The sequence below is a fragment of the Bacillus swezeyi genome (assembly GCF_001969815.1).
Lineage (GTDB): Bacteria > Bacillota > Bacilli > Bacillales > Bacillaceae > Bacillus > Bacillus swezeyi.
Genome location: NZ_MRBK01000003.1, coordinates 111,971 through 207,845, shown reverse-complemented (window position 1 = coordinate 207,845; position 95,875 = coordinate 111,971). Strand labels below are relative to the sequence as shown.

Annotated in this window: 105 protein-coding genes and 1 riboswitch (1 of these 106 only partly in view); of the genes, 9 read left to right on the top strand and 96 right to left on the bottom strand. The window is 44.9% G+C overall.

What is annotated here, in order from left to right; translation table 11 throughout:
- Nucleotides 1–46: 46 nt before the first annotated feature.
- Nucleotides 47–478, bottom strand: coding sequence for a YppG family protein (locus BTA30_RS02795; RefSeq protein WP_076758976.1), 432 nt, complete (start codon nucleotides 476–478; stop codon nucleotides 47–49).
- 181 nt (nucleotides 479–659) lie between these two features.
- On the opposite strand from BTA30_RS02795, the gene BTA30_RS02790 reads away from it, so the two are divergent.
- Nucleotides 660–860: a YppF family protein gene (locus BTA30_RS02790; protein WP_076758974.1), complete on the top strand. Its 201-nt coding sequence runs from the start codon at nucleotides 660–662 to the stop codon at nucleotides 858–860.
- Nucleotides 861–888: 28 nt separating this feature from the next.
- On the opposite strand, the gene BTA30_RS02785 is transcribed toward BTA30_RS02790, so the two are convergent.
- Both BTA30_RS02785 and BTA30_RS02780 read right to left on the bottom strand, forming a co-directional pair.
- Entirely contained in the window at nucleotides 889–1,263 is a 375-nt protein-coding gene (locus tag BTA30_RS02785; protein WP_076758972.1) for a YppE family protein, read from the bottom strand.
- A 54-nt stretch (nucleotides 1,264–1,317) separates the two neighbouring features.
- Nucleotides 1,318–1,545 (bottom strand): DUF5446 family protein, encoded by a 228-nt coding sequence (locus BTA30_RS02780; protein WP_076758970.1) that lies wholly within the window; start codon nucleotides 1,543–1,545, stop codon nucleotides 1,318–1,320.
- 201 nt (nucleotides 1,546–1,746) lie between these two features.
- Between BTA30_RS02780 and sspM the strand changes: the two genes are divergently transcribed.
- Complete coding sequence (sspM, locus tag BTA30_RS02775) at nucleotides 1,747–1,851, top strand: acid-soluble spore protein SspM (RefSeq protein ID WP_076758967.1); 105 nt, start codon at nucleotides 1,747–1,749, stop codon at nucleotides 1,849–1,851.
- Nucleotides 1,852–1,883: 32 nt separating this feature from the next.
- On the opposite strand, the gene BTA30_RS02770 is transcribed toward sspM, so the two are convergent.
- Nucleotides 1,884–2,843 (bottom strand): DUF2515 domain-containing protein, encoded by a 960-nt coding sequence (locus BTA30_RS02770; protein ID WP_083696927.1) that lies wholly within the window; start codon nucleotides 2,841–2,843, stop codon nucleotides 1,884–1,886.
- Between the two features lie 51 nt (nucleotides 2,844–2,894).
- Here BTA30_RS02770 and recU point away from each other — a divergent pair, with 51 nt between their 5' ends.
- Both recU and BTA30_RS02760 read left to right on the top strand, forming a co-directional pair.
- The gene (gene recU / locus BTA30_RS02765) at nucleotides 2,895–3,494 is read left to right on the top strand and encodes a Holliday junction resolvase RecU (protein WP_076758965.1); all 600 of its coding nucleotides are present in this window, start codon (nucleotides 2,895–2,897) and stop codon (nucleotides 3,492–3,494) included.
- Between the two features lie 58 nt (nucleotides 3,495–3,552).
- The gene (locus BTA30_RS02760) at nucleotides 3,553–6,207 is read left to right on the top strand and encodes a penicillin-binding protein 1A (RefSeq protein ID WP_076758963.1); all 2,655 of its coding nucleotides are present in this window, start codon (nucleotides 3,553–3,555) and stop codon (nucleotides 6,205–6,207) included.
- Nucleotides 6,208–6,227: 20 nt separating this feature from the next.
- On the opposite strand, the gene BTA30_RS02755 is transcribed toward BTA30_RS02760, so the two are convergent.
- The 18 genes from BTA30_RS02755 to BTA30_RS02670 all read right to left on the bottom strand — a co-directional run bounded on the left by BTA30_RS02755 (nucleotide 6,228) and on the right by BTA30_RS02670 (nucleotide 22,524).
- Nucleotides 6,228–6,731, bottom strand: a complete 504-nt coding sequence (locus BTA30_RS02755) for a YpoC family protein (protein ID WP_076758961.1) — start codon at nucleotides 6,729–6,731, stop codon at nucleotides 6,228–6,230.
- Nucleotides 6,728–7,390 (bottom strand): endonuclease III, encoded by a 663-nt coding sequence (gene nth, locus BTA30_RS02750; RefSeq protein WP_076758959.1) that lies wholly within the window; start codon nucleotides 7,388–7,390, stop codon nucleotides 6,728–6,730. Before nth ends, BTA30_RS02755 begins: the two co-directional genes overlap by 4 nt.
- Nucleotides 7,391–7,407: 17 nt before the next feature.
- Entirely contained in the window at nucleotides 7,408–8,103 is a 696-nt protein-coding gene (locus BTA30_RS02745; RefSeq protein WP_076758957.1) for a DnaD domain-containing protein, read from the bottom strand.
- 76 nt (nucleotides 8,104–8,179) lie between these two features.
- Nucleotides 8,180–9,472 carry an asparagine--tRNA ligase gene (gene asnS / locus BTA30_RS02740; RefSeq protein WP_076758955.1) on the bottom strand — a complete coding sequence of 431 codons (1,293 nt, stop codon included), beginning with the start codon at nucleotides 9,470–9,472 and terminating at the stop codon, nucleotides 8,180–8,182.
- A gap of 163 nt (nucleotides 9,473–9,635) precedes the next feature.
- Nucleotides 9,636–10,820 carry a pyridoxal phosphate-dependent aminotransferase gene (locus BTA30_RS02735; RefSeq protein WP_076758952.1) on the bottom strand — a complete coding sequence of 395 codons (1,185 nt, stop codon included), beginning with the start codon at nucleotides 10,818–10,820 and terminating at the stop codon, nucleotides 9,636–9,638.
- 22 nt (nucleotides 10,821–10,842) lie between these two features.
- Nucleotides 10,843–11,328 carry a cell wall elongation/penicillin-binding protein regulator TseB gene (tseB, locus tag BTA30_RS02730; RefSeq protein ID WP_076758949.1) on the bottom strand — a complete coding sequence of 162 codons (486 nt, stop codon included), beginning with the start codon at nucleotides 11,326–11,328 and terminating at the stop codon, nucleotides 10,843–10,845.
- Nucleotides 11,329–11,337: 9 nt separating this feature from the next.
- Nucleotides 11,338–11,508, bottom strand: a complete 171-nt coding sequence (locus BTA30_RS02725) for a YpmA family protein (protein WP_076758946.1) — start codon at nucleotides 11,506–11,508, stop codon at nucleotides 11,338–11,340.
- Between the two features lie 140 nt (nucleotides 11,509–11,648).
- Entirely contained in the window at nucleotides 11,649–14,456 is a 2,808-nt protein-coding gene (gene dinG / locus BTA30_RS02720) for an ATP-dependent DNA helicase DinG (RefSeq protein WP_076758944.1), read from the bottom strand.
- A 143-nt stretch (nucleotides 14,457–14,599) separates the two neighbouring features.
- Complete coding sequence (gene panD / locus BTA30_RS02715) at nucleotides 14,600–14,983, bottom strand: aspartate 1-decarboxylase (RefSeq protein ID WP_076758941.1); 384 nt, start codon at nucleotides 14,981–14,983, stop codon at nucleotides 14,600–14,602.
- Nucleotides 14,983–15,849: a pantoate--beta-alanine ligase gene (panC, locus tag BTA30_RS02710; protein ID WP_076758938.1), complete on the bottom strand. Its 867-nt coding sequence runs from the start codon at nucleotides 15,847–15,849 to the stop codon at nucleotides 14,983–14,985. The genes panD and panC overlap by 1 nt, the downstream gene beginning before the upstream one ends.
- Nucleotides 15,850–15,851: 2 nt before the next feature.
- Nucleotides 15,852–16,685 (bottom strand): 3-methyl-2-oxobutanoate hydroxymethyltransferase, encoded by an 834-nt coding sequence (gene panB / locus BTA30_RS02705; protein WP_076759010.1) that lies wholly within the window; start codon nucleotides 16,683–16,685, stop codon nucleotides 15,852–15,854.
- Between the two features lie 256 nt (nucleotides 16,686–16,941).
- Entirely contained in the window at nucleotides 16,942–17,925 is a 984-nt protein-coding gene (locus BTA30_RS02700) for a biotin--[acetyl-CoA-carboxylase] ligase (RefSeq protein WP_076758936.1), read from the bottom strand.
- The gene (locus BTA30_RS02695) at nucleotides 17,910–19,103 is read right to left on the bottom strand and encodes a CCA tRNA nucleotidyltransferase (RefSeq protein ID WP_076758933.1); all 1,194 of its coding nucleotides are present in this window, start codon (nucleotides 19,101–19,103) and stop codon (nucleotides 17,910–17,912) included. The genes BTA30_RS02700 and BTA30_RS02695 overlap by 16 nt, the downstream gene beginning before the upstream one ends.
- Entirely contained in the window at nucleotides 19,063–20,241 is a 1,179-nt protein-coding gene (gene bshA, locus BTA30_RS02690; RefSeq protein WP_076758930.1) for an N-acetyl-alpha-D-glucosaminyl L-malate synthase BshA, read from the bottom strand. Before bshA ends, BTA30_RS02695 begins: the two co-directional genes overlap by 41 nt.
- Entirely contained in the window at nucleotides 20,241–20,942 is a 702-nt protein-coding gene (bshB1, locus tag BTA30_RS02685) for a bacillithiol biosynthesis deacetylase BshB1 (protein ID WP_076758927.1), read from the bottom strand. The genes bshA and bshB1 overlap by 1 nt, the downstream gene beginning before the upstream one ends.
- The gene (mgsA, locus tag BTA30_RS02680; RefSeq protein ID WP_076758924.1) at nucleotides 20,935–21,348 is read right to left on the bottom strand and encodes a methylglyoxal synthase; all 414 of its coding nucleotides are present in this window, start codon (nucleotides 21,346–21,348) and stop codon (nucleotides 20,935–20,937) included. Before mgsA ends, bshB1 begins: the two co-directional genes overlap by 8 nt.
- Before the next feature lie 22 nt (nucleotides 21,349–21,370).
- On the bottom strand, nucleotides 21,371–22,174 hold the full coding sequence (gene dapB, locus BTA30_RS02675; protein WP_076758921.1) for a 4-hydroxy-tetrahydrodipicolinate reductase: 804 nt from the start codon (nucleotides 22,172–22,174) through the stop codon (nucleotides 21,371–21,373).
- A gap of 11 nt (nucleotides 22,175–22,185) precedes the next feature.
- Nucleotides 22,186–22,524 carry a nucleotide pyrophosphohydrolase gene (locus BTA30_RS02670; RefSeq protein WP_076758919.1) on the bottom strand — a complete coding sequence of 113 codons (339 nt, stop codon included), beginning with the start codon at nucleotides 22,522–22,524 and terminating at the stop codon, nucleotides 22,186–22,188.
- 136 nt (nucleotides 22,525–22,660) lie between these two features.
- Between BTA30_RS02670 and BTA30_RS02665 the strand changes: the two genes are divergently transcribed.
- On the top strand, nucleotides 22,661–23,533 hold the full coding sequence (locus BTA30_RS02665; RefSeq protein WP_076758917.1) for a YitT family protein: 873 nt from the start codon (nucleotides 22,661–22,663) through the stop codon (nucleotides 23,531–23,533).
- A 40-nt stretch (nucleotides 23,534–23,573) separates the two neighbouring features.
- Here the strand turns inward: BTA30_RS02665 and ypjB are convergent, their stop codons facing one another.
- The 36 genes from ypjB to BTA30_RS02480 all read right to left on the bottom strand — a co-directional run bounded on the left by ypjB (nucleotide 23,574) and on the right by BTA30_RS02480 (nucleotide 55,483).
- Nucleotides 23,574–24,374 carry a sporulation protein YpjB gene (gene ypjB, locus BTA30_RS02660; RefSeq protein ID WP_076758915.1) on the bottom strand — a complete coding sequence of 267 codons (801 nt, stop codon included), beginning with the start codon at nucleotides 24,372–24,374 and terminating at the stop codon, nucleotides 23,574–23,576.
- A gap of 76 nt (nucleotides 24,375–24,450) precedes the next feature.
- Entirely contained in the window at nucleotides 24,451–25,035 is a 585-nt protein-coding gene (lhaT, locus tag BTA30_RS02655; protein ID WP_076759006.1) for a lipoprotein heptaprenylglyceryl N-acetyltransferase LhaT, read from the bottom strand.
- A gap of 230 nt (nucleotides 25,036–25,265) precedes the next feature.
- Nucleotides 25,266–26,033: a menaquinol-cytochrome c reductase cytochrome b/c subunit gene (locus tag BTA30_RS02650; protein WP_076758912.1), complete on the bottom strand. Its 768-nt coding sequence runs from the start codon at nucleotides 26,031–26,033 to the stop codon at nucleotides 25,266–25,268.
- Between the two features lie 31 nt (nucleotides 26,034–26,064).
- Entirely contained in the window at nucleotides 26,065–26,739 is a 675-nt protein-coding gene (gene qcrB / locus BTA30_RS02645) for a menaquinol-cytochrome c reductase cytochrome b subunit (protein ID WP_006636390.1), read from the bottom strand.
- 2 nt (nucleotides 26,740–26,741) lie between these two features.
- A complete protein-coding gene (locus tag BTA30_RS02640; protein WP_076758910.1) occupies nucleotides 26,742–27,248 on the bottom strand; it encodes a QcrA and Rieske domain-containing protein in 507 nt (168 codons plus the stop codon).
- A 146-nt stretch (nucleotides 27,249–27,394) separates the two neighbouring features.
- Nucleotides 27,395–27,841: a YpiF family protein gene (locus BTA30_RS02635; protein ID WP_076758908.1), complete on the bottom strand. Its 447-nt coding sequence runs from the start codon at nucleotides 27,839–27,841 to the stop codon at nucleotides 27,395–27,397.
- Between the two features lie 81 nt (nucleotides 27,842–27,922).
- Complete coding sequence (locus BTA30_RS02630; RefSeq protein WP_026587605.1) at nucleotides 27,923–28,462, bottom strand: ReoY family proteolytic degradation factor; 540 nt, start codon at nucleotides 28,460–28,462, stop codon at nucleotides 27,923–27,925.
- Between the two features lie 68 nt (nucleotides 28,463–28,530).
- Nucleotides 28,531–29,805: a tetratricopeptide repeat protein gene (locus BTA30_RS02625; RefSeq protein WP_076758904.1), complete on the bottom strand. Its 1,275-nt coding sequence runs from the start codon at nucleotides 29,803–29,805 to the stop codon at nucleotides 28,531–28,533.
- A 238-nt stretch (nucleotides 29,806–30,043) separates the two neighbouring features.
- Nucleotides 30,044–31,330, bottom strand: a complete 1,287-nt coding sequence (gene aroA, locus BTA30_RS02620; protein WP_076758901.1) for a 3-phosphoshikimate 1-carboxyvinyltransferase — start codon at nucleotides 31,328–31,330, stop codon at nucleotides 30,044–30,046.
- A 10-nt stretch (nucleotides 31,331–31,340) separates the two neighbouring features.
- A complete protein-coding gene (locus tag BTA30_RS02615; RefSeq protein ID WP_076758897.1) occupies nucleotides 31,341–32,456 on the bottom strand; it encodes a prephenate dehydrogenase in 1,116 nt (371 codons plus the stop codon).
- A 49-nt stretch (nucleotides 32,457–32,505) separates the two neighbouring features.
- The gene (gene hisC, locus BTA30_RS02610) at nucleotides 32,506–33,588 is read right to left on the bottom strand and encodes a histidinol-phosphate transaminase (protein ID WP_076759003.1); all 1,083 of its coding nucleotides are present in this window, start codon (nucleotides 33,586–33,588) and stop codon (nucleotides 32,506–32,508) included.
- A gap of 12 nt (nucleotides 33,589–33,600) precedes the next feature.
- Nucleotides 33,601–34,404, bottom strand: a complete 804-nt coding sequence (gene trpA / locus BTA30_RS02605; protein WP_076758895.1) for a tryptophan synthase subunit alpha — start codon at nucleotides 34,402–34,404, stop codon at nucleotides 33,601–33,603.
- Nucleotides 34,373–35,599 (bottom strand): tryptophan synthase subunit beta, encoded by a 1,227-nt coding sequence (gene trpB, locus BTA30_RS02600; protein WP_076758893.1) that lies wholly within the window; start codon nucleotides 35,597–35,599, stop codon nucleotides 34,373–34,375. The genes trpA and trpB overlap by 32 nt, the downstream gene beginning before the upstream one ends.
- Nucleotides 35,580–36,236 (bottom strand): phosphoribosylanthranilate isomerase, encoded by a 657-nt coding sequence (locus tag BTA30_RS02595; protein ID WP_076758890.1) that lies wholly within the window; start codon nucleotides 36,234–36,236, stop codon nucleotides 35,580–35,582. Before BTA30_RS02595 ends, trpB begins: the two co-directional genes overlap by 20 nt.
- A complete protein-coding gene (gene trpC, locus BTA30_RS02590; RefSeq protein WP_076758888.1) occupies nucleotides 36,229–36,993 on the bottom strand; it encodes an indole-3-glycerol phosphate synthase TrpC in 765 nt (254 codons plus the stop codon). The genes BTA30_RS02595 and trpC overlap by 8 nt, the downstream gene beginning before the upstream one ends.
- A complete protein-coding gene (trpD, locus tag BTA30_RS02585; RefSeq protein ID WP_076758884.1) occupies nucleotides 36,986–38,002 on the bottom strand; it encodes an anthranilate phosphoribosyltransferase in 1,017 nt (338 codons plus the stop codon). Before trpD ends, trpC begins: the two co-directional genes overlap by 8 nt.
- Entirely contained in the window at nucleotides 37,974–39,521 is a 1,548-nt protein-coding gene (gene trpE, locus BTA30_RS02580; protein WP_076758881.1) for an anthranilate synthase component I, read from the bottom strand. The genes trpD and trpE overlap by 29 nt, the downstream gene beginning before the upstream one ends.
- Before the next feature lie 253 nt (nucleotides 39,522–39,774).
- Nucleotides 39,775–40,158: a chorismate mutase gene (aroH, locus tag BTA30_RS02575; RefSeq protein WP_076758878.1), complete on the bottom strand. Its 384-nt coding sequence runs from the start codon at nucleotides 40,156–40,158 to the stop codon at nucleotides 39,775–39,777.
- Nucleotides 40,155–41,243, bottom strand: a complete 1,089-nt coding sequence (gene aroB, locus BTA30_RS02570; RefSeq protein WP_076758875.1) for a 3-dehydroquinate synthase — start codon at nucleotides 41,241–41,243, stop codon at nucleotides 40,155–40,157. Before aroB ends, aroH begins: the two co-directional genes overlap by 4 nt.
- Complete coding sequence (gene aroC, locus BTA30_RS02565; protein ID WP_076758871.1) at nucleotides 41,243–42,415, bottom strand: chorismate synthase; 1,173 nt, start codon at nucleotides 42,413–42,415, stop codon at nucleotides 41,243–41,245. The genes aroB and aroC overlap by 1 nt, the downstream gene beginning before the upstream one ends.
- A 71-nt stretch (nucleotides 42,416–42,486) precedes the next feature.
- The gene (locus BTA30_RS02560; RefSeq protein WP_076758866.1) at nucleotides 42,487–43,254 is read right to left on the bottom strand and encodes a CheR family methyltransferase; all 768 of its coding nucleotides are present in this window, start codon (nucleotides 43,252–43,254) and stop codon (nucleotides 42,487–42,489) included.
- A 152-nt stretch (nucleotides 43,255–43,406) separates the two neighbouring features.
- Nucleotides 43,407–43,853, bottom strand: coding sequence for a nucleoside-diphosphate kinase (gene ndk / locus BTA30_RS02555; protein WP_076758862.1), 447 nt, complete (start codon nucleotides 43,851–43,853; stop codon nucleotides 43,407–43,409).
- Between the two features lie 118 nt (nucleotides 43,854–43,971).
- The gene (gene hepT, locus BTA30_RS02550) at nucleotides 43,972–44,934 is read right to left on the bottom strand and encodes a heptaprenyl diphosphate synthase component II (RefSeq protein WP_076758858.1); all 963 of its coding nucleotides are present in this window, start codon (nucleotides 44,932–44,934) and stop codon (nucleotides 43,972–43,974) included.
- 29 nt (nucleotides 44,935–44,963) lie between these two features.
- Nucleotides 44,964–45,665, bottom strand: coding sequence for a demethylmenaquinone methyltransferase (locus BTA30_RS02545; protein WP_076758855.1), 702 nt, complete (start codon nucleotides 45,663–45,665; stop codon nucleotides 44,964–44,966).
- A gap of 5 nt (nucleotides 45,666–45,670) precedes the next feature.
- A complete protein-coding gene (locus BTA30_RS02540) occupies nucleotides 45,671–46,447 on the bottom strand; it encodes a heptaprenyl diphosphate synthase component 1 (protein ID WP_076758852.1) in 777 nt (258 codons plus the stop codon).
- 140 nt (nucleotides 46,448–46,587) lie between these two features.
- Nucleotides 46,588–46,818: a trp RNA-binding attenuation protein MtrB gene (mtrB, locus tag BTA30_RS02535; RefSeq protein WP_076758850.1), complete on the bottom strand. Its 231-nt coding sequence runs from the start codon at nucleotides 46,816–46,818 to the stop codon at nucleotides 46,588–46,590.
- A gap of 23 nt (nucleotides 46,819–46,841) precedes the next feature.
- On the bottom strand, nucleotides 46,842–47,414 hold the full coding sequence (gene folE / locus BTA30_RS02530) for a GTP cyclohydrolase I FolE (protein ID WP_076758846.1): 573 nt from the start codon (nucleotides 47,412–47,414) through the stop codon (nucleotides 46,842–46,844).
- 205 nt (nucleotides 47,415–47,619) lie between these two features.
- Nucleotides 47,620–47,898, bottom strand: a complete 279-nt coding sequence (gene hbs / locus BTA30_RS02525; RefSeq protein WP_003183006.1) for a non-specific DNA-binding protein Hbs — start codon at nucleotides 47,896–47,898, stop codon at nucleotides 47,620–47,622.
- Nucleotides 47,899–48,324: 426 nt separating this feature from the next.
- Nucleotides 48,325–49,803 (bottom strand): stage IV sporulation protein A, encoded by a 1,479-nt coding sequence (gene spoIVA / locus BTA30_RS02520; protein WP_076758843.1) that lies wholly within the window; start codon nucleotides 49,801–49,803, stop codon nucleotides 48,325–48,327.
- Between the two features lie 191 nt (nucleotides 49,804–49,994).
- Nucleotides 49,995–50,711 carry an LptM family lipoprotein gene (locus BTA30_RS02515; protein WP_076758840.1) on the bottom strand — a complete coding sequence of 239 codons (717 nt, stop codon included), beginning with the start codon at nucleotides 50,709–50,711 and terminating at the stop codon, nucleotides 49,995–49,997.
- Nucleotides 50,712–50,733: 22 nt separating this feature from the next.
- Entirely contained in the window at nucleotides 50,734–50,937 is a 204-nt protein-coding gene (locus tag BTA30_RS02510) for a DUF2768 domain-containing protein (RefSeq protein ID WP_076758838.1), read from the bottom strand.
- Between the two features lie 326 nt (nucleotides 50,938–51,263).
- Nucleotides 51,264–52,301 (bottom strand): NAD(P)H-dependent glycerol-3-phosphate dehydrogenase, encoded by a 1,038-nt coding sequence (locus BTA30_RS02500; protein WP_076758836.1) that lies wholly within the window; start codon nucleotides 52,299–52,301, stop codon nucleotides 51,264–51,266.
- Between the two features lie 14 nt (nucleotides 52,302–52,315).
- A complete protein-coding gene (der, locus tag BTA30_RS02495) occupies nucleotides 52,316–53,626 on the bottom strand; it encodes a ribosome biogenesis GTPase Der (RefSeq protein WP_076759000.1) in 1,311 nt (436 codons plus the stop codon).
- A gap of 165 nt (nucleotides 53,627–53,791) precedes the next feature.
- Nucleotides 53,792–53,986, bottom strand: coding sequence for a capping complex subunit for YIEGIA (locus BTA30_RS02490; protein ID WP_076758834.1), 195 nt, complete (start codon nucleotides 53,984–53,986; stop codon nucleotides 53,792–53,794).
- A complete protein-coding gene (locus tag BTA30_RS02485; RefSeq protein ID WP_076758831.1) occupies nucleotides 53,979–54,884 on the bottom strand; it encodes a YIEGIA family protein in 906 nt (301 codons plus the stop codon). Before BTA30_RS02485 ends, BTA30_RS02490 begins: the two co-directional genes overlap by 8 nt.
- Complete coding sequence (locus BTA30_RS02480; protein ID WP_076758827.1) at nucleotides 54,881–55,483, bottom strand: YphA family membrane protein; 603 nt, start codon at nucleotides 55,481–55,483, stop codon at nucleotides 54,881–54,883. The genes BTA30_RS02485 and BTA30_RS02480 overlap by 4 nt, the downstream gene beginning before the upstream one ends.
- A 72-nt stretch (nucleotides 55,484–55,555) precedes the next feature.
- On the opposite strand from BTA30_RS02480, the gene BTA30_RS02475 reads away from it, so the two are divergent.
- On the top strand, nucleotides 55,556–55,687 hold the full coding sequence (locus BTA30_RS02475) for a YpzI family protein (protein WP_076758823.1): 132 nt from the start codon (nucleotides 55,556–55,558) through the stop codon (nucleotides 55,685–55,687).
- Between the two features lie 30 nt (nucleotides 55,688–55,717).
- Here the strand turns inward: BTA30_RS02475 and fni are convergent, their stop codons facing one another.
- From fni to BTA30_RS02395, 17 genes are all read right to left on the bottom strand, one after another.
- Nucleotides 55,718–56,767 carry a type 2 isopentenyl-diphosphate Delta-isomerase gene (gene fni, locus BTA30_RS02470; RefSeq protein WP_125921370.1) on the bottom strand — a complete coding sequence of 350 codons (1,050 nt, stop codon included), beginning with the start codon at nucleotides 56,765–56,767 and terminating at the stop codon, nucleotides 55,718–55,720.
- Nucleotides 56,768–56,780: 13 nt separating this feature from the next.
- Nucleotides 56,781–57,929, bottom strand: a complete 1,149-nt coding sequence (rpsA, locus tag BTA30_RS02465; protein WP_076758821.1) for a 30S ribosomal protein S1 — start codon at nucleotides 57,927–57,929, stop codon at nucleotides 56,781–56,783.
- Nucleotides 57,930–58,146: 217 nt separating this feature from the next.
- Nucleotides 58,147–58,827 carry a (d)CMP kinase gene (gene cmk, locus BTA30_RS02460; protein ID WP_076758819.1) on the bottom strand — a complete coding sequence of 227 codons (681 nt, stop codon included), beginning with the start codon at nucleotides 58,825–58,827 and terminating at the stop codon, nucleotides 58,147–58,149.
- Nucleotides 58,828–58,906: 79 nt separating this feature from the next.
- Nucleotides 58,907–59,083, bottom strand: coding sequence for a YpfB family protein (locus BTA30_RS23155; RefSeq protein ID WP_094777272.1), 177 nt, complete (start codon nucleotides 59,081–59,083; stop codon nucleotides 58,907–58,909).
- Between the two features lie 161 nt (nucleotides 59,084–59,244).
- Nucleotides 59,245–60,597: a germination protein YpeB gene (gene ypeB / locus BTA30_RS02455; RefSeq protein WP_076758816.1), complete on the bottom strand. Its 1,353-nt coding sequence runs from the start codon at nucleotides 60,595–60,597 to the stop codon at nucleotides 59,245–59,247.
- 16 nt (nucleotides 60,598–60,613) lie between these two features.
- On the bottom strand, nucleotides 60,614–61,552 hold the full coding sequence (gene sleB, locus BTA30_RS02450) for a spore cortex-lytic enzyme (RefSeq protein ID WP_076758812.1): 939 nt from the start codon (nucleotides 61,550–61,552) through the stop codon (nucleotides 60,614–60,616).
- A gap of 155 nt (nucleotides 61,553–61,707) precedes the next feature.
- Entirely contained in the window at nucleotides 61,708–62,376 is a 669-nt protein-coding gene (gene prsW, locus BTA30_RS02445) for a glutamic-type intramembrane protease PrsW (RefSeq protein WP_076758809.1), read from the bottom strand.
- A gap of 84 nt (nucleotides 62,377–62,460) precedes the next feature.
- Complete coding sequence (locus tag BTA30_RS02440; RefSeq protein WP_076758807.1) at nucleotides 62,461–63,429, bottom strand: asparaginase; 969 nt, start codon at nucleotides 63,427–63,429, stop codon at nucleotides 62,461–62,463.
- Nucleotides 63,430–63,538: 109 nt separating this feature from the next.
- A complete protein-coding gene (locus tag BTA30_RS02435; protein WP_076758804.1) occupies nucleotides 63,539–64,504 on the bottom strand; it encodes a YpdA family putative bacillithiol disulfide reductase in 966 nt (321 codons plus the stop codon).
- Between the two features lie 88 nt (nucleotides 64,505–64,592).
- Nucleotides 64,593–65,867, bottom strand: coding sequence for a Glu/Leu/Phe/Val family dehydrogenase (locus BTA30_RS02430; protein ID WP_076758801.1), 1,275 nt, complete (start codon nucleotides 65,865–65,867; stop codon nucleotides 64,593–64,595).
- A 194-nt stretch (nucleotides 65,868–66,061) separates the two neighbouring features.
- The gene (locus BTA30_RS02425) at nucleotides 66,062–66,646 is read right to left on the bottom strand and encodes a genetic competence negative regulator (RefSeq protein WP_076758798.1); all 585 of its coding nucleotides are present in this window, start codon (nucleotides 66,644–66,646) and stop codon (nucleotides 66,062–66,064) included.
- A 154-nt stretch (nucleotides 66,647–66,800) separates the two neighbouring features.
- Nucleotides 66,801–67,577 (bottom strand): metallophosphoesterase, encoded by a 777-nt coding sequence (locus BTA30_RS02420; RefSeq protein WP_076758995.1) that lies wholly within the window; start codon nucleotides 67,575–67,577, stop codon nucleotides 66,801–66,803.
- A gap of 85 nt (nucleotides 67,578–67,662) precedes the next feature.
- Nucleotides 67,663–68,106, bottom strand: coding sequence for a YpbF family protein (locus BTA30_RS02415; protein WP_076758795.1), 444 nt, complete (start codon nucleotides 68,104–68,106; stop codon nucleotides 67,663–67,665).
- 68 nt (nucleotides 68,107–68,174) lie between these two features.
- Nucleotides 68,175–68,918, bottom strand: coding sequence for a LysM peptidoglycan-binding domain-containing protein (locus BTA30_RS02410; protein ID WP_076758793.1), 744 nt, complete (start codon nucleotides 68,916–68,918; stop codon nucleotides 68,175–68,177).
- The gene (locus BTA30_RS02405; protein WP_076758790.1) at nucleotides 68,854–69,504 is read right to left on the bottom strand and encodes a CPBP family intramembrane glutamic endopeptidase; all 651 of its coding nucleotides are present in this window, start codon (nucleotides 69,502–69,504) and stop codon (nucleotides 68,854–68,856) included. The genes BTA30_RS02410 and BTA30_RS02405 overlap by 65 nt, the downstream gene beginning before the upstream one ends.
- Nucleotides 69,498–70,994: a RecQ family ATP-dependent DNA helicase gene (locus tag BTA30_RS02400; RefSeq protein ID WP_076758787.1), complete on the bottom strand. Its 1,497-nt coding sequence runs from the start codon at nucleotides 70,992–70,994 to the stop codon at nucleotides 69,498–69,500. Before BTA30_RS02400 ends, BTA30_RS02405 begins: the two co-directional genes overlap by 7 nt.
- Nucleotides 70,987–72,045, bottom strand: coding sequence for a YpbB family protein (locus BTA30_RS02395; RefSeq protein ID WP_076758784.1), 1,059 nt, complete (start codon nucleotides 72,043–72,045; stop codon nucleotides 70,987–70,989). Before BTA30_RS02395 ends, BTA30_RS02400 begins: the two co-directional genes overlap by 8 nt.
- A 266-nt stretch (nucleotides 72,046–72,311) precedes the next feature.
- Between BTA30_RS02395 and BTA30_RS02390 the strand changes: the two genes are divergently transcribed.
- Complete coding sequence (locus BTA30_RS02390) at nucleotides 72,312–72,560, top strand: ferredoxin (protein ID WP_003183064.1); 249 nt, start codon at nucleotides 72,312–72,314, stop codon at nucleotides 72,558–72,560.
- Between the two features lie 83 nt (nucleotides 72,561–72,643).
- Here the strand turns inward: BTA30_RS02390 and BTA30_RS02385 are convergent, their stop codons facing one another.
- Nucleotides 72,644–73,228 carry an ECF transporter S component gene (locus BTA30_RS02385; protein WP_076758781.1) on the bottom strand — a complete coding sequence of 195 codons (585 nt, stop codon included), beginning with the start codon at nucleotides 73,226–73,228 and terminating at the stop codon, nucleotides 72,644–72,646.
- Nucleotides 73,229–73,381: 153 nt separating this feature from the next.
- A riboswitch (FMN riboswitch) is annotated at nucleotides 73,382–73,516 on the bottom strand.
- A gap of 252 nt (nucleotides 73,517–73,768) precedes the next feature.
- On the opposite strand from BTA30_RS02385, the gene serA reads away from it, so the two are divergent.
- On the top strand, nucleotides 73,769–75,346 hold the full coding sequence (gene serA / locus BTA30_RS02380) for a phosphoglycerate dehydrogenase (RefSeq protein ID WP_076758778.1): 1,578 nt from the start codon (nucleotides 73,769–73,771) through the stop codon (nucleotides 75,344–75,346).
- A gap of 49 nt (nucleotides 75,347–75,395) precedes the next feature.
- Here serA and BTA30_RS02375 read toward each other — a convergent pair whose 3' ends face one another.
- The 20 genes from BTA30_RS02375 to BTA30_RS02280 all read right to left on the bottom strand — a co-directional run bounded on the left by BTA30_RS02375 (nucleotide 75,396) and on the right by BTA30_RS02280 (nucleotide 95,683).
- Nucleotides 75,396–76,232, bottom strand: coding sequence for a M23 family metallopeptidase (locus BTA30_RS02375; protein ID WP_076758994.1), 837 nt, complete (start codon nucleotides 76,230–76,232; stop codon nucleotides 75,396–75,398).
- Nucleotides 76,233–76,358: 126 nt separating this feature from the next.
- On the bottom strand, nucleotides 76,359–77,480 hold the full coding sequence (locus tag BTA30_RS02370; protein WP_076758775.1) for an RsiX family anti-sigma factor: 1,122 nt from the start codon (nucleotides 77,478–77,480) through the stop codon (nucleotides 76,359–76,361).
- A complete protein-coding gene (gene sigX, locus BTA30_RS02365) occupies nucleotides 77,416–78,000 on the bottom strand; it encodes an RNA polymerase sigma factor SigX (RefSeq protein ID WP_076758772.1) in 585 nt (194 codons plus the stop codon). The genes BTA30_RS02370 and sigX overlap by 65 nt, the downstream gene beginning before the upstream one ends.
- 305 nt (nucleotides 78,001–78,305) lie before the next feature.
- Nucleotides 78,306–79,223, bottom strand: a complete 918-nt coding sequence (locus tag BTA30_RS02360; RefSeq protein WP_076758992.1) for an LCP family glycopolymer transferase — start codon at nucleotides 79,221–79,223, stop codon at nucleotides 78,306–78,308.
- A gap of 59 nt (nucleotides 79,224–79,282) precedes the next feature.
- A complete protein-coding gene (locus BTA30_RS02355; RefSeq protein WP_076758769.1) occupies nucleotides 79,283–80,113 on the bottom strand; it encodes a polysaccharide deacetylase family protein in 831 nt (276 codons plus the stop codon).
- 341 nt (nucleotides 80,114–80,454) lie between these two features.
- Nucleotides 80,455–81,588 carry a WD40 repeat domain-containing protein gene (locus BTA30_RS02350; RefSeq protein ID WP_076758766.1) on the bottom strand — a complete coding sequence of 378 codons (1,134 nt, stop codon included), beginning with the start codon at nucleotides 81,586–81,588 and terminating at the stop codon, nucleotides 80,455–80,457.
- Nucleotides 81,585–83,036 (bottom strand): HAMP domain-containing sensor histidine kinase, encoded by a 1,452-nt coding sequence (locus BTA30_RS02345; protein ID WP_076758763.1) that lies wholly within the window; start codon nucleotides 83,034–83,036, stop codon nucleotides 81,585–81,587. Before BTA30_RS02345 ends, BTA30_RS02350 begins: the two co-directional genes overlap by 4 nt.
- 3 nt (nucleotides 83,037–83,039) lie before the next feature.
- On the bottom strand, nucleotides 83,040–83,741 hold the full coding sequence (locus tag BTA30_RS02340) for a response regulator transcription factor (RefSeq protein ID WP_076758990.1): 702 nt from the start codon (nucleotides 83,739–83,741) through the stop codon (nucleotides 83,040–83,042).
- A 612-nt stretch (nucleotides 83,742–84,353) separates the two neighbouring features.
- On the bottom strand, nucleotides 84,354–86,135 hold the full coding sequence (locus tag BTA30_RS02335; protein WP_076758760.1) for an ATP-binding protein: 1,782 nt from the start codon (nucleotides 86,133–86,135) through the stop codon (nucleotides 84,354–84,356).
- A complete protein-coding gene (locus BTA30_RS02330; protein ID WP_076758757.1) occupies nucleotides 86,132–86,854 on the bottom strand; it encodes a response regulator transcription factor in 723 nt (240 codons plus the stop codon). The genes BTA30_RS02335 and BTA30_RS02330 overlap by 4 nt, the downstream gene beginning before the upstream one ends.
- Nucleotides 86,855–86,998: 144 nt before the next feature.
- Complete coding sequence (gene ccsB / locus BTA30_RS02325) at nucleotides 86,999–88,174, bottom strand: c-type cytochrome biogenesis protein CcsB (RefSeq protein ID WP_076758754.1); 1,176 nt, start codon at nucleotides 88,172–88,174, stop codon at nucleotides 86,999–87,001.
- A 24-nt stretch (nucleotides 88,175–88,198) separates the two neighbouring features.
- Entirely contained in the window at nucleotides 88,199–89,827 is a 1,629-nt protein-coding gene (gene resB / locus BTA30_RS02320) for a cytochrome c biogenesis protein ResB (RefSeq protein ID WP_076758751.1), read from the bottom strand.
- Nucleotides 89,827–90,360: a thiol-disulfide oxidoreductase ResA gene (gene resA / locus BTA30_RS02315; protein ID WP_076758749.1), complete on the bottom strand. Its 534-nt coding sequence runs from the start codon at nucleotides 90,358–90,360 to the stop codon at nucleotides 89,827–89,829. The genes resB and resA overlap by 1 nt, the downstream gene beginning before the upstream one ends.
- 88 nt (nucleotides 90,361–90,448) lie before the next feature.
- Nucleotides 90,449–91,183, bottom strand: a complete 735-nt coding sequence (rluB, locus tag BTA30_RS02310) for a 23S rRNA pseudouridine(2605) synthase RluB (protein ID WP_076758746.1) — start codon at nucleotides 91,181–91,183, stop codon at nucleotides 90,449–90,451.
- A 155-nt stretch (nucleotides 91,184–91,338) separates the two neighbouring features.
- Nucleotides 91,339–91,875: a spore maturation protein gene (locus BTA30_RS02305; protein WP_076758742.1), complete on the bottom strand. Its 537-nt coding sequence runs from the start codon at nucleotides 91,873–91,875 to the stop codon at nucleotides 91,339–91,341.
- Between the two features lie 4 nt (nucleotides 91,876–91,879).
- The gene (locus BTA30_RS02300; RefSeq protein WP_076758739.1) at nucleotides 91,880–92,467 is read right to left on the bottom strand and encodes a nucleoside recognition domain-containing protein; all 588 of its coding nucleotides are present in this window, start codon (nucleotides 92,465–92,467) and stop codon (nucleotides 91,880–91,882) included.
- Entirely contained in the window at nucleotides 92,455–93,606 is a 1,152-nt protein-coding gene (locus BTA30_RS02295; RefSeq protein WP_076758736.1) for a D-alanyl-D-alanine carboxypeptidase family protein, read from the bottom strand. Before BTA30_RS02295 ends, BTA30_RS02300 begins: the two co-directional genes overlap by 13 nt.
- A gap of 132 nt (nucleotides 93,607–93,738) precedes the next feature.
- Nucleotides 93,739–94,227, bottom strand: coding sequence for a YpuI family protein (locus tag BTA30_RS02290; protein ID WP_076758732.1), 489 nt, complete (start codon nucleotides 94,225–94,227; stop codon nucleotides 93,739–93,741).
- A gap of 114 nt (nucleotides 94,228–94,341) precedes the next feature.
- A complete protein-coding gene (gene scpB / locus BTA30_RS02285; RefSeq protein ID WP_076758729.1) occupies nucleotides 94,342–94,935 on the bottom strand; it encodes an SMC-Scp complex subunit ScpB in 594 nt (197 codons plus the stop codon).
- Nucleotides 94,925–95,683 carry a segregation/condensation protein A gene (locus BTA30_RS02280; protein ID WP_094777277.1) on the bottom strand — a complete coding sequence of 253 codons (759 nt, stop codon included), beginning with the start codon at nucleotides 95,681–95,683 and terminating at the stop codon, nucleotides 94,925–94,927. Before BTA30_RS02280 ends, scpB begins: the two co-directional genes overlap by 11 nt.
- A 181-nt stretch (nucleotides 95,684–95,864) precedes the next feature.
- Between BTA30_RS02280 and BTA30_RS02275 the strand changes: the two genes are divergently transcribed.
- Nucleotides 95,865–95,875 carry the start of a YjcZ family sporulation protein gene (locus tag BTA30_RS02275; RefSeq protein WP_076758722.1) on the top strand. The gene runs 85 nt beyond the window's last position, so only the first 11 of its 96 coding nucleotides appear in the window; its start codon is at nucleotides 95,865–95,867; its stop codon lies beyond the right edge, outside the window.

The window sequence follows — 95,875 nt, the reverse complement described above, 5'->3', positions numbered from 1 at the left end:
TTTTGTCAACAATCTGAGCATGAATGATCTTCATCCATGCTTTTTTTCACTTAAAGAATCCGATAAAGCCTTTTGCCAGCGATCCCACCTGATTGACCGTACTCATCATTTGGCCTGCCGTATCCATCATTTTACTAAAATCAAGCTGGCCGTTCTTTTTCTTAAATTGCGACAGAAAGCTCTGAAATTGGGCAGGCTGATGGAGGTTTGGCCGTGGTGAAGGATATGGGTTCGGGTAAGGAAATGGATGAAACGGCTGCATGTGCTGCTGAACAGGCTGATGGACAGGTTGCTGGTAAGCTGAGAACGGATCCACATTTTGCTCAAACGGCTGCTGATAAGCCGGCGGACGCTGGACAGGCGCCTGTTCCTGGCTGTAGTAGTGCTGAACAGGCTGGTTCATCTGGAACTCCGGATATGCAGGATAGGACGCCTGCGGGCCTAAATAGGGATATCTGGCGGCTCTCCTCTCTTCCATCATTCATCTCTCCTTCTAGAGCCCCTTTTTTATAAGTGTATGACACGACAGCATTTCCCGTTCCAAAGCGAATGTCACAATTCTGTCAAAAAGTGTCGAAAGTTTTAATTTTTGAAAAACAGAAAAAAGTCGAATTGTTATGGTACTATATTATTAATAAGAACGAGAGGGGATGCACCATATGAACGTATCATACTTAAGAAATTGTTTTGCCGAGATGAAGCAGTACGAGACAGACTGTATGAATAAGCTGATGGATTTTGCCAAGTTTTTGTATATCCAGGGACATCTGACATTAAACGAATTTCGCACGAGTATGAAAGTTCTTGAAGCGAATGGAGCACAGCACCCTGCTTATGACATGAATTCAGACGCCAGCTGAATAAAGATTTAGAAAAGGAGACTGGTGATTATGCCCGGTCTCCTTTTAATATATCGTCTTCAATGTTTTTCAGTGTATAAAGCACAGATTCAGCAAGATCTTTAAAGCGCTTTTTGTGTATTTTGCAGAAATACGACTGCAAAACGATCTCATTCAGATTTTCTTCAACCGAATTCAGCTGTTCTTCATACATGTATTTTGGACGGTATTCCTTTATATATGAAAAGCTTTCCCGCAGCCAGCTTTTCACTGCCTGTTCGCACCGCTCGACAGAAGGTTTGACAACGTTGAAAAAATCGTGTTCCCCGCCTTCCTCCCTGCCCTTTTTATAGCGTTCCTCCGCTTCTTTTGTCAGGGCGATTAATTCCTGTGTCTTTGCAAGAAAAGATTGTATATCCAACATGTTCACCTCGAAGGCTATCGTACCAAAGGAAAAGGTTCAACACAACGAATTCATTTAAGCGGACTCTCCATGAGGCTCTACTCCCATCAGCGTGCTGTTTAAGCAGGATGAGAGCTCTGTCAGTTCTTTTTCGATAAGGTCAAGCCGTTCGTTCCAGGCGGTGCTTTTTTCATGTTTTAGTCTGTTTACGGCTTTGGTCAGCGCTGTTTCCGCAGAAGCGAGTTCTGTTTCCGTTTCCAAAAGCATTTGAAGGACCGAGTCTTTGCTTGCAAATTCGCTCATTTGCTTCCCTCCTTTTTTATGGCCATCTATGCATTCTCCCTCTCCTGCCGCCTCTCCTTCACAGTTGACAAAACTAGAAGGAAACCGCCAAAGAAATTCAATTTCCCTCAGGACGCTTCCGTTTCGACAAAACGGCTCCGCGAAAAATGGTATGAACGGCACTTTTTCTGCGAAATCTATAAAGGTAAGGAGGTGCCTGCTGTGGAAAACAACAAAAAGAAATCCCCTGCAAAAACCAAACCAGATACGAAACAGACAGATACATTGGATAAAAAATTAGGCGGACCAAACCGGCCGTCCACTTAAAAAGCAAGGAAATTCCTTGCTTTTTTTCTTTCCTATCTCTTTTTCAGCCAATGTTCCAGCGAAAAAACAGCTTGGAGCTGCCTTCTTTTTTGAAAATACCATTCCGTTAATTCGATGGTTTTCGGCAGCTTTTCATCTCGAAACATCCCCTCCCTGCTTCCCCCGCGAAACCAATCGCATTTTGATCCGTCTAATGAATGGGTGATGACGGGGTAGCAGGTTCTTAAAAATGGCGAGGACCTGGTGTTAACCCCAGCCCAGCGCTCCATATCAAAACGCGACCCGGTATGCGGCACACAGGATGTAAAATGGAAGAAAGCCGGAAAAAGCTCAGGCCTGAACAGCAGCTGGCTTAATTGCTTGCCAAGTTTGATCCTTTCTTTTAAACTTGAAAACCGTTTAACAGACACGCCGTAAAAAACGCCTTCAACCGTCGGGAAAATCACCGTGTTGAAATGAAGCCATTCACAGACCTGAAAAGGAATCGTGCGAAAAACATTCTTTTTGAACAGAGGATTTTGTATAATAGGAGTTTGGATAGTGTTTTGTTCATTTATAATGAGAGCATACATGAGCCTTTTTTGATCGTGCTCATGCCAAAATCGCTCCCACTCCGTTTTCATAAACGAAGAAACGCCAAAAGCGGGAAGCAAATGGAAAAGAGGCCGTCCGAGCAGTTTGGACCACTGATATAAAAGGAGCTGCGGGTATGCATCAGAAAAAATCAGCCAGTTCGCTCTTTCATACATGATAAACAGCCAATTCTGCTGAACATCCGTAAGACCGAGCTGAAAGAGGCGCCCTTTTAAATCAGTCATCGACCAGCCGGCATTGCGGGAAACAAATGAAGCCAAAAGCGACCACTTGATCTCCGGGTGGCGGTCAAAGTAGCTTTTGTATGCATTTGTCCGGGAAATATTATCTTTATTCAGTTTTCCGGTTTGCTCTTGTATGCGGCGCGTCAGTTCTGCTCCGGACATTGTGTTGCGCAAATTAAACACTTCCGTTTGTATCCAGATTTCTCTAAAAGGAGGATGAAGAAAGTGATTCGATATCCGAACGGCAAAACCTATCAGCCGAAACAAGCTGCCTCATCCTTAAATAAGAAGCCGTCGTCATATAGCAATCGCGGGATGACCCTCGAAGACGATCTAAATGAAACGAATATGTATTATCTGTCTCATTCGATTGCGGTGATTCATAAAAAACCGACACCTGTTCAGATTGTACAGGTCGATTACCCGAAACGAAGCGCCGCGGTCATAAAAGAAGCATATTTCAAGCAGTCGTCAACTACTGATTATAATGGGATTTATAAAGGGCGCTACATCGATTTTGAAGCAAAAGAAACGAAGAACCGAACATCTTTCCCCCTGCAGAATTTTCACGATCACCAGATCGAACACATGAAGCAGGTCGTAGCTCAAGACGGTATTTGTTTTGTTATTATATCCGCATTTGACGAAATTTATATTTTGGAAGCAGAAAAATTATTTTATTTCTGGGAGCGCAAGCAGAAAAACGGCAGAAAATCGATTCGAAAAGATGAACTGCAGGAAGCCGCTCACCCCATTTCGCTTGGATACTCGCCAAGAATTGATTATATTAAAGTTATTGACCAGTTGTATTTTTCGCCATCATAAATTATGATTTTAAAGTCATGTGAGCGGGAAAGGTTTAACTACGAAAGGTTGAGATGTTATGTCAGATCAATTTAACAGCCGCCAGGAACGGCGAAGAGCCCAGCAGGGCAAAAGCAGGTCTAATACTCATACTAAACCAAAGAAAAAAAAGAAAGCAGGACTCTTTAAGAAAATTCTTTTATCCATTTTAATCGTCGGTGTCATCGGCTTGATCGCCGGAGGCGTCACTTTTGCAGTCATGGTTGCTGACGCACCGTCCCTTGACGAAGCAAAACTGAAAACGCCGTACTCTTCCACCATTTATGATAAAAACGGAAAAGAAATAGCGGAAATCGGTTCGGAAAAACGGACATACGTGTCGATTAAAGACATACCCGATTCCGTGAAAAACGCATTTCTCGCGACCGAAGATGCCCGTTTCTACGATCACCACGGAGTGGATCCAATCCGGATCGGAGGAGCGCTTTTAGCCAACTTTGAAGGCGGATTCGGCTCTGAGGGCGGAAGTACGATCACACAGCAGGTCGTTAAAAACTCCCTTCTGTCACATGAAAAAACAGTGAAACGAAAAGTCCAGGAAGTATGGCTTTCATTCCAGCTTGAAAGAAAATATTCAAAAGACGAAATTCTTGAAATGTATTTAAACCGGATTTACTTCTCACCGCAGGCCTACGGCGTCGGTAAAGCCGCGGAACAGTTCTACGGGGTCAAAGATCTTAACGACTTGACGATTGAGCAGGCCGCAACACTAGCCGGCATGCCGCAAAGCCCGAACAACTATAACCCGATTAAACATCCGGAAAAAGCTGAGAAAAGGCGTAATGTAGTCCTAAGCCTGATGAATAAACACGGGTTTATATCTGACGCAGATTACAGCAAAGCGAAAAAAGTATCGGTCAAAAAAGGCCTTGTGTCTGCTAAGGAGTACGCTAAAACAACTTCCAACAAGTACAACGCATTTGTCGAAGAGGTCATCGATGAAGTCGAATCAAAAGCAAATGTCAATCCTAATACAGATGGACTAAAAATATATACGACGCTTGATACAGACGCACAGGACTATTTAAATGAACTGATGGACGGTGATACCGTTCAGCTCAGCGATAAAATGATGGCCGGCTTAACACTGCTTGATACAAAAACCGGTGAAGTCCGAGCGCTGGGCGGCAATATGACGCCAGGCGGCTACAATTACGCGACTGAAATAGAACGTCAGCCGGGTTCAACGATTAAACCGGTCCTCGACTACGGCCCTGTCATTGAAAATGAAAAATGGTCAACGTTTGAGCAGATTAAAGATGAAGCATATACGTATTCAACGGGTACGCCGATTCATAACTATGACCGCGGCTACAAAGGCTGGATGTCGATGAGACAGGCGCTTGCCGATTCAAGAAACATCCCGGCTTTAAAAGCGTTCCAGGCAGCCGGAAAAGATAACGTCGGCAAGTTTGCAAACAATCTCGGCCTCAAGATTGATTCAGATGAATTGGTTGAATCATATGCGATCGGCGGTTTCAAGAAAGGCGTATCACCTATACAAATGGCCGGTGCATACAGCGCCTTCGGAAATAATGGCTACTATAATGAACCGCATACCGTCACAGCGGTGGAATTCAATGACGGCACAAAGCTCGATCTAACACCTGAATCAAAAGCTGCAATGAGCGATTACACCGCATTTATGATGACGGATATGCTGAAAACGGCCGTTCAGTCGGGAACTGGAACAGCCGCCCAAGTCTCAGGCGTCACAGTGGCGGGGAAAACCGGTACAACGAACTTCCCTGAATCTATCGTCAAAGAGCATGGCTTAAACCCAAACGGCGCGAGGGATTCGTGGTTTGTCGGCTATACGCCGCAATATACGGCAGCCGTCTGGACCGGTAAGAAAGGCTACAATTCGCTCAATACGAGCGAACAGCAAATCGCCAAGCTCATGTTTAAAAAGCTGATCGCCAATGTTGACGACGGCAGCGGCTCATTTGAGAAGCCGGACAGCGTCGTCGAAGCGACCGTTCTAAAAGGGTCGAACCCGCCTGTACTCGCCAGCAGCAATACGCCTAGCGATAAAAAGGTCACTGAGTACTTTGTAAAAGGCACACAGCCGACGACCGTTTCGAAAAAATATGAAGAAAAAGATGCAGCTAAGCCTTCCGGGCTGAGTGCAGAATACGATGAAGCTTCAAAAAGCATCAAGCTGAAATGGTCATACTCAGGAGAAGATGACGATGCCGTCTCATTTAAAGTCAAACAGTCTGTTGACGGCGGAGAATACAGCGAGGTTCAAAACAGCAGCGCCAAAGAAGCGGTCATTCCGAATGCGAAAGAAGGATCTGTCTACAAATTCCAAGTAACAGCCGTTACCGAAGACAGTGAAAGTGATCCTGCTTCTGTCACGCTTCAAGTCAACGCGCCTGATGATGAGTCAAAAACCGATGATGACGAGAAAAACAAGGATGATGAGAAGCAGAAGGCTGATGAAGACAAGGATAAAGACAAACAAAATAACGGCAATCAAAATCAGCCGGGTGATCAAAACCCAGACAATACAGATCAGAACAATCAAAATCCAGGCAACAATAACAAGGGCCGAGATGAAGATGATACCGATGATCAAAACAAAAATAAAGATAAAGATAAGGACAACAAAGATAACACAGATGATCAACCAACAGATTCCGGCGGCCAAACAGGCAGCACTTCAGATTAAATCCAAAAAGCCACTCACAGTCAGTGAGTGGCTTTTTTTTGCTTCATCGCAGTATATTTATAAAACTGTTTTTTCATCTCCGTAAATAATTCATCAAGCTGTATAAAACAATGGTATTGGGTCGGCTTTAACAGGATGAATTCGAGGCGCTCCATCCAATTAATCGGCTTTACGGGAAAACTTTTTTGAGTGAGTCTCTCCCAATTCAACGTTTCGACCGGCTCCCCCATCGTCCAGTGGAAGCTTGCGATTAAACAGCATACCCCGCTTAGCATCTCTTCTTCGCTGCATCTTGACTTCCTCGTTTGAAATACGGGTAGGAGCCTTTCTTTCGTATTCTCCCATATTTGAAAAAGGAGCGGCACCCATTCCAGTTCTTGCTCCCATGGTTTAAGGGCCCCCACTTTTCCGGCAAAATCAAAGTAAAGCGGATTTTCTGACAGAACGGCAAGCCGATCATCGCTTTCCGGCTTTCGCTCCCTCAATGTTTTTTCAAATGCATCTAAAAGTGAAACGCTTGTCACGGCAGCTTCACCAGCCCTTTTTTATATCGTTTTTGCCCTTCCCTGCACAAAGAAAACAGAGGACATTCTTCACATTGCGGCCTTTGCGCCTTGCAGTGGTACCGTCCGAAAAAAATGAGCCGATGGTGGGTTACAGACCATTCGGATTCAGGGATTTTTTTCATTAATGTTTTTTCAACTTCCGTAACTGAATCCTTCCAGCGGCAAAAACCGAGCCTTTTGGAGACACGCTCCACATGGGTGTCCACGGCTATGGCCGGCACGCCAAAGGCAACCGAAACAACGACATTGGCGGTCTTTCTCCCTACGCCGGGAAGCTTCACCAGCTCATCTCTGTCCCGCGGCACTTCTCCCCCATATTCTTCAATCAGCATTTTACAGAGCTTTTGAATGTTTTTCGCTTTATTGCGGTATAAGCCGATCGATCTAATATCCTGCTGAAGCTCTTCCAGCGGGACAGCGAGATAATCTTCAGGCTTTTTATATTTTTGGAAGAGCGTTTTCGTTACTTTGTTCACCAAGACATCTGTACATTGCGCGGATAAAGCGACAGCGATGACCAGTTCAAACGGATTGTCATGAACCAGTTCGCATTCTGCATTCGGAAACATCTCACCAATTGTTTCTAAACAAAACTCGATCTGCTTTTTCGTTAACATTTCTTCACCTTTTCACTTTAATGTTCAAGCCAATTGTAAAAAGGAACCTGTCTTGTATACTCCTTTTGCTCGCTTTGCCGGGGCGACTTCTGTCTGAATTTTTGGCTGTAGCTCGCGGCTTGTTCAATTGTTGTAATTCCGTTTTTCTTCCATTCGAAAAGAATGCGGTCAATGTAGCGAAAATTCAATTTTCCTGACATGACAGCCTCTTTTAATGCCTGCTTGATCATCTGGACATCGTGGTGATCCTGGTCAAGCCAGATGCTGAGCGTCTCGCATTCCAACGGAGACAAAGGTCTCGCAAACTCTTCTTCAAAAATCGTATAAAGACTTTTTTGTTCGCCTTCATGCCGTTCATCCTGCTTTTTTTTCTCGGCCATTTCAAGATATTCAAACAGCTTGCCCCAAAGAGGCTCGAGCGAATATTTTTCAAACTTGATGCCGTGCTGGTCTTCGCATTCTTCTATATAGATAAAGCCTTTTTGTATGAACATTCTCAGCATATGCATACACTGTTCAGTCGCAATCGACATCGTTTTGCTCAATTCTTCGGGCGTTGGAAAAAAAGAGCCTCTTTCCACATGCATTTTAATGTTTAACAGCAGCATGAACTCTGTCTCATTAAGGCCAAGCTCCCGATAATTCACGAAGAGCAGATTTGGAACACTGACAGATCCCATTTCCTGCAACTTAATAAATTGCTGTTTTTTCATTCGATACACCTCTTACCTTTCAGTATATCATGGATGACTGTGAAAAAGTCTCCTGTTAAAAGCAGGAGACTTTTTTTTAAGGATATAAACGATTTAAGAGTCTTGGGAACGGAATCGTTTCCCGTACATGCGGCGCACCGCTGATCCAGGCCACAGTCCGCTCCAAACCGAGGCCGAAGCCGGAATGCGGAACTGATCCGTATTGTCTCAGCTCAGCGTACCATTGATATGCGTCTGATTCCAAACCGTGCTCTTTCAGGCGCGCTTCAAGAAGCTCAAGGTCATGGATGCGTTCTGATCCGCCGATAACTTCACCATAGCCTTCCGGCGCAATTAAATCGGCGCATAGGACAACGTCTTCCCTGTCTGGCGCAGGCTGCATATAAAACGGCTTTAAAGATGTCGGATAATGTGTGATGAACACAGGCTTGTCATAGCTTTCGGCAATCGCCGTCTCATGAGGCGCCCCAAAATCATCTCCCCATTCAATGTCATCAAAGCCTTTTTCTTTTAAGAACTGAATCGCTTCATCATAAGTAATCCGCGGGAACGGCGCTTTGATCTGTTCAAGTTTGGAAGTATCTCTTCCAAGCGTATTCAGCTCGATTTTGCAGTTTTCAAGTACGCTTTGAATGATAAATGAGACGTAATTTTCCTGTACTTCAAGGTTTTCATTGAATTCGACAAACGCCATTTCCGGCTCAATCATCCAAAATTCAATCAGATGGCGCTTCGTTTTTGATTTTTCAGCTCTGAAAGTCGGTCCGAATGAAAAGACTTTTCCTAGAGCCATCGCGGCGGCTTCCATATAGAGCTGTCCGCTTTGCGACAGATACGCGTCTTCATCAAAATACTTTGTCGCAAAAAGCTCTGTCGTTCCTTCAGGAGCACTGCCGGTCAAAATCGGAGGATCGACTTTGACAAAGCCTTCCTTATTGAAAAATTCGTATGTAGCCCGAATGATTTCGTTGCGTATTTTCATTGTCGCATGCTGCCGCTTTGATCTGAGCCAAAGGTGTCTATGATCCATTAAAAACTCAGTTCCGTGCTCTTTCGGTGTGATCGGATAATCAGTCGCTTCGTGGATGACTTCAAGCGAAGTCACGGCAAGCTCGTAGCCAAGCGGTGAACGCTCATCTTCTTTGACAATGCCTTTTACATATAAAGATGTTTCCTGTGTGACCGATTTAGCGGTTTGAAAGATTTCTTCATCCACTTCCGCTTTGACGACAACCCCTTGAATAAAGCCGGTTCCGTCCCGAAGCTGTAAAAATGCGATTTTACCGCTTGAACGTTTGTTTGCGATCCAAGCACCGATTGTCACTTCTTTACCAACATGCTTGTACACTTGGTTTATTGTTGTTTTCACTGTTGTTTCCCTCCAAAACACGAAAGAAAAGGGGCATGCCCCTTTTCTCTCTGACATCCATAACGTATATTATACCTTTTTTCATCGGATAAGGTCAATGCAGTTCCCAAAGCGCGCTATCTGTCATCAAAAAAGCGTCCGGATGAGTGGACGCTTTTTTATCTCAGCTGCTGCGGCTGACCACAAAGCGGCGGATTCGTTTCACCGCTTCTTCTAAAAGTGACAACGACGTGGCATATGAGAGACGAATATTGTCCGGTGCGCCGAACCCTGATCCCGGAACAATCGCAACTTTCTCTTCTTCCAAAAGCGCCTCTGCGAATTCATCAACACTTCTAAAACCGCAGTTTGCCGCCGCTTTTTTCGCATTCGGGAATAAATAGAAGGCACCTTCAGGTTTCAAACATGTTAATCCCGGAATATCGACAAGCAGCTCATACACTTTGTTGAGCCGATCTTCAAAAGCCTTTCTCATTTCTTCAACAGGCTCGGACGGTCCGTTATATGCGGCAATGGCTCCGTATTGAGCGACAGATGTCGGATTAGATGTGCTGTGGCTGGCAAGGTTTGTCATCGCCTTGATCACGGTTTCGTTTCCTGCGGCATACCCGATTCTCCATCCGGTCATGCTGTGTGATTTTGACACACCATTAATGATGATCGTCTGATTTTTAAGCTCAGGAGAAAGCTGTGCAATCGACACATGTTTTCTGCCTCCATAAATCAGCTTTTCATAAATTTCATCGGAAACGATGAGAATATTGCGGCGAAGACATACTTCCCCAAGGGCTTTAAGCTCGGCTTCGGTATACATCATACCTGTCGGATTGCTTGGGGAATTGATGATGACCGCTTTTGTTTTTTCCGTCACGGCCTTTTCCAGCTGCTCCGGAGAAATCTTGAAGCTGTTTTCTTCAAGCCCTTCCACAAATACCGGCTTTCCTCCGGCAAGCTTAACCTGTTCAGGATAGCTTACCCAATATGGGGTCGGAATGATCACTTCGTCTTCTTCATCCAACAGCACTTGAAAAAGAGTGTAAAGAGCATGCTTTGCACCTGTACATACAATAATCTCCGACTGGCTGTATTCAATTCCCTGATCAAGCTTGAACTTTTCGCTGATACTTTCTTTAAGCGCAGCAAGACCGCCGGACGGCGTGTATTTTGTGTGTCCTTCATTCATGGAACGGACAGCCGCCTCGATGATGTGCTCAGGCGTATTAAAATCCGGTTCTCCTGCGCCGAGGCCGATTACATCATGCCCTGCCGCTTTTAATTCCTTTGCTTTTGCAGTGATTGCCAATGTTGCAGACGGTGTTAACGCTGATACTCTTTTAGCTAGATTCAACTTGATTTCCCCCTGTTTCATCTTAAGGCGTAATATTTTTGTGAATTTTTCCATTTATAAAGTCGACATAACTTAAACTGTATTGTTCATCTTGATTTAAGTATGTAACTTCCCACAATAGTACATTGCCTTCCCTTGCCAAGTGCACCTCTTTAAGTGTTGACATAAGGCCTTCATCCTGCACCGCTCTCGCAGCCTGCCGGCTTGTGATGCCGTCCGCCGCCTTTTTAAAAATCGTTTTCTGCTTGTTGTCAGCCGGCACCCAAACGTACATTTTTTCACCTTTTTGGTTTTTCCCCGCCACAATGTACTGTTTTTCTTTGCCGACAAACGTTTCCACGCTGTCAACCTCTTTTAAGTCAGCTTCCTTCTTTGCAGTTTCAGCAGCCTGCTTGTGGCCGCTCTCTTTTTGATTCATTGCTGTCTGGTAGACATTCGCCCCCGCAAGAATGGCTGTTACAAAAATAATACCAAATATCAGTGTGAAAATTAATGTTTTTTTGCCCATTTTTTGCTCCTATGTACGATAAATCGTAAAAATTGCCTGTTTTTGATCTTCTTCATCAAGAGCGAGCCCAAACATTAAATCATCGCGTTTGAGCGTCCGGTTTAACAGATCGACGATTTTGTAAAGATCTTCTGAATGCTGCACACTTACTGTAGAAAGAATTTCGATTTTATTATCCATTTTCAAATACCTCCGCACGAAACAATAATTGTCATTCATACTCTGTCTGCCAAAAGCCATACTAGTTGTTACAACGGGAAAAACCGTTTAAATAGACAGCCAAAAAATAAAACCTTAATCCACACCATTCCAAGAGCCGCTTAATGCGGCTTTTTAACATTCAGTCCGGAAATATAGGCTTCCATCTCAAGGAATGTCGGTTCTTCGACAGGAGCCGGGGGGAGCGCCTTCATAAATACCCTGCCATAGGAAGAGGTTCGAATCCGGCGGTCAAGGATGACGACTGTCCCGCTGTCTTCCTCAGAACGCAGCAGCCTGCCGATGCCCTGTCTAAAAGCCAAAACAGCTTCAGGAAGAGAAACCGCTTGAAACGGGCTTTCTCCCCTTCTCTTCGCCCTTTCACACTTGGCTGATTCAACCGGATGGTCGGGCGGCCTGAAAGGGAGCCTTGCAATCACCAGCGTTGTCAGCTCATCACCGGGAAAGTCAACACCTTCCCAAAAATGATTTGTTCCGAGAAGGACAGCATGCTGATATGATTTAAACAATTTCATGACCTTGGCGGGACTTCCTCCTGAAACACCCTGAGCCAGCAGCTGACAAGGAAAATCAGCCTCATTTTTCAATGCGTGATATACGGCGCGCAGCATGTCATGAGACGTAAACAAAACGAGCGCTTTAGCATTCTGCTGTTTGGCGAGCAACTTAATATACAGGGCAACATCATGAATATAATCTTCAGACTGATCGTTTTTAATCGGACTGATGTCTTTAGGAATCATGATTTTCATACGCTTATCATAAGAAAAAGGCGATTCAATCTGCAAGGTCCTCGGATAGAAGTCGCTTAAGCCGAGCTTTTTGATCATATAGCTGAATGAATTTTCAACCACAAGGGTTGCCGATGTCATCACAACGCTTTTTTTCTCGGTGAAAAACCGGTCAGCCAGCATTTCTCCTGCATCAAGCGGCTGAGCATAAACCGAGGCGGCATTTTTTGCCCCTTTGGCATCGATTTCAATCCAGACGACCTCATCCTTTACATGTTCGAAAAACAAACGGCCGAGCTTTTCGCCGTACTTTTTTAGATGGTTCATGCAGGACTGATATTCTTCTAAAAGAAACGCCTGGCGGCTTGTAAAAGACATGCTTTTTTCGTCGAGATTCTCCATTTGCTCGACAAACAGCTCATGCATATCAAACAGCATGGAGCACAGCCTTCTGGCCCCTTCCACAAGCCGGTTCCACGCTCTGTTTTCATTTTCAGGACCGACCTTATATAACAGACGATTTAGATCGTTTTTTGGTTTCCTCCGTTTCACAAAAGAATGGACAGCTGTAAAGAACATATCGCTTTCTTCAAAAAGAAGGCTGAGCCGCTCATCCATTTGAAAAAAAGAGTCGGCAGAGATGCCGGCAGAACGAAACAGACGCTCCGCTCTTTTTAAAAGCCCCTTCTGTTTCAGGGTGCCGAGCTGCATCAATTTTTTGTGCAGGGAAACGTAGTCGGCTCTCGTTCCATATTGTTCGCCCGCAACCCGTTCAAAGTGATGGGCTTCATCGATGATAAATGTATCCGCATCAACTGTGTGAACTCTTTGGCTGGCTTCACCCGTCAAAAGCAGGGCATGATTGGTAATGATCATATCGGCCTGTTTTGCCTTCTCTTTTGCCCGTTCATAAAAACACAATTCCCTTATTGGATGGGTTCGCGCAAACGACTGATGATCATAAGCTATTCTGTCCCAAAGCCGCTTGCCGCCTGAAGGAAGATTGATTTCAGACAAATCGCCTGTTTCTGTATCTGTGAGCCAAACGAGAATTTGCGCCTTAGCAAGGACGGCATCGTAATTATCATCATCCTCATGTAAAATATGCTCAAATTTGCGAATGCACAAATAATGGGAACGGCCTTTTAAAACGGCTGCCTTAACCGGAAACGGAAAGATCTTTACCATAAGCGGAATATCCCGATTCAAGATCTGCTGCTGCAGCAATGTCGTAAATGTGCTGATAACGACCGGTTTTCCTGTTTGTTTGGCATGAACGGCTGCAGGCACTAAATATCCAAGCGTTTTGCCGATTCCTGTAGCAGCTTCGATTAGGGCATGCTCATGATTGTCAAAAGCGGTCCACACCTCTTTCATCATTTTTGTTTGCCCTTCCCTGTTTTCAAAATGCTTCTGCAAAGAAGAGAGGCCGCCGGCTTCTTCCCATATGAGCGTGTCTTTCTTGACGCTGCGGCCCTCTTCCTCAGGTTCTTCATGGATGGACTCGGGCGCTTTAATCACAAATGAACCGACCTTTATATAGCCTGCTTCAAGATCGGTGCGGCTATCCTTTTCAATGATCAAACTGTCCAAAAGTTCCTGTGCGTCGCTGATCAAATGCCAAGATAAACGTCTGATCGCTTTCAGAACGGGAAGCGGGAGCTGCTTCAGCCTGTCTATCATATGTAAAAAAATGAAAGCGGTCACTTCTGCATCACTATCTGCCCTGTGCGGATTTTCATGCTCAAGCTTCAGCTCTTCGCTCAGCTCTGTCAGTTTGTATCCGTCAAAGCGGGGAAATACGATTCTCGCCAGCTCTACCGTATCAAGAACATCGCATTCAAGTTCACCGAAGCCGGCCCGCTTTAATTCATATTCGACAAATCCGAGATCAAAGTGGATATTATGGGCAATAAAACAGCTGTTATTGAGGAGTCTATATATATCTTCGGCAATAGCCGAAAACGGCTCTTCATGTTCAACCATTTCATTTGTGATTCCCGTCAGCTGCTCAATAAAAGCGGGAATAGGCTGATTTGGGTTAATATATTTGGAGAAACGTTCGGTAATTTGTCCATTTTCAATCACAACCGCTGCAATTTGAATGATTTTATCGCCTTTTTTCGGCGAATTCCCTGTCGTTTCCACATCAATAACTACATATCGTTGATTGTTCATTAAATGGACACCTCAATTTTGATACGTTCGACAAAAGTGTAACACGTTTTAGAAAGATTCGGGAGCGATGTCCCGAAAAAACAGGCTACCGGCACTGAAATTTCTTTCTAAACGACATGAAAGCCCCCTAAAGGCAAAGGGGGCTACAGAATGGTACGGGCCGGCTCCTGACCCAGCATTTGCTCGATTTCGTTCTTTTCGTTCAAAACGGCAACCTTTGGCTTGTGCGTCTTTGCTTCTTCCTCAGACATCATCGCATATGAAACGATGATTACGATATCCCCTTCTTGAACGAGGCGGGCGGCCGCGCCATTTAAACAAATGACGCCGCTCCCTCTTTCACCGGGAATAATGTATGTTTCGAGCCGGGCTCCGTTATTATTATTTACAATTTGCACTTTTTCATTTACCATCATGCCGACAGCATCCAGTAGATCTTCATCTATTGTCACGCTGCCAACATAGTTTAAGTTGGCTTCCGTCACTCTCGCTCTGTGAAGCTTTCCGCTCATTAACGTACGGTACATCATAAATCCTCCTTTTGATCCAGCGGAATATTGACGATGATATTATCAATCAAGCGGGCTTTTGAGAATTGAACGGCAACCGCTATGATGATTTTTCCACTCAGAGTTTCCATCGTCTCCAGATCGGGATACGAATAAATGTCTGCATAATCGATGACACCGCTCGTTTTTTCTAAAAGGGTGCGGATCTCTTTTTTAATCGCATCAGGGTTCCGCTCTCCTTCGCGAATGAGCCGGGCTCCTTGCTGAAGGGCCTGATAAAGAGCCGGTGCTTCACTACGCTCGCTCGCTGAAAGGTTGACATTTCGGGAGCTTTTAGCAAGCCCGTCGTCTTCCCGCATCGTATCAACCGGAATCAATTCGATATCCATGAAGAAATCATTGAGCAGTCCGTCGACAACAGCTACCTGCTGTGCGTCCTTCATCCCAAAATAAACCCTTGTCGGAGACGTGAGGTTGAATAATTTTGTCAGCACGGTTGCAACCCCGTCAAAATGCCCTTCCCTTGAACGGCCGCAGAGGACGTCCGTTCTTTTTTTGACATTTACGATGACCGTTGATTCCTGCTGATACATTTCTTCGGCGCCTGGTGTGAACAGCACATCCACCCCGCCTTCTTCCGCAAGCGTCCGGTCCCTTTCAAGATCTCTCGGATATGCGTCATAATCTTCTCCTGGACCGAATTGCATCGGATTGACAAAAATGCTCATGACCACAATGTCATTATCTTTGCGCGCTTTTTTCACAAGAGACATGTGACCTTCATGAAGAAATCCCATCGTCGGCACAAAACCGATTGTTTTTCCTTTTTTTCGATAATTTTTCGCTAGCTTTTGAATATCTTTTGCTGTATGGACTTCAATCATGTTTATTTTCCTCCGTATAACCCTTCAAGCACTTGCTGATCGATGTGGAAGGAATGGACATCTTCAGGGAAAAAGCGGTTTTTGACATCTTTGACATAACCAGATAGCGCTTCTTCGATCGGCGGATCGATTTGAGCATACTGCTTCACAAATTTAGGCGTACGGCTGACCCCGTGCCCGACAACATCATGATAGACGAGAACCTGTCCGTCTGTGCCAGCGCCTGCTCCGATGCCGATGACAGGGATCGATAGCTCTTGCGAAATCCGTTCGGCAAGAGCCGCAGGGACGCATTCAAGTACGAGTGCTATAGCTCCCGCTTCTTCACAGCGTCTGCTGTCGTCAATCAGTTTTTGGGCGCTTTCTTCATCTTTCCCCTGAACTTTATAGCCTCCCAGGACACCGACAGATTGAGGGGTCAGTCCTAAATGGCTGACCACGGGGATTCCGCCCCGGGTTAAAGCCATAATCGTGTCAAACACGCCGTCGCCGCCTTCAAGCTTCAAGGCATCTGCCCCGCTTTCCTGAACGATTGACATGGCGTTTTTCAGCGCGCTTTCCTGAGAACAGTGATAGGACATAAAAGGCATGTCGGTCACGATAAATGTATCTTTAGCACCGCGTTTGACGGCCTTTGTGTGGTGGATCATGTCCGCGACCGTGACAGATACAGTCGAGTCAAGGCCGAGCACGACCATTCCGAGAGAATCTCCGACAAGGATCATGTCCACTCCCGCTTGTTCGGCAAGCTTTGCCGCCGGGTAATCATAGGCCGTCAACATGACGATAGGTTCCCCTTGCTGTTTCATTTTTAAAAAATCAAGCTTTGTCTTCAAGTTTTTTCTCCTCCTCTTATTCAGAGGAGATGAGCTGCCGTTTTCCATCATGCATCTTTTTCGGACAGTAAAAAAACCTTCCGCTAAGAAAGAAGGATTTTGATCGTCCTCAAGAGATCGGCAAGAATCATCCCTCTGTCCCAGTCCTTTTTGGATCAAGGCAGACTGTGTTTTTATCAGTAACATTTAATTCCAGGTGCAGCTCCTAAGGATACTGCCCAACCGAAGTATACCAAAAACCCCGCGTTCGTTCCAACTATGACGGACTGATTTCGATATCGGCGGAATATATTTTTTGAATGCCATCACTTGTTTCCAATAGCAAAACGCCCTCATCGTCTATGCCAAGCGCTTTTCCATGAAACGTTCCATTCAGCGTCCTCGCGGTCAAATTGCGGTGCAGAGTCAACGCATAGCTCTCCCATAGAAGCTTGATCGGCTGAAAACCGTGTGCGATATAATCGCTGTATCTTTTTTCAAATGTTAGGAGAATCGTCTGAATCAAGGCTGCTCTATCGACCTTTTTTCCGCTCGCCAGGCGCAGGCTTGTAGCCGTCTCCTTTAATTCATCGGGAAAGTCGCCTTCCAGCTGATTGACATTGATGCCTGTTCCGACAATGACGGAGTGGACTTGGTCCGCTTCAGCCTGCAGTTCGGTCAGGATTCCGACCGTTTTTTGACCGCCGATTAAAATATCATTCGGCCATTTAATTTCCGCGCTTATCCCCGTTTGCTCCTCGATTGCCTGTACAATGGCGACAGCGGCTAAAAGAGTCAGCTGAGGGGTTTTTTGAACGGGAATTTCCGGCCTTAAGATGATGCTCATCCAAATTCCGTTGCCTTCCGGGGAGTGCCATGCTCTCGCCATTCTCCCCCTTCCTTCCGTCTGTTTGTCGGCAACGATGATCGTGCCTTCCTCCACCCCGTTGTTCGCAAGTTCATGAGCGATTTTCTGGGTCGAAGGCACGACATCTTGAAAATAAATGGTTTGTCCCATTTTTTCCGTTTTTAAGCCGAGCCTGATTTCGTTTTCACTGATTTTGTCAGGCTTTTTTTTCATCTTATAGCCGAGCTTCCTGACGGCTTCAAGTTCATAGCCTGATTTTCTTAAGTCCTCGATATGCTTCCAAACCGCCGTTCTGGAGCATCCAAGCTCTTCGCTGATTTTCTGGCCCGAGATGAATTCACCGTCAGCCTCTGTAAACAATTGAATCAGTTTTTTTCTCAAATTTGATTGCATGAATCCAGCCACTCCTCTATGGCTTTTTTTTGATTGGCGAGTTCACCGTTTAAAACGGCCCGCTCAATTCGTTTTAAATCATCAGCTACCCATTTCCCAGGCGGCTTTTCCCTGACGCGCAGCAGATCGCCGCCGGTCACGGCCAAATCTTTCAAACTTTTGATCGGAAGCGCCTGATACGCCTTCCTCACTTCAGCCAAACGGCGTTCATCAACGGCTTGATCATCCTTCAGCATTTGAATCGCACATGCAGAAATCAGCGTTTCTTCTCCCGCCTCGTACATGGCAAGCACGTCCCATTGCTGGTCAATGCGGCCCGCAACCTGAGCCGCTTGCTTGATGACTTTTCCGGGAAGCTTCCACGCCTTTAAAAAATCGTGAGCTTCAGCTGTACCGATCGACATCATGAAAATGAAGGCCGCCCAGACGTCCGCTCTTTTTTCCAGCTTAAAAAAAGGAAAGCCGCCGGCTGTCAGAATGCGCTCCTTTTTGTGCGCCAATCCCGGAAGCTCTGTGTAAAGTCCTGTCTCAGCCACTGCCTTAAGCGCCTGACCAGCGGCATTTCCTTTTAAAAGCTTTTCAAATTCAACCGTTTTACGCTCTGTGGAGATATGCGCCAGCAGATGGCCATTTTCACAAATCGCTTTTTTTGTACTTTGAGAAAGCGTAAATTCCAGCTGGCTCATAAAACGGAGCGCCCGCAGCATACGGAGCGCGTCTTCGTGAAAGCGCTCCGCCGGGTCGCCGACCGTTTCAATCAGCTTTTCTTTTATATGCTGCCGGCCTCCAAAATAATCGATCAGCCGACCTTCCGCATCCATAGCCATGGCATTGATCGTCAGGTCGCGCCGCTTCAAATCTTCCTTCAGCGACTTAATAAACTGAACACCGCTCGGCCTTCTGAAATCCTCGTATTCAAGCTCTGCTCGAAACGTTGTCACCTCATAAGATTCACCGTCAAAGAGAACAATGATCGTTCCATGTTCTTTGCCGACATCGATCGTTTTCGGAAAAATACTTTCAATCTCTTCCGGAGGTGCGTCAGTTGCGATATCCACATCACCTACAGGGCGGTTCATGTACGTGTCCCTTACCGCTCCGCCTACAAAGTAAGCCTGCCAGTCGTGTCTTTTCAGCTCATGAAGGAGAGGAAGAGCCTTTAAAAAGAGATCCTCCATTGTCACACTCCCAGTCTATTAATTGTCGATAAACATCTTCATACTGGCTGATGATATGGCTTGAAGAAAAACGCTCTTTGATGTTTTTCAGCGCTGCTTCCGCAAAGCGGCGGTGCAGCCTGTCATCCGTCAGCAATTGAAGCGCCTTTTCGGCCGTATCTTCAACATCGCCTACATTCACCAGATAGCCGGACGTTCCGTCTTTTATCACTTCGGGAATGCCCCCGATGTTAGTGCCGATGCACGGAACGCCGCAGGCCATTGCTTCAAGCAAAACAAGGCCGAAGCTTTCTTTTTCAGATAAGAGCAGCTTTAAATCGCTGATGGCGTAAAGCTCTTCTACACTGTCTTGCTTGCCTAAGAACAGCACATCGTCTTTTATGCCGAGCTGCCTGACAAGCTGGCATATGACGGTTATTTCAGGCCCATCCCCGACCAGGATCAGCTTCGCTTTCATTTGTTTGACAATTCGGCTGAATACATGGATCACATCCTGTACACGCTTCACCTGTCTGAAATTCGAGACATGGATGACCACTTTTTCATCCGGGGCAATCCCGTACTGCTCTTTCAAGGAATGCTGTTCCTGTTTTAAATAGACCCGCTCATCGACAAAATTATAGATCGTTTCGATCTTTTTGTTCGGCTTGATTAAGTCATAGGTTTGAGCTGCGAGAGCAGAAGAAACTGCTGTGACACGATCAGAGGATTCAATCGCAAACTTGATCAGATCCTTTAAAGACGGGTCATAACCGAGAACTGTAATGTCTGTGCCGTGCAGTGTTGTAACTGTCTTAATATTTCCGTCCAGCATTTGTTTTGCCAAAAAAGCGGAAATCGCGTGCGGCACCGCGTAATGGGCATGCAGAACATCAAGCTGCTCCCGCTTTGCCACCTCCGCCATTTTGCTGGCCAAAGCCAAATCATACGGCGGGTACTTAAACACGGCATATTGATTGACTTCCACTTCATGAAAATAGATGTTGGAATACACTTTATTAAGCCTGTACGGAACGCTTGATGTAATAAAATGAATTTCATGTCCTTTTTCCGCCAGCAGTTTACCGAGCTCTGTCGCGATGATTCCTGATCCGCCTACACTCGGATAACACGTGATTCCGATTTTTAATTTTTTCATCATCCGCCCCCAAATAAATCGTTGTTTAACAAAAGTGTCCGCTTGGAGAAGAAACCTTCCGCGTATGCGACGCCGGCTTCTTTTCCAAGAAGCTTTTCCCGGGCTTCGACCGTTTCAATATAGCCGTTCGTCAGCGGGGTTTCCACCGACTGTTCCGAACGGCTGAACTGGCTTTGATATGCACCGAGACTCTCTTTTTTTTGAGCCATCGTCTCAGAAATATCGATGACAAATTCAGGTTTATGAAAGCCGTTGATCATATAGTAGTACATATTTTGCACTTTATGGGCCGGCTGTTTTTTTGCATCTTCATATTTATGTATTCCGGCGGAAAAAACCGCTTCTTCGACGATTTCCGCCGCATGTCCGTGATCCGGATGCCGGTCTTTTTGATATGGAACAAAGACAAGCTTTGGCTTATACATCCGAATGACGGAGACAGCTTCCATAACGGCTGCCTGGTTGAGGAACAGCCCCCTGTCAGGCAGGGCAAGGGAAATCCGCGGACTGGCGCCTAAAATTTCCGCGGCCAGCGCTGCTTCATTTTTTCTCGTTTCGACCGTTCCGTTTGAAGACAGTTCAGCCTGGGTTAAATCGCAGATTCCAATTCGAAAGCCCTTCTTAGTATATTTGGCGATGGTTCCCCCCATGCCGATTTCTACATCATCGCTATGCGCGCCGAAAGCCAGTATATCAAGCATCTTGATCCCCGCCATGAACCATTTTTCTGAATTCAAATGCGCCTTCCTCAACAGATCGGATCAAAATTTCCGCCGTCCCCATATTGGTCGCAAGCGGGATTGCATATACGTCAGACAAACGAATTAATGCAGAGACATCCGGTTCATGCGGCTGAACTGTCAGCGGATCTCTCAAAAAGATCACAAGATCGACTTCATTCTTTGCGATCAGTGCGCCGATCTGCTGGTCCCCGCCAAGCGGCCCGGATTGAAAACGCACGACCGGCAGCCCTGTCGCTTCGGTAATTTTTGTACCGGTCGTTCCCGTCGCAAACAATTCATGCTTATTTAAAATGTGTTTGTAAGCCGTTGTCAGCTGAATCATATCCTGCTTTTTTCGGTCATGGGCAATTAAGGCGATTTTCATTGCGATTTCCCCCTTTGTTTTGTTACTCTATTATATTTTCGAGGCCGTAGACAAGCTGGTCGATTTTCATCACTTGTTCAACAGCCAGCTTCACACCGGACATAAAGGATGCTCGATTGTATGAATCATGACGTATTTTAAGGGTTTGTCCGTCTCCTCCAAACATCACTTCCTGGTGGGCGATCAATCCCGGCAGGCGGACGCTGTGCAGGCGGATTCCGTTTTGGTCTGCGCCCCTTGCCCCCGGCAAAATTTCTGTTTCATCCGGATGCCCCTGTTGTTTCGCTTCGCGTACAGCCGAAATCATTTCCGCTGTTTTCAAAGCTGTTCCGCTCGGCGCATCAAGCTTTTGATCATGGTGCTGTTCAATGATTTCGATATCGGCAAAATAGCTGGCAGCCATCTGCGAAAATTTCATCATGAGGACGGCTCCGAGCGCGAAGTTTGGCGCAATAATCGCACCGATTCCTTTTTCGTCCGTCAGCTCCATCAGTTCGCTCAAATCGCTTTCAGAAAAGCCTGTCGTGCCTACTACAGGACGGACGCCGTGCTCCAAAGCGATTTTTGTATGAACTTTGCCGATTTCAGGCGTTGTCAGATCAATGAGCACATCTGGATTTGTTTCTGAAAAGCATTCGTGTATGTCCGTATAAATGACGGCATCTGAACGGCATGGTAAAACATCTGACAGTTTGTCACGGTTATATGTACGGTCTATTGCACCGGCAAGCTTGAAATGAGGGGTGTCTTCAACAAGCTTGACAGCCTCGCTTCCCATTCTTCCGCGCGGTCCGGCGATTACGATTTTGATGGTTTCCTTTGACATGTGAATCTCCTCTACTTTCCTTCTTCTTTTCTTGTCCAGCGGTTTTTGTCACGGGTGTTGAATTTCTCCATGACCATATCATGTGCTTCATCCAATGATATATGAAGCGAATTGGCTAAACAAACTAAAACAAACAGCACGTCGCCAATTTCTTCTTCCATCTTTTTTTCAGCTTCGGTGTTTTTCTTCGGTTTTTCACCGTAATGATGATTGACTTCCCTGGCGAGTTCGCCGAGTTCTTCTGTCAGCCTGGCCATCATTGCAAGCGGGCTGAAGTAGCCCTCTTTAAATTGGCCGATGTATTCATCAACCTCACGCTGTATATCTTTCATCGTTTTTTCTTTCGTCATACGGTAAAACCTCCTGTCATCTCTTACATGTTAGCGAATTCAAACAAGTTTGACAAATGTTTAAAACGGGTTTGCTGTTTTGAAATGGATACACTATAATATTAACGCCAGCTTATGGAAGGAAAGGGGTTTTTTTATGTTCGGAGACATCAGAATGAAAAATGTCTTGTTTATATTAGCAGGAGCCGCTGTTTTTTCCTTTGGACTCGTTCATTTTAATATGCAGAACAACCTGTCAGAAGGCGGTTTTACCGGCATCACCCTGCTGCTTTATTTTCTGTTTCATATCGATCCTTCCATTTCCAATCTGGTGTTGAACATTCCGGTTTTTATTATCGGCTGGAAGCTCTTAGGGAGAACGGTTTTTATGTATACGATTCTAGGAACCGTCAGCCTGTCTATGTTTTTGTGGATTTTTCAGCGCTTCCAAATACATATGCCGCTTCAGCATGATCTCGCGCTGGCGGCGCTTTTTGCCGGCGTATTTATCGGGACTGGATTGGGAATTATTTTCAAATACGGCGGAACGACAGGCGGCGTCGATATTATCGTACGGCTCATCAACAAATATTTTCAAGTGCCGATGGGAAAAGCCATGTTTGTCTTTGACGCCTGCGTGATTACACTGTCTCTAATTTTTTACCTTTCCTATAAAGAGGCGATGTACACGCTAGTTGCCGTATTTGTTGCTTCCAAAGTGATTGATTTCATGCAGGAAGGCGGATACGCAGCAAAAGGCGCCACCATTATCTCTGAAAAGAACGAGCAGATCCAGCAAAAAATCATCGAGGAAATGGAAAGAGGCGTGACCGTTTTAAAAGGCCAGGGATCTTATACAAAAACAGAGCGCGATGTTTTATACTGCGTCGTCCCGAAAAATGAAGTTTTTCTATTAAAAAATGTGATTACTTCCGTCGATCCCCATGCCTTTGTTGCTGTCAGCGATGTTCACGATGTATTGGGAGAAGGCTTTACACTAGACGAAAATAAAAATCCCATTTCCCGCTGATTCCATCAAGCAAAAAGAAGCTCGCGATCAGCAGAGCTTCTTATTTCGGCCAATCTTTTTCTCTTTTTTTGTGCCTGTCCCCTTCAGCTTTATACTTTCTGAATCCCACGTATGTCAGCGTGGAAAGGATGATGCTTCCGGTTGTCAGGATGACCCATAAAAGGGAGGGGTCTGCATCATCTTCTTCTACTTGATTAAACACATCTTCCAAGTCTTTTTCCAGCAGCGTCAGACGTTCAAGCTTGCTGCTTTCCGTCATTTGCTGAAAATCTCTGTGCTCGACAACTTCAATATGGTTGGAGACACTTCTCAATTGTTTTGGCGAAATATCAATCGTTAAACTCGGATAAATCGTATCATACAATGACAAAAAATGATTCCACTGTTCCCGAAACGTCAGATTGTCTTCTTTTTGAATATCAGCCTTCAGCGATCTAAAGGAATCCATAATCGGTTTTTTCAAAGAGCCCCAGAGCGGGTCATGATCGGATTCGATCGCGTCCATCAGCATTCTAAACTGTGCTGCGGCCTTAAACTTGACTTTTTTCTCCGTCTCTTCGCTTTCCAGGCTTTTCAGCATGTCGTGGTGTGCCAAGCTGACCTGGCGAATCTCGGACCCTGTCATCACATCTTCTGTCCCGTCTCTCTCTGCTGCTTTCAGCCGCTCTTCAAAATAATGAAGAATCTGAACTGCTTCGTCATACTGAGACTGTCTTGTTAGCTGGAATACCGTATCAGACAGCTCGGTCAATTCCTGTAAAGCGGATGATTCTTCGGCTATCAAACCGTCCGCAGGAAACATAAGCACAAGCAGTATGCAAAGGATCACCTTTCGTATCATTTACGGTCCCTCCTACTCCTTCTATTAAAGAATATGAAGAGAGGGACAAGGTTAGACCAAGATTGTTGACCGAAGCTTACAGCTTAAAAGCTTTCCGTGACAGCACAAAATAATATGCCAGACCGATCGATGCGATGCTGAGCCAAAACGTAAAATAGCCGATTTGCGGCATGTACTGGGTAAGCATCGAATAATTTGGCATCATCCCGAACACATAATCAATGATGTCATTATGCAGTGTCCAAACTGCCGCAAGCGCCAAATGCCATCCTTTAAACCGGTAATGCGGCGCATACAGAACACCCTGGACAGCCATCGCAAAATGAGATGCGATCAGCATATATCCGGTCCAATGAAGGCTTCCTGTCGTCACAAGCACAAGAATATTCATGACAACGGCCCACAGCCCGTATTTGACAAGCGTGACAAGCGCAAGCGCTTCAAACAGAGAAGCATTTCTTTTGAATAAAAGACCGATCAAAACAAATAAAAAAAATAAGGTCGCTGTCGGGCTGTCCGGAACAAAGATCAGAAATTTTGCCGGTGTATCCATCAGCTGCGGAAGGTACCAATAATATCCGTATACGGTGCCGAAAAAATTAATGATCAAAAGCAGGGCAAGCATCGGTTTTTGTCCGAGTATGTAGGAAATCAATTTCACAGCAATCAACTCACAGTCTCTTTAAATAAAAAAAGCCGGCGCCGAGTTCGCTATTCTGACCTCAAACCACACGGCAGGATGCAGACGCCCTCCGGCTTCTGCACCTTCTTAGGAAGCGCAGCCAAATGTTAAGAGGCCATCGACATAGTCGACAGCCTCGAGAGGCTGACCAGGCGTCAGCTTCAGCTCTATCATGAGTATAGCCTGCCTTTATCATCTTGACAACACTTTTACTTCGCTGTTGTTTCCGAGATGAACTTAGACAGTTCTTCCAGCTCTTTATCAGAACCCTTAAAAACGTCGGCAGGCATTTCTCCTTTTCCTTCCTTGGCGATTTTCGCAATTTCTTCCGGAGACAAGCCGTTATCGACGAGAGACGGTCCGGCAGCTCCTCCCTGCATGTTATCTCCGTGACATGAGATACAGCCTTGCTCCTGATAAACTTTAAATCCTGCTGCACTTGTATCAATATCAGCCTCTTCCTTGATTTTGCCCTGCTCCTCAGCAGCGGCCCAATCGTGGGTGGCAACGGACTGCCATGTTAAGAAAACCGATGCCGCCAGCGCCGAAAGCATTAGACCTACTGCAACCGGGCGTTTATACGGCCTTCTCTCAGGACCTCTGTCGAGAAACGGCGCCAGTAAGAGCGCGCCGAAAGCAATTGACGGAATAACAATGGCGCCGACCACCGTATATGGTCCAGCAGCATATTCATACTTGAGCAATTGGTACAGAAATAGAAAATACCAGTCCGGCAAAGGTATGTAACCGGTATCTGTCGGATCGGCCATCCGCTCCAGCGGAGGCTCATGAACGACGGTCAGCACAAGAAAACCGATCAGAAAAACCGCTCCTACGAGCCATTCTTTCAGCAGAAAGTTCGGCCAGAACGCTTCCGTTTTTCCCGGAAATTCCGAATAATCTTTTGGAATATTCGGTTTTCTTTCGGCCGGAATCCTTGAATCTCCGACAAACTTCATCCCTTTTCCCCTTTTCATGCCATCCCCTCCTTCTTTTTATGTCGTCATTTTACAGCGGGCCTGAAATACCTTGCTTGCGTATCATAATAAAGTGTGCAGCCATAAGGCCGAAAAGAGCGGCTGGCAGGAAAAAGACGTGTATGGCAAAAAAGCGCGTCAACGTCTGGGCGCCGACAATATCCGGATGACCGGCAAGCAGCGTTTTGATTTCCGGACCGATCAGCGGCGTCGCTTCAGCGATCTGCAAACCAACCTTCGTCGCAAACAGAGCTTTCATATCCCAAGGCAAAAGATAGCCTGTAAAACCTAAACCGAGCATGACAAAGAAGATCAGCACGCCGACAATCCAGTTCAGCTCCCTCGGTTTTTTATAAGCCCCCTGGAAGAAAACCCTCAGCGTATGAAGGAACATCATCACGATGACCAGGCTCGCCCCCCAATGGTGCATTCCCCTTACAATCTGTCCGAATGCTACTTCATTTTGCAGATAATAAACCGATTCCCAGGCATTTTTAATGTCCGGAACGTAATACATCGTCAAAAACATGCCGGAAAGCACCTGAATCACTGTTACAAAAAACGTCAGTCCCCCAAAGCAATATACAAAAGCTGAAAAATGGTGTGCGGGATTTACGTGTTCAGGAACTTCATGATCGGCAATATCCCGCCAAAGCGGTGTAATATCGAGTCGTTCGTCAACCCAGTCATAAATTTTGTTTAGCATGATCACCCATCCTTCCTCGGCATGGCTTTTCCTAAGTAAAGATAGCCGTCTTTAACCTCTTGCTCATAGTGGTCTAGAGGAGCAAGCGGCGGAGTTCCGGGTACATTGGTACCATCCTTTTCATAAAGCCCGTAATGGCACGGACAAAAGAACCTGTTCGGATTTTTAGGATCGCTGTTCCAGTTAACCGTACACCCCAAATGTTTACAAACCGGTGATAAAGCTACAATTTCTTCCCCATTTTTGAAAACCCACGCCGACCTCGATTCTTCAGACTCGTACCAAGCATCCACTTGCTTGATCTTGAAGTCGAAGCGCTGCGGTTCATTCGTCAGTTCATCAACGCTGACAACCTGAACCATGTCCTGATCCTCAGTCGGTCTTAAAACCGGATCGAGCGCGAAGCGAACCATAGGCATGAGCATTCCGGCCGCCATAAAACCGCCGACGCCAGTCAGCGTATAGTTTAAAAATTGACGTCTGGATACCCGATGTCTTTTTTCGCTCATCTTCATATCCCCCCTCAAGTCCCCAGCTACAATATAACTGAAATAGAAAAAAATTCATGAAACTAGGACACCCTCATAATATATCAATATTTTAGGAAGGTCAACATTCCCAAAATCATTATACAAAGGAAATGTAAGTGTTTTTATTAAGAGTTCCAATATTGTAACAAAATGTTCAATATTTGCTCTATTTGGTCTTCCAAAAGCTTTTGCTTTAAAGAATCTTTCATATGTTCGAGAGGAATCGCCGGAATCCAGAGCAGTTTTTGCTCATCTTTGAGGACTTGCTTCCACTGTTCATCAGTCGTTAAAAAAACAGTGTGCCGAAAATGCTTTTCCGACATTTCTTTTAAATCAGCAATATCCTTGACTGATTTCTCATCAGCCTGTAAATATGTATAAGGCGGAAACAGATAGACGCGGCCTTTCAGCTGCCTCTCAAGTTCTTCTGCCAGTATAGACGTGAATTCTCCTTTTGATACGGCCGATTTAAACTGATCTCCCAATTGAACCGAAATCAGCGGAATGACGGCTGTATCGATATATTCTTTTGCGTTCAGATAAACATCCGCATCTTGCGCATTCCATTTCACTCTTTTTCCTCCCCTTTTTGACAGCGCTTACTCCATAGCTGAACAAGCCTTGCGTTATGCAAGGCTTGATTAGCGGCGGATCTATCGCAGCTGGTTCAGTTGTTTAGCTAGTTTTTCGAAGCTTTCTTTATCTTGGCGGTCAAGCGCTTCGTCTATTTCCCGCAGCAGTTTTTGTCTCTGAAAAGTGGAGATGGAGTGCTCCAAAATCTGTTCAGCGACAATTTTATCTTTTTCATTTTCGTAAAGGTCTTTCGGAATATGCGGATTGGCTTCCAAAACAGCCGCGTATTCCGGAGAGTTATAGGCTGAGCGGAAATTCAGCTGGATGAAAAGATCCTGCTGCTTATTCAGCCTGATATCATGAAATGATTTTTCTGCATCAGTTGTCATGACATTTTCTTTATAAAAACGAAAAGGCACTTCTTCAACGCAGTGGGTGGACATGATAATACCTCTTGGGCAAAATTCGGCCTGCTCGACAAAATGCACTTTCTCCATTAGCGAGTCATGGCTCATTAAATAATTGAGAATCCATACACATTCTCTTCGTTTTAGCTGATAGTGGTTTAAAAACCAGCGGATAAAATCTTTTTTTTCATTGACAGAAACAGGGGTCTGCATGTTATTCCCTCCTCTATCGCCTCTTGTGTATTACTTTAATAATTCCACACAAACCGATCATATCCTGCTTATTCAAAGGAATTTTCATCTTCTATTCGGAAAATCGTCTCTTGGACCTCCTCATTTGCGGGGTCAAGCTCAGCCAGTTTTTTCAGAAGCGGCAAAGCTTCTTTGCGTCTCCCTTCTTCCAGCAGAAACCCTGAATACTCGTAGAGAAAGTCTCCGTCCTCCTGAAAATGCAAAAACGCGTTCTCGTATTCCTGCCGGGCTTTCCCGTACTCTTCTTCCTGCGCGTAGGCTGAAGCCAGGAACCAGCTGAATTTAGGATCGTCCTCACCGTATTTGCGGACTTCATGAACAAGATCAATGATCGCCTCATGGTCTTCTTCTTCAAGAAAAAGAGCAAGCAGGTTGTGGACGGCTTCAATATATCCGGGATCAAGCGCCAGCGCTTCGCGAAGCAGATCTTTCGCTTCCGAATGCCTTTTCGTTTTTAAGGCTGCTTTCGCTGCAGAAAGATACAGCTCTTTATTGAATTCGTCTACGCCGATCCCTTCCTTGGCCGTTTCAAATGCCTCCTCGTAAAGCCCTTCTGCTTCATAGCTGTTCGCTAGAGGCTTATAAAGCGAAGAATAGGCCGGATCCATTTCTTTGAGCTCTGTTAATTGTTTGATCGCAGTTTTAGAATACCCCGCTTTTAAAGCGGTAAAACCAAATCCAAACAGTGTATTGGGCTCCGGGTTTTCCCGGACGGCTTTTTCATACCATTCGAGCGCTTCTTCAAACTCCCCTGACGAACTTAATGATTCGGCCAGCCTCTGATAAAGATTGACACCTCCGATGACAGCTTCTTCGCGGGCCGCTTTTTTGAATTGCTGCACCGCTTTTCCGTAGGCTCCCTGAGTAAAATACAGCTCTCCCAAAGCAAAGTCGATGACCGGTTCATCTGTCAAAATCGATTTCGCCTTCAGCAGTTTTTGCTCGCTGACTTCAAACAGCCCCTGCATCTGATACAGATCGGCCATCAAGAGCAGGCTTTCCGGATATGCCCGGTCTGTTTCCGGAATCGTTTCGAGAACGCTGAGCGCTTTCTCTTCCTGATCGGTTTCAATAAGGAGCTCGGCATAAAAACAAGTCAGTTCTGTTTCTTCGGGATAAAGTTCATGCAAATCATTCACAATGGCAATGGCCTTATCAACAATTCCCCATTCGTAGTACAGCTGGGCTGCTACCAGTTTGTCTTCATCATGAAGGTCAGGCTCGACATCAGCAAGTTTTTTCAATCCGCTTTCAGTATGGCCTGCTTCAACTAATTTTATGGCTTCTTGAATTGAAGTATTCAAATCTAAACGTCCCTTTCTTTCGTCAAATCGTCGCCTGCATCTTTCGCCGGCAAATCGCGGTGAGATATTTATTATCATAATTCACGGAAGTGCCTGCCGGCAAATATGTTGCCCTGACATTTTTTGAAGAAAGCGGATTTCAAGTCTGCTTAAGACAAGCTATGCCGCGAGCTTTGATTATATGTTAAAAACCGGGCCGCCCGGCGTTTGCAGGCAAAAAAGCCTGAAGCACAGGGCTTCAGACTTTTTGAGCCAGCTTTTCGATATGTTCAAAAAATGTCGGATACGATACGCTTACGGCTTCCGGGTGCGAAATGTCGATCGGATTCTCACAAATGCAGGCTGCGATTCCAAGCATCATCCCGATCCGGTGGTCGCCATGGCTTGAGACTTCCGCTCCTCCTGTCAATGGCGTCTTACCGTAAATCTTCATCCCGTCTTCCGTCGGCTCGATGTGCGCACCGATTTTTTTCAGCTCTGAAGCAACGGTATCGATGCGGTTCGTTTCCTTCACCTTAAGTTCGGCGGCGTCTTTTATAACCGTTGTGCCTTCAGCCTGTGTAGCAAGCAGCGCGATAATCGGGATTTCATCGATGAGCCGCGGAATTAAGTCTCCTGAAATTTCGACAGCTTGTAGAGAAGCGGTTTTTATTTTCAGATCACCATACGGCTCAGCGCTTCCGGCGTCTTTTTTTTCAATTTCGAGATGTGCGCCCATTTTTTTAAGAACATCGATGATTCCGGTCCTCGTCGGATTCAGTCCGACATTGCGAAGGACGACCTCACTGTTCGGGACAAGCGAAGCGGCCGCCAGGAAAAATGCCGCCGATGAGATGTCTCCCGGGACAAAAACATCGGCCGATTTTAATGTCTGCCCTCCGGCAATTGAAACAGATGTTTCATCTTCATCAAGCTTAACGCCGAACATCGACAGCATCCGTTCGGTGTGATCCCTTGACTTGTGCGGCTCAGTCACTGTTGTAGTTCCTTTGGCCTGAAGCCCTGCAAGCAGGATGGCCGATTTAATTTGCGCGCTGGCAACCGGTGATTGAAAATCAATCCCTGCCAGGTTCCCGCCGCGGACAGAAAGCGGCGTATATTCTCCCCCTGCCCGGCCGTCGATTTTTGCCCCCATTTGCTTAAGGGGCTCTGTTACACGCTTCATCGGCCTTTTGGCGATGCTTTCATCCCCCGCTACCGAGCTGTGGAACGGGCGTCCGGCTAAAATGCCGAGCATCAGTCTGATCGTTGTTCCAGAATTCCCAACATCGAGGAGTTCTGCAGGCTCAGACAGCTGATCAAGCCCTTTGCCGTAAACCGTGACATCGCTTTTGTCCTGTTCGATTTCAACTCCCATTTTTTTAAAGCATGCAATTGTGCTTAAACAGTCTGCTCCCGGCAAAAAGTTTTTGATGACCGTTTTGCCTTCTGCAAGGGCGCCGAACATAACAGAACGGTGGGAGATCGATTTGTCCCCCGGGATATGAAGTTCTCCTTTTAGTGAACTGACTTTTCCTCTTTTCATCTATTCCACCTCAATCAGCGTAAAATGTTTCATATTTTGCGCGGGTTTGAATGCATTTTTCAGCCCGTTTGCGATCTTCATCAGATTGAAAACTGATCCTGAGAACACCGTTTATCTCTTCCCTTGTTTCGATAATCCGGATGTTCGTAATGCTGATGTGTTCATCGGCGAGAATCGCCGTAATTTCGGAGATGACCCCGGGATGGTCGGGGACATCGACATAAAGATCGTAAAAAGATGGAATCGCGCCTTTTTGCCGCAAAGGCAGGCCATCGCGATATTCCTTTGCTTGCCGGAAAAATTCAAACAGCCCGTCTGCATCTTCATTTTTAACAAAAGACTGAATGTTGTCCAGTTCGTGTTTCCATTCGTCAAACCGCTCTAAAATTTTATCTTTGTTATGCAAAAGGATGTCCCGCCACATCGCCGGGCTGCTTGAGGCAATCCTCGTTATATCGCGGAATCCTCCCGCTGCAAAACGCTTAACGAGCGGAAATTGGTCTTCAAATTTGACTGTCTGGTGAACGAGGCTTGCCGCCACGATATGGGGAAAATGGCTGATGACGCTTGTGACCGCGTCATGCTCTTCCGGAGACATTTCTACAAATCTCGCATTTGTCCCTTTTAATAGTTCTTTTAAAGAGGCGACAGCTTCAATGCTTGCGGAGCGGGAAGGTGTCAGGATATAAAATGCATTCTCAAACAACAGATCTTTAGCCGCAGCCACACCTGATTTATGAGAGCCCGCCATCGGATGGCCGCCGATAAACTGATAGTCTTTCGGCAGAACGTTTTCAGCATGGCTGACAACCTTTTGTTTTGTGCTGCCGACATCGGTAATCAATAGTTTTTTCTTGATGCCTGAAGCGGCTAGTTCATCGAGCATGTGAAGCGTCTGCTCAACGGGCGCAGCTAAAATAACAGTCGATGCTTCTTTGATTCCTTCTAAAAAAGAAACGGCCGGGGCGTCAATCACGCCAAGCTTCTGCGCGGCTCTGGCCTGTTCGTCAGACACATCAAAGCCGATGACCCGTCTCCCCGGATGCTCCTTTTTAATCGCAAGAGCAATAGAACCGCCGATTAAGCCTAAGCCAGCCAAAAAAATCGTTTCATTCGATTGATTCATGATTATCACCTAGTTCAATAGACTAAAGAGGTGACTGAAGCATCACCTCTTACAACAAATCAGCTAAAGTTTTTAAACACCCTTCATTCTGCTCTTTCGTACCGATGGATATTCTGAGATGGGCCGGGAAGCCGAGCGCATTCCCAGATCTGACGATGTAGCCTTTTTTGAGCAGTTCGCCGAACAGGTCGTCTGCATCCCGTTTAAAATCGATCAGCACAAAATTTGTTTGTGAAGGATAATACTTCAGCCCGTGCTCAGAGCAGAAATCGCAGTACTGCTTAAGCCCTTCGTTGTTTTTTCTCACGCATTCTTCAATAAACGTCTGATCGCCAAGCGCGGCAAGTGCTGCAGCCTGCCCAAGCCGGTTTGTATTAAACGGCTGTCTCGCCGGTTCAATCGCCTGAATCAGCTGTTCTGGAGCTATGCCGTAGCCGACCCTTAAAGCCGCCAATCCGTACGCTTTTGAAAACGTTCTGAGAATCATCAGATTCGGAAAGCGTTTCAAAAGCGGAATGGTCTCAGGGTAGTCTTCTGCTGTTACATATTCATAATACGCTTCATCAACGACAGCGAGAACGTGTTCAGGCACCTCTTCAAGAAAACGGATCAGCTTTTGCTCCTGTTCATACGTTCCGGTCGGGTTATTCGGACTGCAGACCCAGACGACTTTTGTCTGTTCATCGATCGCCTCAAGCATGGAATCAAGGTCATGACAGCCGTTTTCAAGCAGGGCGACTTCCCGAACCTCAGCGCCTTCGATGACAGCATTGTGTTTGTACTGAGAGAATGTCGGATTCGCCATCACGGTATTTGTGCCCGCGCCTAGCAGTGAGCGGGAAATAATTTGAATGACTTCATCTGTTCCGTTTCCTAGAATGATGTTTGTTTCATTTACGCCGAGATGTCCGGCAAGCTTTGTTCTAAGCGCCGCACTATAGCCGTCGGGATAAAGCGCCATTTGCTGAACTTCGGTCTGGAGAGCTTCTTTTGCCGCTTCAGAACAGCCGTACGGATTTTCGTTTGAAGCAAGCTTTACGACTGCATCCAGATTGAATTCTTTTTTGACTTCTTCAATAGGCTTGCCGGGCTGGTAAGGCTTTAACTGTTTTAATTGCTCTTTGATCTGCAACATTCTGTCACCTCATTTTACCATGTACGATACGCTGAATGTTTTAGCGTATTCTTCAAACGCTTTTAAGGCTTGCTCTCTTGTCTCAAAGCAGACGAGGTCATCTTTCAGCTCCTCGATCTTTCTGACAAGAGCGCTTCCTACGACAACGCCGTCCGCCAGTTCATTCATCATCTCCACTTGTTTGGAGCTGGAAATCCCAAATCCGACAGCAACAGGGACGGAGCTGATTCCCTTTACAGATCTGATGAATGAAGAAACAGAATCATCAAATTCATTGCGCACACCTGTCACGCCGAGCGAAGATACACAATACACAAACCCTTCCGCCTGCTGTGCAATTTTTTGAATGCGGCTTTCGCTTGTCGGCGCTATTAGGGAAATATATGTGATCCCTTGTTTTTTACACTCCTGCTGCAAATATACGCTTTCTTCAAAAGGCAGATCCGGTACTAAAAGTCCGTCTATTTCATTTTGTCGCAGTAAAGCGAAAAAGTGTTCTGTATCTAATTGTAACACAGGATTGTAATACGTAAAGAGAATAATTGGGATGTGAACGCCGTTTTTTTTCATTTCACCGCCAAGCCTGATCGCTTTTACAATGTTCATATCATTTTCAAGCGCCCGTTTTGAAGCGCGCTGTATAACAGGTCCGTCTGCAAGCGGATCAGAATAAGGAACACCGAGTTCAAGAGCCGATGCGCCCGCCTCCTGAAGGGATTTTGCCAGTTCGATCGAAACCTCCGGCAGCGGATCTCCCGCTGTAATAAACGGAACAAATAATTTATCGGACGGCTGATTTTTCAGATTGAACATCTTTATTCACCTCTTCTTCCAGCACCTTCATTAAGGTGTGGACGTCTTTGTCTCCCCTGCCTGAAAGGCAAACCAGAATACGTTTCTCTTTCGGCATGCATTTTGCCATTTCAACTGCTTTTGCCAAAGCATGGGCCGATTCAATCGCCGGCAAAATACCTTCAGTTTGCGCCAGCTGTTTTAATGCCGCGACAGCCTCGTCGTCTGTTACAGATTCATAGCGGACGCGTCCGCTGTGATGAAGATGGGCGTGCTCCGGGCCGACTCCCGGATAGTCGAGTCCGGCCGAGATCGAATAAGGTTCAATGATCTGGCCGTATTCATCTTGGATCAAATAGGTCAAAGAACCGTGTATGACGCCTTTAGTGCCTTTTGTAATCGTAGCGGCGTGAAGGGACGTGTTGACGCCTTTCCCGGCGGCCTCAACGCCGATCAGCTCGACAGGCTCTTCAATAAATGAGCTGAACATCCCGATCGCATTGCTTCCGCCTCCGACACAGGCGATCACTTTATCAGGGAGAGATTGCTCCGCTTTATAAAACTGCGCTTTCGCTTCATCACCGATCATCCGTTGAAACTCCCGTACAATATATGGATACGGATGCGGTCCCACAACAGAACCAATCATGTAAAAATGATCTTGACAATGCTGTACCCAGTAGCGGATCGCTTCGTTTGTGGCGTCTTTCAGCGTGCCATTTCCGCTTGACACCGGTACGACTTCCGCCCCCAAAAGCTTCATCCGGAAAACGTTGAGCGACTGTCTTGCAACATCTTCTTCACCCATGAACACGACGCATGACAACCCGAATTTTGCGGCGACAGTCGCGGCGGCTACTCCATGCTGACCTGCACCGGTTTCAGCAATCAGCTTCGTTTTCCCCATTTTTTTGGCGAGCAGCGCCTGACCGAGGGCATTGTTGATTTTGTGGGCGCCGGTATGGTTTAAGTCTTCTCTTTTTAAATAGATTTTGGCCCCGCCGAGCTGCTTTGTCAGCTGGTCGGCAAAAGTCAGAGCCGTCGGGCGTCCTGAGTAGTCAAATAAAAGCTTTTGATATTCTTCTTGAAATGAAGGATCGTCTTTCAGTTCAAGAAACGCTTTTTCAATTTCTTCTAAAGGCTGCATGAGTGTTTCCGGAACAAATTTCCCTCCGAAATCTCCAAATCTTCCTTGCTCATTCGGATATGAATACATGATCGAACATCCTCTCTTCTAAAAGGTTCATCAGCTTTTCGCTTTTTTGGCCTTTTTCTTCAATTCCGCTTGCCAGATCAATTCCAGGCGGGCTCCACCGTAAAAGATCACCTATGCTTTTCGGGCTGACGCCGCCCGCGATAAACAGGCGCTTCCCTTCCCTGGCTGCCGCCTCTTTATATAACGGGACACTTTCCCATGAAAATGAAATACCTGTTCCTCCTCTCATGCCCTTGACGGAAGAGTCGATGACAAACCCGTCTATATAAGGAGCGATGGTTTTCATTTTCTGTACAGTTCCGCTTCCATGGTGGAGCGCCTTCCAAATCTCGCAATCTGTCATGCTTTTCAGCCGTTTAATGTCTTCGGCCGATTCATCCCCGTGAAGCTGAATCACGTCTAATTCCACATCTTCCGCGATTTGGGCGATCCGGCGAACATCCTCATTGACAAAAACGCCGACAAGCTGTTTTTCTTCCGTATCAATTTGCTCGCGCCAGCTTTTCACATCGGCGGGATCTGCGGCTCGTTTGCTTTCTGCGAAAATAAATCCGAGATAGTCCGCATTGGAGCGTGCAGTCACCTGCAAATCTGCCAAAGAATGAATTCCGCAATATTTCAAGCTTGGTTTATTCATCATTTGATTCTCCAAATAAAGCATGGACCGCGTTTAGCTGGGACGGTTCTCTCATGAGTGATTCCCCGACGAGAACAGCCTGCGCGCCGCAAGCTTTTGCAAATGACAAATCCTCTTTTCTGCCGATGCCGCTCTCGCTGACAAGAACGGTGCCGTCAGGAACCATTTTCGCGATCCGTTCCGTCTGGCTGATGGAAGTTTCAAAGGTTTTTAGATTTCGATTGTTCACACCGATCATCTCAGGCGTAAAGACGTTCAAGATGCCTTCAAGCGTTTGTTCTCCATGAACTTCAACAAGCACATCCATTCCTTTTTGAACGGCTTCTTCATACAATTCAAAGAGCTCCCCTGGTTCAAGGGCCTCGCCTATCAGCAGGATCGCATCGGCGCCGATGCGGTTTGCTTCTTCAACCTGAATGGAATCGATAATAAAGTCCTTGCGCAGTACAGGGAGGGAAACCGTGCGCTTGACCGCTGACAAAAAATCATTCTTCCCTTGAAAAAAAGGAGTATCAGTCAGGACAGACAAGCAATCTGCTCCCGCCTGTTCATACTGTTTTGCGATGTTCTCAGGCTGAAAATCCGCTTGGATCACCCCTTTTGAAGGAGAAGCTTTTTTCACCTCAGCTATTAAAGCCACGAATCGATTCGGAGAAAGAAGAGCCTTTTTAAATGATCGCTTCGGCAGTTTCAGGTCCTCCGGCAGCACGATATTTAGCAGATCTTCCCGTTTTCTTTCGATAATTTGATTAAGCATACATTTCTTCCTCTTTCTGTTTTAATCGCTCGAGCTGGTTGAGCGCTTCACCGCTTTTGATGGTTTTCAATGCCATGTCAACCCCTTCTTTTAAACCGGACGCCTGGTCTGCGACATAAAGGGCAGCACCTGCATTAAACGCAGCGATGTGAAGAGCTGATTCAGCACTCTGGTTTTTCAAAATATCCACAATAAGGCGGCCGCTTTCTTCAGGTGTCTGCACCTGGATGTCGCTCAGCCTGCCAAACGGCAGTCCAGCATCGGACGGCTCGATCGTATATTCGATTCTTTTGCCGTCTCTCAGTTCAATCACATCTGTCGGTGATGTGATCGACAGCTCATCAAGTCCGTCCCGGCTTGAAACAAACAGAACGTGCTCAGGCTCAAAGGATTCTAAAGCACTGGCCATCAGCTTCGCTTTTTCAATTGAATAGACGCCGATCACCTGGCGTTTGGCCTTCATCGGGTTGCTGAGCGGACCAAGCAGGTTAAAGACGGTTCTAAACCCCAGATCCTTTCTCGCGCCTGCCACATGCTTCATGGAGGAATGATAGCTTGGCGCATATAAGAAGCCCATGTTCCGCCGTTCAATACTGCGCTTTGTTTCCTCAGGTGTTGTCTGAATGGAAACGCCGAGGTATTCCAGTACATCAGCACTCCCGCTTTTAGAAGAAACTGAACGATTACCATGCTTGGCAATTTGAGCGCCGGCCGCAGAGGCGATAATCGCTGCAGCGGTGGAAATGTTGAAAGTGGAAATGCCGTCGCCCCCCGTACCGCACGTATCGACAACATGTTCAGGGCCCTCCATTGTAAAAGCCTTCTCCCGCATCGCTCTGACAAAGCCTGTGACTTCCTCAACGGTCTCTCCCCGGTAGGCGAGAACGGAAAGCAGTCCTCCTATTTCAGCTGCGCTCAGTGTTCCGTTCATCATAAGATGCATGATCTCATTCGCTTCCGTTTCATTCATTGTTCGGCCATTAACGCATGATTTCAACAGTTTGTTCATTGCCGCCCTCCTCCTTTTCCAGAAACATTTCCTCTGCGATTTGGATCGTTTTAAGCAAAGCGCCGGCTTTATTGCATGTCTCTTCCCACTCCTTTTCAGGCACGGAGTCAGCTACAACCCCCGCACCGGCTTGGATGGACGCCACTCCGTTTTTCACGCTCATTGTGCGGATCGTAATGCAGGAATCGATATTGCCGTCAAAGCCGATATAAGCGATACATCCGCCATAAGTTTCCCTAGGGGCGGGTTCAAGCTCATTTAAGAGCTGCATCGCCCTGATTTTCGGAGCGCCTGTCAGCGTCCCGGCCGGAAATGCACTCATCAAGGCATCGGCCGGATGAACGCCGGCTTTTATTGAACCGGTTACGATTGAAATGATGTGCATGACATGGGAAAAAGAGACGATTTTTGTGAATTCGGGAACTTGAACAGATCCGTATTCAGCAACTCTGCCGATATCATTTCTCGCCAAATCGACGAGCATATAATGTTCTGCTTTTTCTTTCTCATCTGCCAACAGCTCTTTTTGAAGCCGTTCATCCTCAGCCTGGTCACGGCCTCTTTTTCTCGTTCCGGCGATCGGATGGATTTCAAGGTGGCCGTTCTGAACATGAATCAGGCGTTCAGGGGAGCTTCCGACAAGCTCTCGGTCAGGCAGCTTGATATAGTACATGTAAGGCGACGGATTGATCATTCTCAGCACTCTGTATAATGCGAAGGAACTGACTTTCACCGGAATATCAAACCTTTGGGAAAGCACCCCTTGAAAAATGTCCCCCGCTTTAATGTACGCTTTCAAACGTTCAACATCGGCTAAAAACTGCGATTTCTCATAGGTGGATTGAACATTTTCAAAGCTTGGGGTCCCGTGCCGTCCTTGCGGGAGAAACAGCTCCTTTGCCGTTTTCCCGTCTGAGAGCCTCTGTGTAAGCTTCTTCAGCTCCCGCTTCGCCTGCTGAAAGTGCAGGGCTTTTTCTTCCTTTGTTTCACTCCCGTTCAGTCTCACATATTGAATGAAATGCAGCTTTTTCAGCTCATGATCATAGGCGATCATTGTCCGGCAGACATACAGCAGACATTTTGCCATCTCTGTTTCTTTTTTGTGTTTTGCGATGGACGGTTCAAGAAGAGACATGAGATCATAGCTCAAATAGCCGACGGCCCCGCCGGTAAACGGTATATCCAGATCCGGCGCCTTAATGAAGCACGTATCCGACATCCATTGGAGAACTTCCTTCAACTGTGAAGCGGTGTAAAGCTTCTCCATTTCTTCTCCGCAGACATGAAATTGACCGCTCTCCTCTTTAATTGTCAAAAAAGGATTCAGTCCGATAAAAGAATATCTTGACCATGCGGATGTATCGTCTTTGCTTTCCAGCAAATACACGATATCGTCCTGCAGCGTTTCCACCATTTGAACAGGGGTCAGCGTATCGACAGAAAAACTTTCAATAATAGGAATCGTTTTAAAATGTGAAGTATCCTCCATAAAAGAGGAAAAATCGGTTTGAAAACTCAATTTTTTTCTCACTCCTTATCAAGGCGGAGGAGAATGAGAAGAAAGCCTGAGAGGCAAATAAATTGATTTGACATGTGGGGTTAAAATAAACAAACCCAAAAGAACAGCGTCTTTTGGGTAGGAGTAATAAACGTTTTGTCTCAGCTCATCTAAACTCATTCTCAAACTACCCTAGTCTCATACTCAGCTTTCATTTTTAAAAACCTCATATACACACTCCTGTGTATTTCCAAGGTTGGTTTATACAATCGTATTACAATTCAGTCTTTTTTGTCAATGATAAATCAGGTCTGAGTATGACTGCATTTTCCAAATAGACGTGCCGGACTTCATCCTGCCGCTTTTCAGTCTGCACGGTCATCATCACCCTGATGCATTGCTTAAGGCCATGTTCAACATCCATTTCCTGCATGCACATCACCGGCACATGCTGCCAGCCGTCAATTGTCCTGACAACCTTTGCAGGAAAAGCCGCATGAATATCGGAAGTTGCCGAAATCAAAATCTGCACCACTTGCTCAGGTTCGATTTCATTTTCACTAATCATTTTTTCAATCAGCTGCTTCGTTTTTGCCGTTATGTCATTGTCTGTATCTTGTTCAACAGTGGTCGCCCCCCGAATCCCGCGCATCATCATTCGTCTCCCTCCAATCTCCACATATTCAGCCATCGTTCGATTTCTTCGGCTTTAAAGGAGTGCAGACGCACACTGCCAATCCGGTCTAGCAGGACAAACTGAATGACTCCTCCGCGCGTTTTTTTATCATTCATCATTCGGCTGATAAGCGCTTCTGTGGAAATCTCTTGTTTCACGCTTCCCGGATATCCGAGTTTTTGCAGCCAGTCTGAAATCGGCCTGCGGTCAAGCGGACAATTCAGAACCTTTTCGCTGACAAACAAAGCGAATTGCATTCCTAAGGCAACGGCGTCGCCATGGGTGATGTCTCCATAGCCGTATTCGGCTTCAACAGCATGGCCCAGCGTGTGGCCGAAATTTAAATAGGCTCTGATTCCTTCCTCCCGCTCATCTTTTGAAACGATCGCAGCCTTTATCGAAATGCCTTTATAAACCATTTCATTCAGCTGTTCATTTGTTACCGATTCAATTGAATCGATCTTGAGAAGGTCGTGCACAAACGATTCATCATGAATAAAAGCATGTTTTATGACTTCCGCCATCCCTGACCTCATCTCTTTTTCAGGAAGAGTTGCCAGGCATTCCGTATCATAAATCACCGCTTTGGGCTGATGAAAAGCGCCGATTAAATTTTTGCCGAGCGGGTGATTAATGGCGACTTTGCCTCCGACTGCGCTGTCATGGGACAGCAGTGTCGTCGGAAATTGAACATAATCGATGCCTCTCATAAACGTCGAAGCCACGAATCCGGCAAGATCTCCGACGACACCTCCCCCAAGCGCCAAAATGCATGACGAACGGTCAAGCTGAAACTGGATGGCTTCCGTCTGCAGCTTCATATACATATCGATAGACTTGGCTTGTTCTCCGCTTGGCACAGCTACCTTTTTTACAGGCCATCTCCCTTGGAGAAGATTGAACAGCTCTTCTCCATAGCGTATATCTACTTCTTCGTCGGTAATCAAGAGCAGTTTCGTCATCGGAAGGTTTAAAGACGACAAAAGCTCAGCCGCATTTTTTCTGATGCCTCCTCCGATCAAAACCGGATAAGACAGGGAAGCGGTCTCGATTTGAAGTGATCTCATTAAAACTCCCTCACAAGTTTTCTCATGTTCTCGACATTTTCAGCGATTCGATCCATTTGGTCAACGCCAAACTGTTCAACGATCGCATTTGCGATTTCCCATGCGACAACCGCTTCTGCCACAACGCTTGCAGCAGGCACTGCGCAGGAATCAGAACGTTCAATGCTTGCGCTGAACGGCTCTTTCGTTTCGATATCAACGCTTTTCAGCGGTTTGTATAAAGTCGGGATCGGTTTCATGACGCCTCTGACAACAATCGGCATCCCAGTTGTCATTCCGCCTTCAAGCCCGCCGAGACGGTTCGTTGCCCGTGTATAGCCTTTTTCTTCATCCCAAATGATTTCGTCATGGACCTCACTGCCATTTTTTCTTGCCGCCTCAAAGCCGATGCCGAATTCAACGCCTTTAAAGGCATTGATGCTTAATACAGCTGCCGCCAGCTTGCTGTCCAGCTTGCGGTCGTAGTGAACATAGCTGCCGACTCCGACAGGAACCCCTTCAACGACCACTTCGACAATTCCGCCGATAGAATCTCCGTTTGCTTTTGCTTCATCGATCGCAGCCATCATCTTTTGGCCTGCTTCTTCGTCATAGCATCTGACAGGAGATTCTTCTGTTACTTTTTTCAAATCTTCAATAGACTCGTAATTTGTTTGTTCGGCTTTTACCCCGCCAATCTCCAGCACATGTCCGGCCACTTGAATGCCGAGCTGGGAGAGGATCCTTTTGGCAACAGCTCCTGCCGCGACCCGGACGGTTGTCTCCCTGGCAGAAGAACGCTCAAGCACATTGCGCATATCCCTGTGCCCATATTTGATCGCGCCGTTCAAATCGGCGTGCCCCGGTCTCGGTCTGGAAATCTGGCGCTTCATTTCGCTCTCTTCTTCTTCTGTAATCGGTTCTGAACCCATGATTTTTGTCCAATGTTTCCAGTCTTTGTTTTCCACGACAAGAGCAATCGGGGATCCAAGAGAACGCCCGTGCCTCACACCGCTTGTAATCTGCACCTGATCTGTTTCAATTTGCATCCGGCGTCCGCGGCCGTGTCCTTTTTGCCGCCTGAGAAGCTCGCGATTAATGTCTTCTTTTGTGAGATAAAGCCCTGACGGAACTCCTTCAATAATTGTTGTAAGCTGCGGGCCGTGAGATTCTCCGGCTGTTAAATACCTCATGCTTTCGTTCTCCCTTCATCACATTAACGCTTTTAAGTAAAACTATAACATAACCTTTCATAAAAAGTCAGCTAACTTTTTTGATAGAAAAAGGTATCCGTTGATTGAAAACCGTATTTTTCCGGGTTGAAAATCTGCTCTGTGCTTCCCACAAACAAAACGCCGTTCGGCTTTAAACTTTGGCTGAACTTATGGTAGACCGTCTCTTTCGCATCCTCTGTGAAATAAATTAATACGTTGCGGCAGACGATAATATCAAAATCTTTCGCATAGGAATCAGCTAATAAATTGTGTTTTTGAAAGCGGATGTTTTTCCGTATTTCATCTTTGACGGTGAATCGGCTTCCGTTTTGGGTAAAATACAGTTCTTTCATTTCTTTCGGTACTTCCTGCAAGGATTTTTCCTGATACGTCCCTTCTTTTGCTTTGGCCAGCACTTTGTCATCGATATCTGTAGCGATAATCTGATAGTCTGCCAGGTTCTTCTGTCTGCTTAAAATCATGGATAATGTATACGGCTCTTCTCCCGTTGAGCACGCCGCACTCCAAACCTTAAGCGTTTTGGCGGGCTTTAGCAGCGGTAGAATCGTTTTTTCGAGCACATCCCATCTTTTATAGTTTCTGTAAAATTCAGAAACATTTATCGTCATCCTGTCTAACGTCTCTTGAAGAAGATTGTCATTTTTTTCGAGGGCGAGCGCAAACTCCCGAAAGTCGCCAAAGCCCTTCTTCTCATAAAGAGACGTTAATCTTCTTTTCATCTGCGCCTCTTTATACAATGTCAAGTCAACACCAGTTATTTTTTTCCATTTATCAACGAAGAAGCTGTAATTGTCCATGTTTTCTCTCCTAATCCATCATGCTGATATGAGTACAATTATAGCCTGTTTTCTTGAGAATTTGTATGTTTAAAATAAAAAAACGCCCGCTTCTTAAAAAAGGGGGCAACGGCTGTTTAGCTCCATGTAAAAAATCAGCTTTTCAGCTGATTTTAATAGATCCATTGATTTATTAATTTTTCTGCTTCTACAAGTTCATCCTGTTTAAAAAACAAATTGATTTCGCGAAGTGCACTTTCAGGAGAATCTGAACCGTGAATGATGTTTTTTCCGACAAACATGCCGAAATCTCCGCGAATTGTACCCGGGAGAGCTTCCTTAGGGTTCGTTTTTCCGATCAGCTGTCTGGCGATTGCTATCGCGTCTTCACCTTCCCATACCATGGCAAAAACGGGACCGGATGTGATAAAGTCAACGAGCTCGCCAAAAAACGGCTTTTCTTTATGCTCTTTATAATGCTCGCCCGCTGTCTCCTCTGAGACCTTCATCAGCTTGGCTCCTGCCAATTGTAAGCCCTTACGTTCGAATCTTAATAAAATCTCGCCGATCAGCTGACGCTGAACGCCATCAGGTTTTACCATTACAAAGGTTTTTTCCATAGTCGATTCTCCACCCCACTGTTATGTATAGGCTTTCAACATTACATCGGAAATATAACATTTTTCAATCAAATAATCAATAAAGGGTGGAGAATATTCATACTTTTGACTTATTTCTCTAAAATTTTCGCTTTCCGATGTATTTCGCAATTTGCCCCAGAGCTGTTCTTGCGCGATTTTTCGGAAGCGTTTCAAGCAGGCGGAATGCCTTGTTCAAATACATTTCACTGACTTTGAACGACTGTTCAATGGCATCGGTTTTTTTCAGCTCTTCGATGACCGGTTTGATCTGTTCAGGGGTCGTTTCACTATTGATCAGTTTTAAACGGGCTTTTAATTCAGGCGATTTCAGCGCGTATAGAACAGGCAGCGTCACATTCCCCTGAAGCAAATCCCCGCCAACAGGTTTGCCCAGCTCTTCTTCACTGGCCGTAAAATCGAGGATGTCATCAATAATCTGATATGACATTCCGACATAATAGCCGAACCAATAAAGTGTTTTATGAACCTTTTCCCCTGCTCCCGCGGCAATGGCGCCAAGCTGGCAGCTCGCTGCAATCAGAAGCGCCGTCTTCCGCTTGATCCTTCTTAAATAGGTTCTGAGGTTTTGCTCCATATTATATTTATCTTTAATTTGCTCTATTTCTCCAAGGCATACTTCAACAAGGGCCTGCGACAGGATTTCGTGGGCTTTCGGCTCGCTTATTTTTGTCATGGATTCAAGTGAACGGGCAAACAAATAATCGCCTGTATACATTGCAATGCGATTATCCCACTTTGCTTTGATTGTCGGCTGTCCTCTTCTAAGCTCAGCATCATCAATGACATCATCATGGACGAGCGAAGCCATATGCATCAGTTCAAGAGAAACCGCGACATTTTTAATTTTGTTAATGTCATATTCCCCGAACATGCCGCAAAGCAGAACAAACACCGGACGGATCCGTTTGCCTCCGGCCTGCAGTAAATGAAGGCTTGCTTCACTCAGCAAAGGATAGTCGGAGTGCACGGTCTTTTCCAGCTCTTTTTCTATTAAATCAATATCGTTATTCAAAAAAGAATATAACGTTGTCAATTTCATTTTAATTCACCCGAGTATTTCAGTAGTCATCACCGCTTCTTCCAGCCGACATGTGTAGCTGCTACGCCGCCTGTGAATGGATGATATTGAACATTTTCTAGCCCAGCCTTTTCAAATAAGTCTGCAAGCTCTTTCATACCCGGAAATTCCCTGGCCGATTCTTGAAGCCAGGAATACTCTTTAAAGCTTTTCGCAAAGAGCTTTCCAAACACAGGCATAATAAAGCGGAAATAAAGAAAGTACAGCTGTTTAAACCCGAACATTTCCGGCTGGGACGTTTCAAGGCAGACAACTTGACCGCCGGGTTTCACCACGCGCGCCATCTCTTTTAAGGCCGTTAAATAATCAGGGACATTACGGAGTCCAAAGCCGATCGTGACATAGTCGAACGAATTGTCGGGAAAAGGCAGCTCCATCGCGTTGCCGTGGATCAATTCAATCTGGGTGTATTGATCAGTTTTTTGTTCGGCAATGCTCAGCATATTTTTGCTGAAGTCAAGACCTTTGACCTCGCCCGTCTCTCCTGCAGCATCCGCGAGCGCGATCGTCCAGTCCGCCGTCCCGCAGCAGACATCAAGCGCCTTGGTTCCTTTTTGAACTTTCATGATCCGCATCGTTTTATCTCGCCATTTTTTATGCTGCTTAAAACTGATGACGGAATTCATCTGGTCATAATTTTTGTAGATTTTTTCAAACACGCCGTGTACGCGCTGTTCTTTTGACTGCTCCATGACGGTTACCCTTCTTCCACTTTCTGATGATAGGTTCGTTTTTCAGGCCTAATCGCTTGCAGGCGGTCCAAAAGCCATTTTTGAACGGCAGGCTTTTTGGCAAGGCATTGGTCAATCTGAAGCTTCGCTTTTTGATAAGCCGCATCGGCCAATTGCCCGCATGAAACCTGATTTTCCGGAAATTCTTCCTTTAAAATCGTCTCCAGCAAACGGGAGTCTGAAGCCTTTTCTTCGACCGCAAGCCTTTTAAACACAAGAAAGTCGTTGGCGGCTGTTTTCCAGTGAGGCAGATAAAAGTGGTCGGCGAGATGGTGAAAAAGTGCAGCTTCCACTATGCTGACGCTTTTTTCCAGGCTGTTTAGGTCTTTTGCGGAATGATCATAAAGCCTTATCTTATGTTCATTAATTTCTTTAATGGCCGCAGCAAGCGTCCGAATCATATAGATATCCTTCATACCCGATAACAGGGAGTAGTACATGCCGCTGAAATAATCCCCGGCCAGAACCGTCAGCTGGCGGTTTTTATAGTCATCCTGCTTAATTGAAGCTGCGGTCGTGACTTCATCATGGGTATCAAGGGCTGTTTGAACAAGCATCGCCGTTAAAATGTAATTTTCTTTGTCAGCTTCTATTAATTCCGTTTCATCAAACAGAGCGTAAAACAGAAACAGCTTATCCTCATCAACTTTTGGCGCAGTTAAATGCTTAGCCAAATAAGGATGTGAAAGCTTTTTATTCAGCTTGATTTTCAAATAAGATAATTGTCCGTAGATGTCTTGCAAAGATATCACCCTTGTCCCAAAATTCGCAGTTTTTCTCTTGATTGATTATGAATCTTTTTGAAGCGGAGAAAGTTTAAGTATACCATAATATGATGAAAATGAACGGCTTATGCCATGAAAGGGGCCGAAAGATGGCTGCACTATTTTTTCGCTTCGCTTTTCATCTCGCCGTTGGCTGTTTGGATAAGAGCCTCGCCGCGGACTTTTATAGCGGAGGTATGCTCGGTAAACTGGCAGATCATCACTTCGCCTTTATCGAGCTTTTCAGAATGATGAAACCTCGTATCTGTTCCTCTTGTCAGGCCAATCACGTTTACGCCGTCCTCAACGGCTTTAATCACCACAAAATCATTTGATTGATTATTGGTCATGTTTATCGCACACCTTCTCATTTTTAATCATGATATTTAATAAGCTCCAATACTTCGGAACGAGCGGCTACATCTTGTCTGAACGTTCCTCTTACAGCTGAAGTGACGGTTTTTGCTCCGGGCTTTTTCACACCCCGCATCGTCATGCACATATGCTCCGCTTCAACGACCACCATTACACCGTGAGGCGTCAGCGTTTCAACGATGCTGTCTGCAATCGTTGAGGTAATCCGTTCCTGCAGCTGCGGGCGTTTTGCGACCGCTTCAACCGCTCTCGCCAGTTTGCTGAGTCCTGTGACTTTGCCGCCTTTAGGAATATATGCCACATGGGCTTTTCCGTAAAAAGGAACCAAATGATGTTCACACATTGAATAAAAAGGAATATCTTTAACAAGAACAAGCTCTTCATGGTCTTCGCCAAAAATTGTTTTAAAATGTTCCTTCGGGTCTTCGTTTAATCCTGCAAACACTTCGGCGTACATTTTCGCGACTCTTTTTGGTGTATCCAGAAGACCTTCACGATTTGGATCTTCTCCGATTGCTTCTAAAATTTGCCGGACAGCTTGTTCAATTTGTTCTTTATTGATTTCTCTCATTGTTTTATATCCTCCAGAAACGCATACATTTAATTCAGATTCTAGCACACTTCAGCTTATAAAAGCAAAATGAAAGGTTTTAGCCGGCAAAAAGAATTTCTTCTGAAAAGAGCTCTTAAATATGAAAAGCCCCTTTTAAAAGGGGCTTTCCTGTGAAGAAACAATACGGTATGTATAATTCGTAGAAAACGGCCTATACATACGATTATTTGCCTGCTACAGCATCTTTAAGCGCTTTACCTGGTTTGAAAGCAGGTACTTTGCTTGCAGGGATTTCGATTTCTTCACCTGTCTGAGGATTACGTCCTTTACGAGCTGAGCGCTCACGAACCTCAAAGTTACCAAAACCGATCAATTGAATTTTTTCACCGTTTTTTAGTGCATCTAAAATTGTATCAAAAACAGAATCAACTGCTTTAGTAGCGTCTTTTTTAGATAGTTCGCTTGCTTCTGCAACCGCATTGATTAGTTCTGTCTTGTTCATGCCTTTCACCTCCTCCCAAAAGGTAACAATCAATAGATTATCATCATTTCTTCACAGTTCAACCTGTTTCTATACCTGTTTGAACAGAAATTTCAAATAAATATAGAAAAGGCATTTCACAGCTTTCAATGAAAATTTCACGTTCAGAGGAACGATTGTCCAATAAAGTGAAGATTTTCTGTATGTAGATTAACACATATGAAAAGCCATATCAAGCATTTTAAAGCTATGATCCCTTATTCGTCAAGGTTTAAGCTGAATGCAACGAACAAATATTCCTATTTTTCCTTTTTTAATCATATTCTTTCCTATATTTCCAGCCGCGCACCGCCTTTGAATTTTCGATATCCTGGGATTCCACGCGGCCTGTGAGCGAGTCTTAAACATACAAAAAAAGACCTCCCGTATGATAAGAGGCCTTACCTTTTATAAGATGATCGCAATCAAGCCGCCTGAGCCTTCATTAATGATGCGCTCCAAGGTCTCCTTCAGCTTATATCTTGCGTTTTCCGGCATGAGAGACAGCTTTGCCTGTATGCCTTCCCTGACGATCGAGCTGAGGCTTCTTCCGAAAATATCGGAATTCCAGATGGACAGCGGATCGTCTTCAAAGTCCTGCATTAAATACCTGACAAGCTCTTCGCTTTGTTTTTCTGTACCGATAATCGGAGCGAATTCGCTTTCTACATCGACTTTGATCATATGAATGGATGGCGCTACAGCTTTCAAGCGCACGCCGAATCTTGATCCCTGTCTGATGATTTCAGGCTCATCAAGACTCATGTCGGTCAATGCCGGCGCAGCAATTCCATAGCCGGTTTGTTTTACCATTTTCAGAGCATCTGACACCTGATCATATTCCGTCTTGGCGTGTGCAAAGTCCTGCATCAGCTGGAGCAGGTGGTCCTTTCCTCTGATTTCAACGCCGACGACTTCCCTTAAGATTTCATCGTACAGGTAATCTGGCGCATATAAATCGATTTCCGCGATTCCCTGCCCCATCTCAATTCCGGCGAGGCTCGCCCGCTCGATGAAATCAAATTCGCTGAAGTGGCCGACGACGCGATCGACATCTCTTAATCTTTTAATATCTTTGACGGTTTCTTTCACTGAATCCTGATAGTTTTCACGCAGCCAGTGGTTTTCTTTTAATACCATGACCCAGCTCGGAAGATTGACGTTTACTTCAAGAACAGGGAACTCGTAAAGCGCTTCTCTGAGAACGCTCATGACATCAGCTTCCCTCATGCTTTCCACACTCATCGCAAGCACTGGGATGTCGTACTTTTCCATCAGTTCATTTCGGAGCGCCTCTGTTTCAGGATGATATGGGCGTACAGAGTTGATCACCATGATAAACGGTTTTCCAACCTCTTTTAATTCATCGATCACCCGCTCTTCCGCCTCAATATAATCCTGTCTGGCGATTTCTCCAATCGTGCCGTCCGTCGTAATGACGACGCCGATGGTTGAATGCTCCTGTATGACTTTTCTCGTGCCGATTTCAGCAGCTTCATGAAATGGAATCGGTTCTTCGTACCAAGGCGTGTTAATCATCCTCGGGCCGTTTTCATCTTCATAGCCCTTTGCTCCAGGTACAGTGTAGCCGACACAGTCAACAAGTCTTATATTCACATCGAGTCCGTCACTGACATGAACTGACATCGCCTGATTCGGAACAAATTTCGGTTCGGTCGTCATGATGGTTTTGCCAGCGGCACTTTGGGGGAGCTCATCTTGCGCGCGCGCCCGGTCTGCTTCATTGTTGATATTCGGGAGCACCACTAGCTCCATAAATTTTTTAATGAACGTAGATTTTCCTGTGCGTACTGCTCCTACGACACCTAAGTATATATCGCCTCCTGTTCGTTCAGCGATATCCTTGAAAATATCGACCTTTTCCAAGTGATCCCCTCCCGGACTTCCAATCCTTTTCAATTTTTTACTTCTTCATCAATCATAAACAGGACATTACATTGTATGACGTTGTCCCATTTCAATATGACAGCTCAGGGAAATTTTTTCGCCATGCGTGAAAAAACCTTTCTCCTAATTGTATGCTGAGGAGAAAGGTTCATGACTAATTCGTGTATTTGCTATGGCAAAAAAACGGGTTCCTGTTTGTCGTTGACAGTATATTGAACCGAAAACGCCGGTACGAAAGGCGTTTCTTTCCACATTAAATCCTGGATTTCCTCGCCCGGTTTTAAGGCCGTTTTTGACTGTTTTGCCAGTTTGGCCAGATCCACCCGATAATCTACCTGGATGTCGCCTTTTTGATCGACGAGAAGCGGAAGCGAAGTGCCTGTTAGCGGACTTGTGACAGAAGGCGCTTCTTTAAGGCCCAGCTTTTGATAATCGAGCATAAATAAATTTTTGGCTACGACTTTTTCGTATGGCGGATACTTATGCTGCTCTTTATACATTTCGACTCGAAGTTTTAAATCTCTGATAGCTTCCGACATTTTCACGTCAATGAGCTTGACCGTCGGATTTTTTTCAACATCTACGAGAACATATAAATATTCTCCGCCATTTTCATAGGAGGTGCCCGGAGGCTCGGCCAAATACCGCGGAGACAGCCTGTTAAAATCAATAGGATATTTTTGATAGATTGGGACGGACATATCTTTTGTTTTAATCGGAAGAAGCCCCCCTGTCGCCTCCCGGAATTCATCAACTGCTGCCTGTACTTCATTCAGCTGATTTTGATAAGGCGCGCTGTTTTTCGCCTTTCTTTCCTCAGGGTATAAACATCCGCTTAAAAAGATTGCTGTGAACATGAGTGTGAGCAGTACGCTTATTTTTTTCATATGAATCTTCCTTTTAAAGACATTATTCATTGACAGGACCGCTGAAGACGACGAAAAAGACGATCACGCCCGAGATCAGCATGCATGTATAAGCCAGAGACGAAGTGATGATTTTGAGAAAACGATTTTGAAACTTATACCTGCTTATGTATATGGCGATCACCGCTATGAACATCAGGCCCATGGCCCCTAAGGCAAACCACATTTTTAACAGACCGAGATTCACACTAAAAGCCCTCCTTCTATCATTCTCTTATGATGTAAACGTTATATTTCATTTTATATAAGAAAAACCAGAAGTTCAACAGGTTTTCCAATTTTTCGAAATGAAGAACAAGCGCAAAAAAAGCCTGAAGCAAAGAGGGGGACTTTGCTTCAGGCGATGTAAATGATGACTATAAAACCCAAATGATTAGATACAGCTCTTCCAGACTTCGATTCTATTTTATGCAAGTCTTCGGACAAATGTATCCTCTCTTGCCTAAGTCTCCAAAATGTTTCAGGTTTTTAAAAAAGAACCTAGAGGAGAGTGTCAAATCGAATTTGGGGTGGTCATTTCATTTGATTCTCGAACGTATTCACAAGATCTTCCATCTCGTGTGTTTTGACTCTTGCCATCAATGATTCAACAGCTGTTTCAACTTTTTTGCCGTCAAATAAAACTTTATGCAGGGCTTCTGTGATCGGCATTTTGACATCATATTTCTGTGAAAGCTGATATGCCGCTTTTGTTGTGCGTACCCCCTCAACGACCATCCCCATTTCTTTAAGAACTTCTTCAAGTTTGAAGCCTTTACCCAGCATATTACCGGCGCGCCAATTTCGTGAATGGACGCTTGTGCAGGTGACGATCAGATCCCCGATTCCCGTAAGCCCTGAGAATGTCAGCGGATTTCCGCCCATTTTTGTGCCTAATCGGGCAATTTCCGCGAGGCCTCTTGTAATCAAAGCGGCTTTTGCATTATCTCCGTATCCCAAGCCGTCCGTGATTCCAGCGGCAAGTGCAATGATGTTTTTCAGCGCACCGCCGATCTCGACTCCGATAATATCGGGATTTGTATAGACGCGAAAATGCTGATTCATAAACATATCTTGAATCGCCTGAGCCGCTTCAATGTTTTTCGATGAAACCGTTACTGTCGTCGGGTGTCTTAACCCGACTTCCTCGGCATGGCTCGGACCGGAAAGAACGACGATATCCTCCCTTAATTCAGCAGGGATTTCCTCTTCCATCATCTCTGAGATTCTGAGCAGTGTATCAGGCTCTATTCCTTTTGACACATGTACAAAAATCGCCTTTTGCTTGATAAAGGAAACCGCCTCTTTGAGAACCTCCCGAATCGCTTTCGTCGGAACAGCGACAATGATCGTTTTAACATCAGCCAATGCACCTTGCAGGTCTGTTGTCGCGCGGACATTGTCAGGCAGTTTGACGCCGGGCAGATAATCTTTGTTTTCATGATGTTCATTGATTTGCTCAATCAGCTCTTCGCGGTGGCCCCATACGCAAACATCGTACTGGTTGTCCGCCAAAACAAGGGCCAATGCTGTTCCCCAGCTTCCGGCTCCTAAAATCGATACTTTAGTCATTCTGCTACACCTCTTTATTTTCTTGCTCTTGCGAAAATCTTGATCGGTGTTCCTTCAAATCCAAACGCATCGCGTATCCGGTTTTCCAAAAAGCGTTCATAAGAAAAGTGCATGAGCTCCGGATCATTGACAAACACGACAAAAGTCGGCGGCTTAACAGCCACCTGGGTCGTATAATAGATTTTCAAGCGGTTTCCGCTATGGGTCGGCGTCGGATTCATAGCCACCGCATCCATAATGATATCATTAAGGATGTTGGTCTGCACCCTCATCGAATGGTTTTCGCTTGCCGTCAGGATAGCCGGCATCAGCGTATGAATCCGCTTTTTAGTCAATGCGGACATGAACAGCACAGGCGCATAATCTAAAAATTGAAAGTGGTCTCTGATATTTTGCTCAAATTCTTTCATTGTCCGCTCGTCTTTGTCGACCGCATCCCATTTATTGACAACAATAACGACCGCTTTCCCTGCTTCATGCGCATAACCGGCGATCCGTTTATCCTGTTCAATAATACCTTCTTCGCCATCCAAAACGACGGCGACGACTTCCGAACGGTCGATCGCTTTCAAGGCTCTGAGCACACTGTATTTTTCAGTTGACTCGTAGACCTTTCCTTTTTTTCTCATCCCGGCTGTGTCGACGATGACAAAGTCCCGCTGATTATACGTAAACCTCGTGTCAATGGCATCCCGTGTCGTTCCGGCGATGTTGCTGACGATGACGCGCTCCTCTCCAAGCATGGCGTTCACGAGAGATGATTTTCCTACGTTCGGCCGGCCGATGAGACAAAATTGAACCACTTCATCTTCATATTTCGTCTCGGGTATGTTTTTAAAATGTTCGCTGACCGCATCAAGCAAATCGCCAAGCCCGAGCCCGTGCGTTCCTGAAATGGGATACGGCTCGCCAAATCCGAGTGAATAAAAATCGTAAACATTCGCTCTCATTTCCGGATTATCGAGTTTATTGACCGCCAGAACAACCGGTTTTTTTGTGCGGTATAAAATTTTTGCAACTTCTTCGTCGGCGGCTGTGACGCCTTCGCGGCCGTTCGTCATGAAAATGATCACATCGGCTTCTTCCATGGCGATCTCGGCCTGGTGGCGGATTTGCGCGAGAAACGGCTCATCACCAACTTCAATCCCGCCAGTGTCAATCAGGTTAAAATCATGGTTCAGCCATTCAGCAGAGCTGTATATCCGATCCCGTGTCACACCGGGTGTATCTTCCACAATCGAAATTCTTTCGCCTGCAATCCGGTTAAAGATTGTCGACTTTCCCACATTGGGTCTTCCAACTATGGCTACGACAGGTTTTCCCATAGTACCCTTCCTTTCAATTCTCTTCCAAGCATTCATTCCATTTTTAAATGAATGATCATAGTTTTTCATTTCAAAATTCATCGTGAAGAAAGAAACCCTTCTTTTTTCATGCAGAAGGGCTTAACTCATATATTATATCAATTTCTAAAGAGAGCACAACTCTAATTAAAAATGTTTCACAATCAAATACAGGTCATCCCCTATTCCGTGGGCAATTCCGTCAAGAATGGCTTCAAGATTTTTGGCATACGTATTCATCTCTTCCTGATTGTCGCAAAAAAATACAGATGTACCGCCGATAACCCGATCCCGCCTGGTCGTAACGACTGCCAGGATAAATTTTTCGATCGACTCACTCATTTTTTATCACCTTGCTGTGCCTTTCTTTAATAAACTCCATGGGTATACGGATTGCGTTCTCAAGTGTCGGCACGTCCCCGATCACTCTGATGGCCGTGTCCTTATCCTTGATGACCGGAAGGACAAATACGGCGACTCGTCCGTCATTTAGATCCCTTTTAGCCAAAGGGGTAAGCGACGGTTCGCCTGAATCCCGATAAACCCCGAGTACGTTTGACACATCGAATAATATCGCCTGCCTTTGGCCGAGATTGGCGATCGTCACCGCCGAATTGAAGTTTTTCGGTTTTAATATGAAGCCCATGCCGTGTTCGAGAATCAGTTTCTGCTTTTCAGGAATACCGATATTCATAATATAAATATTATCGACATAAAGGCCTGAACCTTCAAAGTGCGGTTTTTTGTACTCGATATCCACGATATGCTTCATAAAGCTTCCGGACATTAAGATTCTTCCGGCGATAAAACAAATGAGCACAACCGCAAGCCCGGCCCATATAGATGAAAAAAGAATATAGGCCAAAGTCGTTAAGAGCGACGTAAAAATGACAATGTAGTTCCGGCTTTCAAAAGCGATCGCAATTCCTTCAATATACGTGCTTCCTCTTGAAACGAGTTCATAGCCGTCTAGCTGTGTCAATGTTTCCCTTTCCATATTGCGGACATCCCTGAATTGGGTTGCGGCCAACGTTAAAAACGTGATGGCTGTATAATCGGATTTTAATATAGATGGAATGATGACCGCTCCGATGCTTGCAGCGATCATCGCCAGTGCGATATGTATCGTTTTCCCGTGAAGATAGGTCGGGTACTGGCGGTAATCGGTCCTTAGCATATACACTCTGACTCCAATACCGGCGATAATTCCCAAGAGAATCGGATAAGTATATTGACTCATGACATTTTGGTTGCTCCTTTATTCAATCGCTTCCATATTTGATGGATCTGATGTACAAGCCGCTCACATTGGGACATTCCATAAATCAGAACAATGCCGGCTGAACACATTGACAGCCAAGAGAATCCACCGACAACAATGTCTCCATAAAGCTTTCTGATGATGAGCGAGTACAACAGCTCTCCCTGGCACATGCCAAGTACAAACAGCGCCAGGCGGCTGGCGAAGCTTTTTTCAAAAGCCGCCGTCATGATCACAAACAGCATGATGATCAGCCATTCAGGCTTTAGGATAAACCAAACCGGATCATATAATGCAAAAAGAAATAAAAAACCGTAGGCAAACACCATGGCAAGATGAAGCAATAAGCGCCTGACGCTTTTGTAGATCGAGAGATACCCGTTCAGCCAATATGCACCCGTATAGAACAGCAAATAAGCGGCATTAAAAAACAAGATGAACTGGAGCTGATACATACTTAAAATGATGTTGAGCAAAATAAATGCCGAGGCAAACAATCGGATTCTGTTTTTCTCAAGGATAAAAGTTGTCAAAACCCACAAAAACCACATTGACCAATAGTAATAAAATTCTTCCATATTTTTTCGTCCTCCATTTTTAGTATGGAGTGACTGATGGATTTTTAAACCTATGCGAAGGAGCGAACAACAATGGGAAAAGACAGGCAGGAAAAGAAACTAAAGAAAGAAAGGCGCACCGAATCAGACCGCGACCAAGCGATCAGCCATAACGGAGCTTCCTCTCTGGAGAGCGCTGAAGAAGCGCGAAAGCGTAATCCATAAAAAGAGCCGGCTTTTTGATAAGCCGGCTCTTTAACGCACGCTGTAAGCGGAAGGATCAATTCCCCTTGCTTTCAGCCAATGATAGGTATCCCCCTTTAATACAAGGGGGGCTTTTTTGAGTTCCTCAATTGTGCGGCAGCCCAGTACAGTCATGATTCTTTTCAGATCTTCGATAAGGCTCGTCATCTCCTCGACCAAAGCGTCTTCGCCTGAGTCTGTCAGCACCTTGAGAAAATGGCCGGCCATCCCTGCGGCAGACGCTCCCAAAGCGATCGATTTTGCCAGATCAAGCGCATCCTGAATGCCGCCGGAGGCAATGACCGGACGATCGCTGAATGCGGAGCTGACCTCGGCTAAGCTCGCCGCGGTTGATATGCCCCATTGATTAAAAAACCCAACTGCTTTGTCCCTTCGCAAGTTTTCGATTTTTGAAAAATTCGTCCCGCCAAAGCCGCCGACATCAACTGCATGGACCCCCGCATGAAACAGCTGTGCAGCGGTGTTGCTGCTCATTCCGAAGCCCACTTCCTTGACAGAAACAGGGACACTGACTGTACGGCAGATATCCTCAATCCGGCGCAATCGCCCGATAAAGCAGCGATCGCCTTCAGGCATAACCATTTCCTGAATTACATTCAGATGAATCTGAAGCATATCCGCTTCGATCATATCGACTGCTCTCTGAGCCTGCTCAACCGTCGCTTCACTGCCTAAATTGGCGAACACAAGCCCCTTCGGGTTTTCTTTTCTGACAATCTCATAAGAAGGGCGCTCCTCAGGGTCTTTTATCGCGGACATTTGAGATCCTACAGCAACAGGGATGTTTGCTGCCGATGCAGCTTGCGCTAAAGCTCTGTTAATCTCAAGTGTCGCCAGCCCTCCGCCGCCGGTCATTGCATTGATAAAAATAGGCGAACTTAAGAGCAGTTCGCCTATTTTGGTTGAAGTATCAACTTGTGACAATGCCGTTTCCGGAAGGCTGACGTGAACAAACGTGATATCATCAAACCCCGTCTGACGGTTTTGTCCTGTGGACAGGGCATGTTCAATGTGTTCTTTTTTTCTCTCGGCTCGCGTCACCATCATCACCAAATTACTTTAATTTATTCAGTTTATCTCCAATCATTTCGCCAAGCTGGAATCCGGAAGATTCTTCTTTCGCCTGGTACTGACGGTAATTTTCCTGTTCTGCTTTGTCATTGTTTTCTTCAAGCTCTTTCATGCTTAAAGAAATTCGCTCTTCCTCTTCATTGACATCGAGAACTTTGACTTTCACTTCCTGGCCTTCTTCAAGCACTTCGTGAGGCGTCCCGATGTGTTTATTTGAGATTTGAGAAATATGAACAAGTCCTTCTACTCCCGGAAGCACTTCAACAAATGCACCGAAGCTTACCAAGCGCTGAACTTTGCCGTCAAGGACGTCTCCCGGTTTCACTTTTTCACCGATATTGGCCCATGGTCCAGGAAGGGTTTCTTTGATCGACAGTGATATCCGTTCATTATCGCGGTCAACGGAAAGAACTTTCACTTTTACCTCCTGGCCTTCTTCGACAACGTCTGACGGTTTCTCAACATGTGAATGTGAAAGCTGGGAAATATGAACAAGTCCGTCGATGCCACCGATGTCAACGAAAGCACCGAAGTCTGTCAGGCGCTGAACTTTTCCTTCAAGAATCTGTCCCGCTTCCAATGTCTGCAGGAATCCTTGTTTTCTTTCGGTTTGTTCTTTTTCAACAACCGCACGGTGGGATAAGATCACCCGGTTTTTATCTCTGTCAAGCTCAACAACGATTAATGTAAGCGTCTTTCCTTTATAATCTGCAAAGTCTTCAACAAAATGTGCTTCGACAAGTGATGCAGGGATGAATCCGCGCACGCCTATATCGACTACAAGACCGCCTTTGACGACGTCTTTCACTTCGGCTTCAAACACTTCTTTCGACTCAAACTTTTTCTCTAGGTCTTCCCAAGCGCGGTCTGCATCAACAGCACGTTTTGATAAAATCAATGCATCGTCTTCCACTTTTGTTACTTTTAATTCAAGCTCATCGTCAACATTGACGACATCTGATGCTTTTTCAACATGGAGACTTGATAATTCACTGATTGGGATAATACCGGTTTGCTTGCAGTTGGGGATGTCAACATCGACATGCTTGTCCTCAACTTTCGTTACAATACCTTTCACCACATCTCCAACCTCTGGTACTTGAACATCAATTTGATTCATTTCCTCTGTCATTTCAATAACCTCCTTGGTCCAAACCTACACAGCTTTTGTGAAAACGGTTTTTCCGAACTGAATGTCTAACAGTCCGAAAAGCCGATATGTATTAGAGAAACATTCAAAAATGGATATTTGAATGTTCTATAAAATGATTTATTATTACTAACTTCTAATAAAAGCCTGTGTTTGTCAAGTCAAAACATGCAGACAATAAGTAATTTGCCCGGATTTTTTATTTTTGAGCCATTTTGTCTACAACTTGCAAGATTTTCTCAGCCACTTCATCAATGGATAATGAAGTCGTATCGATTTCAAGCGCGTCATCCGCTTTTTTCAGAGGAGAAATCTCCCGCTCGGAATCAAGTTTGTCGCGGCGCCTGATTTCTTCTGCAAGCGTTTCATAATTTACATTGTACCCTTTTTTGGCGTTTTCTTCAAAGCGACGCTTTGCCCGCTCTTCTACTGATGCAAGCAGAAAAATTTTCACTTCCGCATTGGGAAGCACATGGGTGCCGATATCGCGGCCGTCCATGACGACCCCGCCCTTTTCGGCCAGCTGCTGCTGCCTTTTTGTCATTTCTTCGCGGATGCCTCCGTGCTTGGCGGCGATCGAAACCTGATTGCTTACTTCGTCCGTGCGGATCGCTTCTGTTACATCCTCGCCTGCGATATATACCTTCTGCTCCCCTTCTTCTGAAACCGAGAGATCGATGGCGGACTCTTTTAATAATGTCGTCAGTCCGGCTTCATCGGTCAGCTCAACGCCCTTTTTGAGCGCTAAATACGTAATGGCCCGATACATAGCGCCCGTGTCAATATAAATATAGCCCTTTTTTTTGGCCACGATTTTAGCCACTGTGCTCTTTCCTGCTGCGGCAGGGCCGTCGATTGCGATACATAATTTCTTTTCCATAATTCCTCTCCTTGCTCTCTGGTACTCCTTATAGGATTGTATCATGATCGAAGCGAAAAAGGGGAGATTTTCACGTGATTTACGGCTTAAATGTCTCGATCCATTCGCCGATTTCCATTTTGTTTACTCCTTCATACTGCACGACCTTTGACAGATAAGGTTCAGCTTTTGAAAAATGAAACAGAAGCTGAACGCAAATTAAAATAACGCCCTGTACGACAAGAATTTTAAACAATAACCGCTCAATGGTTTTCATATGATTCCTCCGATGCCTGGCAGGCAAACGCCGGGTCAGGCCTTTTCAATTTCCGGGAACGTTAGATTCAAGCCCCATACATTCAGTATGGAAATGTTTAGGTCTGATTATTCCGCATACCAAAAAGGAAAAGGCCATTTTTAAGCCTTTTCCTTTCTCCATCACAGGTCTTTATATATCGGTTCTGCGCTTTTCATTTTCTCTATTTTCTCTTCACTGCCGTCATTGGCGTTGATAAACATGCGGAACGTATCGTTTTCAATCGTACCGAGTATTTCATAGCACAAGACTTCTTGAGAAAGCTCATTCGTAATCAGGGCGAGGCGCGTTTCCTGAACCTTTACATTCGAATTGAGGTTCGCTTTTGCTTTTTCCGGCGTCAATTTAGGCTTCGGCAGATCTCTTTGTTTATGTGAGGTCAAGAAATCCTTCGCATTAAAGCCGACAATTTCACCGTCGTCAAGGGCTACCTTGATCCGGATGCTGTCCGGATACAGCCACACATCGTTCTGAATAGGGACAAATGAGAAAACGCCGACCCCGTCATATTGCGAGCTTTCATCCATTTTAAGATCGTTTATGTTATAACCGTTCTTTTTCAAAAATTGAAGCGCCCGGTTTGATGCATCATTTAAACTGATTTTTTCTTTTTTAATTTTTTTGTTTTGGATCAGGTAAACGGGATATCCGCCTTTTTCTGTAATGTCCATGTAAATATCCGCTTTTTGGTCAGGGTCCTGCATGCTGATGCTGTAGACGTCCCTGTTCGTTTTCTTGCCGCTCTTCGCCACTTTGATATGATGATTTTTGTCTGGAGCGAACTTTTGAGCAATTTTGCGCGCCTCTTTTTCGGTTATTTTTTTGCCCTTTAAATGATCGTATCCCTGCTTCTCTTTTTTCATGCTCGTCATTGTCGCCGGGCCAAAATCGGTTTCCGAAAACGCTGTTGCGCTTTTTTCCACCGTTTTAAAGCCGTTGATTATCGTATTGTCGCTTTGCTTTTGCCCTGAGGCAAGCGCAAGTTCCACATCCATCCATCTTAAATTATTGTCAAGGATCAGATGTTGAACATTCCGCAGTTCATTTTGTATATCTTTTGCATTTTCATAAAGCTTATTTAAAGAAGCGTACTCTTTTTTGTTGAGCGGTTCCTTATCAAGGTCCCGGACGGCTGCTTTATAGCTGAAATCCCCGACATTCGCCAAAAACTCTTCCGTTTTATTAAACGGCATTAAAGTAAGGGGGAGCTGGCTGACATTGTTGTGCGCTTCAGACGTCGTCTTCCAGACTTCCGCTAAAGCGGGGGACAGCGTTTTTTTGCTGTTCATGGCAAGCGTGCTGCCGATTTTATCATGAAGCTGATCCACCTGATAGGTTAAATCGTGAAACGCCCGCTGATAATTGTTTTCCGCATGCAATAAAACCGCGTCTTTCTCCTGATGCTCTTTATAACCCCAGTAGCTTGTTCCGACTATGGCGATACCTAAAATGGCGATTAAAATTCCTCTGATCATTTATAACACCTCGCTTTTATTCACAGAAAATGTGTTTGCCGATCCTTTTGATTTGAGGTCTTCCCCATATCCATGAGCTTGTGGCCGTATCAGGGTTGAAATAGTACATAGCACTTTCTGAAGGATCCCATCCATTGATGGCATCCAGAACGGCTTTCTTCGCTGTTTCATCCGGCGTCATATAAATTTGGCCGTCGGCTACGGCTGTAAATGCAAGCGGTTCAAATATAACGCCTGCAACCGTATTTGGGAAAGTCGAGCTGTTAATCCGGTTCAAAATGACGGCTGCAACCGCGACCTGGCCGTCATACGGCTCCCCACGCGCTTCGCCGTAAACGGCTTGCGCCAATAGATTGATGTCATTGTTTGAAAAGCCGCCCGGCATGTTTGCTGCAACTGCGTCCTGTTTTTTAGGCGCAGCAGCTTTCGGCTTTTCTTGTTTTTTAGGCTGCGCAGGAGCCTGCGGCTGTTTTTGGGCCGTATCCTGCTTTGGAGCGGGCTGCTGCTGTCTGGCTTCCGCTTTTTTTCTTGCCTGCTTTTGCACCTCTTTTGAAGGCTTCGTCTGATGTTTCAGCGGCAGGCCGCCGTAATGTGTAAATTTGTTTCCTTTTCTAAGCTGTCTGTGTACAAAATCGCTGTAATATTTCGAATGATTAATCAAAAATCGTTTTGTTTTCGGACCGACAAGGCCGTCTGTCTCTTTTAATCCAAACTGATGTTGAAAATTGCGGACAGCCCAATATGTAGCCCATCCATACACCCCGTCAATTTTGCCATTATAATAGCCGTTATATTGAAGCCTTGCCTGCAGTTCAATCACATCATTACCTGTTGCCCCCCGCTGTATCACCTGTTCAGAAAAGGCAGAGCTTTTTTGACTGAATGGAAGTGAAAGACTGGTTGCCATAATGGTACAAAGAATGACATTCAAACAAAAAGAACCTTTCGACTTCATGTTTTAAGCCTCCTCCAGCATTTTTGTAACCATATCTTTTGTAGCGAGGCAGATTTTATACACGATTTCCTTTCTGTTTCATCTCAGGCAAAAAATCGGTTTTCACGTCCCATCCGCTTTTTCGGCCAATAAAAAACCGCCTTTAAAAAAGGCGGCTAATGATGGAGCGGCTGTTCTCCGGCTTTGACCGAGCGGGCTTTTTTTGCTTTCCGAAGGCCGAACCACCAGAGAAAAATCATAAACGGCGGCATAAAATAAATCCAATTTTTCAAGGCAAGCAGGATGTAATCGTAAAGACCGTGCAGTACGACCGGTATAAAGAGCGAGAGCAAAAGCCATTTCAGCTTCGTTTTACTTGTGGAAAATCGGGCTTTGCCGATATAAAAGCCCATAATAACGCCGAATAAAGCATGGCTTGATACCGGAAGCAAAGCGCGCCCAAATGCGTATTCAACCCCGTTTCCGATGAGGTATAATATATTTTCCAGCGTGGCAAACCCCAATGAAATGCTTGTCCCGTATACGATTCCGTCATAGTGTTCATCAAAGTCGACATGCTGAAAAACGCTGACCATCAGCAGGAACCATTTTAAAAATTCTTCCAAAAACCCGGAAGATAAAAAAGAAACGAAGAAACTGCCTTCTGATATGTGTTCTTTTTCCAATACATACTGTATAAACATCGTCGGAAAGACGAGCAAAACCCCCAGTATAAAGAGGCGGACCACCATATGAATGGGCTCTGATTCATACTTTTCCTTTAAGTAAAAATACATTAACAATGCGATTCCGGGAGCTAAGCCTGCGGAGATAATTCCGAGCATGAGGAAACCTCTTTCTTTATCATCTCATTCTATCCTACCATGATTCTGATTGTTTTGAAATTGAAAAGATATGCTGCGATTCTCCTAGTAGCAGAACTTGTCCTTTATGCCGCTCTCATAGCTGGCGAGCAGAACAGCCAATTTCATCCTCGCTTTTTTGCTGTCGTAATCTTTTCCTAAAATGACGCCTTTTTTCACCAGATCGTAGCTGCTCCCGGCATAGTCATATGTCGTATAGACTTCGCCTTCTTCCGCGCTTGTCGTGATGACAATATAAACGCCTTGATTTAATGCATATTCGATATCGGCCATCATCTTCGGCGTCACCTGTCCCCTCCCGACACCCTCAAGCACGATCCCGGCGGCTCCTTCATGCACGGCGGCGCGCACGAACTTTCCGTCTGCGTCGAGATAGCATTTAATGATATCCACTTCTGGCAGAGCCTTTTTGAGCTGATGGACATCTCGTCTTAAGGGCTTTTGATAAACATACACTTGATCATTGTCAATGATGCCTAAGTAGCCAAAGCCAAATACGTCAAAGCCCTGCAGGTTGGAGGCATGGACTTTTTTAACATAACGCGCATTAAATATTCTTTCGTTAAAAACGACAACTGTGCCCGCTCCCCTTATATCCCGTCTTGAGGCCGTATAAACCGCGTGTCTGATATTTGTATATGCATCACTGCCCTGCTGCTCCGGGGCGCGCTGCGAGCCTGTAACAACAACCGGTCTTTCATCCTGTATGGTTAAATCTAAGAAATAGGCCGTTTCTTCAAGTGAATCGGTTCCGTGCGTGACAACGGCCCCGTCATATGATTTGTCCTCAAAAACCTTTTCAATGGCCTTTTTCAGTTCCAATAAATCTTGAAATGTAATATGCATGCTCGGAAGCTGAAAAGTCGGATATACATCGATCTCAACATCTTCAGGAAGGTTGCAGATTCCGGCGAGTTCTGTCCCGCTGATGGCGCCCGCTGCCAGCCTTCCGCTTTCGGTTTTCCGGCTGGCGATCGTCCCTCCTGTGGTGATGAGAGCTACTTTGTTTTTCATCTTTACGATGCCCCTTTACGTCGTGATTTGTGTGCAGAAAAAAAGAGAGAGCACATCTATATATAGATATGCTCTCTTTTTCATGTAACAAATCATATCGCGGGAAATTTTAAATCCGTTTCGCGATTTCAGCTGCAATTAAACCGCCGTGAAAACGTCCGTTTTCAATAAAGATTTCATTCGCATTGTTCCCCGCGGCGATAACGCCTGCAATAAAAACGCCTTCTTCATTCGTCTCCATCGTTTCTTCGCGGAAGAATGGACGGCCTGTTTCAGCATCAATTTGAACGCCCATTTTTTGAAGGAAGCTGTGATCGGGATGATAGCCCGTCATCGCGAATACAAAATCATTCTTGATGCTGGTCTCTTGCCCGTCAACAGAAAAAATCAGCCGGTCTTCCGTAATTTGCTTGACGGCTGCACGGAATTCCATCCGTATTTTTCCGTTTTTGACAAGGGAGACAAATTCGGGAAGAATCCACGGTTTTATGCTGGAGGAATACTCTTTTCCCCTGTATAAAACCGTCACTCGCGCGCCTGCTTTGACAAGCTCCATAGCCGCGTCAACGCTTGAATTTTTGCCGCCGATGACCGCAACATCTTTATCAAAATATGGATGGGCTTCTTTGAAATAATGGAACACCTTTGGAAGATCCTCGCCCGGTACATTCATATAATTCGGGTTGTCATAGTATCCCGTCGCAGCGACGCAAAATGAAGCCAGGTAGGTGTCCTTGGATGTTTCCACGATAAACTGATTCTTTTCGGTTTTCGTTACAGAATGAACCTTTTCAAAAGCATTGACTCTCAAATTTTTCCGTTTGGCGACTTCTCTGTAATAAGAAAGCGCCTGATTTCTGACCGGTTTGTGATGTTCAGTAATAAATGCCACATCACCGATTTCCAGCTTTTCGCTCGAACTAAAAAACGTTTGATGTGTAGGATATTGATAAATGCTGTTTACAATATTCCCCTTTTCGATGACGAGGGCATCTATTCCGATCTGCTGCATCGCAATAGCCGCCGAAAGCCCGCAGGGGCCGCCGCCGATAATGATGACTTTTTCTTCTTTCATGTTCCATTCATCTCCTGTCATATCCGAAAAACAAAAAATCTCCTATTTCATGATAGGAGATTTTTTTGCTTGTTGCAAATGCTAGAATCTATATCCAGCCTCTGAAGCGTGAAGCTTCCGCCATCTTGCGGACTCCCACCATGTAGGCGGCAAGCCGCATGTCAATTCTGCGGTTGTGGGACATCTCATAAATATTGTTAAATGATTTGACCATCATTTTTTCCAATCGATCTTCCACTTCTTCTTCTGTCCAGTAGAAGCCCTGATTGTTTTGCACCCATTCAAAATAAGATACCGTCACACCGCCTGCGCTCGCAAGCACATCCGGCACAAGCAGAATATCGCGGTCGGAAAGAATTTTCGTTGCTTCAAGCGTTGTCGGTCCATTGGCCGCTTCGACGACGATTTTCGCATTAATGTTATGTGCGTTTTCCGCGGTAATTTGGTTTTCAATCGCAGCCGGCACTAAAATGTCGCATTCCAGCTCCAGCAGCTCCTGATTTGTAATCGTATCGTTGAACAGCTTGGTGACGGTTCCAAAGCTGTCGCGACGGTCGAGCAGATAATCGATGTCAAGGCCTTCCGGATCATATAAGCCGCCGTATGCATCAGAAATGCCGACAATCTTTGCACCTGCATCATGCATAAATTTCGCCAGGTAGCTTCCCGCATTTCCGAACCCCTGCACAACGACAGAAGCCCCTTCTATTTCGATGTCTTTTTTCTTCGCTGCTTCTTTAATACAGATTGTAACCCCTTTTGCTGTCGCAGATTCTCTGCCGTGAGAACCACCTAAAACGAGCGGTTTTCCGGTAATGAAACCCGGAGAGTTGAATTCATCGATTCTTGAATATTCGTCCATCATCCATGCCATAATTTGAGAATTAGTAAATACATCGGGAGCCGGCACGTCTTTTGTCGGTCCGACAATTTGGCTGATCGCCCTGACGTAGCCTCTGCTTAAACGTTCCAGTTCAGGAAAGGACATATCCCTTGGATCACAAATGATCCCGCCCTTTCCGCCTCCATATGGAAGGTCAATGATTCCGCATTTCAGACTCATCCAAATAGAAAGCGCTTTAACTTCTTTTTCTGTAACCCCCGGATGAAAACGGATGCCGCCTTTTGTCGGCCCTACTGCATCATTGTGCTGGGCGCGGTATCCCGTAAAGATTTTCACAGATCCATCATCCATGCGAACCGGAATTTTAACCGTTAGAAAACGAATCGGTTCTTTTAACAATTCATACACTTCTTCTGGATACCCCAATTTTTCAAGCGCCTTATGTATCACCGTTTGCGTTGATTTTAAAACGTCATGTGTATTTTCTTCAGTATGACCGGTGTTTTGATCGGCTACCATTATAAGTTAACCTCCTAAAGTCTTTCTGGCATGTTGTCCTTTCAGAGAATAGTATACACCCTTGCACCAATCATGCAAAGAACAAACAACCATTTTTCGTGAAAATATTCGAGAAAAATCTTTTTTGTTATATTCTTATTTTCGGCAGAAAAAAACTGCTGTTTAACACAGCAGAAAATCTTTTGCGATGCGGGTTACTTAAAGTATGTCTGAATCGTCTGAACAGCATTGTTATCCATGATTTTCTTTCCATATTCCTGAAGTCTGTAAATGGTTAAAGTCGTCGGGCTTCCGTATTCGGCCAAAATCGAAATCACGCCGTCAACAGAGTGGGAATCAAAGTCATCCAAACTTAAGAAATATCTGTCTCCATAATGATAGACTGTTCCGCCTTGAATGCCGATGCGGTCAAGATTTCTGGACAGCTCGATCAGATGTTCAAACGTTTGAAACTCATATACTATGTCAACACTTTCCCCAAGCTTGACTTGCATTTCTATATAATCCTCATCATACTCATTATCGTCTTCATCTGTTTCATGGTTTTTGGTGACAATGATGACCATTCCTTGCGCCTGAAGAGAATACACTTCCACAGCAATTGGGCCATTCGCTTCAAACCCGAGCTCTGTATTCGCTTCGTTCATCATGTCCTTAAACAGCTGCTGAACTTTAAATGAGTCTTTCCAAAGGTCTTCTTTCGTCAGCCCCCGGTCTGTCAGATCATCAAGTGTCAGAAAGATTTTGATCTTGTTATAATTTAGACGCTCAAGCCGCATAACGTTCCCTCCTGCCTCTTCTTGCACACATCATATATCTTAATTATATGGAGATGATGAGTCATAGGTTCTTAATTTTGATACCAGTTTACACTGTGTTTCACTGGAAGACAAGCACTATGCCGTCTTTTCGTTTCTTTTCAGAGGAAAAAGCTTAGTGCTGTTGCTTCGGAACGAGCTTGATCAGATGTGTTTCAGGCCGTGCCCCAAGCCTTAAAGGAAGTTTTGTCGTCCCGTAGCCGTTGCTGATCAGGTAGCATGCCTGATGAACCGTTCCCATCCCCCCTTTTTCATACAAGCCAAGCCTGCCGATGCGGATCTGCCCCCCGTGTGTATGTCCGCTGAATACAGCGTCAATTCCATCCGTCTCATGTATTTGATGATGAATCTCCGGATTATGTGAAACTAAAAGAGTCGGTGCATTGCTCTGGAGTCGGCGCACAGCTTCTCTGTAATCGTCCAATTCGAGTCTGATATCGTCGACTCCGCAAATATTGACGGCTTGTCCGTTACGTTCGTAAAGAACCGACTCATTGCGCAAGGCTGTCACGGCGTATTTCTTGAAAATGCTGGTCAATCTTTGCTGATCGACTTCATAATCATTGTTTCCCCATACAAAATACGTTTTTCCCAAACTTGCCAGCCTTTTTATATTTTCTTCAATCGTCGGAAACGGGACGCCGTGCTCCGCCAGGTCGCCTCCGATGACTACGAGGTGAACCCCGTGTTCTTTTACTTCTTGGATGATCTCTGTACTGACTGTCCTCCTGTGAATATCTGAAATAAAAAAGAGGTTCAGCGGTTCTTTGAGGCGTCCGACGGGAAACTCTGCACGCACAACCGTGTTTTCTTTAGCGATAGCAGACATTTTCCAAAGCAAGGCGAAAAAGCAAATCAAAGCTGCAAAAATGAGACTGAGCAAATAGATCATAATCATTCTCCAATCTTGTTTTCTTTCTTCATAAGACGGCTGACGAAAAAAGACGTTTCTTTTCACAAGAAAACGTCTTTTAACTTTATTTGCTTTCGAAATAAAGGTTGATGTCATATTGCTGTTTCATTAACTTAAAAACCGTTTCCCGTGATTTCCACATTTCAGGCTGAGGCCATAAATCCGTGCTTTTCTGAATAATCTCACATCTCAGCTTATGATATTCCCCTTCCGCTTTTTCTTCCTTCTTTTTAAAATAATAAGCGGTGCTGTAGGCGAAAGCGGCGGACAATATCCAAAACAGATAAATGGAGTCATTGAGCATTTCGGACAGAAAACCGCTTTGCCCCAGCCCTTTTGCCGCTATAAACAAACAAAACGAAGCCGCGCAAATGATGGCGGCTGCCTGCCATCTGAATGTCTGCCTAGCATAATTTTCATACTTCTGTTTTCTCTTAATTAAGCCGCGAAGCATTTGTCTTGTAGGTTCGTCGGCGAAACGGTCCAGCTGATTAAGCTCGCTCCCCACAGTCCTCACACCTTGTCCTAATTGTTAGTACAATGTATATGTAGATGCGGCCCAAATCATACCATGGGTTAATAAATAGGAATATCCAGCACCTGTCCCGCGTAGACATTGCTGCCGGATAATTGATTGTAATTGCGGATTTTTTCTTCTCCTGACCGGTCCTTATAATATTTCAGTGAGATCCTGAAAAGCGTTTCTTTTTCAGCAACTGTGTGCTTGAGCACCTTTTTCGGCTTCGGTTCGGCGGCTTTTTGCACCGGCGGCGTTGTTTCAGCTACCTTTTTCTTTGTTACAGCAGGCTTTTCCTCAGCTCTATTCGTTTCCTTTTCTTCTGGTTCTTTCTTTTTTTCAGTCTTTTGCCGGGATTCATCCGCTTTTTTTTCCGATTTGCTGCTGTCTTCTTTCGGCTTTTCTTCTTCAAGGGCGGCGGCTGTATGCTGTGAATCTTTCTCTTCTTCAACGGACTGTTCACCGTCTTTTTTTTCATCGAGCACCCCTGTTTCATCCGACTTTTCATAAAACACGTCGTCATATTGTCCAGGGTTAGTATCAGCATCGTTTTGGTTCAGCATATACATGAACACAAGAAAAACGATGATCGGGATGAAAAAAAACATGACAGCAAGCGATGTAAACAAAGGGTTTCTGTTTTTATTCTTGCTGTTTTTCTTTTTTTCACGATATGACTGTCTGGAAGGGAGCTCATCTTCAGCCTGCTCCGGCTCTTTCGGAACCTCCCAGTCGAATTCAGCGCGGGCTTTCTCCTCCCCCTGCTCCTTTTTCTTCCTCTCTATCCTGGACATCTCCGCCATGTGAACTCCTCCTTACGTGTTGAAAACGAATCTGGCACGCGAATACCACATCAATCAAAAAATGAGCCGTGACAGGCACGAATAAATTATGAGTCTGCTGAAAGCTCAGTCCGAGCAGAAAACTGATCGAAACAACCATTGCAAAAAGCAGCCACTTTTTTAAATAACGAAAATGCAAAATCGCGAAAATGATGCTCGCAGTCCAAATGCCGAAATGGGTCTGGATGACGCCTCTAAACAATATTTCTTCGGCAAATGCTATAAAAAGGGTAAGGAACAGGATATGCGGGTATGACCGATTGCGAAATAGCTTTTCATTAATCCCTTCATCGTCATACATATGCCGGGGAACCCATTTCATCACTGCCAGATCAATCAAAATGACAAGAGCCGATAACGGCACCCCATAAGTCAGGATGTTCGGGTCGAACCCATTCCAAAGCGAGAAAAAACCGCCGATATCATCAAATAAAAAGATTCCCAACAGCAGCGCTAAAACGAGCATCAAAGCTTGTGAAGCATATAGCTGTTTCAACATTTCCCTGTCTGACAGCCGTTTAATGATTTCAGTTTGTTTTTTCAGCATAAACGATCACGGCCGGCGGCGAATATCGCATCCAATTCTTCTTCCCAGGCTGTCAATTCATTCATAAATGGGCGGTCTCCTTTAGTTTCGTATGCATCAAGATCTAAACCGCAATATGTACAGCAAGCTGCACCGCTGTTTTTTCGGGGCTTTAGCTCTTCATTAAAATAAGCCAGCAGGCCTCTGCGGAAGCATCCTTCGCTTTCGGTGATGGACGCGAAGCCGGCCATCTTTTTTAATTTCAGGTGTTTTCGGCTGTCCATTTCCCGATAGATGAGCTCTCTTCCGTCATCACCTAAATGATGAACCTTTAAGTAAAGGTGTACAAAATGGCGGGCCTGTGTTTCTGATAGGCCTGACTGCTGAAGAATGTCCCTTAAAGCGCGTTCATCCTTCACATCGGCAAGCTTTTCATATAAAAAGTCAATATCGTGTTGACTAAGGGCTTCCGTTTGAATCAGCTGCTCCTGAATGCCTTCATCTCCTGGAGCTTTCAGGAGGATGCTGATGCTCTGCTGTCCGTCCCGGCCTGCGCGGCCGATTTCCTGCATATAGGCCTCTGCGGTCTGCGGGAGGTTGAAATGAATCACATACCTGACATCCGGCTTATCGACCCCCATTCCAAAGGCATTTGTACAGCAGACCGCATCTAGCTGATTACGGATGAACTGCTGCTGGATCAGCATCCTGTCGCCAGATTCCATCCCCCCGTGATAAAAGCCCGTTCTCAGCCTTGTCTCTTCGGTGAGCCTCTCAGCCAGCTCTTCAGTCCATTTTCTCGTCGGACAATAGACAAGGCCCGGCCCTTGGAGTTTGCGAACCAGTTCAATCAGCCTTTCCGTTTTTGCAGCTGTATCCCGGAGATTTTCAATATGAAGGGCGATATTCGGGCGATCAACAGAATAGATGAAATAACTGGCTTCCGCAAGCCCGAGCATTTGGGATATATCCTTTAATGTCGCTTCTGTTGCCGTCGCTGTAAGCGCCAGTGTGGGCGGATTGCCGAGAAGCGCTTTGATCTCGCCGAGCTTCGAATAATCGGGTCTGAAGTCATGTCCCCATTGCGAAATACAGTGGGCTTCATCAACGACAAAAAGGCTGACTTTAATCGTCTGAAGACGTTTGATGATCTGTTCAGACTGAAGTGCTTCAGGTGAAATGTAAAGAAATTTAAGACGGTGAAGCTGTTTTAAAATATAGTCTCTTTCTTGATACGTCAAGACGCTGTTATACGCGGCCGTCCTTTTTTCGCCCCGCATCTTCAGCTGCTGCACCTGATCTTCCATTAAAGAAAGCAGCGGGGAAACAATCAAAACCGTTCCGTCTGTCAAAAATCCCGGAAGCTGGTAACATAATGATTTCCCCCCTCCTGTCGGAAGCATCGCCACCGTATCCCGCCCCTCAAGAACGCTTTTCATAATCGTTTCCTGACCTTTTTTAAACGAACTGTATCCGAAATGGCGGCGGAGGGCCTGATGAAGTTTATCCATGCCGGCTCACCGTTTTCGACAGGGCCAGACGGATCTTGAAATAGCTGTATTTATCCCCGAGGCCTTCTTTAATATGTCTGATTTTATTGGTTTGGTTGGTTTTTGCATAATCGGCAATGATTTTCTGCTCCTCTTTTGAAACATATCTTTCAATGGAAAAAGCCGGCTCACGGATCGCGATTTCCACTATATGATCCTCGATCGTCGCCGTTTTCAGATTTCTGATTTCTGCAATCCGGTCAATTGATTTGCCATCTTTGATGAGAAGCAGCGTTTTTCTCGTCGATTGCGTCAGCGCATCTTGAAAAGACATATCATGAATCAGCGTTTGCAATATCGGACTCTCACCATTTTGGGCGGATTGAATAAAATAGTGCAGCACATCCCAAAACAACGCATATATGTACCATTCATCCCGATGCATTTTTTCCGCAAGCTGTTTAAATGTAAAGCCTGCTTTTCTGGCTGATGTCAGAGAATGTACAAAAACTGAAGCCTGTTCATCATCGTTCAATGCCGACAGCCTTTCTTTCAGTTCTTTGTGGAAGCGCGCAGCCATTTCTTCAGTATTCCGGCTTCTCAAGTAGTGTCTGACCCAGTTTTGAATCTGGTAATCTTTTGTGATCGGCAAATAAGCGCGCTCACGATATCGTCTGTTTGAGAGCACCTGAAGCAAAAGAGACATCCTCCCCCACATGATTTTAGCGGCTGCCTGATAATATGCGCCGTGAAAGTGCTTGGGCCATGGATGCATGCTGAAGCAGCGGGCCAGCTCTTGTTGACCGCTTTCAGTCACGGCATAAGCGTCAGTCCCTGTTTTTTCGGCAATAAAAGATTTCTGCTTCAACTTTTGAACACTGCTGTTCAATTGGTCTCTTGAAAGGGACGGACTAAAGCCGAAATACTTTGAGACAGCAAATAAACCGGCGTCTTGTATCGTCTGTGACGACCTTTTCCCTTTTAATAAATGGAACACGGCGCTCGGCGACCGCTCTCCTCTCATTGAAGAAAGGATGTCCAGCACAACGGCGTCAAAAAAATAAACCGACATAGCATCACCTGCATTCTTTTAGGCCAACATTCGATATTTTTCTTCTTTTTATTTTAACAGATTTTGCGGAGAAATCGATGTTTAAAGTCATTTAAAAGGGGTATGTTAGCAGTAGAACCCTTATGTGATAAGCATTCTCAATATTTTTGAGTTGAAATGTCAGATTAACACCATTACAATAAGGAATGGGAATAGGTTTCATATCGGATAGATAGAGGGTTAAACCATTTGTTCCAACGAAGAACAATCTGGGAGGTTTTTTATTCATGCCAAAATATACAATTGTAGACAAAGATACGTGCATCGCGTGCGGAGCTTGTGGTGCAGCGGCTCCTGATATTTACGACTATGACGACGAAGGAATCGCGTTTGTCACCCTTGATGACAATCAAGGTGTCGTAGAAGTTCCTGACGTCTTGGAAGAAGATATGATGGACGCGTTTGAAGGCTGTCCTACCGATTCGATTAAAGTTGCGGATGAGCCGTTCGAAGGCGACCCGCTTAAACACGAATAGAGAAAAGAAAAATCCGGCACATCGTCTGCCGGATTTTTTTACGGGGAAAGCCCGGCGAGGAAAACGCCGGGCTTTCTTACTCTTTATATTTGTTTGGCCATGCGTACATTTTCTTTCAGCCATGGCTTCAGCTGCAGAAAAATCGGTGTGGACACCAAAGCGACAGCAAAGCCTTTGATAATATTAAATGGCAAGATTCCTGCCAGAATCGTCGTTTTCAGCGCGCCTGCCGATAAAGCCGGAGCATTTAAAAACCAGGTGTAAGCAGGGAGAAACAAAACATAATTGAGAATGCTCATTGAAATGGCCATCACAATTGTCCCTGCAAAAAGAGCTGTGACAAATCCTTTGACAGAATTTGATTTTTTCAGCAATAAAGCGGCCGGCAGGATAAACAAGGTTCCGGCGACAAAGTTCGCCGTCTGGTCGATCGGAACGCCTGAAGCGCTTCCCGCAATGAAATAATTGAGCACATTTTTAACCGCTTCAACGGCAATTCCGGCCCCTGGGCCATACAATATAACAGCAATCAATGCAGGAATGTCGCTGAAGTCGATCTTTAGATATGGAAATGCGCCTAAAATCGGAAAACTTAGCATCATTAAAATAAATGCAATACTGCTCAGCATACTGATGGAGACGAGACGTCTCACTTTGGTGTGTTTCATTGTGTCACTCTCTCCTTTTCGATCACATCTCACGAAAAGAGGAATGGTTCTTCTCCCGTCCTAAACAAAAAGCCCGCTTTTTTACAAAGCGGGGCAGTTTAGCAGACAGGTCAAATAAACGCTTGAAAAATACGATTTCAAAACGCAAGGAACCTCCATCTTCTCCCATCCAGACTATACTGTCGGCTTCGGAATCGCACCGAATCCTGCCGCGAAAAGCGGCTCGCGGGCTTAGAGCACAGGCTCATCACCGCCGGTAGGGAATTTCACCCTGCCCCGAAGATTGATCTTATATATTTAGATTTTGATATCATTATAAATGAATTGTGAAGAAATGTACAGATTCAAGCTCAGCCTGACAATTTCAGCCGTTTCATGAAGGCGTTTTCTGAAAGCGCGTTTTTTCTCAATGCCAAAAACCGCACATTCACAGTTTTTTCATTTTTAATTTTCGTCTTTTGCGCAAAACTCATTGACACCTTTTATGGAATATGGTAAATTATCAGATATTTATGACGTCTATTTAGGAGGAAATCTTACATGTTTCGAGTATTGGTCTCAGATAAAATGTCAAGCGATGGCCTAAAACCATTAATGGAAGCAGATTTTATTGAAATTATTCAAAAAAATGTAACAGAAGTAGAGGATGAACTGCATACGTTCGATGCTCTCTTGGTAAGAAGCGCCACAAAAGTGACGGAAGAACTGTTTAACAAGATGACCTCATTGAAGATTGTCGCCAGAGCAGGCGTTGGCGTAGACAACATTGATATTGACGAGGCGACAAAACACGGCGTGATTGTCGTAAATGCGCCAAACGGAAATACAATTTCAACAGCTGAGCATACGTTCGCGATGTTCTCATCGTTAATGAGGCATATTCCGCAGGCGAATATCTCAGTCAAGTCAAGGGAATGGAATCGTTCGGCTTATGTCGGTTCAGAGCTTTACGGCAAAACGCTGGGCATTGTCGGAATGGGCCGCATCGGAGGCGAAATTGCCAGCCGCGCAAAAGCGTTCGGAATGACGGTGCACGTATTTGATCCATTCCTGACCCAAGAAAGAGCGAACAAACTGGGCGTCAACGTCAACAGCCTTGAAGAAGTCCTTGCATGCGCGGATATCATTACCGTTCATACTCCGCTGACAAAAGAAACGAAGGGGCTTTTGAACAAGGAAACGATTGCAAAGACAAAAAAAGGTGTACGTCTCGTCAACTGTGCAAGAGGCGGAATCATAGATGAAGCGGCGCTTCTTGATGCGCTTGAAAGCGGACATGTCGCAGGTGCGGCACTGGACGTTTTTGAAGTTGAGCCTCCAGTGGACTCAAAACTGATTGATCACCCGCTGGTCATCGCGACTCCGCATTTAGGAGCTTCGACTAAAGAAGCCCAGCTGAATGTAGCTGCACAGGTTTCTGAAGAAGTCCTTCAGTACGCACAAGGGAATCCGGTGATGTCTGCGATCAACCTTCCGGCCATGACAAAGGACTCTTTCCAAAAAATCCAGCCTTATCATCAGTTTGCCAATACGATCGGAAATCTTGTATCACAGTGCATGAATGAACCGGTTAAAGATGTGGCCATCGGTTATGAAGGCTCCATCGCAAAACTTGAAACATCATTTATTACGAAAAGCCTGTTAGCCGGATTCCTGAAGCCCCGGGTTGCGGCTACAGTTAATGAAGTAAACGCCGGAACCGTTGCAAAAGAACGCGGCATCAGCTTCAGCGAAAAGATTTCTTCCAATGAATCAGGATATGAAAATTGCATTTCCGTTAAAGTAACCGGAGACGTAACAACATTTTCTTTACGGGCAACCTATATTCCTCACTTCGGCGGACGGATTGTCGCTTTAAACGGCTTTGATATCGATTTTTATCCGGCCGGACATCTTGTCTATATCCACCACCAGGATAAACCTGGCGTCATCGGGCATGTGGGTGCGATCCTCGGAGATCACGACGTCAATATTGCAACGATGCAGGTGGGCCGAAAAGAAAAGGGCGGCGAAGCGATCATGATGCTTTCGTTTGACCGTCACCTGGAAGACGACATTGTAAATGAACTGAAAAATATCGCTGATATCGTATCAGTTAAAGTGATCGATCTTCCGTAGAAAGCCGGCGGAACTCGAAGGGAAATACTCTCCTTTCGGGTTCCGTTTTTTATGTACTTCTTTCAGGCGTTTCCCTGATCTTCAATGACTGCTGAGGATAGATCTGCTCCCCTTTCAGACCGTTCCATGCTTGAATATGCTGAACGGTCACACCCATTTTTTCAGCAATTTGATAAAGTGTATCTCCTTTTTGCACAATATAAGTGCCGCGCTTCGCCTGACCGTCATGAAGACGCAAGGTTTGCCCAATGTAAAGATGTGAATCCGCCAATCCGTTCAGATCCATTATTCTTTTTACCGATACTCCGCTCTCTTTGCTGATTTTCCATAAGGTGTCCCCTTGTTTGACAGTTACCGCACGGCCTGTCTCAGCCTCTCCTTTATGAACATGAACTGAGTTTTGCTGAAACGCCTGTTCACTAAAAACCGTCAGCGGATTAATCGCATTTCTTTTATTCTTTGTCCATGATCCTTCATGCATTTCAAAATGCAGATGGGTTCCGGTCGATATTCCGGTATTGCCGATGACTCCGATTTCTTCGCCTTTTTTAACTCGGTCATTCTCCTTTTTCAGACGTTTGCTTAAATGAGCATATACGGTTTCATATCCATTATCATGCTTGATAAAAATCACTTCGCCGTAAGAATCGGATCTATATGATTTACTGACCGTTCCATCGGCTGCTGCCATAACGCTCTCTCCTTCAGGTGCAGCGATATCGAGCCCTCTATGCCTGCCTCCTCTTGTGCCAAACTGATCTGTAATCTCCCCTTTAATCGGCTCGGTCCATTCTGCGGCTGCCGCCTTCGGCACGTTTATCATGAAGGCCGGCGCCGCCATCCATATGATCACTAACAGGAAGTGTAGATGTCTAAGCTGTCTCAAGTTTTCCATATCCTCCTATTACATGCATCTTCGGTAAAAATGTCTCCTTTATGGAGACAGCTTAGTATTCTTCCAAATCAATACATTTTATACATCAAAAAAAGACTCCTGCCCGGAGTCTTTTCTTCATCCTTTTATCGTCATCGGGTTCGGTGCATATGGAACCTGTACAGATTTTGACAAGTCATAGCTTCCGACCTTGTTGGTATTTGCATTTTTAAATTTAACCTTTGTGAAACCAAAGTCTTTGGCTGTCAAGAGCAGACCTTCGACCATCAATATATCTGCGGTTTGATTTTGGATATCCGCTGCGGAAGAAAATCGAATGGTCAGCTCTTTACCTTTCGCCTGAACATCTTGAATCGGCATGTCGCCGGTCATAATAGATTTTAAATGAGAGCCGCTTTCTTCATTTCGCATATCTTTGATCGCTTCTTGTATGTTTTCGTACGATTCGGTTGACGGGGCGAGAAATGGCCTGCCGTCTGAACTTTCATATAAAAAATAGCCTCTTTGTGTCTCATGTATAATCGCCATATCTGCAAGCATTCCGAATGAATCAAAGTCAACATCCTGCTCGCCTTCTTTTGAGACAAAAAATACAGAGTCGTAGGAATCCCATTTAAAGGTTTGATTGATGACTTCCTTGAGCAGTTCGAAGTCCTCGACCGACAGTCCGGGAATTTTCTCATTGACTTGAATCTTCACTTTTTTGCTTTTTTTCTCTTCGTTGAGTTCAACCTGCTGAAGATAAGTGGTGTTGAATGATGTGAACTGGCCGACACCCAGGTCTGTGTAGACGCTGAGCGCGTCTTCAATATCCGTTATGCTGCCGTTTTTCTGAAGGCTAACCGGCACAACGACGGACTTGGATTCGTCGAGAAATGCGAAGGTGATATAGTTGTCTTTCTGCTCGGGCGAGACGACAAAAGTACTTGCTGGTTCTGATCTAGCGGCATCAGCCATCTCCATGCTGCCGCTTTCCAGTTTGCCGTCTGAAGAAATATTCGCATCAGTGCCGTTTTGGGATCTGATTTGTTCGATTAATTGAGGAGTCATCAGCATCAGAAGAAAGAGCACCAAAACCGTCGCAGCAAATGCGCCCGCCCGCTTTTTAGGTGATTTACTTTTTGGTTTTGTGAGAATCAGCTTTTGATAGACCTGATTTGCCGAACGGTTATCCTTAACCGTTGGAAGTTGGCTTAGTAACGCCTTCAGCCGATCTTCGTTCCATTCTGACTTCTTCATTCTTTAGATCCTCCTTCAAAAGCTCCATCTGTTTGCGAAGCACTTTCAGACCGCGGTGCTGAGTGGTTTTCACCTTGCTTTCAGAAAAATGTAAGGCTTTGGCCGTCTCTGTGATGGAGTAGCCTTGAATGAACCGCAAAACAATGACCGATCTTTGGTCAAGCGTACATTTATCAAGCGCCTCAAAGATTTCTTTCAGGTCTTCATGCTGCATCACAATGTCCTCAGGCAGAGGCTCACGGTCTTTTACTTCTTGCTTCTCCCAGTCAAACGTCCCCAAAACCCGCTGGCGGATCGTCTGCTGTTTTCTGAACCAGTCGATTGCAACATGCCGTGCAATCGAAAGCAGCCAGGTTTTTTCGCTGCTTCTGCCTTCAAAAGTTTCATATGAATGCAGAACGCGGATATATACTTCCTGCACCAAGTCCTCTGCCTGGCTTTTATCTTTCACCATGTAAAATAAAAATTGAAATAAATCCTGATGATACCGATCATATATTTTCTGAAAGGTTTCTTCCACCTGAAACCCCTCCGTTCAATTTATTGTCGTTTGTCAATCGTAAAAAGTTACATTACAACTATTACAACTATATTACGGTTATATGAAAATTGGAAGGGAATTTTCCTAAAGTTAAGGTTAAATTTAACTTTGCCATAGCGTAAAAGCACCTGTTCATTTAGAACAGGTGCCAAAGCTTGCAGAGAAACCAAAGTTTCATTACAAGCTATGACTGAATTAGGCTTTTGTTGCTCTCGCGGACAGCATTGTTGATCTTGACAAGCAAATAAAGTTAATACTCCTGAGATTGACTGATTTCCATCGTGCTATGATTTTAAATTCAATTGCCGGCGAAGCTTCTTTGACAGCTTCTGTCTCTTTTCGTCAGTCACAACATGGTACCATAAGCCATCAATTTTTTTATCTTCACCTTGAATTTCTATTTGTTTAACATCCTTAACAGCTTCCTTATAAGAACTTTGAATATCGATCATTTTGTCCAGTGTCAAGTTCGTTTTTACGTTTTTTTCTAATGCCGTTAAAATCTTTTGATAGTTTGTTAATGATTTTAATTGTGCACCTTCATGAATCATTTCGTTGATGATCTCACGCTGACGCTGTTGACGTCCAAAATCACCACGAGGATCGTCTTTTCTCATCCGAGCATATGTAAGAGCAGTCTTACCATCAAGATGTTGTTTCCCTTTTAATAGATGCACGCCTTCAAGAGTGAAATCAATACGATTATTCACCGTGACTCCGCCAACCGCATCTACGATATCTTTAAACCCTTCCATATTTATTTTGATATAATAATTGATGGGAATGTTCAACAATTGTTCTACCGTTTGAACGGTACCTTCAATTCCGCCATAGGTGTATGCCGAATTCATTTTAGAAAAGGTGTTCTTTGATCGGATAAATACCCTGGTATCACGCGGAATACTTGTCATTGTGGTTTTTTTTGTCTTCGGATTAACAGTTATCACAATCATAGAATCCGGGCGGCCTTTATCACCGGGGCGCTCGTCTATCCCTAATAAAAGAATGGATATAGGATCGTGTGAAGCAGCTGTATTCTGCTGCTCGGAATCACGATGAAGAGGTTCGTACATGTTATTTATTGATTTTGCCACGTTACGGTAAATGCCGTAAGAAGCCAAACCGCCACTAGTTATCAATAGAACTAGAACCAGCAATAAAATATTTTTCATTTTTAATTTTCTTTTTCTCATTTTCACTATCCCTTCCTTGTCGATGCTGCTAATATTGCTTTCGCAGTCGAACCCGTTATATTTTCTGATTAGTTCCATCTAAAATGAAGCGGCTTCATCGAATCATTAACTTCTTTCATTTCATATCCGTTTTCTTGAAAGTATTTTAGTAATTTTTCCAAATGCGCCGCCGTCGTCGGTTTTTCATGCATTAATACGACAAGCGGTTCAACTTCGGTAAGGTTATTGACTTGCTGAATCACATTATTGACGAATTGACCATTTGTATTTGCAGACTTCCAGTCCTCTGAATCAACAGTCCAATCCCAAAGGTTAAAATGCTCGCGCTTAATGACTTCTTGAAATGGACCGGTAATGTAAGGCTTTGATCCATAAGGCGATCTGATCAAATTTGTGTTGACGTTGGTCGTTTCTTTGATCGTTTTAAGCGTATCGTTCATTTCCGCTGCAAAGCTTTCGGGAGATTGATAGATTTTCGATACTTGGTGCGTCACACCGTGAGAACCGACGGAGTGACCGCTCTCCACCATTTTCTTCACGATATCCGGATTTTGATCGATATGAGGTTTTAACATAAAAAACGTTGCTTTTGCATGATATTGACTGAGCAAACTTAAGATTTTTTCTGAAGCAGTCGGATTTGGCCCGTCATCAAAAGTCAAATAGACGACCTTTCCGATTTCCGGCGATGTTTGCTTACTTTCCTTTTTCTCTGCTGTATGTTTGCCCGCCAACATCTGCTCTGAAGTGGTGGTGTTTCCTTTTATTGATTCCTGCTTTGAACCTGCAAGTGCATTCCAAGAAATGCATAACAAAGTTACACCCAGGACAATCAACATACCCAACACTATTTTTCCTAGTCCGTTCAATTTATGAACTTTTCTTGGTGAATTTGACACTTTTTCCAACTCCTCAACTGTAGATATCATCACTAGGTTTCTTTTAAACTCCTCACACAAAAATGACAATTTTTCAGTTTTGATGTTTAAAAACAAAGTTCTATAAGAAGGATGCTCTTTTAATATAAAGTGAAGATATCGCAGAAGTTCGACCAACTTGTAAACAAAATGTCACAAAAACAAGGAAAACATCATTTTTCGGGGATCGCAAACAGGGACTTATTACCCTGTAATTCATACTGTGATAGGAATAAACAGAAGAAAATCACGAGGTATAAGAAAAAACCTTATTTCGGTATTTAACTGAAATAAGGTTTTTTCGCCTAAAAATGAACAATCGGTTATTTAAATGCTATGATATAAGCTTGATTATCAAAAAATCGCGCTGAAGCACTCTCCATAGAAGAATGCTGGCTTTGAGCATTAACGAGCAGGCTGTTGCCATCCGGACTCCAATATATTTCTGTTTCTGACGGTATGGTGCCGTGATATACCGGTTCTTCATACAGGATATTTTTTCCTTGAAGCTTACCAGCATAAAGACTGTCCTTATCATGCAAAGAGTAAGCGATTTTCTTTCGGTCATTTGAGAATGTGAAAGTGGCTACTTTTTCGAGCAGAGCAGAAAGCTCTCCGTTTCGGCAATCGTATTCGTACAGTGTTTCCCCGATACCCAGGAATACAAATTGATCATTGTTTAACCAAACAGGCTCGCCAAGGCTGCTCTGGCGCTTGTTCTGAATATTGATGTGATTGCCGCTAATGGTTCCCATCAAGATGCTTTCTTTCTGCCAGGATTTCTGTAACACGGTAAGCAGCAATCCGCGTCCATTCTCAGAGATGTTAACTCCCGTAAGCGAATCTTTCTCGGCAAAATCCTCCAATGGATACGTTTTGAGCGTTCCGGAATCTGTATCGAAAACATGAATGGTAGCGTGACCATCTTTCGCAGCATCTATGACTAGATAGCAAACGTATCTGCTATTATTTGACCATGAAACATCTTGGACATAGACCTCAGTGCTGGAGGTGAAGCTTGCGATTTCCGTTTTTTTCCCGTTTGCCAACGAGATCAGCTTCATTGATGCCTTATTTGATGACACGGTTACCCCGGCGATACTCTTTCCATTTGGAGACATCTTTAGGTTCGACGTATTGCTTTCAATCCCTTTCAGATTTTCAGCTTTTTCATAGGGGGAGGATAGACGCTGAAGACGGTGCGTAGCACGTTCAGGTGTCTCATCTCCCTTTAAAAAACCAACTACGGAGTCCGATGAAGACCATCCAAGCAACTGATCTGCTTTTGGGAGGCGATATATTGTCTTTACTTGAAAAGGGCGGTTCTTCTGAACATTCTCTTCCCTGCTTGGTATTATAATGGTTTCCGAGCGTTTTCCCACATTATAACTGAACACGATCATAACGAGGAACAACAGCGCCCCTGCCCATATCATAAACGGTTTGTTCTTCATCATTTCTCAACCTTTGCGTAAGCTAATTCAACGTGAATCACTGTATAGTTTTCCTTGTAGAACATCTCGATTGTTCCTCCGTGTTCGTCAACAATTGTTTTCACAATGCTTAATCCCAAACCTACACTTCCCTCTTCCTTGATCTTTTGGTTTACCGAATAAAAAGGCTGGAACATCTTAGAATGTTGGGTATTTGCAAATGGAGCACTCGGATTCTTGAACGTAAAAAGAACTTTTTCTCCAACGATCCCGGCCTTAATGTTGATTTCCGAATGAGATAAGCTGTATTTGATCGTATTGTCAAGCAGATTGATAAAAAGTTGGCGCAGCCGGTTCACCTGACCGTGAACGTACAGGTCTTCTTCAATCTCACAGGTGATCCTTTTCTTATACCGTTCTGCCCGAAACTTCATCGATTCGCATACATCTTTTAAAATTTCTCCTGCGTCGATCCTGTCAAATTGATCATCCTTGGACGTTTCCCGGGATACTTCAAGAAGTTTGATCACCAAATTGTGCAGGCGTCGACTTTCTTCAACAATGTGATTCATTCCTTTATCAAAAAATGTCTGATCCGATTCCCCTTTTTCTTTGATGATTTCAGCATATCCTTGAATGGAAGTCAGAGGTGTTTTTAGCTCATGCGTCATATTGTCAAAAAATCGTTTTTCTTGTTCGTTAAGTTCCTTTAACCGATCCCGATCACTTTCGATGGTTGAAATTTGATCTCTAATTCTGTGAATCATATCATTGAAATTGACGGCAAGCTGACCGATCTCATCTTTTCTGCGAAAGTGGATCTCCACATCCAACTCGCCCTTTTTGACTTGTGAGGAGGCCTCTGTCAGCTTGATGAGCGGAATCGTGATATGTCTGGAGAGTATATAGGAGAAGAGGAACGCCGCCACAAATATGGCAAGTGCGATATAAAACACAATATCCAGAATCTCACCGCTTTGCTGATATAGCAGGTTAAAATCTTTAGAAAAACGTAATATGCCCACTTTTGTACCTTCAATGACAACTGGATATGAGAAAAACACCTCTGCCTTATTTCTATCATAGGTGATATGATAGGCAGTCTTTCCTTTGATAGCCTGTTTAAGATCATCGTCACTCCCTCCGGAAAACACCTTCTTATCAGAAGAAGACAGCAAAGCGCCATCCACGGTATAAACACTTACATTGCTTCCTGTGGAGTGTTTTAAATTATCTACCATTTCATCGGCCATATCGCCGAAATAAAGCTCATTGTTTTTATAATGATTGATTAAAAATGCTTGGTTTACATACACGATACTGTTTTTTTTCAGTTCGTCTAAATCCGAGGTCACAATTTTTTCATTACTCGACCAAATGATGTTCTTTACCGTGTGATTGAGCACAAGGAAAGAGAGAGAAAAAATCAGAAAAAAGCCAACAATAAATTTACCCTTGATGGTTCGTAACACTCTCTACTCCTCCTGCTTCTCGAATTTATATCCGATACCAAAAACCGTTGTAATCAAATCGCTTGCATCAAGCTTTTTACGGAGTCTTTGAATATGGGTATCAACTGTACGGGTGTCACCGAAAAAATCGTATCCCCAGATGAATTCCAAAAGCTCTGAACGCGTAAAGATTTTCCCCCGATGGTCAATCAAAGTCATAAGGAGATCAAATTCTTTAGGAGTCAATTCGACGGTCATCCCGTCTTTTTTTACCAGCCTTTCACCTGGAACAATCACAATATTTTTAAACCGGATAACATCCTCCTTTGCCGTTCCCCGCTCGTTCAAATGATGAGCTTGTTCCAGACGCCGAAGTATCGTGCGAATTCTAGCCACAACTTCGCGCAGATCAAATGGCTTTGTAATATAATCATCCGCCCCGAATTCCAATCCAAGTACTTTATCAGTGATATCTGACTTTGCTGTGATCATAAGTATAGGAATATTATAGATCTCGGTCACCTTTTTACAAATATCCAATCCGCTGCAATCCGGCAGCATCCAATCAAGCAGCAGAAGATCGGGTTTGAATTGATCTAATTTACTCATTCCCAGAGCCCCGCTAGTCACAGTACATGTTTGAAAACCTTCCGCCGTAAGCCCGTATGAAAGCAAATCAGCAATTGGTTCATCATCTTCAATAATAAGTATTTTGGTTTTAGCCATAAAAAAATCACTCATTCCCTATTTCATGCTTATATTTATCTCGATACCTCTTCGGTTTCCCACTGTGGATTTGCTATAGAGACTATTCATAAATTCAGGTCACACAACACCCAACTTGCACGACCATAGTCTTTCGTTTGATGGCTTTCAAGCGATTCATTCACTCTCGTAAAATAAGGAAAGCAACTTTTTCATCAATAAGGGCATGGCCACCAAACGAGAAATTAGAATTCACATCGCATCATCACTTTAAAGACTATCACCGCTTAAAGGTTTAGAAACCCTAGTACCTTCTATAGCTTACCAGAATGAGAACAACCATTTCCATATCGCAGTTTTCACTATGATAAATTGCCGCGGTGACCCAACAGGCGTAAGTTTGCTGAACAATTCTCCATACACTTCCCCTTGATCTTTGAAGTTCATCCGATTCAATATCTTTTTTGAAAATTGACATCGTACTTCCCTGTTTCAACTCTTTTAACGGCAATTTAGGTCTAAACGTTTCAGGGGACAGCAAAATATTACAAATTGGTTGCATTTGCTCAAATGACTGAGCACCTGTTCTAAATGAACAGGTGCTCTCTGTTTCTTATGGAACAATATTCTTCGTCAAATTTGGCCAGCATCTTGCTTTTTTCTTGGAATATAGAACGTAAAGGTCGTCCCCTCATTCAATCTGCTGTGGACCGTAATCGAACCGTTATGCGCATCGACTATGTTTTTGACGATAGCTAGTCCGAGGCCTGTTCCGCCTTTCCCTCTAGTTCTTGCTTTGTCGGCTTTGTAAAAACGTTCAAAGATAAATGGAAGGTCTTCTTCCGGTATTCCGCTTCCAGAGTCTTTTACAGCGGCCTTCAATCCGCTTTCGGCAGACTGCACTTCAATATGAACGGTGCCTTTTGCATTTGTATGACGGATCGCGTTGTCAATCAGGTTGGTCAGAACCTGCTCCATCTTGTCGGGGTCAAACACAAATTGTGCTTCCTTTAGATCGAGGTTGTGCGAGAGTGTGATGTCTTTGTCTCCCGCCACTCCATAAAACTTTCTGAATACCCTTTCGAAAAATTCACGGAGCTCCACTGTTTCAACGTTTAAGGAAATATGACCGGCTTCCATTCTGGCAAGGTCGAGCAAGTCGTTCACCAATCTGCCCATTCTTAATGATTCATCATAAATCACCTGGGCGATCTCCTTTTTTTCTTCCTCTGTGCTTGCGATATCGTCTACGATGGCTTCGCTATATCCTTGGAGCATTGAAATCGGCGTTCTCAGCTCATGGCTGACATTCGCGATAAAATCTTTTCTCAGCTTATCGAGCCGCCTTTCTTCCGTCATGTCCCTCAAGACGGCGACCGCTCCGCGAACGTGTGACTGATTGTAAAGAGGGCTCATCAAGAGCACCCAGGTTCTGCCCTGCAAAGTCATTTCAATTATCTGTTCTTTCTCTGTGCTGACAGTGTTTTGAAAAAGCTCCCTCGCTTCAGGCGGCAGTTCATTTCCCTCTTTTACATTCATGTTCTGCTCATAATACCACGCCTGTAAAAAACGTTCGGCAGGAGGGTTTGTCACTAGAATCGTGCCATCGATATTGATGGTGATCACACCGTCCGCCATACTGCTTAAAATATTTGATAAATGCTCTTTTTCCTGATTTAAAGCCGTAATATGAAACTTCAGCTGACGTCCCATTTGGTTGAAAGCAATCGCAAGCTCCCCGATCTCATCCTGGGTTAAAATCGGAATTTTCGTATCAAACTTTCCTTTCGCCAAATCTTGTGCCCCCTCCCGCATTTTTCTGAGCGGGTAGGTGATCCGGCTTGACAGGAAGAAAGCGAAGATCGTCGTTAAGACAATAGCGATGGCCGCAGCAAAGAGGATATACCTCGTCGTGTGCTGTGTCGTATCCTTGACGGCAAGAAGCGATTGGGAAATAAATACCATCCCCTTATCTTCGCCCTTTCCGTAAGGAACCCCGACAATCAGCTGATCGTTTTTTTGGTTTTTCAGAGCCGTCATCTTTTGCACCTTTTCATGATTGGCCAGCGCTTCGTTCAAATCCGAATCCTGTTTGATTTCTTCTAAGGTGATGGAAGACAGCTTTTGATTCTGGTGCGGCGAATACCAGTATTCGTCGTCATTTTTAATAATGGCCATGGTCGTCAGCTCATCCGCAAGCTCCCATGTGATCGACCTGGCCACTTCCTGATCTTTGTGGTTTTCCACAATGACGGCCACTTTGTCGGCGAGCTTAGTCAAATCAGCCTCCGCTTCATCAACATGATAGTTTTCAATGAATTCAAGCAGGAAAACAGTCAGAATAAATAAAACAAATGAAACTAAGAGAAGAATGGTAAACCATAGTTTACCAACGACGCTCTTCCAAAACTTCATTCGTTTCCAACCTCAAATTTGTAACCGACACCCCAGACTGTTACGATTTTTTTCGCCGCTTTCGGAGAGACCTTGTTCAGTTTTTCACGTAAACGTTTGACATGGGTGTCGACCGTTCTTAAATCCCCGAAAAACTCGTATTGCCAAACTTCCTTGAGCAGCTTTTCACGATCGTATACTTTATCAGGTGTTTTAGCCAAAAAGTAAAGAAGTTCGTATTCTTTCGGCGTCAGGCTGACCTCAGTTCCGTCTGCCATGACTCTGTGGGCATCATGATCAATTGATAAATGAGAAAAAACAAGGACGTTCTTTGCCGTTGTATCTGTATTCAAGTAAGAGGTTTGCGATGACCTTCTTAAGAGCGCCTTAACCCTCAGCACCACTTCCCTTGGACTGAAAGGCTTTACAATGTAGTCGTCTGTACCGACTTCAAATCCCTGCACCCGGTTCGCTTCTTCTCCTTTTGCCGTCAGCATAATGATCGGAGTGGCTTTTTTATCTCTTACTTGGCGGCACACTTCAACGCCGTCCGTTCCCGGCATCATCAAATCAAGAAGGATCAAATCATAGTGATTGCCAAGAGCTTTATCAATGGCTTCATCTCCGTTCTCGGCTTCTTCAATCAAATAATTCTCTCTTTCAAGATACATTTTCAATAGACGTCTGATTCTTGCCTCATCATCTACTACTAATATTTTTGTCTCTTTTGTCTGTTCCATCGTAAACCTCCTGAATTGAATCTTCTTACATTCATTTTATTAGAAAAATTATCGTAATCCAAGCTGAGATTTCCCTTTCCGTTATTTAACATCTGAAAATCCGGAAGGCTCAGGAATCCGCCCTGAACCTTCCCACCCAGGGGATCACGCATAGGAATGAAGCCCTGCGATCACAAGGTTTACAAAAATGAGATTGAACATAATAATGGCAAAGCCGATGACAGCAAGCCATGCCGATTTTTCACCGTGCCAGCCTCGTGAAAGCCTGAGATGCAGGTAGGCGGCGTAAAATAAAAAGGTAATCAGCGCCCATACTTCTTTCGGGTCCCAGCCCCAGAACCTCGTCCAGGCGAGCTGCGCCCAAATCATCGCAAAGATAAGCGCGCCCAGCGTGAATACCGGAAAGCCGATGGAAACAGAACGGTAGCCTATTTCATCGACAAGGTCGAGATTCACGTTTTTCACCAGCGGCTGCAACAGGGCGCTGACTCGCTTTCTGATGATCAATCTGATCATGCCGTAAAGCAAGACTCCGACAGCGAACGACCAAAGCACGGTATTTAATTTCCGGCCGGAAAAAACAGGCGGCACATTGAATAGCGGCTCCATTTTTCCCTCTGTCAAAAGTTCTCCTTTGTTCGGCCCGATGAGTGCGGGAAGCTCGTAAATCATGACATCTTCCTGGTCGTTTTTATCGATCCACTTGAACTGCGCCTCATAGCCGCCGATTCTGAACGCGGTGGTCACGAGAATAAAGGCAAGTGTTGTCACGAGCATAAACATGACAAATTCAAGCCAAAACGTTTTTTTGCCCGGTTTTGATTGATCCACATGCTTGAGCAGAAAGATAACCCCGGTGACAAAACTGATGGCGAGTATCGCCTGACCGAGCGCTGCCGTTGTCACATGAATATACAGCCAGTTGCTTTGCAGCGATGGAATCAATGGTGAAATATCGGTCGGAAACATGCTGGCATACGCGATTAAAAGCAGTACAACAGGCAGTGTAAACAGCCCCAGCGCGGACAGTTTGTAAATGAAATAGATGATGATGAACGCAAAAACGAGCATCATGCTGAATGCCGTTGTAAATTCAAAGAGATTGCTGACCGGAGCATGCCCTGATGCGATCCATCTCGCAATAAAGTATCCGATCTGGCAAACAAACCCGCAGACCGTGATCAAAACGGCGATCGACGCCCACCTGTTTTTCTTTTTGCGGTCTGAAACCCTGCCTCTGATTGAGCCGCCAAAAAAGAAAACCGCTGCGAGATACAAAAGAAATGCCGCGTACAATAAATTGCCGCTAAGCTCTGCCATGAAAACCCCTCCCTGTGATGGCGCTTATTTTTTTTCCTTCAACAGTTCTTTTTGATCGGCCGGTTCGGATATTCCCGTGTCCGCCAGTACTGTCTGCAAGTCTTTTTTCAGTCCATACCAGTTTTTGTTCGTATGCCCGGCAGCGAGCACATGACCGTCTTGAGACCTGAACCAAATCCTTCTATGGTGCCAATACATTCCTTGGATGACCCCGATCATAAAAATGGCGCCGCCGACCATGAGCACCCACAGCGTCAAATCTTTTCTGACCGTAAGCCCTGAGATGTTCTTCGTTTCAACATGATCAAACTTCATTTTGTATTTGTTGTTATCAGAGCCTTCTATCGTCTCCTGAATTGCCACAAAGCTTTTTTCCCCTTTAGGCTTGTCAGGTGCTGTTATCTGAAAAACAAAGGCCGGATTGTTTGGATTTCTCGTTTTCGTGCTCGGCTCTCCGTCTTGATTAAAATAAAAATCCGGCAGGTAGCTTGCAAGATGAACCTTGTAACCGTTGCCAAGATCATAGTCCGATTTCGGCTCCAAAAGGTCGATCGACACCTTGCCGAACGATTTGCCGCCGTCTTTTTCGATCAGCTGAAACACCATCTTGTCGAGCTCGCCTTCCTTGTAACTCACCTGATAGAGCGTAAAGGAATTGAATTTCAGCGGATCATTGACTTTGATCGTGCTGTTTTCAACTTTCTTTAATTCAGGCGCTTCACCGGGCAGGCTGTTGTTTTTTCTTTCATAAAGTTCAACATCTGTCTGAAACATTTTCGCAACCATTCCATCACCGGCTTTGTTGATGGCCTCTGAAAATACTTCTTTTTCATTTTCACTGTTATACATGTCCTTCTTGAACCGGTTGTTTTTCAAGTAGTAATGCCCGTCCGTCCCCGGAATGGGCGCGGTTTCCCCTTCCCTGATCCAAAGGGTTTCATCAACATACATACCCGGAACAAACCGGAGCATGACGCCGATCAGGAATATAATCAGCCCGATATGATTAACATAAGGGCCCCACCTCGAAAAACGGCCTTTTTCAGCAAACAGATGGCCGTTTTCTTCTTTTACGCGGTAGCGCTTTTTTTTCAGCCTTTCGGTGATTTGTGTTCTGATGCCTTCAGGCATTTCCGTTTCCGTCCGGCTGAACAGCCTCTGCCTCTCCAAAAAGTTCGGATTTCGGGTGACGCCCTGATTTTTCAGCGCCCTGTACAGCGGAACGACCCGGTCAAGGCTGCAAATCACCAGCGAGGCGCCGATTGAAGCAACCAGAATAATAAACCACCATGAGCCGTAAAGATTGTGAAATCCAAGAGTATAATAGATTTGACCCATCAGTCCGTATTGTTCTTTGTAATATGTATCAGCCTGCGCGCCCGGCGGCAGGAACATTTCCTGCGGAAAAATCGTGCCGAAAGCAGATGCTGTCAGCGTAATCACGATCAGCCAGACGCCGACCTTGACAGACGAGAAAAAGTTCCAGATTTTATCTACAATCGTTTTATTGTATGTTTGAGAGCGTCTTGCGCTTCCGTCATATCGCATATCAAGGAGTTTGGCGTCCTGTTTTTGCAGCGGCTTTCCGCAAGATTCGCACAGAACGGTTCCCGCCGGATTCGCATGTCCGCATTCGCATTTGATTTCTTTCATCATGACGACCCCTCAGGCTTGATCATCTTCATATAATCATGGATCATACGCTCCGTCATTGTCCCTGTAATCACTTTCACAATCTCGCCTTCTGAATTAATCAAAAACGTTGTCGGAAGCTGTATGGTGTCATACGCATCCAGCACCTGCCTGTCTTTATCAAGCACCACCGGAAAATTGACGCCGTGCGCCTTCATAAAGTTGCGAACAGCGAGGTTTGATTCCCCGACATTGACAGCGACGATTTCAACTCCTTGATCCTTAAACTCCTTATATTGATTCGCCATATAAGGAAATTCCTTTTTGCATGGCTCACACCATGTCCCCCAAAAGTTTAAAAATACCCCTTTGCCTTTTAGTTCGTCCAGCTTGAGACGGTTTCCGTCAACATCCTCAAGCGAAAAATTGGGAGCTTTCTCTCCCACCGCTGCGCTTTCTGTGTTTTGAAATACTGCGCTGTAAAGCGTATAGCCAAGCGCCGCCAGCAAAACAAGGAGAATGCCTGTCCGAATGTAAAAACGCTTTTTCTTCATATTCCGCCCCCTCATTTAGACACTCAGTATTATTATAGCATCTTGAGAACAGCAGTCATTTTTCTTTTTTTGAAGGTTGTGTGAAAATTTAGAAAGCATGTTTGCCGTGTTCTGCCATAGCTCTGAGCCTTTTCACTTCATGCGGCGTCAGCTCTCTCTTTTCTCCCGTTTTCAGCCCCCCTAGGTTCAAAAAAGCATACTCTTCCCTTTTCAGTTTCAGCACTTCATGGCCGATCGCTTCAAACATTCTCCGCACTTGGCGGTTGCGTCCTTCATGAATGGTCATTTGCACGATGCTCGTTTGCTTTTTCTTATCCAGTGAGAGCAGTTTCACTTTTGCCGGAGCTGTTTTTCCTTCCTCAAGATGCAGGCCCCGCTCCAGTTTTTTTAAGCTTTCTTTTGCAGGAATGCCTTTTAGCTTTGCCACATACCTTTTGTCAATCTGATATTTCGGGTGCATCAGCTTATTGGCAAAATCCCCGTCATTCGTTAAAAGAAGCAGTCCGCTCGTATCATAGTCGAGCCGTCCGATCGGATAAATCCGCTGCGGAATCTCTTTAAAAAAGTCTGTGACCACTTTACGGCCTTTATCATCTTTTACTGCGGAAATCACGCCTCTCGGCTTATAAAGAAGAAAGTAAACAGGTTCCTCGCTTTCAAGCTGGATTCCGTTCACTTCAATCCGGTCTGAGCTCGCCACTTTGACGCCCAGCTCTCTGACTGTTTTGCCATTGACCGTGACTTTTCCTTCTTTTATCAGCTCTTCCGCCTTTCTTCTCGATGCAATCCCTGCGTGGGCGATCACTTTTTGAAGTCGTTCCATTTCTTTCACCTCATGTATTATCTTACTTTTTTCCAAACCAACAAACAAGCATTCATACGGCCTGTATGTTTGAAAAGCAGAACTCCGCCCTTAAATGTATCCTTTCTTGCCCCAAAAGTAAAACAGTTTTAGCAGAAAAGCAAAAAAGCACCCTTTCAGGCGCTTCCAAACAATAATGTAACGATAATAACAGACGCGATAATCCCCGCTAAGTCGGCAAGCAGTCCCACCTTTAAAGCATCCCCCATTTTTTTAATTCCAACCGCCCCAAAATAGACGGTCAGAACATAAAGGGTCGTGTCTGTCGATCCCTGCATGACAGAAGCCAGCCGGCCGATAAAAGAATCCGGTCCGTAAACGGCGATCAAATCGGTCGTCATGCCGAGCGCAGCCGTTCCCGAAATCGGCCGGATCAGAGCAAGAGGAACAACTTCTGTCGGCAGGCCGATGGCTGAAAATGCCGGCTTTAAAAGATCCATAAAAAAATCGAGCGCTCCTGAGGACCGAAAGACTGTGATCGCCACGAGCATTCCGACTAAGTAGGGGATGATGGAAAACGCAATTTGGATTCCTTCTTTTCCTCCCTCAACAAAAGCTTCATAAGTCGGAACTTTTTTAAATGTGCCGTATAAAAGAATCGAGGCGATAATAAACGGGATAAGGGCTAAAGAAAGCCAATTGATGAATTCCAAATGCTCACCCCTTCTTTTTTCTTCTATAATAAAAATATCTGTCAATCAAGATGGCGAAGATTCCTGAGATCAGCGTCGCCAAAATCGTCGGCCCGACGATATCTGTGGGCGATTTTGCATCATATGTCATTCTGACCGCGATCACCGTTGTCGGAATAAGCGTGATGCTTGAAGTATTGACCGCTAAAAAAGTGATCATCGAACGGCTGGCCTCGGTACGGTTTTGATTGAGCGACTTCATTTGTTCCATCGCTTTAATGCCGAGCGGTGTCGCCGCATTTCCAAGCCCGAAAAAATTGGCCATTAAATTGGATAAGATGTACCCCATCGCCGGATGGTCAGGCGGAATCTCAGGGAACAGCCTCGATATGAACGGACGGCACATCCGGCTGAATTTGTCCAGCAGCCCGGACTGCTCGGCTATTTTCATCAGCCCAAGCCAAAACACAAGGACACTCATCAGTCCGATCGCGATCGTGACCGCCTCTTTCGCTCCTTTAAAAACAGCCTCGTTTACTTCCTGAACCGTTCCGTTAAAAAGCGCAAAAACAAGACCGATGACTGTTAAGGCAACCCAGATTATATTGACCATACTGAACCGCCCGACGCTTTTTTAAATACAGATTTAAAGGTCTCCAAAAACGATTTTTTCGGCTTTTTGTTTCGTTCATTTTCATAATACACCGGCAGATCGGCAATCGTTTTTCCGCCTAGCATCACCTTCAAGTTACCGATGATGTCCGGAATCGCTTTTTCGTTTTTCCGCCATGATTTCTTCGGCTTCAGAAGCTCTATGTCAATCTTCACCTCTTCTTTTTCCTCATCGTTTAATAAATAGGTGATATCCCGTTTAATAAAAGCTTTGTTTCCGTAAAAAGAATCTTTCAATTTGGGAATGTCGCCTTTTTTGGCAATGACATAGGTTTTATAGTGTTCATATACATAATTGAACATATTGATGTGATCATTCCAATCGTCGGGAGCATTGATCGTGACCGCGATCAGATCTGTTCCGTCTTTAGATGAAGTAGACACGAGCGTACGCTTTGCAAGCTTTGTATATCCCGTCTTCCCCCCTGTACTGTACCGGTATAGGCCTGTTAAGAGCTTGTTTTTATTTTTCCAGATTCCCTGCATCGTTTCAGCTTTATAGCGCTTTGTTCCGGCAATTTTTCGATATGTCTGATTTGTCATCGCATACTTCGTCAAAAGCGCCATGTCATATGCTGTTGAATAAAGTTCTTTATGGTCATCAAGGCCGTGGGGATTATGAAACATCGTGTTTTCCATGCCGAGATCGGCTGCTTTTTGATTCATCATATAAACAAAGCCTTCAAGGCTCCCGCCGACATGTTCGGCAATCGCCACAGCTGCATCATTTCCCGACCTTAGCATCAAACCGTATACAAGGTCTTTGAGCTTTACCTTTTGCCCGCTTTTCAAATAAACGGAAGATCCTTCGGTCCCTGCTGCCCTACCGCTGACCGTCACCGTCTCTTCCAATTTCCCCGATTCCACAGCCAAAATGGCCGTCATGATCTTCGTGATGCTTGCAATGCGCCGCTTTTCATGTTCATCTTTTGCAAATAAAACCCTGCCGGAATGGCCGTCAATGACGATCGCACTTCTTGCGCTGACACTGATAAAGGGCTCTGCTTTCACGATTTGAAAAGAAGAGAAGAAAAGAACAAAAATGATGATTACTGGTGCAGCTCGTTTTAGAAAGCGCATTTTCTCACGTCCTTGTTGTTGTTTGTACAAGTTTATGCGCTTGTCTTATCGTTATGAACATCAATTATGCCATTTCAGAAAAGCGATACATAAAAAAACTCCCCCTCAAAAGGGAGAGCTTTTGTATAAGCATTATCTGGATTGAACCATCTTCATCCGATAATCCGTCCCATAGTATTCCAATTCTTCTCTCATCGACTGGTACCCTGATTCAAGTGAAGCCATCAGTTTTTTTAATGAAGCTGGTGCTGGTTCGTGAAAGCGAATGGCATGCCTCCCCGTGTAAGCTGCTCTGCTGTCTTCGTACCACGTATCTTTTTTCGGAGTAAAAAATTCCTCTATGCATCGATGATAAATCTGATAGAGCGTCTTTTCGGCTGCAGTATCCTGAAAAGGCTCCTGCTGCAGCATGATTCGGCAGGCCGCAAGCCCTTCTTCACAGTAAACCGCCAGTTTTCTTAAGTTGCTGAGGACTTCCCGGTAATAAGCGCTTCGCCCAGGTTCCTCCGTTTCCAAGGATGACAGTGTCGTTTCATTTAAATAATCGCTCAGCGTCTGAACGGCCTGTGATAAAAATTCTCCCGCCTGCTCGGTTTGGGCTTTTGCCATAGATTTTTCCATTGGTGTCGGCACCCTCTCCTCATCGCTTTGTTACAATCGTATTCTTTCACTGATTAAATTAAACATGAAAAATACGATAATATATATTATCATACTTCAGTCCTTAAGGTGAATCTATTTTAAATCTTCAAACGTCTGATTGAAATTCTCGAAGAACAAATCAGCTTCTTCCTGCACCCCGTCTTCCTCGACGTTTTCAGGAAGAGGCGGAAGCTCTTCAAGCGCCTTTAATCCAAACTGTTCAAGAAACGTCTCAGTTGTTCCGTACAAAATCGCCCGGCCCGGACCATCCGCTCGTCCAACCTCGCACAGCAGCGCTTTTGCGACAAGGCTTTGGAGAATCCGTTCGGATTTAACCCCTCTGATATCTTCTACTTCCGCCCTTGTGATCGGCTGCTTATATGATACGATCGCCAAAACTTCAAGAGCCGCCTGGGAAAGTCCTTTTGAAGGTGCTTCAATCAGCTTTTTTAAATAGACGGCGAATTCTTTTTTTGTGGAAAGCATATAGTTGTCTGCGTATTCGACAAGCTCTATACCCCTGTCTTCTTGTTCATAGCTCTCTTTGATGTCGAGCATAATATCCTGAAGCTCTGTCTCTTCAATTTCCAAAACGGCTAATAGCTGTTTTTTGGTGAGGCCTTCGTCGCCCGCCGCATACAGCAATGCTTCAACAATGGCCTTCCAATTCACGATATCAAGCGTCATGAATCACTTCACTCCCTGTTATGTAAATATCAGAAAAATTGTGTTCCTGCTCAATGATAATCAGCTGGTTTTTCATCAGCTCCAAGACGGCTAAAAAGGTCACGACCAAATGCTCTTTTTGTTCGTACGGGAACAGTTCCATGAAGTGCATTCTTTTTTTGGCCGATTTCAAGCAGTCGACGATTTGGGTCATACGTTCTTCTATTGGTATTTCCTGTCTTGAAATTCTTGTTTCAGACGGACGGCTGATTTTTTTTCGGTTCAGCACCTTTTGAAAAGCGCCGAGCATGTCATAAACCGTGACGGAAAGCTTTTGTTCGCTCAGTTTGATTTCCTTAGCATAGTCGCTTAAGTCGCTCGGCGGTTTGGCAAACGATTTTTGCCGTTCTTCTTCCCGTTCTTTTAAATTTTGTGCAGCATTCTTATATTTCCTGTACTCTATCAATTTTTCAATTAATTCTTCTCTCGGATCCTCTTCTTCTTCAAGAAACTCCTCGTCAAAAAGTTCTTCCTCTTGTTTCGGGAGGAGCATCCGGCTTTTGATGCTGAGCAGGGTTGCAGCCATCACCAAATACTCGCTTGCCACATCCAGCTCAAGCTCGCGCATCGTATGCACATATAATAAATATTGCTCAGTTATCTTCGCAACAGGGATGTCATAAATGTCTATTTCGAGCCGGTTGATTAAGTGCAAAAGCAAATCCAAAGGTCCTTCAAACGCCTCGATTTTCACCTGATATTCCATGATCATTTCTCACCATTTTCAAAATCGCTTCTTTGCCGGCCTAAACTGGCTACCCTTTAGTATAAATTACGCGTCTATCCGAAGTCCAATATAATTTAAGAAGTGTCGGCATCTGCCTATACAGATTGAGGCAGACGCACATAGAATACTGTGTAAAATTCTTATGAAAAGAGGAGGGAACAGCATGGGAGGTAA

Bases quoted from the DNA above. Each gene is read 5' to 3' on its own strand.
- BTA30_RS02400 (WP_076758787.1), bottom strand. From the start codon at position 70,994: ATGGATAAACTTCATCAGGCCCTCCGCCGCCATTTCGGATACAGTTCG.
- BTA30_RS02425 (WP_076758798.1), bottom strand. From the start codon at position 66,646: ATGCGGCTTGAGCGTCTAAATTATAACAAGATCAAAATCTTTCTGACA.
- panC (WP_076758938.1), bottom strand. From the start codon at position 15,849: ATGATTGAAGTCCATACAGCAAAAGATATTCAAAAGCTAGCGAAAAAT.
- BTA30_RS02595 (WP_076758890.1), bottom strand. From the start codon at position 36,236: ATGAATAAACCAAGCTTGAAATATTGCGGAATTCATTCTTTGGCAGAT.
- BTA30_RS02405 (WP_076758790.1), bottom strand. From the start codon at position 69,504: ATGCTGAAAAAACAAACTGAAATCATTAAACGGCTGTCAGACAGGGAA.
- bshA (WP_076758930.1), bottom strand. From the start codon at position 20,241: ATGAAAAAATTAAAAATCGGAATCACGTGTTATCCGAGTGTAGGCGGA.
- aroB (WP_076758875.1), bottom strand. From the start codon at position 41,243: ATGAGATCACTTCAAATCGAGACCGCTTCCCTGTCTTATCCGGTTTTG.
- qcrB (WP_006636390.1), bottom strand. From the start codon at position 26,739: ATGCTAAACAAAATTTATGACTGGGTTGACGAACGACTCGATATTACA.
- BTA30_RS02480 (WP_076758827.1), bottom strand. From the start codon at position 55,483: ATGGAAGAATTTTATTACTATTGGTCAATGTGGTTTTTGTGGGTTTTG.
- BTA30_RS02330 (WP_076758757.1), bottom strand. From the start codon at position 86,854: ATGGAACAGACAAAAGAGACAAAAATATTAGTAGTAGATGATGAGGCA.
- cmk (WP_076758819.1), bottom strand. From the start codon at position 58,827: ATGGAAAAGAAATTATGTATCGCAATCGACGGCCCTGCCGCAGCAGGA.
- BTA30_RS02290 (WP_076758732.1), bottom strand. From the start codon at position 94,227: ATGGAAAAATCTATGGCAAAAGCCCAAACCGAGCAGGCGGGAGAATTT.
- BTA30_RS02490 (WP_076758834.1), bottom strand. From the start codon at position 53,986: ATGAGTGAGTCGATCGAAAAATTTATCCTGGCAGTCGTTACGACCAGG.
- tseB (WP_076758949.1), bottom strand. From the start codon at position 11,328: ATGGGCAAAAAAACATTAATTTTCACACTGATATTTGGTATTATTTTT.
- BTA30_RS02340 (WP_076758990.1), bottom strand. From the start codon at position 83,741: ATGGCTAAAACCAAAATACTTATTATTGAAGATGATGAACCAATTGCT.
- sleB (WP_076758812.1), bottom strand. From the start codon at position 61,552: ATGAAGTCGAAAGGTTCTTTTTGTTTGAATGTCATTCTTTGTACCATT.
- BTA30_RS02760 (WP_076758963.1), top strand. From the start codon at position 3,553: ATGTCAGATCAATTTAACAGCCGCCAGGAACGGCGAAGAGCCCAGCAG.
- trpB (WP_076758893.1), bottom strand. From the start codon at position 35,599: ATGTATTCATATCCGAATGAGCAAGGAAGATTTGGAGATTTCGGAGGG.
- BTA30_RS02670 (WP_076758919.1), bottom strand. From the start codon at position 22,524: ATGACGAAAGAAAAAACGATGAAAGATATACAGCGTGAGGTTGATGAA.
- resA (WP_076758749.1), bottom strand. From the start codon at position 90,360: ATGAAGAAAAAGCGTTTTTACATTCGGACAGGCATTCTCCTTGTTTTG.
- BTA30_RS02500 (WP_076758836.1), bottom strand. From the start codon at position 52,301: ATGACTAAAGTATCGATTTTAGGAGCCGGAAGCTGGGGAACAGCATTG.
- bshB1 (WP_076758927.1), bottom strand. From the start codon at position 20,942: ATGCTTGATATACTGGCTTTCGGCGCGCATAGCGATGATGTAGAAATC.
- BTA30_RS02780 (WP_076758970.1), bottom strand. From the start codon at position 1,545: ATGAGCGAATTTGCAAGCAAAGACTCGGTCCTTCAAATGCTTTTGGAA.
- BTA30_RS02300 (WP_076758739.1), bottom strand. From the start codon at position 92,467: ATGGTCAATATAATCTGGGTTGCCTTAACAGTCATCGGTCTTGTTTTT.
- BTA30_RS02725 (WP_076758946.1), bottom strand. From the start codon at position 11,508: ATGGATAATAAAATCGAAATTCTTTCTACAGTAAGTGTGCAGCATTCA.
- dinG (WP_076758944.1), bottom strand. From the start codon at position 14,456: ATGAACAATCAACGATATGTAGTTATTGATGTGGAAACGACAGGGAAT.
- folE (WP_076758846.1), bottom strand. From the start codon at position 47,414: ATGAGAGAAATCAATAAAGAACAAATTGAACAAGCTGTCCGGCAAATT.
- ypeB (WP_076758816.1), bottom strand. From the start codon at position 60,597: ATGATCAGAGGAATTTTAATCGCCATTTTAGGTATCGCCATAGTCGGA.
- BTA30_RS02700 (WP_076758936.1), bottom strand. From the start codon at position 17,925: ATGCAATCAAATTTGAGAAAAAAACTGATTCAATTGTTTACAGAGGCT.
- BTA30_RS02795 (WP_076758976.1), bottom strand. From the start codon at position 478: ATGGAAGAGAGGAGAGCCGCCAGATATCCCTATTTAGGCCCGCAGGCG.
- BTA30_RS02560 (WP_076758866.1), bottom strand. From the start codon at position 43,254: ATGGACAATTACAGCTTCTTCGTTGATAAATGGAAAAAAATAACTGGT.
- BTA30_RS02790 (WP_076758974.1), top strand. From the start codon at position 660: ATGAACGTATCATACTTAAGAAATTGTTTTGCCGAGATGAAGCAGTAC.
- BTA30_RS02695 (WP_076758933.1), bottom strand. From the start codon at position 19,103: ATGGAGGATCTCTTTTTAAAGGCTCTTCCTCTCCTTCATGAGCTGAAA.
- BTA30_RS02295 (WP_076758736.1), bottom strand. From the start codon at position 93,606: ATGCGCTTTCTAAAACGAGCTGCACCAGTAATCATCATTTTTGTTCTT.
- mtrB (WP_076758850.1), bottom strand. From the start codon at position 46,818: ATGACCAATAATCAATCAAATGATTTTGTGGTGATTAAAGCCGTTGAG.
- BTA30_RS02485 (WP_076758831.1), bottom strand. From the start codon at position 54,884: ATGAGTCAATATACTTATCCGATTCTCTTGGGAATTATCGCCGGTATT.
- resB (WP_076758751.1), bottom strand. From the start codon at position 89,827: ATGAAAGAAATCAAATGCGAATGCGGACATGCGAATCCGGCGGGAACC.
- nth (WP_076758959.1), bottom strand. From the start codon at position 7,390: ATGTTAACGAAAAAGCAGATCGAGTTTTGTTTAGAAACAATTGGTGAG.
- aroA (WP_076758901.1), bottom strand. From the start codon at position 31,330: ATGAAAAGAGGAAAAGTCAGTTCACTAAAAGGAGAACTTCATATCCCG.
- der (WP_076759000.1), bottom strand. From the start codon at position 53,626: ATGGGAAAACCTGTCGTAGCCATAGTTGGAAGACCCAATGTGGGAAAG.
- mgsA (WP_076758924.1), bottom strand. From the start codon at position 21,348: ATGAAAATCGCCTTAATTGCCCATGACCGAAAAAAGCAGGATATGATT.
- trpC (WP_076758888.1), bottom strand. From the start codon at position 36,993: ATGCTTAATCAAATTATCGAAAGAAAACGGGAAGATCTGCTAAATATC.
- BTA30_RS02410 (WP_076758793.1), bottom strand. From the start codon at position 68,918: ATGGCGGAGATGTCCAGGATAGAGAGGAAGAAAAAGGAGCAGGGGGAG.
- BTA30_RS02785 (WP_076758972.1), bottom strand. From the start codon at position 1,263: ATGTTGGATATACAATCTTTTCTTGCAAAGACACAGGAATTAATCGCC.
- BTA30_RS02370 (WP_076758775.1), bottom strand. From the start codon at position 77,480: ATGAAGAAGTCAGAATGGAACGAAGATCGGCTGAAGGCGTTACTAAGC.
- BTA30_RS02615 (WP_076758897.1), bottom strand. From the start codon at position 32,456: ATGAATCAATCGAATGAAACGATTTTTTTGGCTGGCTTAGGCTTAATC.
- BTA30_RS02335 (WP_076758760.1), bottom strand. From the start codon at position 86,135: ATGAAGTTTTGGAAGAGCGTCGTTGGTAAACTATGGTTTACCATTCTT.
- panD (WP_076758941.1), bottom strand. From the start codon at position 14,983: ATGTACCGTACGTTAATGAGCGGAAAGCTTCACAGAGCGAGAGTGACG.
- BTA30_RS02630 (WP_026587605.1), bottom strand. From the start codon at position 28,462: ATGCAGACCCCTGTTTCTGTCAATGAAAAAAAAGATTTTATCCGCTGG.
- hepT (WP_076758858.1), bottom strand. From the start codon at position 44,934: ATGAAATTGACAACGTTATATTCTTTTTTGAATAACGATATTGATTTA.
- BTA30_RS02650 (WP_076758912.1), bottom strand. From the start codon at position 26,033: ATGAAAAGGGGAAAAGGGATGAAGTTTGTCGGAGATTCAAGGATTCCG.
- BTA30_RS02745 (WP_076758957.1), bottom strand. From the start codon at position 8,103: ATGAAAAAACAGCAATTTATTAAGTTGCAGGAAATGGGATCTGTCAGT.
- ndk (WP_076758862.1), bottom strand. From the start codon at position 43,853: ATGGAAAAAACCTTTGTAATGGTAAAACCTGATGGCGTTCAGCGTCAG.
- BTA30_RS02475 (WP_076758823.1), top strand. From the start codon at position 55,556: ATGGGAAAAGACAGGCAGGAAAAGAAACTAAAGAAAGAAAGGCGCACC.
- trpD (WP_076758884.1), bottom strand. From the start codon at position 38,002: ATGAACAAACTGTTGAAATCATGCGTTAATGGCCGAACAATGAATGAA.
- ccsB (WP_076758754.1), bottom strand. From the start codon at position 88,174: ATGGCAGAGCTTAGCGGCAATTTATTGTACGCGGCATTTCTTTTGTAT.
- rpsA (WP_076758821.1), bottom strand. From the start codon at position 57,929: ATGACAGAGGAAATGAATCAAATTGATGTTCAAGTACCAGAGGTTGGA.
- aroH (WP_076758878.1), bottom strand. From the start codon at position 40,158: ATGATGATGCGCGGGATTCGGGGGGCGACCACTGTTGAACAAGATACA.
- BTA30_RS23155 (WP_094777272.1), bottom strand. From the start codon at position 59,083: ATGAAAACCATTGAGCGGTTATTGTTTAAAATTCTTGTCGTACAGGGC.
- dapB (WP_076758921.1), bottom strand. From the start codon at position 22,174: ATGTCAAAGGAAACCATCAAAATCGTAATCGCCGGACCGCGCGGAAGA.
- serA (WP_076758778.1), top strand. From the start codon at position 73,769: ATGTTTCGAGTATTGGTCTCAGATAAAATGTCAAGCGATGGCCTAAAA.
- ypjB (WP_076758915.1), bottom strand. From the start codon at position 24,374: ATGATACGAAAGGTGATCCTTTGCATACTGCTTGTGCTTATGTTTCCT.
- trpA (WP_076758895.1), bottom strand. From the start codon at position 34,404: ATGTTCAATCTGAAAAATCAGCCGTCCGATAAATTATTTGTTCCGTTT.
- prsW (WP_076758809.1), bottom strand. From the start codon at position 62,376: ATGCTCGGAATTATCTCCGCAGGCTTAGCTCCCGGAATCGCATTGTTA.
- BTA30_RS02545 (WP_076758855.1), bottom strand. From the start codon at position 45,665: ATGGAGCAGTCAAAAGAACAGCGCGTACACGGCGTGTTTGAAAAAATC.
- BTA30_RS02350 (WP_076758766.1), bottom strand. From the start codon at position 81,588: ATGATGAAGAACAAACCGTTTATGATATGGGCAGGGGCGCTGTTGTTC.
- BTA30_RS02390 (WP_003183064.1), top strand. From the start codon at position 72,312: ATGCCAAAATATACAATTGTAGACAAAGATACGTGCATCGCGTGCGGA.
- BTA30_RS02435 (WP_076758804.1), bottom strand. From the start codon at position 64,504: ATGAAAGAAGAAAAAGTCATCATTATCGGCGGCGGCCCCTGCGGGCTT.
- BTA30_RS02665 (WP_076758917.1), top strand. From the start codon at position 22,661: ATGTTCGGAGACATCAGAATGAAAAATGTCTTGTTTATATTAGCAGGA.
- BTA30_RS02640 (WP_076758910.1), bottom strand. From the start codon at position 27,248: ATGAGCGAAAAAAGACATCGGGTATCCAGACGTCAATTTTTAAACTAT.
- BTA30_RS02420 (WP_076758995.1), bottom strand. From the start codon at position 67,577: ATGATCTATTTGCTCAGTCTCATTTTTGCAGCTTTGATTTGCTTTTTC.
- BTA30_RS02440 (WP_076758807.1), bottom strand. From the start codon at position 63,429: ATGAAAAACAAAGTAGCTCTCATCACCACAGGAGGGACGATCGCCAGC.
- scpB (WP_076758729.1), bottom strand. From the start codon at position 94,935: ATGACGCTTGATATCGTGAATTGGAAGGCCATTGTTGAAGCATTGCTG.
- aroC (WP_076758871.1), bottom strand. From the start codon at position 42,415: ATGAGGTATTTAACAGCCGGAGAATCTCACGGCCCGCAGCTTACAACA.
- BTA30_RS02430 (WP_076758801.1), bottom strand. From the start codon at position 65,867: ATGGTAGCCGATCAAAACACCGGTCATACTGAAGAAAATACACATGAC.
- hbs (WP_003183006.1), bottom strand. From the start codon at position 47,898: ATGAACAAGACAGAACTAATCAATGCGGTTGCAGAAGCAAGCGAACTA.
- BTA30_RS02395 (WP_076758784.1), bottom strand. From the start codon at position 72,045: ATGTCGGTTTATTTTTTTGACGCCGTTGTGCTGGACATCCTTTCTTCA.
- BTA30_RS02385 (WP_076758781.1), bottom strand. From the start codon at position 73,228: ATGAAACACACCAAAGTGAGACGTCTCGTCTCCATCAGTATGCTGAGC.
- BTA30_RS02515 (WP_076758840.1), bottom strand. From the start codon at position 50,711: ATGAAAAAAATAAGCGTACTGCTCACACTCATGTTCACAGCAATCTTT.
- rluB (WP_076758746.1), bottom strand. From the start codon at position 91,183: ATGGAACGACTTCAAAAAGTGATCGCCCACGCAGGGATTGCATCGAGA.